Here is a 102,427-nt window from a genome sequence, read left to right on the forward strand (position 1 = left end):
TGAAATCGCCAAGTTTATCAGATAATGATGAAGCTTTCCAAGCTTTAGCCAATGAAATTTGGAAAAATGCGAATGTAACAAGCTTTGATAAACTCAATATTCAGCCTGATGTGATTATTAAAAATGCTAAAAGCAAAATACTTTTCCGTCATCGTCAAACGACTGACCAAGATATTTATTGGTTAGACAGTAGAAGTGAGCAGGAAAATGAAGCAGAAATCAGTTTCAGAGTAACGGGTAAAACACCTGAATTGTGGAATCCTGTTACAGGAAAATCTGAAAAAGTATCTTTCCAAATTAAAGATGGAAGAACAATTGTTCCTTTAAAATTTGATTCTTGGGGTGCTTTATTTGTTGTTTTCAAAGACAAAGCAACAGCGAATACTTATACCGTTCCTTCTAAAAAAGAAACAGTATTGACTAAAATCGACAGTCCGTGGAAAGTAAGTTTCAACAACAAAAATGTGACTTTAGATAAATTAGGTTCTTGGTCTGAAAACACGGATGCTGATGTTAAGTATTTTTCAGGAACGGCAACTTATACCAACACGTTTAAAATCAATAATTTATCGGATAAAAAATCAATTGAAATAGACTTAGGCGAGGTTAAAAACATTGCTGAAGTAATTATCAATGGTAAAAATGTGGGTGTGGTTTGGAAAAAACCATTCAAAGTAGATATTTCAGAAGCGATTAAAGCAGGAGAAAATACCATTGAAGTAAAAGTAACCAACCTTTGGGTAAACCGACTTATTGGCGATGCACAACCCAATGAAAAAAACAAAACAACTTTTACAACGATGCCTTTCTATCAAGCAAATTCAACTTTACAACCTTCGGGTTTATTGAGCGAAGTGAAAATTTTGCAGAAGAAGTAAGTTGAATTTTAGGTGTAAATTTTAACCACTGTAAAACATTATTTCTCAATGTTTTACAGTGGTTTTTTATTCCTTTTAAAAATAAAACACAAAATGTTTTTGTACAAAAAAAAATAGTTGTAATTTTGAATCGTTGATAATGTCAACTATATTTAATGTCAACGAAATTATGGAAATTACAAAGACTTCATTTCAGTTTTTATTCGCTAATACAATAAGAGCACTCTTTAAACAATCGGCTAAAGAGTTTGAAAATCAGAATGTTAACATAACTCCTGAACAACATTACTTGCTTAGAATTTTAACATCACAAGAAGAGTCGATACAGTCGGATTTAGCAGAAATCATGCAAAAAGATAAATCTGCGATTATGCGCCACATAGATCAGCTTGAAAAAATGGGTTATGTTGTTAGAGTAAACGATGCTGTTGATCGCCGTAAAAAACATATTGTTATCACAGAATTAGGTACAGAAGTACTCAAAAAATGCGAAGAAATTATCAATCGTCTTAGTGAAAGAAATATGCAAGATATTTCAGAAAATGAACTAGAGATATTCAAAAAAGTACTTATTAAATTAAAAGAGAACGCTGGAAAGTAGTTTTTTTGCTCAAATAGTTGACAAAATCAACTATCACTAAAGTCAATAATATTTTTATCAACTATCATTATGAAAAAGAATAAGATTTTCTTTTATCTGATATTATTCGTTTTGGGCTATGATGTTCATGCACAAAAGAATATATCCTTAAAAGAGTGTGTAGATTTTGCCCTCAAAAACCATGTGAGTAATACCGTTTATGAGAACGAGATTGCCATTGCCAAGCAAAAATCAACAGAAGCATTAGCGGGATACTTACCACAAGTAAGTACCAACATTACTTTTGATGATAACCTTAAACGACAAGTTTCTATCATTCCAGCAGGCGCATTTAGTCCAACAGAAATCAAGTTACAATTCGGTACACAATATAGTACTACAGGTACAGCTCAATTAGACCAAGTATTATATGACAAGTCGATGTTGGTAGGAATCAAAGCCGCAGAACCGAATAATCAATTGTCGATTTTGAAAAAAGAGCAAAACCAAGACAATATCATTTACAATACGGTCAGTGCTTATTTTCAAGTATTGGTTTATTTAGAACAAGAAAAAATCACGCTAGAAAATGAGAAAAAATACCGTGAATTATTAGACATTCTGAAATTGCGTTTAGAAAAAGGAGTCATTAAAAAGACCGATTACGACCGTACCAAATCAAGCTTGAATAATATCGTTTCGCAGAAATCAATCTTGGAAATGAACAAGCAAGTGGCATTGAACAAACTAAAACATGCTATGGGGATGTCGTTGGACGAAGAAATTAATGTGATAGAATTTTCAAATTATGAATCTTTAGCGCTTGTTGAAAAAGACAATAATTTTCAAGTAAGTAATTTGTTGGACTACAGAATTCAAAACAACAATGCTCTTTTACAAGAATTTGATGTAAAACGTAAACAAGCCGCTTTTTTGCCAACGGTTTCGATGTACGCCCGTTATGGAGCTACCAGTTTGAATAATGAATTTGCAAAATCTTTTTCTAATTGGTTTGATTTTTCAACGGTTGGTTTGAAAGTAAGTGTGCCAATTTTCAGTGGCTACCGCAAATTAAGTCAGTTGAAGCAAGCAGAAATTAGTTTATTGAATGCTAAAGCAAACATGCAAATTAGTGCTAATAATTTGCAATTATCTTTCAAAAATTCAAATGCACAATTGCAGAAATCACAATCAGATTTAGTCATCAATCGTGAAAATCTCTATTTCGCCAAACAGGTTTTTGAAAGTAGCGATTTGGAATATCAAAAAGGAGTTTCAACGCTTTCTGATTTGCTCAATGCAGATTATTCATATAAAGAGGCACAAAGTAATTATATCACTTCTTTGATTAACGTAATGAGTTCAAGACTTGAATACGAAAAATCTAAAGGAAATTTAAAAAGCTATATCAACCAATTCTAATCTTCAGACCCATGAAAAAGTCTTTCATCATAACATTATCATTACTTGTTTTGGCAGGAGCAATCGCATTTACACTTGCTAAAAATAAGAAAAAAATTGAAGCGAATAAAGTAGTGGTTGACCGCTCAATTATTCCTGTAGCGGTTTCAACGATTAAAGTAGATTTCCAACCTTTTGATGGCAAAGTAAGTTTGCCAGCCAATTTAGAATTGAGCAACGAAGCAACAATTGCCATCGGCGTTCAAGGTAAAATCGAAAAACTTTCGGTTGAAGTTGGATCAAGAGTTTCGAAAGGACAAGTGATTGGGCAATTAGATTCAAAATTGAAAATTATCAATTTGAAGGCTAATGAGTTAACACTTAATAAATTAGAAAAAGAGTATCAACGCAATAACGATTTGTTCAAAGGAAATGCAGGAACAGAATTGAGTGTAATCAATTCTAAATACGATGTTGAAAATACTCGTATTCAAATTGAACAAGTAAAACAACAAATTGCGGATGGTAACATTATCGCACCAATTAGCGGAGTTGTTACTTCTCGAAAATTGATGGCAGGTGAATATGTAAGTCCAGGAACAGTTATCGCAACGATTGTAGATGACGTTCATTTGAAAGCCGTTGTGTTTGTGAATGAAAAAGATGTGTATCAATTGAAATTAGGACAAGCAGCTACGATTTCTTCGGATGTTTTTCCAAACAAAAGCTTTGTTGGAACGGTGAAATTCATTTCGCCAAAAGGTGACGAAAACCATAATTACAGAGTAGAATTACAATTGAACACCAATCAATTAAGAGCAGGTACTTATGTAATGGTTGGTTTTGATTTAGGTCGTAAAGCAAGTGTTTTACAAATTCCGAAATTGGCTTTGGTAGAAGGTACAAAAAATCCTTATGTCTATGTGGTTGAAAACAATGTCGCTACGATTCAGAAAATTACTGTTGGACGTGAAATCGGAGAAAATATTGAAGTGATTTCTGGCTTACAAGCAGGACAAGAAGTAGTAACCAGCGGACAAATCAATTTGACTAGCGGAAGTAAAATTAGTAAAACTACCAATCAATAATCGTTAAAAATATGTCAATTACCGAAATATCCATCAAACGACCATTACTGATTACAGTAATTTTCGTAACGCTTATTTTGTTTGGTTTTGTGAGTTATAAACAATTGAATTATAACCTATTACCTAAATTTGAAGCGAATATTATCATGGTTCAGACGACCTATCGTGGTGCGTCTTCCGATGAAATTCAGAACGTTGTAACCAAACCGATTGAAGAAGCCGTTTCGGCCATTGAAGGTATCGACAAGATTTCTTCTACTTCTTCAGAAGGGCTTTCATTAGTAACTGTACAATTAAAATCTGGGATTAATACGCTTGATGCACAAAGAGATGCAGAAAGAAAAATTAATCAAATTAAATCGACTTTGCCAGACGATGCCGACGACCCTGTGGTAAACCGTTTCAATACAGACGAAATTCCTGTATTAAGAATCAGTGCTTCTGCAAAAATGTCTGAACCAGAATTATATGATTTAATCGACCAAAAAATCAAACCAATTTTATCTAACGTCGCAGGCGTTGGTACAGTACGTTTGATTGGTGGAAACGAGCGTGAAATTCAAGTAAATTTAGATAACGATAAGTTACAAGCTTATAATATTTCTTCGGCACAGGTAAATCAAATGATTTCGAACAGTAATAGTTCGTATCCTGCGGGAAGTATTTTGAGTAACAGCAGTCGTACTTCTATTCGTTTGGATGCCAAATTGGTGAAAGTAGAAGAATTAAGAAACTTGATTATTCGTCAAAATGCTGATGGAAGTAGAGTTTTATTAAAAGACCTTTCGGTTATTACAGACGGACAAACTGAAACAAAAACCTTGAACCGAAACAATGGTCAAGCAGGAATTGGTATTGAAATCGTAAAACAAGCCGATGCCAATGCGGTGAACGTAAGTAAATCGGTTAAGGAAAAATTGCAAGTAATTAAAGCGAGTTATGCTTCGAAAAGCTTTTCTTATGATATTGCTGCTGACCAATCTATTTATACGTTGGCTTCTGCCGATGCCGTAATGCACGATTTGTTCTTAGCGATTATCATTGTTGGAGCGGTAATGTTGTTCTTTTTACATAGTTTCAGAAGTTCGCTTTTTGTATTGGTTGCCATTCCATCGGCAATGATTCCGACCTTTATTTTGATGTATATTTTTGGGTTTTCGCTCAATTTGATGACATTAATGGGGCTTTCCTTAGTAGTAGGTATTTTGGTGGATGATAGTATCGTGGTTTTAGAAAACATCTATCGTTACCTTGAAATGGGTAAAAGTAGAGTAGAATCAGCGATTGAAGGACGAAAAGAAATTGGCTTTACAGCAATTGCCATTACTTTGGTGGACGTCGTGGTATTTTTACCTTTATCAATGAGTGGCGGTTTAATTGGAAACATTTTACGTGAATTTTCATTGGTAGTGGTTTTCTCTACTTTGATGAGTTTGTTCGTGTCATTTACTTTAACGCCATTATTAGCTTCAAGATGGGGGAAAGTTGAAATCTTGAGTGAATCAAGCCTTTGGGGAAAAATCAACTTAGCTTTTGAAAGATTTTTAGATAACGTAAAAGAAGAATATGGCAAATTATTGACATGGGCACTTGGTCATAAAAGATGGGTGTTGATTAGCATTTTTGTGATGTTTGTAGGTTCAATTGCCTTGTTAGCAACAGGTTTTGTAGGTTCGTCTTTTGCAGGTTCTGGAGATCGTGGCGAGTTTGCCATTCAGCTTGAAATGGCTCCGCAAACGCCTTTAGCACAAACCAATTTGATGACCAAACAAGTGGAACAATTATTATTGCAGAAACCAGAAGTATCAAAAGTTTTCGCCAATGTAGGTACGCAAACAGGTGCGGCTGGTACAGGAAGTTCTAACTCAAATATCTCAGAAATATCGGTAACCTTAGTAGAAAAAGAACATCGTAAAGTTTCAACAGATGCTTTTAGTGCAGCCATAAGAGATGAAATAACGAAAATTGCAGGTGTAAAAGTAGTGATTCGTCCAGTGAGCCTTACAGGAGGTAGTGAAGCACCGATTCAAATTGCGATTAAAGGAGTGGATATGGCTGTGATTCAGGATATTGCGAATCAAATCAAAGCCATAGTGCGTAAAACGCCAGGAACTGATTATGTAGAATTTAGTACGAAAAGTTTAAAAACAGAAATTGCCATTGAACTCGACCGTGATAAAATTGCCAATGCAGGCTTGACAGTTCCAGAAGTAGGAGGGGCGATTCAGTTAGCTTTTAGAGGAAATGACCAATCGAAGTTTAAACAAGCAGGAGAGGAGTATCCGATTAATATTTCATTAGAAAAATCGGATAAACGTTCTATCGAAAATGTTCGTGAATTAACACTTCGTAACAGTCGTAATGCCATTATAAAATTAAAAGATGTTGCTACGGTTTCAGAAGTAGTGGGTCAGGCAGTGTTAGAACGTTCCGACCGTATGAATTCTATCAAAGTAACGGCTTCGGCAGTTGGTCGTCCAACGGGAACGATTGTCGCAGATTTACAAAAACAAATTGCTAAAATTAAAGTACCAGAAGGCGTAGTGATTGATTATCAAGGAGAAGCACAACGCCAAAAAGATGCTTTTGGTAGTTTAGGAACAGCCATGTTATTAGGAATTTTGTTAGTGTATTTAATCATGGTTGCGCTTTACGAAAGTGTTGTTTATCCATTTGTAGTACTTTTTTCAATTCCTGTGGCATTAATTGGAGCATTATTAGCCTTGGCTTTAACAATGGAATCTTTAACGATTTTCGCCATCGTTGGTTTGATTATGTTATTAGGTTTGGTGGCAAAAAATGGGATTTTGATTGTCGATTTTACCAATCACTTAAAAGAACAAGGTTTATCGGTAAAAGAAGCTTTGGTAGAAGCAGGGAAAGAACGTTTACGCCCAATTTTAATGACGACCATCGCCATGATTACAGGTATGCTGCCGATTGCTTTGGCTTCAGGTTCTGGAGCAGAAGTAAAAAATGGAATGGCTTGGGTAATTATCGGAGGCTTAACAAGTTCGATGTTCCTGACTTTATTGTTAGTACCTTGTATGTATTATATCATTGAAGGCATGAAGAATAGAATTTTGAAATTTTCTAATCGAAATAAAGCGTAGGTAATTGCGAAATAAACATAAAGCCCAACCAAATTTTAAATCTGGTTGGGCTTTATGTTTTAATTTAATTGGATTTTTTATCTCAAAAAATCATTTCTGATTGTTCGTTTCCAAAAGTATTGAACCCTAAAAAGGTCTTTCAGTTTTCTTCTATTTATTGTACTCTTTAATTCAAAACCTGTTCATGTGACAAGAACTCCAACTGACGAAAAATAGGAATAAGTGATTTGCCTTTTTCAGACAAATTATATTCTATATGCAATGGTTTTTGCTTGATAATTACTTTTTCTAATAATTCTTGTTCTTCCAATTCTCTTAAAGCTACCGAAATAGATTGTTTGTTAGAACCTTCAATTTGTCGTAATAACAAATTAAAACGAATAGGGCCTTCTAAGGCTATTCGAAAAATTTGGGGTTTCCATTTCCCAGAAAGAGTTTTTAAAAGATGTTCTGCTGGGCATCCATCAGTACTTGCTGTCTTAAATTCCATAAATTTTAATGCGCTGATATTCAGATATAGTAAGGCGGCTCTTCTGAAAAAATGTTCAATTGGTATGTTAACTCTTTCTTATTTGATAAAGTTCAAAATGATAGTAATTGGGCAATTTACTTGATTTATTCTTTTGTTCAAGCTGATTTTAACTTCAATTAACATCTTTTGCAAAAAAAATTAAAAATAAGGCATTATTTAATAGTCATGTTTTTCTGACTAATTGACACCCATCAAAAATATGTAGAGCTTTGTATCAGAAACTCAAGGAACAATTAAATTAAACCTACACGGTATTATTCTAAATGAAATATACCTTAATACTAAGCCTGATATTATTGCCAATTTTGGCTACCGCTCAGGTGAAACAACAAAAAATGAATAACTCAACAAACAATCCTCTTTTGTGTGACTTAGAAACTGGCATTTGCGAAATAGCTGATTCGGATGTCAACGAAAATTCAAAAACACTAAAAGACGAAGCCCAAAAAAAGATTAAAATTATTTATTATACCGACCCTATTTGTTCTTCATGTTGGGGAATAGAGCCACAATTGAGAAAATTAAAGCTTGAATACGGTAAAAATATAGAGGTAGAATACAGAATGGGGGGCTTGTTGCCCGACTGGTCGTATAACCGTGGGGGAATCAGTAAACCATCAGATGTGGCGCACCATTGGGATGAAGTAAGTGAATATTATGATATGCCCATTGATGGTGATATTTGGTTTGAAGATCCGCTTAATTCTTCCTATCCGCCTTCTATTGCCTTTAAAGCAGCAGAACTACAGAGTAAAGAAAAAGCATTGTTGTTTCTTCGTGAAATCAGAGAAATGGTTTTTTTGCAAAAGAAAAACATTGCTAAATGGGAGAATATATCGCTTGCCGCACAAAAAGTGGGTTTAGATGTTCATCGTCTGCAAGAAGATTATGAAGGGAAAGCCAAAACACTTTTTTCAGAAGATTTACAATTAGGACGCAACCTAGGAGTGAGGGGTTTTCCGACCATGTATTTTGTAGATAGCGAAGGAAAATACGAAACAATTTACGGAAGTAAACCTTTTGGCGTTTACGAGCAAACGTTAAAAAAACTTCAGCCCCAAGTTGAGAAAAATCAAATTAATAAAAATTGGAATAATTTATTCGCACAATATCAAACACTTACCTCTAGAGAATTTGCAGAACTGTCGGGAATGCCTAGAAATGAAACGGATGCTTACCTTCAAAAGCTTGTAGAAAATGGGGAATTGACTCAAATCGCAAGTAAGAATGGTTCTCTTTGGAAGAAAAAGTAGCAACCCGACAAAATGCAAGCCTATTTTTGAGCATCATTTTAGCAATAGAATGATGCTCACTATGTTTATTTCCCCCTTACATCTCAGCTAAATCAGCATTATTTTCTTCTTTGAAATAGCACCTACTTCTCCTATTGCCTCGCCACCTAACAGGTGATTACATAAAGGTTAGTTTATAAAATATCTATATATTGTAATATCTATTAAACAATCTTAATAAATATTAAATATGATGCTTAAACAAAAGGCTTATTGGCTTACCTTTTTCTTCTTTACTTTATTCTTTGGAAACGTATTTGCGAATGTTTCTGTGGGAAATTTAACGGTAGATTATCAATCAAATCCTCTAGGAATTGATATTTCAAATCCTCATTTTGCTTGGCAAATGCAGGTTTCGGAGGTCAAAAAAGGGCAATCTCCTAAAAGAGGATATTTTCAAAAAGCTTATCAAATCATTGTTTCGGATGCCCAAAATCAAATCGTTTGGGATTCTAAAAAAGTAAATTCCGACCTTTCGCATGGCATTGAGTACGTCGGAACACCCCTAAAAGCCACCACTCGCTATACTTGGAAAGTAAACGTTTGGGATAATTTCAACCAAATGAGTAGCAATACTTCATGGTTTGAAACGGGCTTGATGAACCCCAATCCAGATTTATCGGCATGGTCTGGTGCAAAATGGATTGGCGGTAGTGATGAAGATTTGGTTTTGTATGCACATTATCTTTCTGTCTATAAATTTCAATATGCTATCCAGCTCGACAAAGCTTCTAATTCAACAAAAGCAGCCTTTACTTTCGGTGGAAATGACCCTCGTTTGATGGATAAAAACTTGAATTTAATGGCTATGCAAAATACCCAAAACCAAAGTTATATCGCTTTGGAATTAGATATTTCAAATGTTTCAGAAGCGACAGACGGATTAGCTAAATTGAATATTTATAGAGTCGGTTATGATAAAAGTGATTCAAAAGATAAGGTTTTTAAATCTTTTGAAATACCACAAACACTTATCAACCAAGCCAATAAATACGAAGAACATAAGATTTTTGCGGAATGTAATTTTGGCGTATTTGAGTTTTTTGTGGATGGAAACAAAGTAGAGAATTTACTAAAAGATAAAAGTTCCGCTCCGACTTCTCCTTTTGCCCAAAGAGGTTTCAACTTAAATCCTGTTGGAAGTGGTAATAACTTTATCAGTTTCCCGATGTTGTCAGACATTGGTTTTCAGACGAATGATAATCAAAAAGCTTATTTTTCAGATCTTGAAATCAAGAATTTCCGTTTTCCATCCAACACACTTTTTACAGAAAAGTTGACGAATAGTAATTATTCTGGGATTTTTAAATCTGAAAAATTAAGTATTGAAAATGGTACTTATGCTATTTCGGGTGGAGCCTTGATTTTGGCAAATCCAAGTAAAAATGCCGCTCCGATGCTTAGAAGTACTTTTGCTACGCAGTCAAAAGCTATCAAAAACGCTCGTTTGTACGTAACCGCAAGAGGTATTTATGAAATGTATTTGAATGGTAAAAGAGTAAGTAACGATTATTTTAATCCCGGTCTAACGCAATACAACAAACACCATTTGTACCAAACTTACGATGTAACTTCGGCATTAAAACAAGGCGAAAAAAATGCCATTGGTGCTTGGTTGAGTGAAGGTTGGTGGAGTGGAAATATTACTTACAGTGGTGAAAGCTGGAATTATTTTGGTGACCGTCAATCGCTTTTGACAAAATTGGTCATTACCTATTCAGATGGTTCAGAACAAGTAATTACTTCAAATCCGAAAGAATGGAAGTTTTTCAACGATGGCCCAGTTCGCTATGGAAGTTATTTTCAAGGCGAAGTCTATGACGCTAACAAAGAGGAATTGATTAAAGATTGGACAACCGCCGATTACAACGATAATGCTTGGAAAGCTTCAGTTGAAGTACCATTAGTAGGAACTGCTTATAAGGGAACTTTCACGGATTTTATGGGTAGAAAATCTACGTTAGATTATCAAGATTGTAAAATTGTGGGTCAGATGGGCGATAATGCCAGCATTGTAAAAACAATGATTGCCCAAAGTGTAGAAGAAGTGCGTCCGAAAGTATTTGTTTATGACATGGGTCAAAATATGGTAGGCTTTCCGCAAATCTTGATTAAAAACGGAAAAAAAGGACAAGCAATAACGCTACGTTATGCCGAAGTAAAATACCCAAGTCTGCCTGATTACAAAGGCAATGAAGGAATGGTAATGATGGAAAATATCCGAGCTGCTTTAACACAAGATATGTATATCTTAAAAGGCGGTGACGAAATCATTCAACCAAGATTTACTTTCCACGGTTATCGTTATGTAGAAGTAACAGGCGTTGACGAAGCCATTGCGGTAGCCGATGTAAAAGGCTTGGTGATTAGTTCTGTGAAAGAATTGAGTTCAGCCTATGAAACATCTAACGATTTGGTGAATAAACTTTGGAGAAATATTACTTGGTCGCTAAGAAGTAATTTCCTTTCAATTCCAACGGATACACCTGCTCGTAACGAACGTATGGGATGGAGCGGTGATATTTCTGTGTTCTCGAAAAGTGCTACTTATCTAACGAATTCAGATTTGTTTTTAAGAAGACACCTTTTGGCAATGCGTGATGTGCAAGCAGAAAGTGGTAGATTCACCGACGTAGCACCGATGGGTGGCGGTTTTGGCGGTACACTTTGGGGAAGTGCGGGACTTGTTGTAGCTTGGGAAACCTATCAACAATATGGCGATGTACAATTATTGAAGGAACACTACGACGCCATGAAACGCTACATTCAGTTTTTAGAAACTAAAGTTGACAAGAAAACAGGTATTTTGAACGAAGGTCCATTGGGCGACTGGTTGAGTCCAGAAGGAAATAAAAACGATAATACTTTGTTTTGGATGGCGTACTTTGCTTATGATTTAGAAATTATGAACAAGGTGGCGACGATTCTTCAAAAAACAGAAGAAGCAACAGCTTTCAAAACACGTTATGAAGAAATAAAGAAAATTTTCAATGAAGTTTATGTCGATAAAAATTCGCATAAAACCGTTAAATCAGGTGTAAAAACGGGTTTTATTCCTGCTCCAAACGAAGCGGATACTCGTGGAAAATCTGATAAAGGCACATTGATTGATACACAAGCATCTTATGCCATTCCTTTGGATTTGGGTGTTTTCGATGAAACCAACAAAGCTGATGCCGTTCAAAATTTGAATGAAAGTATTCAAAGAAAAAACAAAGACGACCTTGGCGTAGAACGTCCTGAATATTCGTTGATGACAGGTTTTATCGGAACGGCTTCTATTTCAGAAGCACTTTCTGAAAATGGAAGTTCAGCCAACGCTTACAGACTTTTACAACAAACCAAGTATCCGTCATGGTTATACTCTGTCGTAAACGGAGCTACTTCTATTTGGGAAAGACTTAATTCTTATACCGTAGAAAATGGTTTTGGTGGCAATAATAGCATGAACTCTTTCAATCATTACTCGTTCGGGGCGGTAGCGGCTTGGATGAATAATTATTCTTTGGGCATTCAGAGAAGTCCAGAAAAGGCAGCGTTCAAAGCCATCGTTCTAAAACCAACGCCAGACCCTGATAAAGTAATGACTTGGGCAAAAGGATATTACGATTCGGTATATGGAAAAATTAGTAGCGAATGGCGTTATGAAGGTAATACTTTTGTTTATAAAACCACGATTCCAGCCAACAGCAGTGCGACACTTTATTTGCCAGCCAACAGCATTAATCAAGTAAAAGAAAGTGGCAAAGCCCTGACGCAAACACAAGGAATTAGTCAGGTAAGCCTTGAAAACAAGCAAGTAAAAATGACTTTGAGTTCAGGAACTTATGAATTTGAAGTGAAATAGTAATCAAGCATTTATAAAAAAGGTCTGAATAGCGTTTGCTGTTTGGACCTTTTTTGTTTTTGTGTTCAATTGTGATGTTATGACATTTCATCAATCATTTGATAATACTTTTGCTATTCATCTTGTTCTGCAAGACTAATTTCCAACATTAGTATTCGCAGAATCGTTTAACCAAACACACTAGCTATTTTAAATGATGGATAGCTTCACCTAGTGGAAATAAAATGCCGATATTCGTCTCTGAAATAGCGTATAATATTAATTAGGAATGAAAAATAAATACTTTATCATCGTTTTACTTTTGATGTGTCAACAAGTTTTTGGACAGCAAAAAGATTATAATTTTATTAATCTTGATAGTAAAAATGGGATGTCCTCTAATACCGTAAATGCCATCTTAAAAGATAAGTATGGGTTTATGTGGTTTGGTACAGAAGATGGCTTGAACAGATTTGATGGTATTAACTTTACTGTTTATCGACACACTGAGTCTGAGCCAACCAGTGTTGGTCGAGGTACTGTAATGGCGCTGCAAGAAGACAAAGATGGTAATCTATGGGTTGGTACTACTGTTACTTTATCGTTGTATAATCGGAATCTCAATAATTTTACCAATTATGATTTTTCTCCCTACGGTTGGATTAGGAGTTTGTACGCAGAACAATCTGGAAACATTTGGGTAGGAACTTACACGGGGCTGTATTATTTCAATCCTAAAACCAAAAAGATTCTAACTTTTAGCGCAAATTCCTCAGATAAAAACAAACTAAATTCTGACGTAATACTGTGCATATTTGAAGACCACAAAAGTAATATTTGGGTTGGTACAAGTATCGGTTTACATTTATTTAACAAAGAAAAAAAGACTTTTAAACGTTTTTTACACGACGTTACCGACAAAACAAGCATTTCAGATAGTATTATCAGAACAATTACTGAAGATGAAAAGGGAAATCTATGGCTGGGTACAGACGGAGGCGGACTGAATGTAATGGATGTGAAAAATGGGACATTTAAGTATTTTAAATCTATCAAATCAGAAGAAACAACCCTTAGTAGTAATAAGATTTATAAAATAGTATTTGATAAACTTGGTAAACTTTGGATTGGAACGGAAGATGGATTGAACATTTTCGACCCTAGAAGTAGTAAAACCACAAGGATAAAATATTCAAGTTCAAGTAAATTTAGTGAGATAGGTAGTTTTATTGGGCATTCAGTAAGAGAGATTTATTTGGATAAATGTGGCATTGCTTGGATTGGCACGCTACAAAGTGGCGTGAATAAATATGATGAAAACCTTGCGTTTTTCAATCATGAACAATTTAATCCAGTTGATATTCATGGATTGAATGCTGGAACTGTTACCGCTTTAGCAGAACATCCATCTGGTGATATATATGTTGGAACAGATGGCGGCGGGCTGAATATTTTCAATAGAAAAACAGGTTTGTTGAAACACCTTTCAATAAATGGTTTTAGAGGAAAGGTGAATACTTTAGAGCGTTCGGGCAATAGCCTTTGGTTAGGAACTTATCTTCATGGACTTTTCCAAATCGACCTAGCTAACAATGCTGTAATCAGAACAATCCATTTCCCTAAAACTAAATCAGATTTATCCGATATTGGTATCAATTGTATCAAGACAGATAGCCAAGGGAATATTTGGATAGGTTCTAATGGAAATGGTATTTATAAAATAGACCAAAAGACGGCTAAAATATCTCATTTTAGTCAGCTTTTTCCACAAAAAGATGATAAGAATTTAGCCATTAACGGCTATATCAACGCCATTGAAGAAGATAAACAAGGTAATTTATGGTTTGGTGCCAATGGTTCTGGGCTTGCTTCATTCAATCCAAGACGAAATGAGTTAATTATTTTTAATCATGGGAATAGCAATTTGCCTATAGATAGGATAATGAGTATTTGTTGTGATAAAGTAGGACGAATATGGCTTGGCGTATTTGGCGGTGGATTGTGCTTGTATGAACCCAACACAAAAAGTTTTATACAATATGGCGAAAAGCATTTACTTGCTAACGATATGGTTTACATGATTTTAGAAGATAAATTTGGAAAATTATGGGTAAGTACCAACAAAGGAATTAGCGTTTTTGACCCCAATAAAAAGATATTTAAAAACTATACCCATCATAATGGAATTCAGCAGAGTTCCTTCAATATGGGAGCGGGTTTAAAAACAAGTACAGGAGAAATGTATTTTGGAGGGCTTGATGGCTTCAATTTCTTCACACCCGAATACCTGAATCAGAATAAAAAAATCCCTAATCTGGTTATTACAGATTTAAAAATTGCCAATAAAAGTATTAATCCAAGCGAGAATTCAGAAATTACTGAACCCATTTATATGGCTAAAAAAATTGAGCTGAGTTACAAACAAAATTTCACGTTAGACTTCATTGCCTTAAATTACACATCGCCCAAAGAAAGCCAGTATTCTTATATGCTAGAAGGTCTTGACAAAGAATGGAACAAAGTAGGTTCTGCTACTTCGGTAGGCTATACAAACCTAGATCCAGGGAAATATACATTCAGGCTGAAAGCAAATAGTGAAGATGGAGCATGGCATACTCCAGAGAAGACAATCGAAATCATTGTAAATCCACCTTTTTGGCGTACTTTTTATGCTTATTTTTTCTATTTCTTCATCATTGTATTTACTTTTTGGTCGCTACGCAGAAGGGGAATTCAGAAATTACGGAATGAGTTTGCCTTAGAACAAGAACGCCTTCAAGTAAAGCATTTAATTGAAAAAGAAAGGACTGAGGCTGAACGAAAAATGGAATTGGAGCAATTAAAAATCAAGTTCCTAACCAATTTAAGTCATGAGTTAAAAACGCCCCTGACTTTGGTTATTAATCCTATTGAAAGTCTATTATCACAAGAAAAGAGTAACGATAAACTCAATACGCTGAACCTGATCAATAGAAATGCAAGACGATTATTGAACCTAGTAAACCAGTTACTAGATTTTCGTAAAATAGAAGATAATGAATTAAAGCTAAACCCTACTGAAGATGATTTGATTGCGGTTGGAAAAGAAATATTTGAATCTTTTAAGTACATCTCTGAACGGAAAAAAATCAATCTTCACTTTGAATGCTCAATTAGTGAATTTTATACAGTTTTTGATAAAGAAAAAGTAGAACGCATTTTATTCAACTTACTTTCAAATGCAATTAAGTTCACGAACGAAAATGGAGATGTATATTTTCATATCGAAACAGAAGCCGATAATGGAATCAAACTGATTATTGGAGATTCTGGAATTGGTTTGCCAAAAGATATGCTCGAAAAAATATTTGACAGATTTTATCAGATAAATAGTCATACAAATATTCTAAATCAAGGGAGTGGCATTGGTCTTTCTATTACTCAAGAATTTATAAAACTTCATGGAGGGTACATAAAAGTAGAAAGTGAAGAAGGCATGGGAAGTGTCTTTACTGTATATTTACCTTTAATGATAAAACAATTTAGCCCTAATAGCACAGTAGTAAACGTATTATCAGAACCATTTGAAGAAGTTCCACCAGTAACCGATACGGTAGTTGTAGAACCAACTCAGATAGATAAACCTGTGGTATTGTTAGTTGACGATAGTGAGGATTTAAGAACGTATTTGAAAGATAATTTAAAGGAAAAATATAAAATTATAGAAGCCTCAGACGGAAAACAAGGTTGGCAAAAAGCACTTACGTTCCATCCGAAAGTAATTGTTAGTGATGTTAATATGCCTAATATGGATGGAATTGCACTAACCAAAAAAATCAAGAAAGACAGTAGAACCAAGCACATTCCTGTGATATTATTAACCGTATTATCAGAAGAAATAGACCAATTGAAAGGCTTACAAACAGGTGCTAGTGATTACCTAACGAAACCATTTAGCTTTCAGCTATTGAACCTAAGGATAGAAAATCTACTCAATTTAAATAGTACCTTAAAAGATACTTATAGCAAGCAAATCAATCTTGGAACTGCTGAAATTGAGATGGAAACGGAAGATGAAAAATTCTTGGTGAAAATCATCCGACACATCGAAGAGAATATCAGTGAGGCAGATTTGTCGATAGAAGAACTCAGTAAAGAAATGAACATGAGTAGAGGAACATTGTATAGCAAGATATTGAACTTAACAGGAGAAAAACCTGTAGAGTTTGTTCGCTCGATTAAGCTTAAAAAAGCAGCAATGCTCTTGGAAAAGAGTGATATGAAAATTTCGCAGATTGGCTATGAAGTAGGTTTTTCAAACCCAAATTATTTTGCCAGAGCATTCAGAGCAAAGTATAATGTTTCGCCTTCAGAATATATTCTTCTAAAAAAAGATTTATCAAAAAGTATTTTGTCAGAATAAATGAAATAAACTAACCAAGATTATATAAACCGTAGCAACTTTTAGTAGCTACGGTTTTTTACTTTATAGCCCAAAAGACGAATTGACAAAGTGCAAACAAAATAGCCTTTTCACAGAATCTATAAAAGAGTATCACTGACTTTTAAAGAAATCTGGATGATACTACCACTTTCTTGTAATATTAAATGCCATAATTTAACGATTCCACGTCCATTGAACAAACGGTACATATATTTGACGTTATGTGCTAATCCGTTTTTTTTCCATCAGCTTACTTTACACCGTCAAAAACGCCTTAAAACATGAGGAACGTTAAATAATTTATCAAAACAATCATATTTTGCATTACTATGGAAAAATTAAACGAAACTATTTTACAACGGCAGAACAAACTATACAATATAGTATTGTGTGTTCTGATGCTATTCATTTCAAGCTTTACGATACAGGCACAAACAGTAAAAGGAACAATAAAAACTAAAAATGGTCAGGTTCTGGTGGGTGCTTCTGTAAGAATAAAAGGAACAACAAGAGGTACAACGACCAACAATGAAGGACTTTTTTCAATCAATGCCACTCCGACTGAAATATTGGTAGTAAGTTCTGTTGGTTATAAAACAGAGGAAATCACGGTTGGCAATAAAACTACGATAGAACTTACATTAGAAGAAGATTTATCAGCCTTGGAGGAAGTAGTTGTAGTTGGTTATGGTACACAGAAAAAGTCAGATTTAACAGGTGCGGTAGCGAGTGTAAATCTTGAAACAATGCGTAATGCTCCCAACACTAATATTGGGCAATATCTACAAGGAACAGTACCGGGATTAAACGTAGGTTTGTCAACAAGTGCTGGTGGTACTCCTCCAATTTCTATCAGGGGACAAGTAACCTTGAATGGTAGCCAAAGCGTACTGATTATTTTAGATGGTATTCAATATACAGGTTCGTTGTCGTCAATCAACCCTGATGATATTGCCTCTATTGATGTCTTGAAAGATGCCAGTTCAACGGCGGTATATGGTGCTCAGGCAGCCAATGGTGTAATTTTGATTACATCAAGAAAAGGGAAGTATAATCAAAAACCACGTATTTCATTTTCAAGTGCATATACTTCACAAACACCTACCATTGGTAATTTAAAACCTTATGACCGTGATGGTTTTATCAAGCAATTGACCGAGGCTTTTTATGATAGAGCATATCTTGCACCAGGTTATACAGAACCAAATCCTAATTTCAAAGTATCAGATGTTGCAGATGCTTCAATGCGTGATGGGGCTGGCAATTTACTTCCTAATAATTATGATTGGTTTGGTCAGGGAACAAATAGAGGCTCAATTTTTGAAAATAACCTAAGTATTTCTGGAGGAGCTGAAAAAGTAACCTATTTGATTTCAGGGTCATTAGTAAACCAAAGTGGCTTTATTGTGAACGACAAATTCAAAAGACAATCGATTCGTGCCAATATCGAAACGCTACCATTTGAATGGATGAAAGTAGGCTTAGTTTCATCTGGTTCTTTTGTGAACCAAGATGGGCAAGAACCATCTTTTAGTAGTCTTATTCGTATATCGCCATTGTTAGTGCCTTACGATGCAAACGGAAGCCTTATTCCTTTTCCAACGAATACTTTAGAACCTAGCCCATTTACCACTTATGAAGTAGATGATTATGATAGAAACAAGTACCTTTTTGCCAATATTTATACAGAAATAGATTTCCCTTTCTTGCAAGGACTAAAATATCGCATGAATTTTGGTAATAATTACCGACTTTCTCAGCGATTCAATTCAAGTATTTATGGAGCAGGCCAAACGGGTTCAGCTTATAAAAATACTCAAGACTATTACGACTATACTTTTGATAACATTCTTACTTACAACAAAGCTTTCGGAGAACATGAAGTAACGGGTACATTGTTATATGGTTCAGTAGAACGAAAATTTAATTCTGTCAATGCAAGAGCAGAAGGTTTTTCTAGACTTTCATTAAGTTATAATAACCTAGCATTAGGTACTACAAAATTTATAGAATCTGAAGCTTGGAACGAGTCATTGAACTACCAAATGGCAAGACTAAACTACAAATTCAAAAATAGATACCTTCTGACGGCTACAGTGCGTCGTGATGGTTTCTCGGGTTTTGCCAAAAATAATAAGTATGGTATCTTTCCTGTAGCGGCTTTGGGATGGGTTATTTCAGAAGAGAATTTTATGAAAGAAGTTAAAGCGGTTGACTTCTTGAAATTGCGTGCTGGATATGGTACAATTGGTAACCAGACTTCTCGCTATACTTCTATAGCAAGGGTTTCTACTGGAAATGAATATTCTTACGTATATGGAGATGGGGGAACTACTTCTTTTGGACAACAAGTAACTTCTTTGGGCAATGATAATTTAAAATGGGAGCGTACCACTGGTCTAAATTTAGGGGTTGATTTTACTTTACTCAATAGCCGATTAAATGGTTCACTTGAATACTATAATAATAAAACCAGAGATTTGTTATTCAGCGTAGCCATTCCAAATGTAACAGGGTTCGGTAATATTAATACCAACTTAGGACAAATCAACAACACAGGTTTTGAGGCATCTCTTACAGGAAAAATTTTAGAAAAAGGTGGTTTTAAATGGTCTTCAACTGTCAATTTTTCTGCTAATACCAACAAAATTGTTTCACTCACCGGTGTTGATGCCAATGGTGATGGAATAGAAGATGACCTTATATCAAGCAATCTTTTTATCGGAAAATCAATCGGAACAATCTATAATTACCAAACAAATGGTATTTATCAACTTACTGATGAAAGATTACCAAGCTTTCCTGTAGGTTCGGTGAGAATTGTCGATCAAAATGGTGATAAAGATATTACCCCTTTAGCTGACCGTATTTTCTTAGGAAGAACAGAGCCTGCATATCGTTTTAGTATTTCAAACAGTGTTGAATATAAAGGATTTACACTAAGTGTTTTAATTAACTCTGTACAAGGAGGAAAAGATGGCTACCTTAGAAATAACAATCCATCATATTTCCGTGATGATAATAGCATAAGAGTAAATTATTTACAAGGAATAGATTTTTGGTCGCCAACAAACCCTACTGGGAAATATCCTAGAAATATCTCGGGCAGTAGAGCTAAAATCGAGCCTAATATGTACCAAAGTAGAAGCTTTATCAGATTACAAGATGTTTCGCTTTCTTATAATTTAGGCAATTTGTTGAAATCAACAAAAGCACAATCTATCAATCTATACATCAGTGGTAAAAACCTCCATACTTGGACTAAGTGGGAAGGATGGGACCCTGAAGTAAATGATAATGATAGCGACGGAAACCCTGTAAATGGTCTGACAACTTCAGGAAGACCAGTATTAAGAGCCATTACGGTAGGCTTAAACATAATTTATTAATCAAGATTAGAACAATTCGGAAATGAAAAAAATAAAATTACTATCGTTAGTTATTCTCCTGCTATTTAGCTTTTCTTGCAAGGAGAGTTTCCTAGATGAAACCCCAAGCTCATTTTTGAGTACAAGCAATGCTTTCAAAACAGCCAAAGATTTTGATGCTTCGGTCAACAATCTTTATGCTCTAGTAAGAGCAGAATTTTATTCAAGAAGTGACTGGCAACCCATGCACTATTTGTATAGAACTGATTTAGGGATAGAAGTAACAGTAGGGACAAACCCAAACCTTGCTTCAGATTTTAGTTCAACAGGAGCACTTGCCAATAACCACTGGTCTCAGATTTATAAGATTGTGGCAGAAGCGAATACTGTAATTAGTAGAATTCCTAGTTCATCACTTTCTGCCACTGATAAGTTAGTGTATGAAGCAAAAGCAAAGTTTTTTAGAGCTTTTGCCTACAGAACACTTGCGTACTTGTGGGGTGGTGTGCCTTTGATAACAGAGGAAATCATTGCTGAAAAAACCGATTTTAAAAGAGCAACTAAAAAAGAGGTTTTAACACAAGTTATTGAAGATTTGAAATTTGCTACTGTGAATCTGCCTGCTATTGTGCTTGTAAAAGACGGCGAGATTTCAAACCTTGCGGCACAACATTTATTGTCGGAAGTATATCTTGCGGATGGACAATACAAAAATGCAGCCGATGCCGCCACAGTTGTAATTGATGATGCCGCCACTGATTTAATGCAGAATAGATTTGGTTCTCGTTCTTCCGTTACGCCTGGTGATGTATATTGGGATTTATTTCAAGCAAATAACCAAAACAGAAAAACAGCAGGGAACAGAGAAGGTCTTTGGGTGATTCAATTTGAAACAGATGTACAAGGTGGTGGAGCAACTTCAACGGCCACAGCTGGAACATATCAATTAGAAAGGGTACACGTTCCTCTTTTCCGTGATATGCGAGTAAATGGCGTAGCCTTGTTTACATGGCCAGTAGGTGATTATACAGGAGGTAGAGGTGTAGGATTCTTACAACCGTCTAAGTATTTTGCAGATTCTGTTTGGCAAAGCGATTTCAACAACGACATTAGAAATGCGAATCATAACTTTGTTCGTGAAGTAGTGGCTACTAATCCTGCGAGTCCTTTCTTTGGGAAAGTAATTTCTACGAAAAACCCACCAGCTGGAGCTGGAATTACTTATCCTTCTCGCTTTTTCTATCCATATCAGTCAAAAGCCACAACACCATTCAACCACCCTGCGGGCTTATATGTAAATCCGGGTTCATCAGACCCTATCAAGAAATATGAGTTGAAATCATCGGCTGGAGGTACTTATGCTGATCAGTATATGTTTAGATTAGCTGAAACATACCTACTCAGAGCTGAGGCATATATCGGTTTGGGCAATCAAGCTGCTGCTGCCGCAGATATTAATGTGGTGCGTGCAAGAGCAAAAGCTTCAGCAGTATTGCCAAGCAATGTAAACCTTGATTATATTCTTGACGAGCGTTTGCGTGAATTTGGAGTCGAAGAAAAGCGAATGCTAACTTTGATGAGAATGGGCAAGCTCTATGATAGAGTTGTAAAACATAATCCTTTCTATGGTGTAAATATGAAGCCTCATTTCAATCTTTGGGCTATTCCAAATGGAGAAATAGAAAGAAATAGAAGTACTAAATTAGACCAAAATCCAGGCTATAATTAATATTATATAAATTAATAGAAGAGGTAACATGTTTATCTCTTCTATTCTTTTTAGTAAAAAATATACTTGTGAAAATTCATGGCAATCAAACCTCTAAAATTTGGATAATTGAAGTGAAACAAATCTCAAAAAACATCATTTTATTAGCTATCTGTATTGCTTTTAGCTTTTCTTGTAAAAAATCAGAAGAAGAAACAAAACCTGTGGTAGTTAAGACAAACCCTTTTAAAGTAACTATTACGCCCCTCACTACTTATCAAACTATTGCAGGTTTTGGCGGTGCAAATAGAATGTGGGGAACACAATCTTTAAAACCAAGCGAAGCCTCAAAGGCTTTTGGACTGAATGACAATCAGCTTGGATTGAGTATTTTCAGGGTTAGAATATCATCTAACAAAAGTGAATGGCCTATTATCATTGAAGCTGTAAAGGAAGCCAATAAGTATGGAGTGAAAGTATTGGCTTGTCCGTGGTCGCCACCAGCATCTTTAAAGAGTAATAAAAGTGATATTCAAGGACATTTATTGTCCGAAAACTATAAAGCATTCAAAGACTATATCAATGAATTTATCGCTTACATGGCTCAAAATGGAGCAAAAATTGATGTAGTTTCTATCCAAAATGAGCCAGATTGGAAGCCAAATTATGAGTCCTGCGATTATACGGCAGATGATTTTATCAATTTTTTAAAAGCACCAGGTCAGATTATTGGAGCAAAGCTTGCTGCTCCAGAATCATTAAACTTTAATCAAAACCTGACAAATGCTATCCTTTTAGATGATGAAGCTTCCTCAAAAATAGACATCGTAGCAGGACACATCTATGGTAGCGGTTTAGCGAAATTTCCCTTAGCAGAGCAAAAGAAAAAAGAAATCTGGATGACAGAGTATTTGCTGAATTTGAACACAGGCAATGCTGGTGCGGCTGAATGGAAAACTTATTCTGAAACAGCCAAATGGGCAGAATCTATCACCATGCTAAAAACTGTTCACGACGCAATGAGTAACAATTGGAACGCCTACATTTGGTGGTATCTGCAACGTTATTATTCTTTTATTGGCGATGGTGAGCAAAATACAACCAATGGAGAAATACTTAAAAGGGGTTATGCTTTTTCACATTTTTCAAAATTTATACGCCCGGGTTTTATGAGAATTGGTGTTGATGTTCCTGCTAATAATTATCTAAAAATTACAGCTTATAAAAAAGAAGCACAGACGGTTATTGTAATTATTAACCCAGAAGCTTTTACTGTAAAAAGTGTTCAACTAAATGGCTTAACGCCCAATATTGCCACAGCATATACCACTACTGAAACATCTACACTCAATAAGAAAAACCTTGAAGTAATAAACAAGACTGTAGAAATGGATATTCCTCCAAGTAGCGTAACAACTATTGTATTAAATAACTGATAAGATTTTCCTCTTCCTCAATATTCCCCAAGATTTTGAGGAAGACAAATACAATCAAATACTAAAAGATAATTAAATGCAGCAAGATTTGTTAACCAACTTTTTATTAAAGATAAAAAAAATTGCCTTTTTATGTGCGATTGTATCGTTGAATGTTCAAGCACAAAACACATCAACAAAATATAAAACCGAAAGAATAAAATTCAACGAAGGTTGGCGATTTATGCGTTATCAAGCCAATCCTGATAAGTTGATTTATGACGTTCGTCCAGCCATACAAGAAGTAAACGACAGCAAAGTTGCCGATTCAAAACCCGATGAAGCCGTAAAAGTTGAAGCAAAAGAACAAGTACTAAAAGCGTGGATTCTTCCCACAGCCAACGATTTTATAAAAGACCCTTCTAAAAAACACGTTCCTCCCGCTGGAAATCCGACGGCAGATTTTCCTTTCATAAAAAGTAATTTTTCAGATGATACTTGGGAGAAAGTGAATTTACCCCACGATTGGGCGATTAATCAAGCCTTTTATGAAGGCGATAAACCAGAAGTTGGTGGCGGGATGGGGCGTTTGCCCAGTCAAGGCGTTGCTTGGTATCGTAAAAAAATAAGCATCAACCAAGCAGACAAAAGTAAAATTATTTACTTAGACATCGACGGAGCAATGTCTTACAGTATGGTTTGGCTCAATGGTCATTTAATCGGCGGTTGGCCTTATGGCTATAATTCTTATCGTTTAGATTTAACGCCTTACTTGAAAATTGGGAGCGATAATCAATTGGCTATTAGAATAGATAATCCCAATCATTCCGCTCGTTGGTATCCAGGCGGTGGTATTTATCGCAATGTTTGGCTGACGAAAGTTGCTCCCGTTCATGTAGCTCAGTGGGGTACTTTTATCACTACGCCCGAAGTTTCGGAAAGCGAAGCCACTGTAAATTTGGCTTTACAAATCATCAATAGAGCAAGCGTGAATAAAAAAGTAGCAGTAAAAACCGAAATCTATGCTTTAGACTCGCATTCAAAACCCATTGGAAAAGCTCTCGCTAATTTTCCATCAGAAATTATCAGTATCAAAACTGGTGAAAATTACCTTCAACAAACCACTTTAAAGCTCAAAAATCCAAAACTTTGGGGAGTATATCCAAGTCAAAAACCTCATCTTTATCTTGCTCGTACTCGTCTTTTCAGTGAAGGCAAATTAGTAAACGAATACGATACCCAATTTGGAATTCGTAAAATTGAATTTCATCCTACACAAGGTTTAATCGTTAATGGCAAAAATATTAGGATTCAAGGCGTAAATCAACACCATGATTTAGGAGCTTTGGGAGCAGCTTTTAATGTTCGAGCAGCCGAGCGTCAGCTTGAAGTACTCCGAGAATTGGGTTGTAATGCTATTCGGATGGCACATAATCCACCTGCTCCAGAATTACTTGATTTAACCGACCGCATGGGCTTTTTGGTGATTGATGAAATTTTTGATAGTTGGGAACGCAAAAAAACGCCCCACGATTTTCACTTGATTTTTCCAGATTGGCACGAACCCGATACTCGTTCATTCATTCGTCGTGACCGCAACCACCCTTCTATCATCGCTTGGAGTTTTGGGAATGAAGTTGGCGAACAATATACCGATGTAGAAGGAGCAAAAATTGCGAAAAAATTACACGATATTGTTCATGAAGAAGACCCAACTCGTCCAGCTTCGGCTTCTCAAAATTATGCCAAATCTGATATGCCTTTTTCAAAAGAAATGGATTTTATGAGTTTGAATTATCAAGGCGAAGGCATCCGAGACGCACCTGCTTACCAACATTTAAAAGGCGGTATCAGAACTTCGCCATCTTATCCAGCTTTTCAAAAGGCTTTTCCTGATAAAATAATTATCAGTAGCGAAACAGCATCGACATTAAGTACTCGTGGTTCGTATATTTTTCCAGTGGCTTCCGAAAATTCCGCTCCTGTGAGCGATGGCGTAGGCGGAAACCCTCTTACCAAAGAAGTAAGTGCTTACGAACTTTATACGGCACAATTTGGAGCATCACCCGATAAAGTTTTTGCCACTCAGGACCACCATCCTTACGTAGCAGGCGAATTTGTGTGGACTGGCTGGGACTATATCGGTGAGCCAACACCTTATTATTCAGCCCGTAGTTCTTATTCTGGTATGATTGATTTGGCAGGGTTTAAAAAAGATAGATTTTACTTGTATCAAGCTCGCTGGCGACCAAATTTGCGAATTGCACACATTTTACCGCATTGGAATTGGTCGAATCGTATAGGCGAAATCACGCCAGTGCATGTGTTTACTTCGGGCGATGAAGCAGAATTATTTTTAAACGGAGTATCGCAAGGAAGAAAGAAAAAAGCCGAATACGAGTATCGCCTTCGTTGGGACGAAGTGAAATACCAAGCAGGCGAATTAAAAGTAATTGCTTATAAAAATGGTCAGTTTTGGGCCGAAGAAATCGTAAAAACAACTGAAAAAGCTTCCAAAATTCAGGCTTCGGCAGACCGTTCTATCATCAAAGCCGATGGTGAAGACCTTGCTTTTATTACAGTAAAAATTACAGATAAAAAAGGTTTAACCGTACCTGATGCAAACCCTAAACTATCTTTTAGCATAGAAGGAGCAGGCGAAATTGTAGCTACCGACAACGGAAATCCTGCTGATTTAGTTTCGTTTGCTTCGCATCAACGCCAAGCTTTTAATGGTTTGGCATTGGTTATTGTTCGTGCCAAAAAAGGACAGACAGGAAAAATAAAGCTAAATATCAAAGCGGAAGGCTTAACAACGACAAGTATTGATTTATCAAGTAAAATACAATAAGAATATAGGTTGCTTGAACATTTGGAATATAGATTTAGTGTTATGTGACATTCAATGTTTATCGTTTCCACTTACTTTACGCCTCCAAAATTTTACATGCTTGAAATATAATCAAATAGTGAGTAGTACTTCAATGGAAAAAATCTTGATTCCCATCATTGAAAGAAAAATACTGGCTGGATATGTTCAAAAACGTAGCTCAAAAAACAAAAATAATGAAACATATTTTTAGTGTATTCTTATTACTATTTCCACTATTTGGTTTTTGCATAAATCCCGACACTTATGTAACTTTTCAATCAAAAGGGAAAAGCTTTTGTGTAGCCTCAAAAAGTAAAATGGCTTCCATTTTGGTTTCCAAAGAAGATGAGCAAGCCGTCATTCGTGCTACGAATGATTTGCAAATGGACGTTGAACGGGTAACAGGCAGAAAAAACAATATTATCAACGAACTTAGCAAGCACGATGAAGTTATTATTGTGGGTACTTTAGGAAAAAATCAATGGATTGACGCATTGGTGACTCAAAAGAAAATAGATGTAAAAAGCCTTCAAGGAAAATGGGAAACATTTGTGATTCAAACGATTGAAAATCCTTTTCCTCATGTCAAAAAAGCTTTGGTGATTGTTGGTTCAGATAGGAGAGGGGCAATTTATGGCATTTATGATTTATCTAAACAAATAGGTGTTTCGCCTTGGTATTTTTGGGCTGATGTGCCTGTGCCAAAACACGATGAAATTTATGTTTTGAATGGTCGCTATTCAGAAGGAAGTCCAAAAGTGAAATATCGTGGCATTTTTATCAATGATGAAGCGCCTGCTTTATCAAGTTGGAGTAAAGAAAAATTTGGAGGATTTAACCACAAATTTTATGGGAAAGTATTTGAATTGTTACTTCGTTTAAAAGCAAATTACATTTGGCCAGCCATGTGGGGAAGTGCTTTTTATGCCGACGATGCAGAGAATATCAAAACTGCCGATGAGTACGGCATTGTAATTGGAACGTCGCATCATGAACCTTTGATGCGTGCCCATGATGAATGGCGAAGAGAAAAAGGTGGCGTATGGAATTATGAAAGTAATCCGACAAAACTACAAGCATTTTGGAGAGAAGGCATGAAGCGAGCCACCAATGAAAAAATTGTAAGCGTTGGTATGAGAGGTGATGGTGACGAACCAATGTCAAGAGAAACCGCAACGGCTTTATTAGAAAAAATCGTGAAAGACCAAAGGAATATCATCAGTGAAGTAACAGGCAAACCTGCCAGCGAAACTCCACAATTATGGGCATTGTACAAAGAAGTGCAAGATTATTACGATAAAGGGATGACCGTTCCTGACGATGTAACGCTTTTACTTTGTGATGACAATTGGGGAAATCTTCGTAAACTTCCTAAGCCCGATGCCAAACCACGCAAAGGTGGCTATGGAATTTATTATCACTTCGATTATGTAGGCGGGCCACGTAATTACAAATGGCTGAATACCAATCCGCTTCCTCGAATTTGGGAACAAATGCACTTAGCTTGGGAACACCATGTGAAAGATATTTGGATTGTAAATGTGGGCGATATTAAACCGATGGAATTTCCAATTTCTTTCTTTTTAGACTATGCTTGGAATCCTGAAAAGATTCAAGCCAATGATTTACAGCAGTATAGCGAACAATGGGCAAGCAAGCAATTTGGCGATAAATATGCCAAAGAAATAGCCTTTTTGCTAAATCAATACAGTAAATTCAACGGAAGACGGAAGCCTGAATTATTAGATGCAAATACTTACAATCTGAAAACTGGCGAATGGAAAACAGTAGTTACAGACTATAATAATTTGTTACAAAAAGCCGATAGCATCAAAAAATATTTATCGCCAACCTATCAAGATGCTTATTTTCAGTTGGTTTTACATCCTATCAAAGCTTGTGCAAACCTCAATGAAATGTATTACAATGTGGCATTGAATAAGGAAGCTTTTGAAAATAAATGGAAAGAAACCAATACTTATGCCCATAAAGTAAAACAACTTTATGATAATGATTCTTTAATAACAAAGGAATACCATCAACTCAATAATGGCAAATGGAATCATCTGATGAGCCAAACACATATTGGTTATACCTATTGGCAACAGCCCGAAAAACAGAAAATGCCAGCAGTAAAGTATCTTAGCGAAGCCACTATTGTTGAGAAAAAAGAAATTGCGAATCAACCTCTAAAAAAGGCAACGATTCCTACGCATAAAAAAGGAAATGTCTTCTATCAAGACGAACAGAAAGGAGTTTCTATCGAGGCAAAGCATTTTACTAAAGCGATTAACACTAATGGTATAGTATGGAAAATCTTGCCCGACCACGGTAGAACTGGTTCGGCGATTACTACTTTTCCTGTTACCGCTAAAGAGCAAAAACCCGAAGGGAATGCTCCTCATTTGGAATATGAAATTTATACTTTTAGTGAAGGAGACGTGACGATTCAAGCTTACTTTTCACCAAGTTTAAATTTCTACGGAACAGAAAATGGTTTGCAATATGCCATTTCTATTGATGATGAACAGCCTCAAATCATCAGTTTGAACAAAGAAGATAAAACAAGTGATAAAGGCATTTGGAATAAATGGGCTGCCGAAAATATCATTATCAAAACGAGTAAACATTCACTTGTTGGAAAAGGTAAACATAAAATAAAATATTGGATGGTGACTTCGGGTGTTGTTTTACAGAAATTAGACTTAAATTTTGGTAAGACAGAACAAAATTACCTTGGTTCGGCAGAAACGCTCAATACGAGTAAGTAAAATCCAATTTGATAAAGAAATTAAAACGGTAGAGTACAAAAACAAGATGAAAAAAATACTATTTAGTTGCTTATTTTTTACGATAAGTATTATTGTACAAGCACAATTACGTTTACCAAAACTGATTAGTGATGGAATGGTACTTCAAAGAAATACGAATCTTAAAATTTGGGGATGGGCAAAACCGAAGGAAAAAATCACCTTAAAATTTAAGGGTAAAAGTTACAAAACTACCACCAATCCAAATGGCGACTGGCAAGTAAATTTACCTGCAATGGAAGCTGGCGGACCATTTACGATGGAAATTTTGGGCGATACTCGTCTGGAAGTAAAAGATATTTTGATTGGTGAAGTTTGGTTTTGTAGCGGACAAAGTAATATGGTTCATCAATTGAATATTCATGATGTTACTTACGCTAAAGAAATTGCAGAAGCGAATTTTCCTCAAATCAGACAATTTTGGATTCCAACGCTTACTAATTTACAGTCTCCTCAAAATGATCTTCCAAATGGACAATGGAAATCGGCAGTGGGTGAAGATGTCCGTCCATTTTCTGCTGTAGCTTATTTTTTCGCCAAAAAAATACATGAAAAATATCAAGTTCCTGTCGGGATTATCAACGCTAGTGTGGGCGGTACGCCCATCGAAGCATGGATAAGTGAAAATGGATTCAAGGATTTTGCCATGCAAAAAACCATTATCGAAAAAAATAAAGATACGTCTTATGTGAATAGTTTGAACCGAAAAGCGATTACCAATAATACTCCACAGGCAATTGACGAAGGATTAAAAAATACAAAATGGTTTGAGACAGCTTACACACCGAAAAATTGGAAGAATATTAATATTCCGGGATATTGGGAAGACCAAGGAATAAAAGACCTCAATGGTGTAGTTTGGTACAGAAAGGAAATCGAGATTCCTGCTACGATGGTTGGTAAACCAGCAAAAGTATTTTTAGGCAGGATTGTAGATGCCGACGAACTGTATATCAATGGCAAAAAGATTGGCAATACCACCTATTTATATCCGCAAAGGCGATACAAAGTTCCTGCGGATGTATTGAAAGCAGGGAAAAATACTTTTGTGATAAGAGTAACAAATAACGCTGGCAAAGGAGGTTTTGTACCTGATAAACCTTATTGTATTTTTTCAGAAAAGGATACTGTTGACCTGAAAGGCACTTGGCAATATAAAGTTGGTCTTGTTTTTAAGCCAAGTATTATGAACGGAAACATGGGAATCAGTGCACAAAATCAGCCGACGGCTTTGTTTAATGCGATGGTTTCCCCTGTTATTAATTTTGCGGTTAAAGGTTTTTGTTGGTATCAAGGCGAAAGTAATACTGGGCATCCGCATGAGTATGCAAAATTGTTACCTGCTTTGATAAACGACTGGCGAAATCAATGGAAGCAAGATTTATTGTCATTTCTGTATGTTCAACTCCCCGGTTTTATGGATTATAACTATTTGCCTTCCGAAAGCAATATGGCAATTGTTAGAGAAGCACAGTTGAATACTTTGTCTGTTCCCAACACAGCGATGACTGTAGCGATTGATTTAGGAGAATGGAACGATATTCATCCAGATAATAAAAAAGACATTGGCGAACGCCTTTCATTGTCAGCGATGAAGCTTGCTTATCAAGAAAATATTACTTCATCTGGTCCAATTTTTCAATCTTCAAACATTGAAGAAAATAAAATTACACTTCTTTTTTCCAATATTGGTTCAGGCTTGGTCAGTCATGATGGCGAAGCATTAAGTGATTTTGCCATCGCTGGTGAAGATAAAAAATTCGTTTGGGCTAAAGCTACAATAGCAGGAGATAAAGTAATTGTCTGGAGTGATGAAGTAACAAAACCACTTTATGTAAGATACGCTTGGGCTGATAATCCTGTCAATCCAAACCTTTATAATAAAGAAGGATTACCAGCTTCACCGTTTAGAACTGATAAGTAATCATTGATACTAAACTAAAAAACTATGTCTTTCATGAAAAAATACTTCGTCATCATTATAAGCTCTTTGACTTTTAGCCATTGGACTTTGGCACAGCAATCTGTGGTTGTTGATAGTAACAAATACCCACCACTCACCACCTTTACTGCGCAACAAGACCAAGCCAATATGATGCAACAGTTAGGGATTAAAAAACTAAGGTCTGGTCCAAGCGGCAATGAAACTGACCCAAACCATGCAAATTATGATGAAAGTCTGGCGAATCCTTGTCCAGAATTGCCAGATGCGCTGACAACTAAAAATGGTAAAAAAGTAACTACTCCTGAACAATGGTGGAATTTACGTCGCCCTGAAATCATTGCAGATTTTGAAAAAGAGATGTATGGAAAAGTCCCCACAAATGCACCTAAAGTAACTTGGACGATAAAAGTAACTGACAATGAATTTGTTGGACGTATCCCTGTGGTTGCGAAGCAAATCATCGGTCATGTAGATAATAGCGAGTATCCATTGATAAACGTCAACATCAATATGGTATTGGTTTTGCCTACTAATATAAAAGGACCTGTTCCAGTACTGATGATGTTCGGATTTCCCGCTTTGCCATCGCCTGCACAGCCCAATCCTGCTGATATGGAAAAAATCAATATCGCATTTAAGGAAATGATGATAAAGAGTAATCCTGAAATGAAAGAGATTTTTGAGCGTTATCCCGCTTATGCACCCATTACAAGATTGCCAAGTGTAGGTTTTTTTGCACCACCCGTTACGGGCGATTCAGCCCCAACGGAACAATTACTCGCTGCGGGTTGGGGTTATTGCACTTTAGAAGCCAATAGCATTCAAGCAGATAATGGAGCGGGTTTGACAAGAGGAGTAATTGGTTTAGCAAATAAAGGTCAGGTTAGGAAACCAGATGATTGGGGAGCATTAAGAGCATGGGCTTGGGGAGCGTCGAAAGCATTAGATTATTTGGCAACTGAGCCATTGGTCAATATCAAACAAGTGGGCATTGAAGGTGTTTCAAGATACGGGAAAGCTGCTTTAGTAACAATGGCTTTTGACCAACGTTTTGCTTTTGGATTGATTGGTTCTTCTGGAAAAGGAGGAACAACCTTGCAACGAAGAGTTTTTGGCGAAGCAGTTGAAAGCCTTGCCAGTAGTGGTGAATTTCATTGGATGGCAGGAAATTATTTAAAATATGCTGCCGCAGAATCGTCTTTTGGAAGTAAAACGGGTTGCGACCTTCCCATAGATTCTCATGAATTATTGGCACTTTGTGCACCCCGTCCTACATTTGTTAGTTATGGAATTCCAGAAAAAGGCGATGCCAAATGGCTTGACCAAGTGGGCAGTTATAAAGCCACTATTGCCGCAGGAACAGTATTTAAGTTATTAGGTGCTAAAGATTTGGGTGTAAGTAATGACTATCATAATGAAAAAATGCCACCAGTACTTTCTGGATTACTTGATGGCGAATTAGCTTGGCGACAACACAATGGTGGACATACAGATGCGCCAAATTTTCAGTTTTTCATTCCTTGGGCAAGTAAGCTACTCAAATACGAACGAGTGGCTAAATAATCAATTTAAAATGAGCGAATAATCACGACGCCAGCGATAATTAAAAGCATACCGATGATACGGAAAATATTAATGCCATGTTGAACTTGTACCAAAATATTAAAATGGTCGAGTAAAAGAGAAATAAATAATTGACCTGCTACCACAAGTCCAAAAGTAAGCGCAGGTCCTAAACGTGGAAACGCCAATACAATGGTAGTTACATAAAATGCGCCTAACACGCCTGCAAGCCAAGTATGTGCTGGAACGTTACGTAATTCTGAAATGCTAAAACCTTGTTTCGTAACACCAGCATATACTAACATGGCTAGCGTACCAACAGCAAATGAAATAAGTGATGCCCAAACGGGACTATCAATTGCTTTGCCCATTTTAGTATTGAGTCCTGCTTGAATTGGGAGTAATGAGCCTGCTAATACTACCAAGAAAATCCATATAAATTTAGACATGATATTGTTTGTTTAAAGATGAATACTCTTAATGCTAAAACTTTAATTGTGTGGTGAAAGCAGTGAAAAAAATATCTTTTCCAGCGCTTACTTCGTTCAGATATGCGCCTGATTTAAACCAAGTTCCTTCTATTTTAAAAAATACAAAAGGGTTTAATTGATAATTCAAATTTGTGGATAACTGCTTGCCAATAAATTGCTCATTGCTATTTTTCCCTGAATAAATCAGCGACATATTTGGGGCATAAATGCCATCTTTTCGGCTGAGTCTCCAAAAAATATCATAGTCGATACCAAATGCTAATTGTTTATTCAATTCTAAATCAATAGATGGGTGAATATCGAATAAATTGGCTGGTCCAATCAAAGCCGCTAAACCAAAATATGCTCCTTTAGGATAAAGCGGATTAAAGGTTTGTAAACGATTATCGCCTAAATTATTATCACCCGAAATCGCTTCTGTTTTTAAACCAATGGTAGGTTTTAAAATCGTTTTACTAAATTGATAAGTAGTGTTTGATGACAAAGTCCAAGCGGAAATGTTTTGCTGTGCAAATGTCCCAAACTGAAATACTCCTTCGAAATCATACTGCCAATCTCCTTTATTTTTCCAGATTCTTGTACCTATCGAATGCCTGATTTCTTCTCCTTTTCCAGCATCGTAAGTAGCTTGTTTTTTGTGAATGCCCAAATAATATAAGTCGATATTATTCAATAAAGGAGCATGATTAATGACCGAATAAATCCCCCAAAATTGAGTATTCTTATTAAAAGCATCGTCAAAAATGCCTGTTTTGTTGGCAATGGGATGCGTATAAAAGACATCTGATTTAAGATTTTTTTGTTGAAAAATAAACTTCAAACCATCAAAAGCCATGCGGTTGTTCGGTGCTTCTCGTACTGCAATCAATCTTTGCGAACCATACATTAATTCTTGACGACCTACTCTCAATAAAACTGATTTCCCTTTTTGTTGATATAAAAAACCATCTACAAAAGCTTGATGAATTTCTAAAGGATTCTTTTCTACTGGATTCGGATTGATTCTACTATTGGCAAGGCTACTTTGTAATTGAAAAAAGGCTCTGAAAGTCGGGTTAATATGATAGTCGATATGCGCTAAATAACGAGTCAAAACATAACCGTCGTTGTCGGCAGGAGTATCGCCCCAATCTTCGTTTTTAATGGCGAAGTATTGAAATCTTACTTCGCCACCAACTGAAATATAGCTTTTGTTTGAGTTTCCTATTGAACTATATTTCAAATGATTATACCAATGATTACTTGTATCTTTTTTAAACGAAGTCCAATTTTCATCATATCTCAACATTTTGAAAACTGGATTTTGAGCAAATGCTAAAGTATTCCAACCTAAAATACCCAATAGCCACAGCAGCTTTTTCATACTTATTTGGTTTGAAAACCACCATAATATTTCACTGGACTCCAACTTGGAATAACTGGTAAGATTTGCGGAGCTACACTTTGAAAAGTACCTGTACCAAATACTACTTTACCATCAACAATAGTCAATTCAGAAGTAATATCTTTGATTTTTTCTTCGGCTACTTCAAAATAATCATCGCTTAGAATAATCAAATCAGCCAAATATCCTGCTTGAATTTTACCTTTGTTTTGTTCTTTGATAAGATTGTAACCACCAGCAGTAATCAATTTCAAAGCGGTATTTCTATCCAAAGTATTTTCTTTTGCCATCACTTGCGTTCCACCAATGGTTTTTCCTGAAGTAATCCAATACAGCGAAACCCAAGGATTGTACGAAGCTACACGAGTACCATCTGTACCCAAACCCACTGGAATCCCTAATTCAAGCATTCTTTTTACGGGCGGGCTTGCCAATGCTGCATTTTTTCCATAGCGACGAATAAAACTTTCGCCCTGATAAGCCATGCGGTGTTGTACTGCAATGCCACCACCTAATGCTTTGATGCGTTGCAGATTTTCTTCGCTGATGGTTTCGGCATGGTCAAAAAACCAAACTAATCCGTTCAATGGTGTTTCTTTGTTTACTTCTTCAATTACCGCCAAATCTCTTGAAATACTTTCGTTGTAAGTGGCGTGTAAACGAAATGGCCAACGATTTTTTACCAATAATTGCAAAACAGGTTTCAAAGAACTTTCCATCGAATTTGGCAATTCTGGGCGAGGGAAAAGGAAGTTTTCAAAATCTGCGGCATCTGCCACCAAGTTTTCGCCACCGCCTTCTACGTGATAATCAATTTCGTTGATGCCATTTCCATGCTGATGCTCAAGGTCAACCATTCCAGTCCAGCGAGTATAATCTTTTAGCTCTGTTCCTTTTTTCTGAGCAAAAAGATAATAGGGAAGTCTGACGGTAATTTTGCCTGCTTTATTGAGCGAGTCAGTAATGTTATAATCATCAGGAAAATTCTGAAATCCACCTCCTGCATCCATCACTGCTGTAACACCCAATCGGTTGAGTTCGGTCATATATTGTAGCGTAGAATTGATTTTTTCTTCGTTATTTAATTCTGGAAGTTTTGCTAAAGTAGAGTACAAAATAAAGGCATTTGGTTCTGCAATTAATAAACCTGTTGGGTTTCCGTTGCTATCTTTTTCGATTAAACCTCCTACCGGATTCGCAGTTTCTCCAGTAATATTTAACTTTTTGATTCCCGCCTGATTCAGCCACGCTTTACCGTACAAATACAAAATAAAAGTTGGCGTATTGCCAGTAGCTTCGTTGATTTCCTGAATAGTTGGTAAACGTTTTTCTTCAAATTGGTATTCATTCCAGCCACCAACTACTCTTACCCATTGCCCTTCTGGAGTTCTTTGGGCTTGTTCTTTTAACATCTCCAAGGCACGTTTTAGGCTTTTTACACCGTCCCAACGCAATTCAGTATTGTAAAATCGTCCACCACGAATTACGTGCAAATGACTATCAAACAAACCCGGAATCACTGTTTTTTGTTGAGCATCTACAATCTTAGTCTTGGCATTTTTTAATTTCAACAGTTCTTTGTTCGTTCCAACGGCTAAGATTTTATTGCCAGCTATTGCCACAGCTTCGGCTTTTTGATGAGTATCGTCGAGTGTATTTACTTTTCCATTGATGATAATCATGTCTGCTTTTTGTTGAGCGAAGGCATTGCCAATCAAAGCAAAAAGTAAAAATGCGAGGGAGGATAAAGTTTTCATATTCGTAAGAAGAAGGGTATTGAGGAAAGAATTTTGTAATAAGACTTTAGGTTAATCAGTAACCTAAAGTCTTTAGATAATTATCAATTAGTGTTTCAACATTTCGTGAGCGTACTGGATACCGATACCATAAGCACCACCGTATTTTTTCACAAGGTTGGTTACAGGTACATAAGTTTCGCTACGAGCCCAGTCACGTTGTAATTCTAATAAGTATTGGATAGCAGTAATTGGGTGTGCTCCCGCTTGAACCATACGAGTTACGGCTTGTTCGTGGGCTTCTTTTGAAACGTCTCCACTTGCGTCCGTTATTACATATACGTCATAGCCTTCACTGATGGCAGACAAAGCTGGTCCTACAATACAAACGCTAGTCCACAAGCCTGCTAAAACGATTTTTTTCTTGCCTTTATCTACAATCGCTTTGTGTGCGTTTACATCTTCCCAAGTATTCATGGTTGTGCGGTCGATATAATTTGAAGTAGCAACTGGATAAAATTCTGAAACTTCTGGAAAAACTGGACCGCTAAATGACTTCTCTGCTACTGTAGTTACAACTGTTGGTACTTTAAAGATTTTAGAAGCTCCTGCTACGATGGCTGTATTGTTACGTAAATCAGTCATTTCGATGCTTTTTGTCGCAAATCCCATTTGTGATTCATGGTCGATTAATACTAAAGCGTGGTTGGTTGGGTTAAGCAACATTGGAGAAGGTTTTTGAGCGAATCCAACAAATGATGCTACAGCGAATGCGAGAGTAAGAATAGTCTTTTTCATGATTTTTGTTTAGTTTAAAATTATTTGTATGTGTTTTGAAAATTGAAATTTTTGAAAAATTTGGACGTAAACAGTAACCCTCTTATTTGAAGAAGTAATGTTATATCCGATTTTAAAGGATTAAAAAATTTGTGATTATTAACTTAACGATTCAAAATTAGTGCTTCAATTTTTACTTTCCATTGAACTAGAACAAGAAAGAAAATTAGTTATTTTGTTCATTCATAATTTTGATTTACCTCGTTTGATGATTCAAAATTAGTGCTTCAATTTTTACTTTCCATTGAACTAGAACAAGAAAGGGAATTACTTATTTTGTTCGTTTCTAATTTTGTTTTATCTCGTTTGATGATTCAAAATTAGTACTTCAATTTTTACTTTTCATTGAACTAGAACAAGAAAGGGAATTACTTATTTTGTTCGTTTCTAACTTTGTTTTATCACGTTTGATGATTCAAAATTAGTACTTCAATTTTTACTTTCCATTGAACTAAGACAAGAATGAAAGAACTTCATTCGAATGATGATATTTACAAAGGCGTTTAATATTATGGTTATTATTTTAAATAATTGATTTAAAATAATAACCATAATATTAAATTTAACTGTTTTGTCTTTATATTTGTTACTATTATTTAGCATTGACAAAATAGTATATTTTATGTTCAGAGAAAAAATAAATGAGTTAGCGGCTTGGAAAATAAAGCCAACAAGAAAACCACTTGTGCTAAATGGAGCGAGACAAGTGGGTAAATCTTGGCTAGTTCAAAAATTCGGGGAAGAATATTTTGACAAGAAAGTAATCACTATCAATTTTGAGAAAAGAAAAGACTTACATATCATTTTTAAAACCAATTTTGATGTAAACAGGATTCTCCTAGAACTTGAATTTGCTTTAAATATCAAGATTGATGTAGCCAATGATTTACTTTTCTTTGATGAAATTCAAGCCTGTGCCGATGCTTTGGGCAGTTTGAGATATTTTTTTGAAGATAAAAAAGAGCTACACCTTATTGCGGCAGGGTCATTATTAGACTTTGAGTTTAGAAACCAACCTTTTCCTGTTGGTCGAGTAGATATTATGAATCTTCATCCTATGACATTTTATGAGTTTTTATTGGCTAGAAAAAAGGATGCAGTTGCCAATATTTTAAATGAAAAGCCTACATTTTTACCAGAAGTTGTAACAACGATACTGAATGAAGAAGTCAACAATTACTTTATCGTAGGTGGAATGCCTGAGTGTGTACAAAGTTTTGTCAGCAATCAGAACTTTAAAGAAGTACAGGAAATTCAAGATAATTTGTTGTATTCCTATGAACAAGATTTTAAAAAGTATAAACCCACAGTTGATGGAGATGCACTAAACGATATTTTAGAAAAAAGTGCCTTATTGATTAGCAATCAAATTATTTATACCCATTTATCAGAACGTTTTTCAAGTCCCACAATTAAAAAAGGAGTGGAAGTATTAAGAACAGCCAGATTGTTGAATGCAGTTCAGAATGTATCGATTTCGGGCTTACCACTTTCTCCTTCAGGAAAACAATTCAAATTATTTCATCTTGATATTGGTTTGCTGTTAAGAAAAAGTAAACTGTCTTTTCTGGACATTTACTTGAAAAAGAGTCTTACCGCTGCTTTCAATGGAATGTTGGCGGAACAATTTGTAGCACAACAACTTATTGCTTCACAAAAAGAAGAATTAACTTATTGGGCAAGAACCAGCCCAGGAAGTAGTGCAGAGGTTGATTTTGTTGTGGTAAGAGAAGGACAAATTATACCAATAGAAGTGAAATCTGGAAAAAGTGGGTCATTAAAAAGTTTACATTATTTGTTAGAGCATTATCCTCATATTGCTCAAGCGATTATTTTTTCAAATGCACCATTTGGCGTTCAAGGGAAATTAAACTTCATACCAATTTATTGGGCAGGAAGATTAGAATTTCCATTAGCTTAAAAATGAAATCCTTTAAAAACACAATAAAGTGTTTTCAAAGGATTTCAAAAATAATGTACCAATCAAGAAATTATACTTCAATAGAATTAGAATTTAGGGTTATGAATTCTGATTTTATGGAGTTCAATTGTTGTGAAATGCTATAGATAGATTTATCAATACTTTCCGCACTTTCGTAAAGCGAATTAGCAAGCCATTGTAGGTCATCTACCTCAATCATATCTTTATTATCTTTCGAAAACTGAAGAATACTTAATATTTTACTATGCTCATGGCGAAGTTCATGTGATAGTGTAAAAGATACTTTTTCAATATTTTTGATTTGTTCAAAAAGTTTTTGTCTGGCTTCTACCTGAAACGTTACTTCAATGCCAATACCCAAAACAAGTTTTGGAACGCCAGAAGGCTCTCTTTCAAAAACAGTAACATAATTTTTAAACCATTTGTAGCTCCCATCTTTGCAGACACACCTGTGAACTAGAATATGAGAATCGTCGTTCGGAGAGTTGGTTAATTCATCTAAGAATCTGTAGAGATTTTCGAAATCATCTGGAGGAATCATTGCTTCCAAGAAATTATTTCCAAGTGATTCAAATTCCTGAGCAGTATATCCAATAGCTTTATAATACCGCTCATTCATAAATACATTACGTCTTTGTTCTATGTCAAATAAGTAAATAGATAAAGGAGTATCGTAGAGTAAATGCCTAGTAATTTTACTACGAATGTCGGTTTCTAGCTTGGAAAAGGGTGTGTGAGTCATGGGCTTTTCTTTTGTATTAAAATAAGTTTACGATGAATGTTAGAGAATTCTTAGGTGATTAATGTCCTAATAATGAGAAATGTTTATTTTAAAATAACTGGAAATACAAATTAGTAACATTTTCTTGGATGTTATCACTGCGACGGCTACAGTTTTTCAAATGCTATTAACGCTAAAGCTACAAATGTATCACTTTTGATAAAAATGGGAGTGCATAAAAAAAATTAGCAACCATTACAAATAAATGTACTGATTGCTAATAGATGAAATAGCATAATATGTTCGTAAATTCTAGCGTTTCCTCTTCTCAATTGCTTCAAATTCTAATGCTAGCATGATAAAAGGACCAACGGATTTTGGGTCATTATCACGTTTTACTTCTTTACAATAATACTCATAAGTGCCATCCCGATAAGGATTTCCGCCTAATCCTGCGCCAGCACAAGCATCTGTGATAGAAATAATATTATCAGCTTCTAAACGGATAAAATGTTTTAAAATACCATCATATCCCTTTTGAGCAACCGGAATATATTTTTTATCAATTAAACCTCGTCGAGCAGCTTTAATCAGAAAGTACACAAACATTGTGGAACCCGAAGATTCTAAATAATTCTCTTCTTTTTTGCCCACATCCATTACTTGATACCACAGTCCAGTTGATTCGTCTTGGTATTTTTGTAAGGTTTCTGCCATTGACTGAGTAATCTTTAAAATGGCTTGATATTGAGGATGTTCTTTCGGAAAACAATCAAGTACATCAACCAATGTCATGGCGTACCAACCCATGCCACGTCCCCAAACGTGTGGCGATTTCCCTGTTTCTTTATCCGCCCAACGTTGTTCTTTACTTTCATCCCAACCATGATGATATAGCCCTGTTTGGGAATTTTTATTGTGTTTGTCTATCAAGAGAATTTGATTGGCTACATCCGAAAAAAGTGCTGGTTCATTGAATGTTTTTGCATATTGCGCCAAAAATGGCGAAGCCATATACAAACCATCAAGCCACATTTGGTGTGGATAATGTTTTTTATGCCAGAAACCACCTTCAGAAGTACGTGGATGCGTATTCATTTGGCTACGTAAAAGCTGAATAGCCTTTTTGTATTTTTTATCATGCGTTTTTTCGTACAAAGCGAATAGGAATTTTCCTGCATTCAGCGCATCAATATTATAGGCATCTAATTTATAGCTTTTGATGCTCCCGTCTGGATTAATCAAATCATCAGCGTACTTTTTTATATAAAGAAAGTACTTTTCATCGCCGTTTTGTTTCCATAATTGTTCAAGTGCGCTACAAACCAAGCCGTTGCAATATCCCCAACGAAGTTCTTTGGAAAAATCTAACATCCAGCCTTCTGGATTTCGGAGTATATCAGCATTCGCCATACGAACTGACCAAGGTTCAATTTTTTTGGTGAATAATGTTCCTTGGGCAAAAGTATGCTGACGAAAAAATGAAGTCAGTCCTAAAGTAAGGGCTGTTTTAATAAGTGTTCTTCTTTTGATGGTGGACATATTATTTTTCATTTTAATATTTTGTATCCGCAATTGGTGTTACTCTAAACCAGTCGAAATCGGCATAGCCAGCATCATTAGTTTGGTTATTTCTAGTAGAATAAATGCCCATTTTTGCGCCAATCCAATGACCAACTTCTGCTTTAAATTCACTGCCAGCATTGATAAATGTTTGTCCATCAAGACTATAACTAAATTGACAAATAGCACCTTTGTTTACTTTTACACGCAAATAAATAGCTTTATTTTGCTCGATACGAGTAATGATTTTTTCCGTTTCGGGCGCTTTATCTATGGCTTTGATACATTCACCCAATACTAAATTGATGCCTTCTTTGCTACTTCTCAAACCTAAATTTGCGTAGTTTTTACCTAAAATAATCAAGGCTACTTTTTCAGAATCTATTTTAGGGTTAGGTTTAAAATTCAGTTTGGTTGTTGCCATAAATTCCTCTGTCGGGAATTTCTGTAATAAGATATTAGGTATTTCCCAACAATTTTTTGCTTCGCTAGGTGCTTGATAAGAATACAATCTTAAAAAGCCTTGTTTACTAGTGGTATGCCAAATACCTTTGGGATTAGCCTGCCATTGCCACTGCAAACCCAACGTAGATTCATCAAATTCATCTGATTCTGCGGGAGTGCTTATTGGATAGGTTTTTCCAACATTGGGCTTTTGATAGGTCAAAACAGGCTCGCCTGTTCCATCGCCATCTTTGTCGATGCCAATTACTGGCCAGTTGTTCAGCCATTTCATCGGTTGTAAATGTACTACTCTGCCATAAACGCCTTTGTCTTGAAAATGAAGAAACCAATCTTCACCTTGCGGAGTATTTACCCATGCGCCTTGATGGGGACCATTAATTGGCGATGAACCTTGATCCATCACTACTTTACGTTCATAAGGACCATAGATATTTTTTGAACGCAATACCAATTGCCAACCCGTAGAAACGCCACCAGCAGGAGCAAAGATGTAGTAATAGCCATTGCGTTTGTACATTTTTGGACCTTCAATAGTTGGGTCTGTTTCGTGTCCGTCATAAACGATTGTACCTTCGTCTAATACTTTTGTGCCATCTGCACTTAATTTTTTGATGGTTAAAATACTTTTGATACCCGCACGACTTCCAGCCCAACCATGTGCCAAGTAGGCTTCGCCATTATCATCCCAAAATGGACATGGGTCGATAAGTCCTTTTCCTCCTTCTATTAAAAGTGGTTCTGACCAAGGACCAGTTGGATTTTTACTTTTGGTTAAATAAATACCGAAATCTGGGTCTGGATAATAAATCATAAATTCGCCATTATGATAGCGAATGGCAGGCGCCCAAACACCATTGCCGTGTTGGGTTTTAGAAAAATGTTCGTAAGGTGGTTGACGTTTTAGAGCATGACCGATAATCGTCCAATTGACCAAATCTTTAGAATGTAAAATCGGTAAACCCGGCACGGCATCAAAACTTGAGGCTACCATATAAAAATCTGAACCAACCCGACAAGCGTCAGGGTCGGAATAATCGGCATCGATGACAGGATTTTTGTATTTCCCATTTCCTAAATCTGCTACCCAAACTTTAGAAACAGTATTTTTTGTCTGTGCATTAATATGGCTGATGCCCATTCCCAGATTTAACGCTAGGATTGTTGCAATTTTTAACTTCATAGTTCTTTTAATTTTGAGAGATAAGTATTCTTATAATTGACTAATACTAAGAATTTAACTGAAAATACTTATAGTTTATATCTTCAACTGATTTATTGAATGATAAACCAATTGCTCGACTCAGGTTTTTCAGGGTTATCGTTCGCAAAAATGTTTGCTAGAGAATACTGTTTTAATATTTTGTTGTTGAATTGTTTAGACCAAGCGACTCTTTGTTCTGGTTTTGCGCCTTCGCCAGTAGATAGATATTCAGCATAAATAACAGTTTTTTCATTTTCGCTATTTCCCCAATTATCCCATCCAGCGGGAGCAATATGTTTGCCCATCGCTGTTCTGATAAAAACGGTTTTAGCATGTGGTCGCCACGGACGACCAAGATACACTTTTTGGGCAGTTGAATCAGCAATCAGCTTACAATCAAAAAACACAAAACCAAAAGCTTGATAGGGTGGAGTAGCCGCAGCCGTTAAATAGGAATTTGATAAACTTTTTAGCGTACATGATTGAAAAACAGCAGTAGATTTTCCAAAAATAAAATCTACCGTTCCTTCAATATGACAATCCTGAAAATACTGTTTTGTGCCTTCTCTGGCAACATAAAGCGTATCTTGATTGCCTAATAAAATACAATTTTTACAGACAAATCGGTCGCCTTCTACATGAAGTGCTACCGCTTGTCCTACACGTCCAGCTGTATTTTGAATCGTCAGGTTTTCAATAATAATATCTGGTGCATCAACCAGTACTGTGTGTGAAGTATAAGTACTGAATTTATCTTTTCCAGTAGCGTCTTTTAAACCATTTGGGTAAGGCTTTCCAGAAAAATCATTGCCAGTAATGATTACACCATCTTTACTTTCGCCAATGATATGAATATTGGGTTTCCATGATGGAATGACCACTTTTTCTTCATAAATACCATTTTTAATATACAGTTTTACTCGTACTTGCGAATGGTCTCGGAAGCTATTAACAGCTTCCTGAATACTTTTGAAGTCGCCGCTTCCATCTTTGGCAACGGTAAAAGAAGTTGGATACTTAGGAGTATTTGCCGTTTTATTTTGGGAAAATACTCCGATAGTACTCAACAGCATACCTAAATAAATAAGGATTTTCATGATGATAGATTAAAGACAAATTGCGTTATTTCCCTGTGCTTGCAGTGATAGCTTCCTTGGTAGCACCTTCTGTAAATTCTATATTTTTTTGAGCTTTACTGCTATCCGTTTGTAGGATTTGAATAGCCTTGCTACGTTCGCCAGCGATAGCAAAAAGCAATTCAGCATTGGCTTTATATTGTATCGTATTGAAAGTTAAACCATTACTGTTATTAACTGAAATGACAGGTTTTGTGTTTTCTGAAATTAGTGTAACTTTTTCAAGAGTAATATTACTTGCATCTATAAATTCCGCACCGATTTTAGTGTCTAAAACAATGTTGCTCATTTGAATATTTTGAATAGGCATTTCAGATAATCCACGTACAAAAATGCCTTTATTTGCTCCTTTACAAACAATGTTCTCAAATTTCATATTTCTGAAAATCGGAGTTCCTTCATTTACGACAGGTCGTTCGTCACGTGGACTATCTGTTGCGAATTTTACGAAATAGTACATATCAAAGAAAATAGCTTCTTGTGCTATGTCTTTCATAAAGATATTTTTAGCATAAATATTTTCAACAATGCCACCTCTTCCTCTTACTGATTTAAAACGTAAACCCTTGTCTGTTCCGGTAAAAGTACAGTCATATACAAAAATATTTCTTGCTCCGCCACTCATCTCGCTTCCTACCACAAAACCTCCGTGACCATTATAAACGATACAATTTCTAACGATTCCGTTTTCTGTAGGCATTCCTCTTTTACGACCTTCTTCATCTTTCCCCGATTTAATACAAATGGCATCGTCGCCAACATCAATTGTACAACCATCTACCAAAAAGTTTTTACAAGATTCAATATCCATGCCGTCGCCATTATGGGCATATTCAGGATTTTTGATGGTTAAATTACGAAGTGTAAGATTTTCGGACATCAATGGATGCAAACACCAAGCGGGTGAATTTTGGAAAGTAACGCCTTCAAGTAATACTTTTTTGCATTTAGTAATTACCAACAAATTAGGACGAAGGAAATCTTTCATATCGGCAAAACTTTGAAGTGATACGCCATCTTTCAACAGCATACTTCTGTTTTCTACACTAGCTTTCATAAATTGTTCGCTAGGATACCACGTCAGTCCATTTGCTTTTAAAACTCCGCCTGATGCTTTCTTAGCATTCCACTCTGATTCAGTCAATTGCGCTTTATTTACTGCACGCCAAACATCACCACTTCCATCTATAATTCCTTGTCCAGTAATGGCTATATTTTCTTGATTCGTTGCAGAAATTGGGGATTGATTTCTTGCTGCACTTTTACCTTCATAGCTTCCTTCAACCAATGGATACTGACTTTTATCTTCCGTAAATAAAAGCGTAGCGGCTTTCCTGATGTGTAAGTTTACATTACTTTTTAGCACAATTGGTCCTGTCAACCACATGCCATTTGGCACAAGTACTACACCACCACCTTTCTTGCTACAAGCAGTAATGGCATCATTAATTGCCTGAGTATTTAAAGTAATACCGTCGGGTTTTGCTCCAAATTTGGTGACATTAAAAGTATCTTTTGCAAAAGTTGGTTGGACTATTTTTGGAAGATTTTTCCAACTATAAGTAGGCGTTTTTTGCGCTACAAGACTATTACAAAACATTGCCGATGAAATGGCAATTAACAAAGAGATTCTTTTTTTCATGATGTTATATTTTACGATACTTATACAAATAATCAAAATTTCAGGAAGTGGAAAGGTAAGGATTAGTGAGATTTTTAGCTTAGTAAGCTTCAATATTCAGTCGGTATATTGGATTTAGCAAACAAAATTTTATCTTTTTTTGTGCAATCGTTGCCGGCAACGTTGCCGAAACGAATTCGTGAAGTAAAAATCTAAGAAATAGTAGCTTAGCCAGAAAAAATTGTTCTTTTGCATTTAAATGTAAAACAGTAAGAAAATTAAATTTGGAAAAGTGATTTAAGTATAATCCTTGCTTTTTAACCTTTATAATTAAACAAAGTATAAATTGTACCAATTCAATATCTAAATGGAGAAGAATGATTTGCCCTCACTAGAAGCACTTTGGCAAGAAATTATCAAAGGGGATAAAAGTGCCTTAGGAGCATTGTTTGATGCACTTAGTCGAGAATTGATTACTTATGCTTACAAAATTTCACTAGACAAATCCTTGGCTAAAGATGCTGTTCAGGATGTATTTGTTGATATTTGGCAATATAGAAATAACCTTACAGAAGATGTTCAAGTACGATTTTATCTGTATCGTTCTTTGAGAAGAACAGTGGTTAGGTTGATGAAAGAGGAACTTTCTACAGGAGAAAATTTAAATGATGCTTATTCATTCGATGCTGAAATTTCTCCAGAAACTGCTTTTTGTGACCTTGAAACAGAAAATCATCAACAAGTACAGATTCAAGAATCTCTGAAAGCATTATCTGAAAGAGAACGTGAAATTATTACGCTCAAATATTATTCAAATCTCAAAATCAGGGAAATCGCCGAACTCCTAGATTTAAAAGAACAAACTGTAGCCAATACTCTTCAAAATGCGCTTGGAAAACTTCGTAAAAAACTATCTATCATGATTGTTTTGCTCATCTGGATTATATTTATTTAAAAAAATCAAAAAAAAATCACATTTCTTTTGGTAGTAAAATCAAAAAAACTTCTCTGTACTTATAAAGGACAATAATTCCTAGAATTAATACTAAATGAGAAGTTACTTACATTACTCCCCAGAAGAACTTGCTAAGGATGATTTTTTCATCCAATGGGTAACTACGCCTAATTCATCTTCAGAAATTTTTTGGCAAAATTGGCTAAGTACAAATCCATCTAAAAGAGAAGACCTTGAAGTAGCCATTCAACTTGTGATGTTGGCGAATCAAGTAGTTGAAACAGATGTATCAAATACAGAAATTAAAGCACTTAAAGAATCTATTTTTGAAAGAATAGAACAAATAGAGCAAACAATTACTGTTAAATCTTATAGAATTTGGTATTGGGCTTCAGCCGCCGCTGTTGCTGGTTTGGCGTTTTTTTTATCGTTTTATTTTCTTCAAAATTCTTCAAAATCAATCAATTCTTACGAAAACCAAATTGTATCGGCTTCCAAACAATATGAATTGGTAGAAGTAGAAAATATTTCAACATCATTAAAACTAGTCAACTTACCTGATGGGAGTTCGATTTTGTTGAAAGAAGGAACAAAGCTTTCGTATCCAAGTAATTTTTCAGAAAAGAAGCGAGAAGTGTATTTGACGGGCGAAGCGTTTTTTGAAATAGCCAAAGATGCTAATAAGCCATTTTATGTTCATGCCAACCAAATCACGACTAAAGTACTTGGAACAAGTTTTAACATAAGTGCTTATCCAACACAAAAGATTGTAGTATCTGTAAAAACGGGGAAGGTCGCCATTTTCAAAACTGGAACGGAAGAAGCAACCGAACAAGAACAACATAAAGAACTTACTGGAATTGTACTTGAGAAAGGAGAAAAAGCTGTTTTTGAAAAAAATCAGATTACACAAGTAAATCCAACCGAAGCATTTGTTAAAACTCAAATTGAAGCACCTATAGAGCAAATGTCATTTGAATTTGAAGAAACAAATGTCAGAGATATTTTTAAACGCATTGAAAAAGCCTATCAAATAGATATTATTTATGATGATGCTGTATTGGGTTCTTGTCCCATTACTGCTTCATTGACGGATGAACCCTTGACTGAAAAATTAAAACTTATTTGTAAAGCAGTTCATGCAGATTATCGCAAAACTAGCGATGATAAAATACTTGTAACAGGTACAGGTTGCAGATAAGCTTTGCCATAAATATTGATAGAATAATAAGGAAATATAACAATGCAATTGCCTATGTAACAAGCCAAACCAAAGTATTATTTAAAGGATGAGCCGATAAAGTCCTACGTTTATCGGCTCAGGAACATCCAATTCCTTGGGCGGAATTACAGGATGTCTATGTCAAAATGTTCCATTTTTAACGTACTAATGTATGAAAAAAAATCTAAAGATTTACAATTTTATTTGGCAAACAATGAAGTTAACTTTTTACCAACTTTGCCTGATTACCGTATTTATGAACCTTTCGTTTGCTACTTCATTGAAAGGACAGGATGTCTTAAGCCAAACGATAACACTAAAGGTAAATAACCAGCGTGTAAAAGAAGTATTACGTATCATCGAAAAGAACTCAAATATTCATTTCGTATATAGCTCCCGTTTGATAGACAGCGAACAAAAAATTACGGTAAATCTTAGTAATTCAACCGTAAAAGAAGTACTAGATAAAGTACTCACACCTATCAAATTAAAATATGAAGTTTCGGGACGACAGATAGTGCTGGATAATGCGATAAGTATGCTAAGGCTTTCAGAACTTAAAGAGGTTACAGTTGCTTCTATTTTTCAGGTTTCGGGTAAAGTAACCGATGAGAGTGGTGTTGGTATTCCTGGCGTAAATGTTGTTGTAAAAGGGACAAACACGGGAACGACCACAGATGGAGAGGGGAATTATAAACTTTCTGTTTCCGACAAAGATGTTACGTTGGTTTTCAGTTTTGTGGGCTATAAATCCATAGAGAAAAACGTTGGAAATCAATCTGTAATCAACGTTCAATTATCGGTAGAAAACAACGCTTTGGACGAAGTAGTGGTTATTGGATACGGAACAGCTAAAAAAAGAGACTTAACTGGTTCTGTGGTTTCTATCCGTGAAGCAGATATAACGGCGACTCCAGTAAATAATGTAATGGAAGCTTTGCAAGGAAAAATTGCGGGAGCTGATATTAACAGACTGTCGGGGGCGGTTGGAACAGATGCAGATGTATTGCTTAGAGGAAATCGTTCTGTTTATGGAGATAACTCTCCTTTATATATTGTTGATGGTATTCAAGCGAGTTACTCTCAAATAAATCCTTCAGATATTGCTACCATTGATGTCTTAAAAGATGCTTCTTCAACGGCAATTTATGGTTCGGCTGGTGCAAATGGGGTAATTATTATCACAACGAAAAGAGGAAAAGAAGGAAAAACGTCTATTGATTTTGATTCTTTTTATGGAGTAAGTGGCAAGCCACATTATACTCATAGTATGATTGGAGAAGAATATGCTAATTACAGAAGAGAACTTTATAGAACTACCAACGGTGCATATCCTGACGATATGTCTCAGATTTTTACCAATGTCAATATTTTAAATGCTTACAATGAAGGACAATGGATAGATTGGACAGACGAATTAGTTAATAACTCAGCGACTCAGGAGAAGTATAATTTATCGTTCACTACAGCCGGACCTAAAACAAAAGTTTATACTTCATTTTTATATACAAGAGAAGGAGGTTTGTTGCCAAGAGAGAATCAGTCTAGGGGAGGAGTAAGGTTAAATTTAGACCATACTTTCAGTACTTGGGCAAAAGTTGGGACGAATCTTAACTTAAATTATACCGTACGAAATGCTAGAAATAATAATATTTTCACAAAATCACTTCCTGCTTTTCCACTCGGAAAACCTAGAGACGAATTTGGAAATATCAATGCAGAATTTATCGATGGAGAGCTAACACCACTTGGTGATGAAATTCCAAATCAATACGCTGATAATACTCGTTCAACATACGGAGTATTGAACAGTTATTTGGAATTAACTCCTGTAAAAGGTTTAATCTTTCGTTCAAACATTGGATTAACATTAAATAGTAGCCGACAAGGTAGATACATTGGGAAACAGTCTTCGGCATTACCGCCTTCTGGTTATACCTTACCATTGGCTACTCTTAATGACTCTAACGGCTACGGATATATTTGGGAAAATACAGCAACATATAATAAAACATTTCTTGATGACCATAATTTTACCATTACAGGAATCACATCATGGGCAGATAGCAGGTCTGAAAATAATAATTCATTAGGACAAGGTCAGGATTTAGACAGCTATTTGTTCTATAATATTGGTAATGGAACCCAAAAATTTGGCATAGGTTCTTCTTATCAAAAGAAAACAAGGTTGTCTTTTGCAGGAAGAGTAAATTACTCATACAGAGGGAAATATTTACTAACATTCACCAATAGATGGGACGGAGTTTCACATTTAGCAAAAGGACACAAATGGAGTAATTTCCCTGCTGTAGCTGGTGCATGGCGTATCTCTGATGAAGGATTTATGGCTGGAACCAAAAGAGTTATCAATGATTTAAAACTAAGAGCGGGATATGGTGTTACTGGAAATTCAGGAGGAATGGATGCTTATTCTTCTCAAACGCAAGCCATCACTTATCAGGCTGTCTCACTTAATGGAGCACTCGTATCACACGTTCAGAATGTTGGTACTTTTTCTAATCCTGAAATTTCATGGGAAAGAAGCTATAACCTAAATCTTGGATTAGATTTATCACTCTTTAAAAACCGCATAGATTTATCCCTAGATTTTTACAATACAGATACTAAAGGACTTTTGTTTAGAAGAACATTGCCAATTACTGCTGCCATAACTGCTTGGGGTTCACCGCTTCAAACATGGCAAAATATTGGGGTGACGAATAACAAAGGATTTGAGATTAGTTTAAGAACGATTAATATCAGTAATTCAAAATTTAAATGGATTTCAAATTTCTCGTTTACCAGAAATCAAGAGAAAATTGTTGATTTGCCAGATGGCGATGTAATTGCTGAAAGGCTATTCGAAGGATACCCCGTTAGAGCACTTTATGATTTTAAATACTTAGGAATATGGTCAACTGAAGAGCAGGAAGAAGCCGCAAAATATGGTGCAAAACCGGGCTATGTAAAAGTAGCAACGAATGAAAGAATTGTGAATGGCGTAAGTGACGGTGGTGTACATACTTATGCAGATTCTGATAGAATGATATTAGGAACAACAGCTCCAAAGTGGTTATTGGGACTTAATAATAGTTTTAACTACAAAGGCTTCGATTTGGGTACTTTTGTGATGGTTCGTTGGGGACAAACAATTCAAAGCAAGCTTTTAGGTTGGTATCGTGGCAATGATGAAGGACAACCTGCTGGCATTGATTATTGGACACCCGAAAATCAAGGCGCTTATTTCCCACGTCCGGGTGTTGGAAGTACTACAGGAATTGCTTCATTAACCTATGTAGATGGTTCTTTCGTAAAACTTAAAACAGTTACTTTAGGTTATACACTTCCTGAAAAAGCAAGAAAACTAGCTTTAATGAATAAAGCCAGAGTTTATGCTACAGTTTATAATCCCTTAGTATTTACAAAAGAAAAATCAATCAGAGATACCGACCCAGAGACAAATGGCTCTGATACTTTCCCTCTGTTTGCCACTTTTGTGTTAGGTCTCAATGTTTCCTTCTAATTAGCGTAAAGTCATGAAACTTCAAAAGTTTATAAAAATATTATTAATACCTGTACTTATAGGAACAGGGGGATTAAGCTCTTGTACTTTAGAAGAGGAAAACCTATCTGGTTTTACCTTAGATGCCCTAGCTTCTTCTTCAGTTGACGGATATAAAAAATTACTGAATAATTGTTATTTCGGAATGGAGCGTCAATTGTATGGTTTTAATCAATGGATGATGTTTAGCGAAGCAGGAACAGACATCTGGACAAATGCCAAAAATAGCCCTACTTCTAATATTAATTTCTTCAAATGGGGCGGAACATCAAACATTCCAACCAATACTTTAAATACAGTATGGAATGTTTGTTACGATGGTATTGGTTATTGTAATCTTGCCATAAAATATGCTGAAATGGCACCTTTCAAAACGGCTGAAGAAAAGAATGCTACAGTAGCACAAGCCTACTTTATGAGAGCGATGTATTATTACAACCTAGTTGAACATTTTGGAGGAGTAACCGCTCCAACCCAACCAATTGCAACGGTGAATACTCGTCCAGAAAGAATAACTTCGCTTGAAATATACAAAACAATCATTATTCCAGATCTTGAATTTGCGTCAAAATGGTTACCAACGACAAGCGTCATTACTATTCCTTCGAAGAAATCGGCAATGGGTTTTTTAGCCAGAGCATATTTGCAAACAGTTGAATATGATGATTCAAAGGCGTTTGCACCTAAAGCCTTAGAAGTTGCAAAAACGTTGATTGATGATTGTGAGTCAGGAGGCGGACAATACAATACTTATATGTATCCTACTTTTGATGAAGTGTTTCTTGAAACGAATAATTTACAGAATAAAGAAGCTTTGTGGGCGCATCGTTTTGTGGTGGGTGGAGTAAGTAATAATGGTTGGGTAATGAACATGAACAACGAACTATTTTACTGTGCTGTTACTGATTTTCCAGCAATGAAGTTTACTTTGGAAGATTATACTACTTGGGGTAGAAGGTCGTCAGGCTCATTTATGCCTAGTCAATATTTATTAGACCTTTTTGTACAAAGCAATGGTACTTTAGATCCACGTTATCATAAATCGTTTCAGACTACTTGGACGGTTAATAGACCTTCTTTTACTTGGTCTGATGCCAATTTAAGAACCTTTGACCGTAGTTCAACAGTTAAAAACACAGATAATGTTGTTGCAGGAAATACAAGTATCGACTTTATTCATCCTAATGATACTGATTATGTAACAAAAGTAGCTACTAAGCTAAATCAAAAACATCTTGTAGTAGATTATAACGATGTTTATGATGTTGCGAATAAAACTGTGAAAATGACTTATAATAGGATTAATAGAGAACCTGCAACCGTAACAAATCCATTTTTAGGTTTTTATCCATCTTTAATAAAGCATAACAGTAGCAATTATTACGTGAACAATGCAACAAGTAATAGATACGGAAACTTGAATGCAACATTCATGATGCGTATGTCTGAAGTATATTTAATTGCTGCTGAAGCTGCCATTTATGCCAACGGTGGAACTAATGCTATTACTTATATCAATAAAGTACGCACAAGAGCTGGTGCAAGTCCACTCACTAGTTCAGTAACAGTTCAAACTGTTTTGGATGAAAGAGCCCGTGAATTATGCGGAGAATATGTACGATACTATGACTTAAAACGTACTAAAAAATTAAGTAAAACCTATTTATCGGATACAAATCCAGATGTAGGACAGTTTTTTAGAAATGGCATAAATGAAGTAAAACCTATTCCATCTAGTTTCTTAAATGCTCTTCAGGAAGGAGGAACATATTATCAGAATCCTGGTTATTAATGAAAGTGTTAATGCTGGGTTTCAAAGATATGTTTTAAGATAAATGTTTGCTTTGAATATTTTAAATTGTGAGATAAGTCAAACCTAAACCTATTTAATATTAATTCAATCATTCACCTTCTCGAAAGAAATTATGAGAAGGTGAATTTGTTTTCAGGCTCATTTCAAACAATTTTTTCAAGAAAAACACTTAGACTTTCTTCATGTGGCACTTGTAGTTTTTTACGAATTTTTAGTCTTGCAGTTTCTACGCCTCTTGCTGAAATATTTAAAAGTGGGGAGATTTGTTTATTGCTAAAATCCATTTTTACGAAAGCACAAAGTCGTAATTCTCTTTGAGATAATTCTGGATTGATACTTTTGAGTTTTTTGAAGAAATCATGGTTTACTTTTTCAAAATTAACGTCAAAAATTTCTATAAAATCATTGCCGATTTTCTGTGAGTTTAATTTTTTATAAATCTCAAATAACTTCTTTTTCGACTCATCGCTTTTTAGCAGCGTTTTTAGTTCTTGTAAATCGGTTTTTATTTCTTGAAAAATTTCAGATTTCTGACTCAGCATCAATGTATAATTCGCTAGTTCTTTACTTTTTACAATAATGTCTCTGTCTAATTCTTCCGTATATTTATCAATCTGCGCTTTATCTTCTTTAAGCTTCAATTGTTCTAATTCTAATTCAATCAGTTTTTTGGATTTTTCTATTTCATTTCTGGTTTTGAGGTGTTCGTTTTCTAACCTTTTTTTAATAGATAAGTAGATGTATCTTAGTATAATAGCTGTTAAAATAATGTAAATGAAGTACGCTAAAGTAGTTTGATACCATTTAGGTTTTATCGTGAAAACCATTCTCGCTTCCTTTGCTTCTACGCCCAAAAGGTTCCTTGATTTTACTAAAAAAACATAATTCCCCGGACTTAAGGTGGTATATTCTTTGAATGGATTTGTCGTCCAATTTGACCATTCTTTATCAGTATTAGTAAGTTTATAACTGTACTGTACGCCAATATTTGAGATTAATTGTGGCACTGCAAATTCAATCCTCACTACTTCTGCACCATTCGGAATGAGTAATTCTTGATTGGTATTATTAATAGGAAGCTCATTTTCTGTCTGGCTAATTAAATAACACATTCTACTAATCTGAGTAAGGGGCTGGGTTTTGAGCTTTGGCACTTTGGTATCATATAAAAAAAGCCCGTTATGTGTTCCTACCAATACTTTTTCAGCGTCAAGAGGCAATATACTTTCCATTCCTTTATTGAATGTTCCTTTCAGGTTAAGGAAAAGGTTTTTCTCGAAGACTAAACCTTTTTCAGTAAAATATCCTAATTCATCGTCTTCAATCGCCCAAGTTTTATCTTTTGTTTCAAAGATTTTCCTAGTGTTTTTTTGTGGATTTAGGACTTTGTTCAGCGTACTGTGCGGGATAAAAGAATTAGTATTTTCGTCAAATTGGTAGATGCCTGTATTCGTTGTGAAAATGGGTCTTCCTTGATAATTATGGACATTAATGTTAAAAGGAGAAGTAAATCCATTGGTATTTGTATAGTTCTCAACGGATTCTACTCGTTGATAATCATTGTCGATTCTGATGCGAAAAACGCCTTTGTAGCCATGACAAACCCAATAAGTATTGGGATTTTTATCGGGAGAAATATCACGAGTAGATTCGTTAAAACCTTCAATTTTATTTTCGATGAACCAGTCTTTATTTTTGTTTTTTACCAGATACAAACCATTATAATTTGAACCCAAATACCAACCAGCTTTATTCGGAATCGGGGTAAGTTTCCAAAACCCTGATGGGTTTGAAATCTTTTTATAACCATTATCCGTAATTTTTAGGATGCCAATATTATGTGAAGCGATAATATCGTCGCCAAAACTTTGGATTGTCCATGTCTGTCCTTTTAATGTAGGAATAGCCTTAAAATCATAATGATTACTTAAATTATTGTTTGGAAGAGTAGCGTAGAATATCCCTTGGTTAGTTGCCAAATACACTTTTTTGTTTTTAACCAGAATGTCATAAATAGAAGCTTTATCAAAAATATTCTGATAAGATGAATTGTAGGTTAAAAAATTCAATCCATTATTTTTTAAAACCCAAATGTCTCCTTGGGATGTTACAAAAAGATTGATAATCGGATTGTTTTTGATAACATCTTGAAATTCAGTATTGTATGAAAGTGTATTGTTTTTGTAATTATACCACAACAGCTTAGAACTGAGCGTTCCTAATAAATATAAATCGTCACTTTTCTGGATGCCACAATTTAGCTGGTCATTATCATTGGCAGAGAATACTTCTTTAATAATTGTTATTTTTTTAGTTTGAACATTGCCTAAAAAAATCTTCCCGCTACGGGTCATAATCAATATTTCATACAATACTTTGGTTGGCAAAATAGCAGTAGTAACCTCATCTTTGAAATAGCTTGCAGGAAAAACAGGTTCTAATTTTTTGCTAGATAGATTTAAAGACAGAAACCCTTTTTCAAAATCTTGAATAAAGTAATTTTCTCCAATCTGATTACCGTAAACAAAGGTTTTAGGCGCACTAATAATCGTTGCTACATTTTTAAAAATAACGATAAGTTCGTTATAAGACATCAAAATGATGTGTTCTCCGATACTATTTGCTCTCCATATATTCTCAAAATTTCGATTCGATAATTTCAATTGGTTAACCATCGAATGGAAGACATATTTTCCATAAATATCTTTTTTCAATACGCCAAAATCATTGTAACCTCCTGCATAGATTTCTCCACTTTGCGTTTTTACTAAACTATAAATAGAAGAATTATTGGGTAAAAATATTTTTCTCCAATTGTTGCCATCATAACTAATAGCGCCTTCATAATTACCGAAAAACATGGTACCATCATTCGCTTCACATCCGATACTAAAATGAGAATCACTTTTAAAGTCACTCTTGGCAAAACTTAAAATAGCAGGTTTAGCATTTGCAAAATTATCTTGATTGAATGCCTGCATTGATTGAGATAATACATCAGCATTACAAATAATTTGAAAATATAGTATTGTTATACCTCTAAAAATTGAGGATATTTTTTTCATGGTGTCTCTAATTTTAATGGGATACATCATCTTAATATTTACAAATATACAATTATATATGTAAATATTTATATTAAATAGTTCTGCTAAAATATTGATAATTAAATAGATACATATATAAGTGTAATAGTAACGTATTGATTTTTAGTGTCAAACGTAATTGAAGTGTATGCGTTTTTTTCCGTTGAAGATGCACTCTCCTTTAATATTGCCCTCGGTTTTTGAGCAACTCAGGAATTAAGTTTTATTGATTCTTTCTATTGAGTTGATTGCTAAACTCATTATTTATTCCAAATTTTTAATCTTAAAATTTTATGAAATTTAAAAACTACTTATGTTTATTATTACTGAGTATGAGTACGCTTTCTGTCTTTGGGCAGTCGGTTGAAGTACGAGGAAAAGTGATTGATGCGAATTTGAACGTGCCTATTTCTGGCGTCTCGATTACTGTTAAAAACACTACAAGAGGGGCGACAACCAATTCGGCTGGAGAGTACCAGATAAGTGCAACACCAAATGATGTGTTGGTTTTCACTTTTATTGGTTACAAATCCATTGAAAAAGCAGTAGGAAAAACTACTTTAATAAATGTTACTTTGGAAGAAGACATCAAAGGACTAGATGAAGTAGTGGTGATTGGTTACGGCACACAAAAAAAAAGTGTGGTAACGGGTGCGATTTCAAGTGTAAAGGCAAAAGACCTTGAGAATATTCCGAGTGGTCGCATAGAAACCGCACTACAAGGACGTGTTTCAGGAGTAACGATTGCTGCTAATGCTGGTCAACCGGGTTCGGCTTCAACCGTTCGTGTGCGTGGTCTTACTACTTTTGATACTTACGGAGGGAATAATCCGCTTTGGGTTATTGACGGAGTAATTATTGATAATGGCGGAATTGGTTTTATCAACCAGTCAGACATTGAATCAATTGAAGTATTAAAAGATGCGGCCTCTTTGGCAATTTATGGTGCTAGGGCAGCCTCAGGCGTAATTTTAGTATCCACTAAAAAGGGGAAATCAGGGAAACTAAGTGTGAATTATACAGGTTTTGTGGGTTCATCAGCACCCGCAAAACAGTTAGATTTATTGAATGCTTCGGAGTATGGGCTTATCATGAATGAAAAATCGCAAGCTGCTGGTGGTGCGGTACTTTTTCCAAATCCATCTTCATTAGGTGCAGGAACAGATTGGCAAGCCGAGATTTTCAATAATAATGCGAAAAGAACAAACCATGAATTGAGTATTAGTGGGGGAAATGATGTTTCGAGTTTCTTCCTTTCGGCTGGAACACAAAGCCAAGAAGGCATTGTTTTAAAAGACATTTCTTCTTATCGCAGAGATAACCTTCGTTTGAATTCGACGCATAAGCTTTCAAAGTACATTACGATTGGACAAACCTTGGCGTATTCTCATCAAAAAACAGTTGGTTTAGGAAATACCAATAGTGAATTTGGTGGACCTTTAAGTTCGGCGATTAACTTAGACCCAACTACTCCATTGGTAGTAACTGACCCAACTGCGGCGGCTTCGACAACCTATACAAGTAATCCTGTTCTGAGAGATAGCGAAGGAAGACCTTATGGAATATCTTCTATTGTTGGGCAAGAAATGACGAACCCAATTGCTTATCAAAAAATAAGATTAGGCAACTTTGATTGGGCAGATGATTTTGTAGGGAATGCTTTCCTAGAAGTATCACCGATTTCAAACTTAAAATTTAAAAGTACGATTGGGGCAAAGCTTTCATATTGGGGTGGCGACTTCTTTACGCCTAAATATTATTTAAGTGCTACTTCAGGAGCGGCTAAAAATACTTTTAGCAGAGGTTCAAACACAGGTTTGGGGTGGAATATCGAAAATACCGTTTTGTATAATAAAAAATTCAATAAGCATAATGTGGGTATTTTATTAGGGCAAGGACTTTACATCGACAACATCACAAGCGGAACGAATATTACTTATTCAGATTTGCCTATTAATACTTATGAAGACGCTTCTTTCAACTTTTCACTTCCTGCGGCACAAAGAACAGGTAGCGCTTATACTGGAACTGAACATCGTGTAACTTCATTATTCAGCCGTTTAACATACGATTTTAATGAAAAATATTTGTTCACAGGGATTATCCGTAGAGATGGTTCTTCAAGATTTGGAGGCAATAACAAATTCGGTATTTTCCCTTCATTTTCAGCGGGTTGGATCGTTTCAAATGAAAACTTCTGGAAAGAAAATAACATCGTTAAATCGTTGAAAATCAGAAGTGGATACGGTGTGACTGGTAATGACGCCATCCTGAATTTTGGGTATTTATCGACGATTGTGGGCGGAAGAAATTATACTTATGGAACTGGTGGCGTGGATATTTCAACAGGATTTAGTCCAAGTGCGCCCTCAAATCCTGATTTGAAATGGGAAGAAACAGCCCAAACCAACATTGGTATTGATGCTACTTTATTCAATAACTTAACCTTGACTTTGGAAGTTTATCGCAAAAAAACTTCTGGAATTTTACAGACGATTACTTTACCGGGATATGTTGGCGCAACGAGTAGTCCAGTAGGCAATGTTGCTGATATGGAAAACAGAGGTGTTGAAATTGAATTGGGTTATAGAAAACGTTTTGGTGACTTCAATTTCTCAACAAATGGAAACGTCTCTTTCTTGAAAAACGAAGTAACATTTTTAGGAAATGGTATCTCTTTTATTACTTCTGGTGCTGCTGGTTTTCAATCAATGGGTTCAATTACCAGAACACAAGTAGGACAACCTTATAATGCTTTCTTTGGATTTCAAAACGCTGGGATTTTCCAAAATGCTGCTGAAGTGGCCGCCTACAAAACAGCAGAAGGAAATGTTATTCAACCTAATGCAAAACCGGGTGATTTCAAATGGGTTGATACTGATGGAAATGGAACCATTAATGATAATGACAAGACATTTCTTGGCAATGGCTTACCAAAATATACAATCGGTTTGAATATCAATATGGATTATAAAAACTTTGATTGTATGATTTTCGCTCAAGCTTCTGGTGGGAACAAAATTTTCCAAGGACTTCGTCGCCTAGATATTTTGAATGCAAACTATCAAACAAAAGTATTGAATCGCTGGACGGGAGAAGGTACTTCAAACGACTATCCAAGATTAACCAATAATGATACAAACGGAAACTTTGGAAAAGCATCTGATTTCTACTTAGAAGATGGCGATTTTGTAAGATTTAAAATTATTCAATTAGGTTATACGCTTCCAAATAAAGTTGTGAACAAAATTGGAGCAAGTAAATTAAGATTGTTCTTAACAGCCGAAAACCTCCTGACAATTACAAAATACACTGGTTATGACCCAGAAATTGGAGGTAATGTTTTTGGAATTGACAGAGGTTATTATCCTCAAGCTCGTTCAATTCAATTTGGTGTTAATTTAAAATTTTAAGGAAAAAATTATAAAAGATGAAACGTAATACATTCAAATATTCTGTAATCGCATTAGCAACATCTATTCTTACTTCTTGTAGTTCAAGCTACTTAGAAGTACTCCCGAAAGGAAGCAGTTTAGAGGCAAGTTATTATACCAACCAATCTGAAGCTTTCGCAGGTTTGGTAGCTGTGTATGATGTAATGAGAAAAAATTCTGGTGGTTTTGAAAACATGGTCACCATGCTTAATGCTGGTTCAGACGACCACGTAGCTGGCGGTGGCGGTGCGACTGATGGCGTTGGTTTACAGACTTTTTCAAATTATACACTTAGTCCGACGACAGTGCCAGCAAGTTATTGGGGCGATCATTACCAAGGTGTTTTTAGAGCTAATTTCTTATTGTCAAAATTGCCCGCCATTTCAATGGATGCTTCTTTGAAAGCACGTTATGTGGGCGAAGCACAGGCATTAAGAGCTTTATATTATTTCAATTTGGTAAGGTTGTTCAAGAATATTCCACTTATTACAAGTCCGCTTCCTTCTTCTGAAATCTATAATGTTGTTCAGGCTGAACCTTCGGCAATTTATGCACAAATTGAAAAAGATTTAAATGAAGCAATTCCAGTTTTACCCAATACAGTTCCTGCGGCTGACGCAGGACGACTAACCAAAGGTGCTGCACAAGCATTACTTGGCAAAGTGTATTTGTATGATAAAAAATTGTCGGAAGCGGCTGCTCAACTTGCCATCGTTAACGGAACGCCGGGAGGAGCAAACCCTTATGGATATAAATTACTAAGTAATTTTGCTGATTTATGGGTTTTTGCCAACAAGTTTAATAGTGAAGGTATTTTAGAAGTGGCACATACAAGTGCAAGTAATGCAGGTTGGGGAAACTGGGGTTCTGGTACAGACGAAGGGAATACTGTTGTACAAATGGTTGGACCAAGAACATTAACTAGACCAGCGGGTTCTACCGCACCAGCATATTACTCTGGAGGTTGGGCGTTTAATCCTATCACACAAGATTTATACGATGCTTTAAAAGATGACCCAAGATTTTCAGCAACTATTTTAGATGCTAAAACCTTGAAAGCAGCGAAACAAGTTAATTATATTTCTGCTTACCAAGACACAGGTTATTTTATCAATAAATTCATGCCGAAGCAAGCAGATGTTTCTACTGGTTTAGGAAATATCGAATTGAATTTTAGACAAAACTCTTACCTTATCAGATTGGCAGATACTTATTTGATGGAAGCAGAAGCATTGGGCGGAACAGGTGCAAGAGCGCAAGCTTTACTAGATGCAGTTCGCTCAAGAGTAGGTTTGCCTTCTATTCCAGTTTCATTAAATGCCATTGCTAATGAACGTCGCTTGGAACTTGCTTGCGAAGGGCATCGCTGGTTTGATTTGGTAAGAACTGGAAAAGCGGCTACTGTTTTAGCAAGCAGAGGTTTCAAAGCTGGTAAAAACGAAGTATTTCCGATTCCTTTCAAAGAATTAGAAAACACTAAAATCAAACAAAATCCTAACTACTAAATAAAATTGAACATCCTATAAGGATTCAGATTAAATGTCTAAATCCTTATAGGTTTTAATCTCAATTTTTACTTATCGTAAATCTTCACTTGTCTTTCTTAGACGATTTATCCTACAAATATGCGCTCTGTTATTCAAACAATTATTTTATTTTTAATTTGGGCTTGCGATGGTAAATCTATCAATACCAATATTTTACCTCAACAACCTGTCGTTACTACGCCCGTTTCGCCTAATAATCCAACCTTGAGTTATTGGCTAACTACTTCAGACCAATCTATTTTATTACAAAAACAACAAGATGTTTCTTTCTTAAAAAGTATCAGCACTAACCCGACAATTGAAGTTGATTCAACACAAGAATTTCAGAGTATCGATGGATTTGGCTTTACTTTAACAGGAGGAAGTGCCAAATTAATTGGGCTTTTAAGTACGACTGAAAGAAGTAATTTATTAAATGAATTATTTGGAAAAGAAGCTCAATCTATCGGAATCAGTTATTTAAGAATCAGTATTGGGGCTTCTGATTTAGACGAAAAAGTATTTAGTTATAACGATTTAGAGAGTGGACAGAAAGATGAAAATCTGGCTAAATTCACTTTAGCACCTGATAAAGAGTATCTCATTCCAATCCTAAAAGAGATTCTCAAAATTAATCCATCCATTAAAATTATGGGAAGTCCTTGGTCGGCACCTGTTTGGATGAAAACTAATGGGAAATCAATCGGTGGAAATTTGTCTCCTGAATACTATTCAGTTTATGCAAAATATTTGGCAAAGTACATTTCTGAAATGCAAAAAGAAGGAATAACGATTGATGCCTTAACGCTACAAAACGAACCTCAGCATGGTGGGAATAATCCAAGTATGGTCATGAGTTTTACTGACCAAGCGAATTTTGTCAAGAATAATTTAGGACCACTTTTTCGTAAAGAAAATATCAAAACCAAAATTGTAGTTTGGGATCACAACTGTGATAATCCAGATTATCCCATCAATGTCTTGAATGATAATGATGCCAATCAATACATTGACGGTTCGGCATTTCATTTGTATGCGGGTGATATTAGTGCATTGTCAAAAGTACATACACTTCATCCAAATAAAAATCTCTATTTTACAGAACAATGGACTTCTGCAAAAGGAGCTTTTGGGGGAGATTTACAATGGCATATTAAAAATGTTATCATTGGTTCGGTAAGAAATTGGAGTAAAGTTGCCCTAGAATGGAATTTGGCAAATGATGCTAGTTTTCAGCCACATACGCCCGGAGGTTGTACAGAATGCAAAGGTGCATTAACGATTTCAGGCTCAAGTATTACTCGAAATGTTAGTTATTATATTATTGGACATGCTTCAAAATTTGTTCCTACTGGTTCAAAAAGAATTCAAAGTATTACCAATAGCAATTTGCCTAATGTGGCTTTTATGACACCTTCTGGGAAAAAAGTGCTGATTATCGAAAACGATAAAAGTACAAATGTTGATATTAACGTAAAACAATCAGACAAATTAGCAACAGTATCATTACCAGCTGGAGCTATTGCAACGATTGTTTGGTAAGAAACTCGCCGGAAATTATCCAAAATTCAGATAATCATGAAAAAAATATTAATCCTTGCCTTATTACAAGTCAGTACTTTTTACGCTTTTTCACAAAAGTATTTATCTGAAATTCAAGCTTTTGAAGCCAAGGATTCGATTGATATGCCAGCTTCTGGGAAGATTCTTTTAGTAGGCAGTTCAACCTTTCGTCTTTGGACAACTTTCAAAGAGGATTTGAAAGAATTTCCAGTTATCAATCGTGGTTTTGGCGGTTCTCAGATGAGTGATTTGAATTTCTTTTTTGAAAGAATCGTGACAAAATATCAACCCAAAGTAATTTTAGTTTATGAAGGAGGGAACGATTTGAATGCAGGCGAAAGTCCAGATTCTATTTTCAGAGAGTTTAAAGAATTTGTTCAGAAAGTAAAGAAACAGTTACCCAATACTGTTGTTGGCTTTTGTTCCGTGCGTCCAAGTTTAGCAAGAACACATATTATTGCAAAAGAAAAGGATTTAAACCAACAGGTAGAAAAATATTGCAAGAAAACTAAAAATGTTTATTTCCTTGATATTCAGAAAGATTTTTACTTGCCCAATGGCGAATTAATGTCTGATATTTTTGTAGCAGATAAACTTCATTTGAATGCCAAAGGCTATAGCATTTGGGCAGAGGCAACTCGTAAATTTCTGAGAAAAGAGTATCGGTAAGTAATAAATTAGATATTGCTATGTTCGCCTTGTTCCGCCACAACAAGGCGAATAATAGCAAATAAGTGAGTTTGAAAAGGAAAAATCTGTTAGTATTAATTCCTTTGTCGATATTGTACAAGCCCCTTATTGAGGAAATTTGCAAAAGCATTTATGTCAAAGTTTGCACCTTGTGGGGTTTGCAATACTTGTTCATTTTTGGAATCTAACAAAACATAATAAGGCTGAGAATTTGCTTTAAAGCGTGTTGTTTGCAAGAAACTCCATTTTTTTCCAAGTGTTTTTATCTGTTTTCCCTCTATTTCTTGTTGTTCAGCTAGTGGCAGTTCTGTTTTGTCATCAACATATAATTGAATCAACACATAATCTTCTTTAATCTGCTTCAATACGACTGGTTCTGGCCAAACGGTGGCTTCCATCTTCCGACAATTCACACAAGAATGTCCCGTAAAATCTATTAATACGGGTTTGTTTACTTTACGAGCATAAGCCATTCCTTCTTCATAATCGAAAAAAGCGTCTAGTCCCAAAGGAGCATGAAAAAGTTCTCCATATTTATGTGTTGAAGTATTCGGTGGGGAAGTACTTTCAAGTGAACGAGCCGATAAATCAAAGTCTTGCGTTTGTTGTGGTGGTAGAAAAGCGGCAATTGCTTTCAGCGGTGCGCCCCATAATCCAGGAATCATATACAATGAAAAACTCAAAGCAATAACAGCCAAAAAGAAACGAGGTACGGTAATGGTTTTTAGTTCAGAATCGTGTGCAAAGCGAATTTTGCCCAATAAATAAAAACCTAATAAAGCGAAAAGGATAATCCAAAGTACCAGAAAAATTTCTCTATCGAACCATTTCCAGTGATAGGCTAAATCTACATTAGAAAGAAATTTCAAGGATAAAGCCAATTCTAAAAAGCCTAAAGTAACTTTCACGGAATTCAGCCAACTACCAGATTTTGGCAAAGAATTCAACCAAGATGGAAACAACGAAAACAAAGTAAAAGGTAAAGCCAAAGAAATAGCAAAACCCAACATTCCTACGGCTGGACCAAGTAAAGCGCCTGTGGTAGCGGCTTGTACTAAGAGTGTTCCAATAATTGGTCCTGTACAAGAAAAAGAAACCAGCGAAAGGGTAGAAGCCATAAAGAAAATACCCCAATAACCTCCTTTATCAGCTTTTTGGTCTAATTTATTTGCCCAGCTACTTGGTAACATTATTTCGAAAGCTCCTAAAAATGAAGCAGCGAAAGCAACCAAAAGTAGAAAGAAAAAGAAATTGAAAATACCATTTGTAGAAAGACTATTAAGAGCATCTGCACCAAATAAAACGGTAATGAGCAAGCCTAAAGAAACATAAATAACTACAATCGAAAAACCATAAATTAAAGAATCTTTAATACCAGAAGTTCGATTTTCTGCCTGTTTGGTAAAAAAGCTGACCGTCATAGGAAGTAAAGGGAAAATACAAGGCATAAAAACGGCCGCCAGTCCACCTAACAAACCTGCTAAGAAAGTCAACCAAAGAGAGCTTTCTTCCCTAGAAGTGCTTGGTAGAGCAATAGTTTTTGCTTTGACTTTAGTAACTGCATTCTTCTCTGGATTATCTTTTTGTGAGGCAATAGCTGAATCCTTTTTCGCATTTGGTATTTTTGCAATATCCTCTTTTTGTAAAACCTCTTCTAAACCTACGGCTTTTACAGGAATTTTAAAGGCTACTTCTTCGGGAGGTAAACAACGTTGGTCGTCGCAAACCATGTATTCCAAAGTGCCTTTAATCGTTGCTGTGGGCTTTTTTAGTTTAAATTTTTGACTAAACACGGCTTGATTTTCAAACCAACTAATGTTCATGTTAAAGGTCTTTTCAAAACCTTCCATCAATTTAGTCTGTTCTTCAACTTCGCCAATGGGTGAAAAATCTTTAGAAGGAGTAAATGTAAAAGAAGTAGGCACTGGTCCTCCCGCTTTTACATGTTGCGAATAAATATGCCAGCCTGCATCAATCTTTGCAGTTAGAATCACTTCAACTTCTCCCTTTTCAAGGCTTTTTGCTGAAAATTTCCAAGAAACAGGAGTAAAAATCTGAGCCTGTCCTAAAAAAGACAGGCTACAAAATAACACGAAAAAGAGTTTTTTCATGGTTTGAAAAATGTTAAATAATTACTTAGTATGATTGAGAACCCAGTCTCCCATCGTACTAAGTACAGATGTTGGAAATTGCTTATGGAGTTTATTATATTCTTCGGTCGTACACAACTGGCAAGCCAAAAACAAATGGTTTACGCCCGTGATTACTTTTGTCGTTACATCTCTGTTTCCTCCTTGTTTTAGTAAGCGCTCTATGTTTTCTAAGTTTTCTTTATAGGAAACAAATAAATCTTTGTCGCCATTTAATGCTAAAACGGGGACTTTTACTTTTGGTAAAAACAAGGCAGGGTCAAACATAATGTGATAACGATACCAAGCTCCAGTTGCCTGCATGGTATAAGAGTAAATAGGAAAACGAAAATGGTCATGGTCTGGCTGAATTCCCAAAGAAGCTACATACTCATTATCTTTCTTTTTCCAAGTATCATAGGTTGTTTGCATCGCTTTGGCTAAACTTAATGAATCTTTCTGAACATTATCATAAACCGTTTGAAACATTAATTCATTGATTTCATTATAGCGTTTTTTATCATACTCAGGTATTTTGGCAGTGGCTACTAAATCTGCATTTTGTTTTCTTAAAGCATCAATTCCCTTTGTAGCCAAACCTGCCATGCTGATAACAAAAGCCACATCACTACGCCTTGAAGCCACAATAAAACTTACAGCTCCGCCTTCGCTATGACCTAACAACCCAATTTTTTTAGGGTCAATTCCTTGTTGTTTTTTCAGAAAATCTAAACTAGCTTCCACATCTTGAGCAAAATCTTCTGTAGTAGCTTGAAAATAATTACCTGTTGATTTGCCAACGCCACGGTCATCTACTCGTAATACTGCTACTCCTTTGCTATTAAAGTAATCAGCGATTTCTTTGAAAAATTTAAATTTCGCCATTTCTCCATCCCGATTCTGAGGCCCGGTGCCAGAAATTAAAATAATAGCAGGTACTTTTCCAGTTTTTTGAGGATACGAAAGCGTAGCACCATAGGTAATTTTACCTTTGGTGTAAGTAAGACTATCAGTCTTAAACGGATTTGCCTTAAGTTGATAATTTGCACAAAAGGCTAATAATATTCCAATGATTGTACTTTTCATCTTTATTCCGCTTTTTTCGTTAACTCAATCATCGCTGAAATTTCATCTGCTAAACCAGTGGCACTTCCTTTAAAACCAACCGTGATAAAACGTAACTTTCCATTTTTATCAATGATTAATTTTTGCGGAATTCCTGAAATCGTAAAGGCTTTACAAATACGATTAAATACTTCATCATTCGCCTTTTGATTCGGTAATTTATTGTCGAAAAGTATCGTAAATGGATAATTATTTTCTTTGATGTACTGCATAATTTCTTGTTTGTAGTTGAGGCTACGTTCTTCGGTATCCACAAAGAAAAACGCTACATTTGGGTCATTTTTATACTTTTCTACAGCCAATTTCATTCCCGGAAACGATGCTTTGCAAGGCACGCACCAAGTTGCCCAAAAATCCATGATAATGGTTTTACCTCTCAATTCGCTAAATTTTACGGTTTTGCCATTTCCATCTTTCATCGTCCAATCAGGCATTGATTTTTTAATCATGATTGATTTTAACTCTTCCAATTCCTTACTTGCCAATGCTGGATTTTTTAAACCAGAAACATAATCATCAAAACCTTCAACATTTCCCTTTACACGTTGATAATCTCTTTTCAGTAATTCAATCATTTCTGGCGAACTCTGATTTTCGTGCATACTTTTCACCAATACTTCTTGTAATTGATTGTACTGTTTGAAGTGTTCAAGTAATAATGCTTGCTCATTATTCAATTCAGCCGATTTGAATTGAAGTGTTTGTTGTACTCTATTTGCCAAAGTCATGGCTTCATCCCAATGCCCAGTATTGCGATAAATATTGGTTTGTATCAAGCCAAATGTCTGGATAAAAAGTCTTTCATATTCTTTTGTCCATTCTGAAGGCGACAAGTACAAATACTGTGCAGGGCGTTGATTTTTAAAACTTTCCATGCGTTGCATCAACGCTTGCGAAGGGGCAAATAAAGTTTGGTCGTCCAAATCTTTTCTTTTGTGAGCAATGTCAATACACTTATAATAAATCGTTGGAATGGTTGAAAATGGTAATTCTGAAGCTAAAGTTGTCAATTTTGCATAATTTTTTTGCATCAAAGCCTGTAAAGCAACCATCAAATAGACATTTGTATAATTGATTCTATTGTTTTCGTTGTAGTCAAAATCTGATTCTTTGTAGGGAAATTGCTTTAAAAAAGCTGTAGCCTGTTCAACTTTCTTATCAAAATTAGGTTCTAAATTTACTTGTTGGAAAGCCTTCAAACGAGCTAAATTCCCCGTTGGGTAGTTTGTTAAAATCACTTTCGTCAAAGAATCCTCCGAAGTTTTATTTTGTAGAGGATAACGAAAAATCGACAAAATTTTTAACATGTTTTCTTCTGAAGAGTTTTTACTCAAAAATGCTACTACACGATTGATTCGTGGAATAGACGATAATCCTTGCATCTTGAATAGTGCTTGACAGAACGGCACCGACATTACTTCACTGGCTTCTTTAGGATGAAAACTAATTTCTTGATTCAACCAAAAATACACTGCCGAATCACTAATATTCGCATTTCTCAAGTATTGTTGTACGCTATAACCGTAATTAGGCGCTCTTAAAAGTCCCCAACCAGCATAAGCACCTACGGCAAATTTACCTGATTCATCAATTAACATTTGCGCAAATGTTTGGTCGTCATTATTATCCACCAAATCGCCACTAGTGTACTTTACCGCAACCAGTCCACAGTCTTTCGCCAATTTAATGTTAGCTTTCCAACTATTATTTTCTTCTTTGAGCGATAAATCGTTGGCATGCCATACAAAATTTTCATAGGTGTACACAATTCCTTTTATGTCTTTTTTGCCAGCAAGTGGCGAACCAGCTGGATTATAAGTAATGGATAAATCTTGCCCTGGTTGAGCACGGACAGGTTCAAAAGTGACTCTCGATTGAGGTTGTTGAGCTAAAAGTACTTGAGAGAAAAGCAACATTAAGCCGCAGATTAACTTTTTCATGGATTGAATAAAGTATTTTAATTGTGATAAAAAGCGATAGTTTTTGCTGGAAAGTTGATGACTGTTTTATAAAGTTGTAGAAAGGGTGTTCCTAATAAACCTTGTATCGGTAATTGATGACTCGCATCCATCCTGATTTTATTTTCTGTTAAAGCCGTAAACATATCTTTAAAAGGTAAAGTATTTATCTGTGCTTCAGGCAAATAGCCTGTTATGCTTTCTTGAGTATTTCCTTCTGCACCATTCACCGATTCTTTCATTACATCGGTCAGCAAGGTACTTATTTCCGAAGCATAGGGTTGATACATTACATTGGCATTAGCACCGCAATCAATACCCAATTGATATGTTTTCTGTTGAATAGTCAACGTGATAATTGGGATGTGGCGTTCCTGTTTAAATGGAATACTTAATAATGGTTTTGATAAATTCGGGTTTTTTTCTAAAGTCAATAAACGATTGGGATAATCAAAAGTTACGACGTATTCCTTCAGTAAATCATAACCAATTAAACCCAAGAAAGGGAATTCCAAATCTTGCATCGGGCTTGAAACAAGCTTAGTACTGTTAATTTCAATTGAACCAATTTGTAGCTTTGTTACTTCCGACAATCGAACATCTTTCATCGCTCCATTCAGCCCCGAAAATGATTCAAAAGTATTTCCTTCTGTTTTAGTAGCATATTTCCGATTAAGTAAAATAACAGGACAACCACTATCGAGCATAAAATACCCTTTTTGTCCGTTCAAAGTAGCTTCAATATAAATCAGTCCACTTTTCATATTAAAAGGCAAACTTAGCTTTTTCGGAAAAATGCCTGTTAAAGTTGGCAAAGCTGGTTCTTGACGAACAATAGGTTTGATAATACCTAATTCTTTTACTTTATTCGAACCAAACACAAAATATGGATGCCCTTCTTTTTGGTCTTGATACTTTACTTTCAATTGTACTTTTGTCAGATTGCCCGTTACTTGCTGATTAACAATCTGGTAGCTTTCTATTGGAATGTATTTTTGTAAGATTGCGGGAATAATCAAAGCATTTTGTCCTTTGGGTAAATTCGCAATTGTACAACTATCATCTAACAATTCTAATAAACGAGGTACATTTTTAGTGTTGATTGCAGCAATGAGCGTATCTACTCTTGCTGGAATAGTTTGGGCATAAAGTGGGCTTAAAGCTGTTATAGCCAATAAGCCAATAATTTTACGTAGCATATTTTTAAAGTCTGGATGTTGATAAAACAACATCCAGACGGAGCAATCATTTAAGGGTTAGGAATAATCTCTGGATTCAATTTGATTAAATACTGTGCAATAGGCAATACATAACGTTTACTGTCGGGAGCAAGCGTGTAAGTAACGCCATTAAATGTACGAGTAATCGTTTTTTGAAATAATGGATCATTTTTCAAACGGCGCATATCCCACCAACGAAGCATACGGAAACAGAATTCACGGCGACGTTCATTGATTACTTTTACAAGCGCATCATTGGCGGATGATGCTTCTTGTGGAACAAAAGCCGTAGCTAAAACTCTGTTTTTACGCAAAGTATTTACTAAGTTCATCGCTTGGGCTGTTTGTCCAGTTCTTGCCTGACATTCAGCTTTGATAAGCATCATTTCAGGAACAGATGGACCAATATTTCGGTTTTCGCCAAGGGCTAATTCACGATAAAAGTAACGACCAGTATAAGTAGAAGAAATTCTTGAAGCTGGTACAGTAAAGAAATTGTATCGTTGGTCATTGGCATCAAACAGAGCAACCAAATCAGAACTCATACGCATCGCCGTTGGAGAATAAGCACTTGTTCCATAAGTAACAATTTTCGATAGTAAAATCTCAGGGTCACTGATGCGCTTTGGATGTTTCGTTACGTCGGTCATGCCTGCTAAATTATTCAAGGTACTTCGTAACGCTAAAGCACTATCTGCATAAGCTTCTGCCAAAGCATAATTGTTCATGTACAAATAAGTACGTGACAATAAACCATAAGCCGAAGGTTTCGATGGCAAAGTATTATACAGTTGCGTTAAAGGCAAATTGGGTGTGGCCTGTTTTAAATCACTGATAATTTGCTGATAAACAGTTTCTACGTTGGCTCTATCTAATTGTTGCGAAACTGTTTGAGTAAGCAACAAAGGTACTCCTAAATCAGTAGCCGAAGTAGCACTGTATGGTTTGGCGTACTGATTAATCAGCGTCAGGTAAGCATCTGCTCTATGAACCAATGCTTCAGCTCTTAGCTTCGCTTTTTCAGACGTCGTTCCTGTACTGCTTGGTAATTCACCGATGATGGTGTTGGTTCTGAAAATACGAGCGTACATCAAATTCCAATCTGTATCATTTTCATAACTCGTATTGAGTGGGAAAATATCATCCTGCCAAGTATAGGTATTTTTATAGTACGAATAAGAAGCAAAATTCAACGATGTTTGTTGACTAGCATCTTCCAAGGCGATGTCGTCACTGGCAAGGTCACCCAAAATAATACCTGTTTCATAAGCACTGGTGTTATTCAATAAATAACGATAGTTGGCGACATCTTTGGGTACCAAACTTCCTTGTGTTTGGTACTCCACAAATTTTTCACAGCTACTTGTAAACATTCCTAGGTTTACAAGGCAAAAGAGTATGGCTATCTTTTTCACAACTTTTTTCATTAGAAGTTTACATTAAGTGAAAATGTATAAGACGGAGAAGGTGGTAATCCCAAGGTTGTACTTGTCAGTGAATTAGCAAACGATGGGTCGAAACCTTCTTTATTTTTTGTCCAAATCAAACCAAGGTTACGGCTCGTCACACCCAAAGAAGCATTTTTAACACCCACTTTATCAAGTAACATTTGTGGAACTTTATATGTTAAGGCTACTTCACGAAGACGGATATAATCGCCCGGTAATACATTGATGTCTGAAAATTGATAACGGAAAAGACTCAATGATGAATAAATTCCTGCCATGCCGGGAACATTGGTGGTGAGTTCATCGCCAGCTTTTCTCCAACGTTTGGCAACATCTGCACTTAAATCATATTTCAAACCTGCGTTACGTCCTGTGCCTGGGTAATTGTTGATAGTAGGTTTCATAAAAACATTTCCAAAACTATAAGTCATCAAAGTATAAAGTGAGAATGCTTTGTAACGAAGTGTAAGGTTAAGTCCACCAAAAAATGGTGCGGTTAAACGTCCTACATGTTTTAGTGCATCAATGGAAGTAATCGACTGATTTGCTGCTACTTTTTCGCCTTTTTCATTATAGATTTGTGTCATACCATTGGCGTCTAATCCTGCAAAACGATATACCATCACTTTATCTGTGGTATAACCTTTTAGCCAAGTTTGTGTAATCGGGTTCGATAACAAAGCCGAATTAGGCACAAAACGAGTATCCGTAACAAGATTGGTATTGTATGAAAAGGTGATACCGGCTTGTAATCCCCAATCTTTATGTTGGATGATTTCGCCTCTCAACCCTAAATCAATTCCTTTTCCAGAAAGTGAGGTAGAGTTTCTTTTCAAAGTGTTAGTGCCATAAGTTGGGTTGATTGGGAACTCATAAATAATGTCTCTTCCTTCTTTGTTATAGAAATCTAAATTCCCATTCAAACGTCTGTTAAACAAACCAAAATCAAGACCAAGATTGAATACATAAGTGTTTTCCCAACGAAGTGTAGGGTTGGCTGGGTTTAAAATATCACCATAAGGATTAGTCGTGATAAAATCAGAACCCGCCAGATAAATACTTGTAAAAGGATACATGTCTGTAGCAATGTTTCCGTTCACGCCATAAGTTGCTCGTAGTCCTAATGAATTCACCCAAGATATACCTTTCATAAAATCTTCTTGATCCATATTCCACTTCAAACCTGTTGACCATAACGGTGTGGCACGAAATGAGCGATCTAAACCAAAGTTGTTATAATCATCATATCTTGCACTTCCAGAAAGTACATATTTATTGTTGAATGTATAAGAACCATTAGCGTAGTACGATAAATATCGACGAGTTTTATCTTGTTGGCTTGGCGCTCCACCTATTGAAGAAATCCCTCCAAGAGCTGTCGTATAAGTACTTGCATAATTTACGTTCTGCGAAATACCCGTTTGCATATTGTAGCCATACATTGTTGCAGAACCCTGACTTGCCGATGTTTGGCGTATTTCAGCCCCAGCAATCACATTTACTTGATGTGCCGTTCCGAAACTTTCGTTATAAGCGAGCTGCCCACGCAAACTGTAATTATTGATTTGTGTATTTGCTTGCTGTAGTACTCCTCCTTTTGGAATAGCCGAAACCAATTGACCAGCTGAATTTGCCGTAGTGGAATTGTTAATCAAGTCACGAGTGAAATAAGTATCAACAGTATTAAATAAGCGATTTTGCGAAAAGGCACGTTCTGTACTATAGAAACCAATGGCTGATAATCCCTTTAAAAGTGGAACGTTTACATTGATTGTCGCTAAATAATTATTATCGAAGGCTGAGTTGTCATACATATCTTGTTCGTCAAGATAATTGTATCGCCACGGTAAATATCCTTTGGCTTCAAGGCCGCTCAAATAAGTGCTATAATAATTACGAGTATATGATACTCTATTGCCTTCAGCATCTACAAACTGGTTATAAGGCATAAAAGTATTGGCACTTGGACTCAACAATGTGTTTAAGCTAATGGCTCCTTGTTTGTAATTAAAAAGAGACGCCTTTAAATTTGTTGAAATAGTAACCTTGTTAAACACTTTAAAAGTATTGTTCAAGGTCAAGGTTAAGCGTTTTCCTTCATTCCCTTTTGTAGATGTTTGTTCACTACTATACGATAATCCGTAGTAATAGCTTGCAGCATTACTTCCACCTGCTAACGATAAATTATATTGCTGATTATTAGCCGGTTTGATGACGTATTGAGCAATTTGGTCTAAACTACTTCCTCTGGCACGTAAATCATTCAAGGCTGTGTTATAATCTGCTTGAGAGATTCTTCCTGCATTGAATTGTAGTGTCAAATCTGTTGCTCTACTAACCGTCTGCGGGAAAAATGTTGTAGTTAAAGGATTAATGATAAGTCCTTTGTTAACCATTTCTTGTTCATATTCAATCGTTTGGTCGGTTGACATCAGACGAAGGTAATTTAACCGTGGACTCGTCGTAGTCATAAAATCCGTTGAAAAACTTAAGCGTGGTGCTTGATTGAGTGCCCCTTTCTTGGTTGTTACTACAATCACTCCATTAGCAGCTCTTGAACCCCAAATAGAAGCGGCAGCAGCATCTTTAAGAATCGTAATATTTTCGATGTCTCTTGGATTAAAGGTTTTTAAATCCAAATCTGTAATTGCTCCATCTACTACAATTAAAGGCATTTTTTCGCCTGAATTAGTGCTTACTCCTCTGATAACCAAGTTATAATCGGACGCTCCAATAGTACGGGTGCCACTGTTGATAGCGAAACGAGTATTATTGTAAGTAAAGGCATTATCAGATGTTAGTTGCACATCAAGTCCGGGTACTTGTCCTTCTAGTCGCTGAATAACATTTGGAACAGGGATTTTCTCCAATTCTTTGGCATTAATACTACCAAAAGCACCAGTGGCTCTTTCTTTTGGTAAAGCTTGATAACCTGTACTTACGACGGAAACTTCATTGATCATCGTTCCTGCATCCGCTTCAAGTACAATATTTACAGTACCTATTGCGCTGAGGATGACTTCACGATCTTTGTAGCCGACATAAGTTACCAGTAATCTATCGCCAGCTTTCATGCCTGATAAATTGTATTCTCCACGCTCGTTGGCTGTTGTTCCTTTGCGTGTACCTTTTACCCAAACATTTGACCAAGGCAAAGCATTGCCATCAGTATTGCTAATTACTCCTCTTACGATAAGGTCATCATCGTTTAGCAAAGTACTGGTAGCAGTTTCAACTCTTAGTGGTTGTGGTGTTTCGGGCGTTTGAAAAAATCGAGCATCACGAGCCACGATACTGTACGAATTGCCACTTACGTACAAAAACAATAGATTATTAGGGTATAATACATCCTTCAGAATTTCCTCTACAGAATTATTATTGAGGGCTGATGCTTTTGTATATTTTCCGCTAAGTAAATTATGCTCATAAGCAAATTTCGTTTTGAATTTCTTTTCTATGAGTGAGATTGCCTCTTTAAGAGGAATCGTTTTCTGCTGACCCAAAGCAATACAGTTCAGGAGTACCAGCAGCAGGCAGGTACCGAATAATCGGGAAATCGTATGTTTCATGTTGGTTTACCGGGATCTTAAATAAATAATTTTTCCTTCTTTATAAATATTTACGTTTAAGATGTTGGATAGAGTGTAAAGAATAGTCTCTTCGCTATTGAAGGCTATAGTTCCATCAATTTGCTTAGACGCTAGGGTTGAGTCCTCTAGAATGACTTTGTACCCATAGGTATCTTCAAAGTTGTCAATGATTTGCCTTGCGGTGAGTCCATTAACAATCATATTTCCTTCCAACCAAGCCTGAGGCACACTCATGACCTGTTGTTGAGTTTGTTTTTGCAAAATTCCATTGTAACGTACAATCTCGCCCGGTTTCATAATAATAGCATAAGGTTGATTTTCAATTTGTACGCTAATCTTCCCTTTCAGCAATGCTACTTGTACCTGTTTGCGACGTTCCTTGACGTTAAATTCTGTTCCCAATACATTAATCAACACTGAGGAAGCATGTACACTAAATTGCTCCTGAGGTTTAATTTTTATAGGGTTCGTATTCAAATGTGTTACTTTCAAAAATGCTTCTCCACTTACCCAAACTTCCCTTTTACTTTGCCATGACCAAGCTCTATGATAACTAATTGATGAATTTGCATTCAGCTTTACAATACTTTCATCTGGTAACGTAATGGTCTTTTGTTGAGCATAGTCGGTACTTATCGTTATCATTGATTGTGCATACCAATTAATACCTACAGCTACAGCAAGTATTGCCGCCGCCGCAACAGAAGTAATGCGTAGCCAAAGAACCACTCGCTGCTTTTTCTCTTGTTGAACGATACTCGACTGAATGTCTTTTAAAAGATTATCTCCAAAAATTGCTGAAGGCTCAATGCGTTCGGCAGACATAACCATTTTTAAAACAAGGCTTGCTTGCTGATAAGCAGCCAAATTTTCAGGAGTACTTTGTTGCCAATCCTCCCAGCGCTTCCGCTCTTCTGCATTTCCTTCTTTAATCCAACGAATAAAATCTTTATCGTTTAAAAAGTCTTCAGTCGAATATGTATTGTACTTTTCCATCAATTGCCACAATTAATTTGGCTTCTATTTATACAAACCGAATAATTTTTGGGATTACCCCACAGAAGCCAACTTTTTTTACTTTTTTTTAATATTTATTTAAAATATATTTTATAAATAATGTAAAATGTTGAAAATACAGGTTTTTATGCCTATTTATAAAAAAGAAAATAAGATTAAGGTAGTAATAGAAAAAATAAGGCATAAAAGCATATTGCTAAAGCCGTAAATAGCTAACAAATGCTTTATAATTAAGAAAGGTTTGGGTTTTACTTCTTTCTGAAATTATAAAATTCCTTTGAAGCGAAGAAGTAGTATAAGGCTAATAATACTTGAGTTTGGCATATCTAAAATACCACGAAGTGTTTCCAAAGCTCTGCTATTGAGCTTATAAACACCTTTTACAGAAATATCCATCATATCCGCTATTTCTTTAAACTCTAATTCTTCGAAATAACGCAGATATAATACTTCCTTTTGGCGTGGACTCAATTGATTCAGGGCTTGCAATACTTTTTGAGCTTGTTCGTCAACTTGGTCTAACCTCGTCGACTCAGCTTCAGCATTAAAATTGATTTGAAAGACTTCCGCTTCTTCCATATCAACATAATTAAGATTACTTTTTTTGGTAGATTGATTGATGATAAAATTTCGAAAAGAAGCCAGTAAGTAATAGCGAATATTATCAGTTGAGCCCGTCGTTTTACGATTCATCCAAAGCTTTACAAATAAATCATGGACGTAATCACGAACGAGTTCCTCATTTTGTAATTTTCGCATGCCGTACTCGTACAACGATTTGTAATGCCGAGTATAAATGCTTTCGAAAGCTTCTCGCTCGCCAGACAGAAAAGCCTCCCATAAATTTATATCCTCGCTTTGCATTAACATTTTTTGTATTGTGGTTATCGTTGTTTGACAAATTTATATAAAATCTATCTTCATTTTTAAGGTGGAAAAGGCAGAATGATTACTTCTACTTATCAAATTAATATTTTTTTTTCAAAAAAAGGTCGGTTGAACGCTAAGCTATGGAGATTATATCACACAAAACCGGAAAAATTCTATTTCACTCTAGCGTTTTCAAAATTTGATTTTTATGATTTAAAGAATGAAGCAACTTAATATATTAGAAAGGTTTATGAGCGTTGCCCTTCATCAACAGCTTCAAATATTTTCTAATACTTTCTTTTATTTTCGATTGCTTTGTTTCATTTTTGTGAGAATTATTTGTACAATACAAATATTGTTACAGAAGTATTCAGCGTATTATCCAAACTATGAATAGATGAAAAAACTCATTTCTTTAATTGTCATTCTTCTTTTATGCCATTTTTCAAATGCGCAAAACAGTGTAGGAAAAATCGTCAGTCATATTATTGAATCGAAAGCTTTGCAAAATGCTGGTGGCGAAAATCCCAATCGCAAGATTTCGGTTTATCTTCCTCCAAATTATGAAAGTACGAAGGAACGTTTCCCTGTCATTTACTATTTGCATGGCTTTATGGGAAAAGATAGCATTTACGCCAATATGAAAACCATTTTGGACGAAGGTATTCGTAAGCATAAAATTCGCCCGTTTATTCTAGTGCAAGCTGATAATTATACACTTTACGAAGGCAGTTTTTATAGTAATTCTTCGTTAACTGGCAATTGGGACGAGTTCATGGCAAAAGAATTAGTAGGCTTTGTTGATAAAAATTTCAGGACTTTAGCCAATCGTGAAAATAGAGGAATTTCAGGACACTCAATGGGCGGCTATGGTGCTTTTAAAATAGGAATGCTTCATCCAGAAGTATTTAGTAGTATTTATGCCATGAGTCCGGGCTTGTTGGCAATGGTCAAAGAATTTGGCGCAAATAGTACTTCTTTCAAGGAAGTTCAAAAAATTAAAACTCAGGAAGAATTAAAGAAAACGTATTATCCAAAAGTATTGGTGGCGGTGGCTAGAGCATGGTCGCCAAATCCAAATAATCCGCCATTTTATTGTGATTTCCCATTTAGTTACGATGGCGACAAAATGATGATTAATCAAACTGTTTTAGAAAAATGGGAAGCCAATATGCCTGTGTATATGGTGGATAAATATGCGGATAATCTTAGAAAAATGACGGCGATAAAATTGGATTGGGGACGAAATGATTCCCAACGTTTTCCAATTCAGATAGGAATGTTGAGTCAGCGATTAGAAAATTTAGGCATTAATCATTTTGCAGAAGAGTACATTGGCGACCACGGCAATAAAATTTGGTCAACCGACGGGCGTGTGTTGAATGATTTACTGCCATTTTTTAATGATTATTTGAAATTTGACTAACCCAGCATTTTTATGATACTCGCACTTTTAGGATTTTCAACGATTACGGTTTTTCTTGTTTTAATCATGACCAAACGCATGTCGGTAATGACGGCTTTGGTTTTAACACCAATTTTATTTGGATTGATAGCAGGGTTTAATCCTGCTGAATTAGGGAAATTTGGTTTAGACGGTATCAAACAAGTAGCGCCCACAGGTATTTTATTGATGTTTGCCGTGCTGTATTTTGCCACGATGCTCGATACTGGTTTATTCGACCCTGTGGTTGCTTTTATCATCAAATCTGTAAAGGGTGACCCACTAAAAGTAATTGTTGGCACGGCTATTTTAACGATGATTGTGCATTTAGATGGCGACGGAACCGCCACTTTTATGATTGTACTCTCTGCATTTTTGCCCATTTATAAACAACTAAAAATCAATCGTTTAATCCTTACTACAATTGTAGCTTTGAGTGTTGGCCCTTTGCATTTAGTACCTTGGTCTGGCACTTCGGCAAGAGCTATTTCCACCCTTAAAAGTGATGCTGTTCATATTTTCAATCCAAATATTCCTGCGATTATTGGTGGGATTTTATGGGTACTTTTTGTGGCTTATCACTTCGGAAAAAAAGAACGAAATCGACTTGGAATTATTGATTTTGAATATAATCATCAAGATGAACTTAGCGAAAGTCAATGTCATTTAAGAAGACCCAAATTGCTGATATTCAATGCGATATTAACGGTTTCATTAATTACGATTCTTATCAAAGGTTGGGTTCCAGCTTCGGCATTGTTTGTTACAGCAAGTATGATTGCGCTGCTGATTAATTATCCTAAAATTGCCGACCAACAAAAAGTATTGAAAGGACATGGCACAAACATTTTCTTGGTATCAAGTATGATTTTTGCCGCTGGGATTTTTTCAGGAATTTTGACGGGCTCAAAAATGATTGATGCGATGGCGAATAGTTTGGTCAGTTTAATTCCTGAACAACATGCCAATTTATTGCCAACTTTAACCGCTTTAACCAGCTTACCAGCCAGCATTCTTTTTACGCCCGATGCCTATTATTTTGGTGTTGTGCCAATTTTGAGTCAAACAGCAACCCAATTTGGGATTGATTCACTTGAAATAGGAAGAGCCGCTTTACTTGGACAAATGACGGTTGGTTTTCCGATAAGTCCGCTGACGGCTTCAACTTTTTTGTTGGTAGGTTTAGCCGAAGTTGATTTAGGCGAACATCAGCGATTTACTTTCAAATGGGCTTTCGGAACGACGATTGTAATGACGATTGTGGCACTTTTAACGGGTTCAATCCATATTTAATGATGAAACAAAAAATTAGAATTGGTTGTGGCGCAGGCTTTTCGGGCGATAGAATTGAACCCGCCATTGTACTTGCCGAAAAAGGAAATTTAGATTATTTGGTACTTGAATGCTTGGCAGAAAGAACGATTGCTTTAGCCCAAAAACGTAAATTACAAGACCCCTGTAAAGGTTATGACCCACTTTTGGTGCGTAGAATCACATCACTTTTGCCCATTTTAGTAAAAAACAAGATTTGTTTAATTACAAATATGGGAGCCGCCAATCCTGTAGAAGCCGCCAAAAAAGTAAGTGAAATCGCTCAACAATTAGGTTTAAAAGTAAAAGTGGCTGCTGTAAGTGGCGATGATGTTTTTGACAAAATTGATAAAAATGCCTTAGCGATAGAAACGAATGAACCTTTGACTACTTCGGGCGAATTGATTTCTGCCAATGCTTATTTAGGCGTTGAAGGAATTTTAGAAGCCTTGAAAAACGAGGCAAATATCATCATTACAGGCAGAGTTGCCGATCCATCATTGTTTCTCGCACCGATGATTCATGAATTTAATTGGGCAACAGACAATTATGATTTGATGGGAAAAGGAACAGTCATTGGACATTTAATGGAATGTGCAGGACATATTACTGGCGGATATTTTGCCGACCCGATTAAAAAACCCGTTGAAAATATGGACATTCTTGGTCATCCTTTTGTGGATGTTTTTCAAGACGGTTCAGCCATTATTAGTAAAGTTGAAGGCACGGGCGGTGTAGTAAATTTACAAACTGCCAAAGAGCAATTATTGTACGAAGTAATTAATCCCTTTGAATATTTCACGCCTGATGTCATTGCTGATTTTACAACGGTAAAATTGCAAGAAATCGCTGAAAATCAAGTGCAAGTAAGTGGTGGAACTGGGAAACAAAGACCAAATACGTATAAAGTAAGTGTTGGATACAAAGCCTTTTTTTTAGGTGAAGGAGAAATTTCTTATGCTGGGTCAAGTGCTTTTGAAAGGGCAGAATTAGCAGGAAAGACACTTGAAAAACGCTTAAAAAATCAATTTGATGATTTCAGAGTAGATTATATAGGCTTAAATTCTGTGCATCGTCAAAGTATCAATGCGATTTCAATTCCGAATACAATGCCTGAAATTCGTTTGAGAGTGGCAGGAAAGGCAAAAACAATTGATGAAGCCACTTTAATTGGAGAAGAAGTAGAAGCACTTTATACCAATGGACCAGCAGGTGGCGGTGGCGTGCGGAAGTATGTGAATGAAGTAATAGGGATTATTTCTGTTTTAATTAATCGAGAAGATATTTTACCACAAACAAGCATTTTTGAAGCATGAAATTATATGAAATAGCCCACAGTCGAGCAGGAGATAAAGGCAATATCTCTACTTTATCGCTGATTCCTTTTGATGAAAAAGACTTCGAAAAGTTATGTCAAGAAGTAACTGTTGAAAAGGTAAAGAGTCATTTGCAGGAAATTGTTGTTGGTGAAATCATTCGCTATGAAATGCCAAATGTTTCCTCTTTGCTATTTGTTTGTTACGGAGCTTTAATGAGTGGGGTCACGACCTCGTTGGCAATGGATACACATGGTAAAGCTTTGAGTTATGCTTTGTTAGAAATGGAGATTTAGAGTAATTTGTTAAAAGTTAAAAAAGGGTCAAAAGAGCTTTTAAAGGCAATTTTGACCCTTTTTTCTTTTTTGAAGAATACAATAAAACACTTATTTATCTTAAAGGAGATTTTCTCAAAATATGGTTTTACATGCGATACTAAAGAAGGAAAATTGGGTGTCATTTTTTGATAAAAATTTACTAAAGTACAATGATGTGTCAAAAAAATGGTGTTAAATTTTCTTAAAAAACCCTTGGTATTTTAAAAATTCCAATACTACCTTTGCTTCACTATTTAAACTTAGTCCAAATAAGTTTAAGTTGCCAATCACATACAAAACTCATACATTATGAAAGTACAAGTATATTTATTTAGCTTGTTACTGTTACTCTTATCAATTCAATCTACACTTGCACAAGATAGAATACTAAAGGGGAACATTGTAATAGCAGAAACAGGAGAAGCACTTGCAGGTGCGAACGTTAAAATCAAAGGAAAAGATAGGGGAGTAAGCTCTCATAAAGATGGTAGCTTTAAGCTTGATGCTAAAGTAGGAGAAACGCTAATTGTTTCGTATGTTGGGTATCAAAAGAAAGAAATACAGGTTGAAAGTAAACATTTTACCCAAAAACTGACGATTCAATTACTTAGTGAAATCAATCAGCTCGAAGAAGTTGTTGTTACAGGGGCTTTAGGAATAAAGCGTGCATCCAGAGAATTTGGTGGTGGAGCGCAAGTAGTCAGTAATGAGTACCTAAATCAAGGAAAAACGGTTAATCCTTTGAGTGGTCTAAACAGTAAAGTAGCAGGGCTACGTATAAACATGTACGATAGTAAAGTAGATCCTCAACTACAAATTGTAATGCGTGGAAGCCGTTCGCTAAACCGAAGTAAAAACGCTCCAATTTATGTGGTTGATGGTGTACCTGTACCAGAAATTGGGAGATTGAATCCAAACGATGTTGAAAGTATCACAATCTTAAAAGGCGCAAATGCAGCGGCTCTGTATGGTTCTGAAGGCGTAAACGGTGCCATCATGATTACTACCAAAACAGGTTCTAAAGAAAAAGGACGTGTAACTTTTGGTCATACAACTACTTTCTCGCAAGTATTCATGTTGCCTCCAGCACAAACTAAATTTGGACAAGGTGTTAATGGCGTTTATAGCCCAACACAATATGAATCATGGGGTCCAAGTTTTGATGGTACTTTAAAGCCGATTGGAACAGCACTTCCCGACGGAACAATTCCACAGATTACTTATGGCGCTCCTTCAAGAGACAACAGACTTGATTTATTCCAGACAGGCGTAAATATGCAAAATGATGTTTCATTCTCTGGTGGTGACGATAAATCTACTTACTTTTTCTCTTTACAAAATGTAGATATTAAAGGGATTATTCCAGAAGATGTAAGCCGAAGAACCAATGGTAGATTCAACGGAACACGTAGTTTTGGAAAACTAAAAACATCGTATAATGTCAGTTATTCAGATTTTTCAAGTGAAACTACTCCTGATGGTCCTTGGATTACGGCTTATCAATTGCCTGCCAATATTGATTATAAGAGTTTGGTAAATTGGCAAGAAACAAACAGTATGGCAAATCCGCTTTACTTCTTTACCGACCTTCAAAAAAATCCTTATCATCAAATTGATGCTTATCGTAACAGCGTAAAACAAAAGACATTTAATGGGAAATTGGAGTTTGAATACCCAATCATGCCTTGGCTATCAATTATTGAAAGAGTTGGTTTATATACTCGTACAGCAGAAACAAGAAGTACAGTAGCAAAATTTGAAGCATCGGGTAGAAGAAATGTCAATGGTTCGGTGACAGATGGAAACGAAAATTTCAGTCGTGTTAATAATGATTTAATCCTTTCTTTTCAAAAAGAAATCGGTGATTTTTCTACAAGAATGATTGTTGGACAAAATCTAAGAGCAGATGAAACTAAAAGTACTTCTGTGGGCTCAAGTAATTTAACTTTACCAGATTTGTTCAATCCTGGAAGCCGTATTGGCGAGCTTACTGGTAGCGTTGGTATTACACAATATCGTTCGATGGCTGCTTATGGAGAATTAACAACTGGCTATAAAAATTACTTGTTTCTTACGCTTACTGGTAGAAACGAATGGGTTTCTGTGTTAAGTAAAGAAAACAGATCTTATTTCTATCCGGGCGTAAGTACTTCGTTTGTCTTCACTGATGCAATTGCAGCATTGAAAGAACAAAATACTTTAAGCTATGGGAAATTCTTTGCTTCGTATAACCGAACAGGAAACGTTACTTTAGACCCTTATTCGCTTAACAATGCTTATAGTCAAATCAATGGATTTCCTTTTGGAAACCTTGTAGGTTTTACGCCTAGTTCACGTTATCCGAATCCAAACATTCAACCAGAATTTGTAAAATCTATTGAAGTGGGTGCTCAGTTAGCATTTTTCAATAATCGACTTAATGTTGAAGGAAGTTATATTCATTCTGATTCAAGAGGGCAAATCTTTAATGCTACCACTTCTAGGGCTACAGGCTATAGCAGTGCACTCGTGAATGCTGGACGTTTGACGAATGACATCGTTGAATTAACAATAAGCGGAGACATTATCAGTACTAAAAATTTACGTTGGAATACTGGATTTACTTTTGCTCATATCAATAATCAGGTAAAAGAATTATATGAAGGACTTACTTCGTTTAATATCTTCCGCCAGTCTTATGCCAACATTGGACAAGCGTATCCAAGTCTTCAAGTAAGTGATTATCAGCGTGACCCACAAGGACGAGTAGTAATCAATGCCTCAACTGGAGAACCTTTGATTGCATCAGACCCAGTACATCTTGGCACAATGGTACCACCTTACCAAATGGGTATCAATTCAATGCTGAAATTCAAAAACTTTACGTTGAATGCTCAGTTCGACTGGAGAATGGGAGGTTGGTTGTATTCTGAAATTGTACCACGTATGTACACCGCCGGTACAGATCCAAGAACAGCAGAATTTGATAGAAAACCATTTATTTATCCTAACTCGGTTATTCAAAATGCAGATGGTACTTATACTGAAAATACAAGTGTATATTCAAAAGGAGATAAAGCATATTGGACAAAACAAGGGGAAGTACAAAGTAATACGGCTGCTAAATCTGATTATTTCAAACTTAGAGAGTTGAATATTAGCTACTCTATTCCATCTAAAGTATTAGGGAATAGACGTTTCTTTAAAGAAGCAACCATTGGTTTTGTAGCGAATAACTTATTCATTATCAGACATAAAGACAATAATTATGGTGATCCTGAATACTTGTATAATACAACGGATGGTTACATCAGTTTCAGACAAGTACCTCCTTACAGAACGTATGGTTTCACATTTAATATTGGATTCTAATTAAAAAGAAAATGAAAAATATACTTAAATTATTTTTACTGTTTACCTCCGTATCACTTTCTGGATGCAGTGATTTCTTGGATGTAAATGATAATCCAAACTCCCCAGTTTCGGAAAACTTAAGCTTGAGTGCCAAATTACCTGCTGCTTTGGTTAGTTCTGTGAATCAGGAAACCATTCAAATAAACCAAATTGGTGCTTTTTGGGGTGGTTATTGGGGAACAAGTAGCGAAGGGGTAAACCTTTTTCCTGACATGAAAAATTATAATGGGCCGGCTATTCGTCACCAAAGAGATGGTATTCCTGTTTGGGAAAATGCCTACACGAATATCCTTTATTATCAGCTTATCAGAGAACAAGCAACAACAGAAAAAGCATCATTTTATGCGGGTATTGCAAAAATTATGCAGGCATGGCATTTCTTAAGATTAGTCGATTTTTATAATAACATTCCGTTCGACGAAGGACTTCAAGGCACTAAATTCCCAACGCCAAAATACGAAACAGGGAAAAGTGTATATGAAAAATCTATTGCTCTAATTTCAGAAGGAATGACTGATATAAAGTCTGCCACTGCCGGTAGCCAGCCTAATACTGACGATATACTTTTCAAAGGGAATAAAGTATTATGGTTGAAATTTGCCAACACAATTAAATTACGTGCATTATTGCGTCAAAGTGAAGCGAACAATGCAGCATACATCACTGCTGAAATGCAAAAAATTACACAAGAAGGAAGTGGCTTTTTGGGTGTTGGAGAATCAGCAACGATTCAGCCGGGTTATTTATTAACTGCTGGAAAAATGAATCCTTTCTGGGAAAATTATTATCGCAATGTACAAGGAGTTACTACTGCCAATTACACCGATATTAGACCGACAAGCTTTGTACTTCAACAATATCAATTGCGTAATGACCCTAGACTAGCACAATTGTATGTAGCCGTAAATGGTGAATACAAAGGAGTATTGTTTGGAAACCCAAATGCTGAAAGTCAATATAACAGAAATGTTACTTCTGCCTTTAAAGGACCACAAGAAAACACAAACCGTGCGGCAGGTCTTTTCAAAAGTGCGACTCAGGCTTCTGTGATGTTGAGTTCTTTTGAGAGTCTATTTCTTCAAGCAGAGGCAGCACAGCGAGGATGGTTAAACCAATCGGCTAAATCATTATACGAGCAAGCCATCTCAGAATCATTTGTTTATACGGGTGTCGCTACAACGCAATTACCCGCTTATATTGCTCAAACCAATGTGGCATTCAATGAAACTATTTCAAGAATCATTGAACAAAAATGGTTGGCTATCAACAGTATAAGCAGTATTGAAGCATGGAATGATTTCAGACGTTTAGGGATTCCAGCCATTCCAAATTCGTTGGATGCAGCTTCGCCCAATGACCGACCTTTACGTTTTATGTATCCTGAAACAGAACGACAAACAAATAATGTTGAAGCATCAAAACAAGGCAGTGACGATATGATTTCTGCCCGTGTTTGGTGGGATGCTAATTAGAATAATCTGATTACTTCATTGTCTAATAATCCTAAAAAGCGGTCGAAATTAGTTTTTCGACCGCTTTTTAGGGTTTTACAATTCGTGATGATTCTTGTTTTTAAAATACAATTTTCCCATCATGCAACAACGAAGTAACTGGCGATACTCTAGCGACAGCTTCCGCAGAACAACTGGCATCTAAAAATGCGATATTGGCTTTATCTCCAATTTTTGGCCATTGTTGATTGCCTTTGTCATCAAGGGGAAGTATGTCGCCTGTGGCAATTTTGAGACTTCTTGATAATAAAAATTCAGTATTATAGCCATCAAATTGGCTTTTTGCAAAACACTACCCGTACCGTAAGTATTCCAATGGTCTATAATACTATCGTTTCCTGTAACTACCTTTACATTGTATTTGTACAAAGTAGGAATCGGCATGATTAAGGAACCTATGGGAATTGTCGAAGCAATACCAACCTGCGATGCACCCAATTTTCCAGCTATTTCTTCTTGTTTGGTTTTCTCTAATTTTCCCAACACAAAACAATGACTTACAAAGGTTTTTCCTTTCAGCACTGGATTTTCATTGACTTTTTCGATTAAATATTCCACCGTTTTTAAGCCCGATTCTCCAGATTCATGCAAGTGAATATCAATCCCTTTGTTGTTGTCTAAAGCAAGTTGTACAGTAAAATCAATCGTTTTTTCAATCGCTCCATCAATCGTAAATGGGTCAACGCCACCAATAAAATCAATGTCCATTTGTGCCGCATCTTTCAAGTAAGGAACAGAATCTGTGTAAAATACACCGTGTTGTGGAAAGGCAACCAATTCCGCCCCAAAGCTATTTTTCTTGTTTTCAAGGGCTTTTTGTAAGTTTTTAAGCGATTGTAATTTTGAAGTAGGTTCAATATTTACATGGCTTCGGGCAAAACCTGTTCCTTTGGATTGTAAAAGTTCGATTAATTTTTCGGCTTTGTAAGTAGAAGTTTTTAAAAGCTCTGGCAAGATTTTCTGTTCTAAGGCAATCATTCCTTTTACGCCATTCGTTCTTTTGCGAATAGCCTGCCATTTATCTCCATAAAAAGTTTTATCCAAATGGATGTGCATATCTCTAAACGAAGGAAGCATCAAATGCCCTTTGGCATCAATCGCTTTGGCATTGGGTTGATTAGGAGCAATATTCGTGATTTTGCCATTTTCAATTTCTACCAAAAATAAAGCGGTTTTTGTAGCGATTACTTCGCCTTCTTCGTAGTCAAAACCTGTTTCTAAACGGACATTTTTTAAACTTAATTTATCTTTTGTTGAAGGAAAAACGTTTTCTGAAGGGAGGTTTTCAGGTGAAAATCCTTTTGAAACAGCCAATCCTCCCATCGCAAAAGTAGCGTTTTTAAGAAAGTCTTTACGGGATATATTATCTTGAATGTTCATTATATCGTCTGTTGTTTGAATTTGTACAAAAGTACCAATGAAACAACAAGAATTGTAATGCTTAATAAGCAAAAGCGATTGAAGTGATTAGCTTTTAAGAGAATCTAATATTTCAAAAGTAATGATATATACTTTTATTGAAGATTGATGAGTAAATTTGGCGATTAATTTAAAATCCCTCTAAATGATTACGACGTTTTTGTACTGTCCATTTCTGAAAAAAATACTCAATGCTTTTTTCCCTACAATGAAAAAAATACTCATTCTATTTTTCCTTGTCGCTGGCTTCAACACTTCTGCTCAAGTACTTCGTAAAAGAGCTGTTAAATTGATGGGAAGCCGTTTTGATATTAGTATTGTTGCCAATGATGCTTTGTCGGCAGAAAATAATATTGATAGTGTCATTGCTGAAGTTACAAGAATTGAAAACCTTATTTCCGACTGGAAAAGCGATACGCAAGTATCGGAAGTAAACAGAAATGCGGGTATAAAACCCGTAAGAGTAGATGCAGAAGTATTTGCCCTGACCGAAAGAGCCATCAATTTATCTAAAATAACAGGCGGTGCTTTTGACATTAGTTTTGCGGCAATGGATAGAATCTGGAAATTTGATGGCTCAATGAAACAGATGCCAAGCCCCGAAGCCATTAAAAAATCGGTGGAAAAAGTGGGTTACGAAAACATTGAATTGAACAAGGAAAATTCTACCATTTTCTTAAAACGTAAAGGCATGAAAATTGGCTTTGGAGCATTGGGCGAAGGCTATGCAACAGACAGATGCAGAGATATGATGTTGGCAAAAGGCATTAAGGCGGGTATCGTAAATGGTTCGGGGGATATGAGTACTTGGGGGAAAAACCCAAACGGCAATGCGTGGTCGGTCGGCATTACGAATCCGATGAAAAAAGATACTCTTTTTGCCATCATTCCATTAGTGCAAAGTGCGGTGGTAACGTCTGGCAGTTATGAGAAATTTGTGGTTTTCAATGGCAAGCGATATGCTCATATCATCAACCCCGTAACGGGCTATCCCGCCACAGGACTTTGCAGCGTAACCGTATTAGGTCCAAGTGCCGAAGTTGCCAATGGTTTTAGTACTTCTATCATGGTTTTGGGCAAAAAGGCAGGCTTAAAACTCCTCAAAAAATATCCAGACTATCAAGCTATTTTGATTTCAGATAACGGTACAATCTTCTCGACACCCAATATTGATGTTTCAAAGTATCATGTGAAGTAGGAGTGAGGTTGTTATTGGATGTATGGCATTTACTGGTTCAAGCCTGTGGCTTGGACTTTTTAAATATTCCAGTTTCAAAAGAAATACTTAATATAGGTACAAGCGACGCTTTGATTAATATTTGTATTGGTAGGAGAAAAAGACTTGGAGTAGCTAAGGTTCCGCTTTCTTGTCCAATCATTATTTTGTTAAAGTACATTTGAATTTAATGTCTAGTTCGTCAATGAACTGAAAATCATTTATCCAACGTACCCCCATATTGTCACAGACATTTGGAATTTTTATCTTATTAGAATTTAAAGCTGTCACCTTTTCTTCTTTTGTTACTACAGTAGCATTTTCATGTATAGAGTGTGCAATTACCCAAGGGTCAGCCAAAGAACGTCCCTTAGTGTTGTCAACCAAGTTAACATGATTAGGATTTGATGAGTAGATGTTTTTCAAACAATTTGCAACTTGTTCACTAACTTTCTTGATTGGAATTTGGCTACTTTTTAACCATATAGAAAGGTCGTCTTCAGTTCTTACTATTTCATCATAAACATATTCAGGAATGAAAATCTTATCTTGTCTACCAAGATTAATTAATACATCCCAATAATCTGGACAAAATTTTGGGTTATAATATTTTTGCCATGCCTGAATTAGCACATTGGCATCTAAACAGTATTTATTTGCCATTGTGTTTATCTAATTAATTGAGATTCTAATTTTTGAAACTTATTTACTTGAACATTTAAAAGATTACTTGCCAAAGTTGGTTCTATATAACCCCCTCTAAATGCATCTAAAACAGTTTGAGTAAATAATCTACTATTTCTGTTAAGTTGAAGTAAAAAATAATTGGGACCACCTGATTTTTCCTTCTGCTTTTGCTTTGCTTTCTTTTCAGCTTCTCTTCTTAAATATTCAGCAAAATCAATGTCTGCTTGTTTCTTAAGTTTCTTATAAGTAGGAACTGAAATAATATTAAGATTTAATGCTCTAACTAATAATGCGAATGAACTAACGCCAAATTTTTTGGCTATTTTAAAAAGGTCTTTTGAAGATTGAAACAAAGACGCATCAAAACTCAAAACGATTTCTTTAGGCATAAGAGCGTTTGCAGCTACTTCGTTGCAAAATAATTCAACAGGATGAAATTTGTCCTTTTGTTTTTGTTCAGGTTCAACCTCATTTGATATTCCTGTTGCTGCAATCCAAATATGCGCTAGTTCATGAACTAATGTGAAAAGTTGTGGTGCATTCCAATCTTCTGAATTTACAAATATAAATGGGGCATAATAATCTGCAATTGCAAAACCTTGTAGTTCTTCAGAATCTAGTTTCAGTCGAGAATGAATAAAGCTTGTCCGTGAAATAAATATTCCTTTAGTTTCTGCTGCATCAATCCATTCTTTTATTGGGTTGTCAGATTTGTAAAATGATGGATTAATATTTAATGTTGTAAGTATATCATTTGCTACTTTTTGAGGTTTGTCATTTATGTTAAATCTCCCTACAAAAGGAAGCTTATCTTCTTGATTTTCTGAATACACATCACTAATCCATGACTGTTTTTGTTGTATTTCTCTAATTATAAAAATTGAAGAAGTTGTCAGTGTTTTTGAACCAGATTTTCTAAAGTCTTGTAATGGCTGAAAGTCACGAGGAATGTCTGGCAAAAAAAATAAAGCAAAAGGTCTTTTGTATGATTTAGCTAATGTTTGTGCTTGTCGAATAGTTGGTTGGCTAGTGCCTGTTTCCCATTCCTTTAACTTTTCAATAGTTACAGAAACTTTGGTAGCAGCATTTTCCTCAGTCATTCTTGCTGATTCTCTTGCCCATTTTAGAACATTTGGTGTTATATATGCCTTGTCTGCCATTATTAGGTCGAAATTACAAATTTTATAATTAATTCTATCAAAACTTTAATGATTAGATTAGCCCTGTCTCTTTTTTAGCTGACGCCTAATTCGCTAATATGCGAAAGCTTTGTAGTACTTTTTGTATTGTTAGAATAATGCTTTTCCAATTCACTAAAATATCAAATTAAAAACAAACATTAACGTTTTGCTCCAAGCGTTCTCCCAAAAATTTATCAAACGTATTTTTTTACTTCTTTTGAAGATGCAACTCATGGCATGACTGGCAGAGATTTGTTGATTATCTAAATTAAATGGAAGTCATACCATGAGTATTTAGGAGAGGCCAATCTATCTAAAAGAATCATCAATCCATCTCGGAGATGGGAGAGCCTATCATTTTGATAGGACGAGCCATCAAAATGATAGGTTGTCGGGTCTTTTTTGCGGTTTTTTGCGTGAAAAAGATAGAATTTTCTATCTCGGAGATAGGTTTGCCTATCTTTTTCACGCAATTTTCCGTATAAATATAAAGAAAACCGCAATTTAGCAATATCTGGGCATTGTTGCCCGTGGTGACACGGGCAACGGCAATCAGGAAGTCATGCCACGAGTATTTATGATAATCACTCATTCACAATTAATAACAGTCCATCAAAATCTGTCCATGCGATTGGAAGTAGCTTACACTTTTTCCGATTTTTTCTTGGCAAATATTATCCAGTACTTCTACCACATCTTTTTGCATGGCAAGCGAGCCACAAATCATAATTACGCCTTTGTTCTGTAACACTTCGGCAAATTGTTCAGCATCTCTTTTCACTAAATCGCCTACATATTGTTTCGTTCCTTCTCTCGATAAAGCAATATTTAAGCCTTGTAATTGCTGATTTTCTTGAAATGCTTTGAGTGATGCTTGGTAAATTTCTAAAGAAGTATGAGTACGGAAACCGCAATAAAGCTGTGAAGGAATCTGCTTTTTATTTTGACTAATCATGCCCAGAAAAGGAGCAATACCTGTTCCGTTACAAATCATCATCACAGAACTCGCTTTTTTAGGAAAATGAAAAGCTTTATTTCTGACGATTTTGGCAGAAATCGTTTCCTCAGCATTCAAATTGTATAAGTAATTTGAGCCTAAACCGTTTGCGTGAAGTTTAACGCTCAATTGAATTTCTTTGTCTATCAATCCAATCGAATACAATCTTTCTCGGTGGTCGTTGGCTGGATAAATCGCCAATAAATCACCAGAAGTAACTTTTACTTTTTCTTGTGGAGCGAGGCGAAGCATAAAAGTATTTTCCGAAAAAGTATCTTTTGTATGTTGAAGCACTTTTAAAGTACTCAGTTCTTCTACTTTAGGACGCTCAATTTTCAAGGAAATTGACAAATTCGTTTGCTGTGTCCAAGCCTCAGCCCATAAACCAAAATCGTCGGGCAATTTGTCGGCAACAGTATGAATTCCCACCAAAGGTTTTGCCCAATTTTGCTGATTCAATAATTGATTTACTTCAAAAGCAAACTGACAAAAATCTGGATAAGCATGCGAACCAAAGCCCAAAACTGAAAAACGAATAGGATTCGGTTGTGGATATTTTGCGAGCAATGACGCAAACTTTTGGGCATTGGTCGGAGCATCGCCTAAGCCATAAGTGGCGGTCATCACCAACAAATATTCAGCTTTTGGATAAACTTGATATTGATTCATTTCAGCCAAAAATGATTTTTCGCCGCTTTGAATCAACTGCTCATGAACCGACGAAGCAAACTGTAAAGTACTTCCGTTTTCAGAACCCACCAAAATCACAAACTTACTTTCTTCGGCACTGTACTTGTTTTTGATGCCTTTTGCTCTTCTTTTAAAAGTAATCGCAAAGCCAGAATAGATGAAAAACAGAATATTGCAAGAAGCAATTGCCAAAATAATTGCCCAAAGTGAATTAACTCTACCTGTATGCAGGTCGAGGCTAAGATTGGTCAATAACTGAGCCGTTGGATATTGTTTTTCAGCAAGAATTTCTCCTGTAATTTGGTTGACGGCAAGTTCTCTATCTTTCAGTTTAAAAGTATAATAATCCTCAACATCTTCTGAAAAAGGAAATTCTATGCTTTCTACTTCTGATAGTTTGGTGTTTTTAAAAATCGTAAAGTCTTCTGGTTTTTGTACTGGCGAAGATTTTATGGCATCAAAATCTACTTGTAAGGATACTTTTTCACTTTTGATAAGCTCAAATCTGACCAAAGAAAGATACGTTCCCGTCAGAGCAATCACGAAGATGGGAATTAATGACAAACGTCCTAAAACCACATGGTAATATTGCGCAAAATTCTCTTTGACGATTTTGGTAAAAAAACGTTTTACGCCTCTTTGTCGCTGAATGATAAGTATCGTTCCAGAAATGGTAATCAGAAGTAATAAAAAAGCCGTTAAACCAATAAAAAAACGACCCGTTTCGTGGATGAAAAGAGAGCGGTGTAAATCGGTTGTCCATTGAAAAAACTCATTTTTCGGAGAAGGCACACCCAATACTTTTCCATCAAGTGGATTGACATAAAAAGAAGCATTTTTGCCGTCTATATCACTCGCTTTTATCAAAACTGAATGATTGGCATTAACACTTAATTCACTAATATCTGGATATTTTTTCCTGAGTTGTGGAAGTGTCTGAGATAGATTAATGTTTTTAAAATTATCTACCTGATAAGCATTTACGTTGTTGACGATTGGTTCAAAAGCAAGGATAACACCCGTTATCGAAGCCAGTGTAAGGAATAAAAAAGAAGATACAGCCAGTATTAAGTGGCTGTATCTCCAGATTGAAATTGTCATAGATAGATGATGTGTTAGTTAGCACTAAAACGTACATAGCGGATATAACCTGTACCTTCGCTTTTAGCAGAAAGTCCTTCCGTAGTCAAAGGTACTTCAAGGTCTTTAACGTAGTATGGTTTATCTTCTACTGCACTTTCAAAACGCAATTTATAGTTTGCATTAAGCTTTGAATTTTCAATTTCGAAAACGATAACACTTCTATCGCCACCAGCAGCAGAAGCTCCTGTGATGGCACTAATATTACTTGGTTTTTTAGAATAAGCTTTATGCCATTCTTTTAAACTTTTATACCATTTTTTATCGGCACCTAATACATACAAGGTTTTGTCATAAGCACCTTTTGCATCTACAACAGATACAACGATGTATGCTCCTTCGCCCATGTAGTTAGTCATTTGAATCATACATTTGTACTTAGTAGTAGCTGTTTGTGCTGATGAAGTAAAAGATTGAACAAGGCTTAATAGAATAACAAAAAAGCCAATTTTACAGAAATTACGCATAATTTATTGAGTGAATGTGTGAATTGTGAATGAGTGAGTTGTGAGTTAGTGATTGGTGATTAGCATTTCAAATAATTAATTATCAATTATTTACGATAAACCACTAATTCACAATTCACTAACTCACTCATTCGCTAATTTTATTTTAAAAAATTGATAGATACTTTACTTTTAGCTAATGTTTCGTTTTCGCTTGCTAAATCAAAAGCTGTTTCTTTGAAATTGGTAACAGATTCTTTCTGAGCACCAATTGATAAAAGATATTTTAAGATGGCATCATCTTTGGCAATCATCGCAGCTCTGTGCAAAGCGGTAAGTCCTTCGCTATTTTTAGCATTTACATCCACTCCCATTGCCTGAATACGCTTTAACAAAGATAAATCACTTTTAGCAATCGCTAAATGAAACAATGTGTTGCCATTTTTTTGTGGAGTCTTCGCATTAAAACCTTTTTCTTGAAGTACTTTTAATTTCGTATCGAAGTCTTCTGGTTTTGGACCATTAAATGCTTGGCGACCTTCTCCGCTACTGTACGACTGAACAAGATATGCGGCAAGGTTATCGCCATTATTATCAGTTACATTTACCGAAGCACCTTTGTTTAGCAAATACTGCACAATTTCTGGTGAATTACTACGAACTGCCATCGCTAAAGCCGTTACGCCTTTTAAATTACCTTGATTGATATTTTTTACATGAGGAAGCAACAAGCCCAAAGCACTTGTATCACGACTTGACGAAGCCGCATTCATCAATACTGTATTTCCATCATTATCAGCTTTGTTCACATCAACACCCTTTGCTAAGAAATAAGCAATAATATCATTTTGCTTAGGTTTACGCACGATAAAATGAAGTGCATTTTCTCCACTTTTGCTGATAGCCGTTGGTTTTAATTTCAAACTTTCAAGAAATTGATATACTTCAATCGTATTTGCACCTCTACGACTACCTTGTGCAGCCAAAACAAAGGCTTGGTCAGTAGCACTTACTCCTTTTTCTAACAATGTTTTTAAGGCAACGATATTCCCACTTCTGGCTACATAAGCAAATGCGTTGTTTCCTTCTGCATCAGTACTTTTTAAATCAAGTCCTTTCGATACAAAATAATTGGTTAATACAAGGTCTTTGTCATTTGCCACAGCCAATAAAAGTGCATTGGCTCCATCATGGTTAAGGTCTTTTTTCAAATTAGCACCACTACGTAAGCAAATATCATACACTTGAGTATTCGTTTGTCCGCCTGTAGCAGCAAAGTTTAAGGGCGTAAACCCGTGGCTATCTTCTACATTCGCTTTTGCACCTTTAGCAACTAAAAACTCCATAATTTCCACATTGCCTTTACTAGCAGCCCAGTGTAAGTAAGTACGACCATCGTGAGTTAATTTATCGGTTGTATTTCCAGCCTGAGATAATAAAAATTTAATAGACTCATTAGGTGCTTGTGCATTAATAGCCATCACTACTGGGTCAAAAGACATAGCATTGAGTTGCGATGGATTATTACCTTTCTCTACTTCAGCCTTAATCGCACTTACGCTAGGTTGGTTTTTCCAAAATGACTGATCCAACAGTACATTTTGTTGCGATTTCGCTGTGAATGAAACAACTGTAAATAATGCAATGATTAGTTTTTTCATGATAATATTTTGAAATACTTGTTTAATGATAATTAAAATGACTTAGACTACTTGGCATCTAATTAGTAAAATCAAGGTCATTTATTTAGACTGATTATAAATTATCGTAAAAGTAGTGAGTTTCTTTTTATTAAAAAATTGAAATAGAAAAAGAATCACATTAAAATGACATAAGTCTATTATCTGCATGCAATTTTTAAAATGTCCAGACTTAATGCAAATTTCCTACAACGAGCTAAAATTATACTTGAAACGGAGCTAAGAATAGCTAAAAATCTCTCTAATCTTAAACTGATTTAAAGACTGAAATATTGGATAAAATTAAATCAGTATGAGGAATATTTTGATAAATTTTATTTGCAACAATATTGCAAATAAAACAAGTTATCTTATATTTGCAATATTGTTGCAAATATAAAAAAGTCAATAGACATGTTAACAGCTAAAAATTTAACAAAAAGATATGATAATCAAATAGCACTCAACTGTTTGAATTTAACTATTAATGAAGGTGAAATTTTCGCCTTGTTAGGACAAAACGGAGCGGGCAAAACCACAACCATTAATTTGTTCTTGGGCTTTATAGAACCAAGTGAAGGAACAGTTTCCATCAATAATATTTCTGTAAGTGATAATGTACTTGAAACCAAACAATACTTAGCGTATATACCTGAAACGGTAATGCTTTATCCAAACTTAACAGGCATCGAAAACCTTGAATTTTTTAGTTCGTTGGCAGGCTTTTCCTATTCAAAAAAGGAACTCAGTGCTTTTTTGAGTAAAGCGGGGCTTCAAGAGACTGCTCATCAGCAAAATTTAGGCGGTTATTCAAAAGGAATGCGCCAAAAAGTGGGTATTGCAATCGCCATTGCCAAAAATGCCAAAGCTTTACTGTTGGATGAACCTACTTCTGGTTTAGACCCAAAAGCTTCGAACGAATTCTCAGAAATCTTGAAAGAACTTTCTAACAACGGAACGGCAATTTTGATGGCAACGCATGATATTTTCCGAGCCAAAGAAGTAGCACATCGCATCGGAATTATGAAAGAAGGCAATTTGGTTTCAGTGGTTAATGCTAAGGATATTTCAGCCAACGAATTAGAACAATTGTATTTGCAAACGGTATAAAACCTAACACACAAAATATTATGAAATACTTTTTTACCATCTTATCTGTATTAACCTCTATTTATTTACAAGCTCAAACCACTAAAGGAAAAGTAAGCGACGCCACGACTGGAGAAAAAATAAAAGGAGCAAATATCCAATTAATAAATACCAACAAAGGTACTTTAACAGACGCTGAGGGAAATTTTGAAATTGAAGGAAAAGGAACACTTAAAATTTCTTCGGTTGGGTACAAAAGCTATCAAGTAAAAGCAAATGGTGCTTTTTTGAAAATTGAGTTAAATCCTGAAAACAAAGAATTACAAACAGTTGAAGTATTGGGAAGAATTGCCAAAGATTATAACAGCGAATACTCTTTTTCGGCTACCAGAATATCTGCTTTGAATAAAGACATTCCACAATCTATTTCAACAGTTACCAAAGAACTCATTGCCGACCGACAAGCTTTTTACTTGGCAGATGCAGTAAAAATTGCAAGTGGCGTCATTCCATCAAGTTATTATAATCAATATTCTATTAGAGGCATTAGTCAGAATGAAGAAGGACAAATTATCAACGGAATGCGTACTCGTCAGTATTATTTCTTACAACCACTTACGACAAATATTGAAAGGGTAGAAGTAATTAAAGGACCAGCCAGTGCTACATTTTCATCGGTTGATCCAGGCGGAAGTATCAATTTGGTTACCAAAAAACCTTTGACAATTGATAGAAAAGAAGTAAGCATGAGCGTAGGAAGTTTTAGTACTTTCAGAGGAACGTTGGATTTTACTGGCCCTTTAAACGATGCTAAAACTCTGTTGTATCGTGTCAATGCAGCTTATCAAGAAGCTCGTTCTTTCAGAGATTTGGTCGGAAATAAGTCGGTCTTAGTTTCTCCTTCATTCAGTTATATTCCTAATAACAAAACCGCCATTAATGCTGAATTGATTTTTAGTAATATGACGGGAAATCTGGACAGAGGTCAGCCAATTTTTGGAGCAACTGCTGGTAAAACGGATTTGAACAGTACGCCAATAAGCTTGAATTTGGGTGCTCCGAACGATTTTTTCAAATCTAAAGAAGTAATTATTATGGGAAATATTGCTCATAAGTTTAGCCAAAATATTGGTTTTAATACTTCTTACATGAAACAATCTTGGACAGAAAATTTACAAGAACACCGCACCACCAACGCCTTTGCGGTAGATATTAATAATCAGCCTGTAACAAACTTGGCGGCAATGCAATTCATTCAGCGCCAGCAATATTGGAATATTGATAACCTAAATAGCTATTTCAATTTTGATTTTAAAACAGGAAAAGCCAGTCATAAATTATTGGTTGGTTACGATTTGAACAGTTGGCAAAAATTGAAAGGTGGCGGACAAAATGCGGCTCGTGGTTATTTGTTGAAAGATGGTTCTGTGGCAAGTTCCTTTGTATTGGCCAATGCTGCCAATTATCAGACGATTACAGTTGGTGGAAAAGTATTGCCCAAACCTAACGTAAATCACTTCGACTTGGCGAATCCAACTTATACCATCCGCAATGTTGAAGATTATACATTGAACGTTCGTACTGCTTTGCCTTCAGCTTTAACCACAACCAATGCCATTTATATTCAAGAACAATTACAATGGAATAAATTCACTTTACTCCTCAGTTTAAGAAACGAATGGTTTAAAGATATTACCAATTACAAAGCCAACAATCCTTTGACGGTAGAAAAAACAGCATTGTTACCTAGAGTCGGTTTGACTTATTCTGTCAATAAATCCATTAATGTTTATGGTAATTATCTGGAAGGTTTTCAGCCACAATCTAATACTGTAACGCTGATGCCACAAACGGGTTCATTGCCTGCGGGTAGCCAATTTGACCCACTGAAAAGTGATTTGAAAGAGTTGGGAATTAAAACCGATTTGTTCAATAACCGAGTAAGATTGAATGTTGCCTTCTACGAAATCAATCAGAAAAATATTTTGATGAATGCCAACGATGCAACAAATCCAGATTTATTGGTTACTCGTGGAGCTGAAAGAAGCCGTGGAATTGAGTGGGATATTGCGGGCTATATGATGCCAAATTGGCAAATTAATGCCTCATACAGTTACATTGATGCCGTTATTGTGAAAGACAATGACGAATCTTTGATTGGAGCAAGAAAGCAAAATACGCCAAAAAACAGCTTTAATATCTGGACTCGCTATAATTTCCAAAGTATTTCTTCATTCAAAGACCTTGGCATTGGTCTGGGAGTACAACATCAAAGCAGTAAAATTCCGTGGTTTACTCGTGCATTTGAAGTACCTGCTTTTACCACTTTTGATGCAGCACTTTATTACACTCCAAACAACAGCAATGTACAAGTAGCCTTGAATGCTGGGAATATTTTTGATACAACCTATTGGCTTGGAGCGCAAAATTACTTGCGTTTATTCCCTGCTGCACCAAGAAATATGACAATGACATTGACGTACAAATTTTAATAATATGTTTTCACATACAGAAATCCTTATCGCCAAGCATTTTAGAAATACTGCCTTCAGAAATAAGGCAGTATTTATGCTGACGATTTTTATAGGTTTACTGCTGATTTATGCGGCTTTTTCCGGTTGGATAAATTTTCAGAAACAAAACGAAATACGAGCAAAATACCAAGAACAAGCCCGAAAAGATTGGCTAAGTAATCCCGACAAACATCCCCATCGAATGGCACATTTTGGGCATTTTGCTTTTCGTCCAAAAGCTCCACTGAGTGTTTTTGATTTTGGAATGGAAAGCTTTTTGGGCAATACTATTTTTCTAGAAGCTCATAAACAAAATACTGTCAACTTCTCAGAAGCTGGTTTTTCAACTGGAATGTTGCGGTTTGGTGAAATCAGCATTGCGATGATTTTACAGGTTTTACTGCCTTTGCTGATTTTCTTTTTGGGCTTTAGCAGTATTGCTTATGAACGAGAAAACGGAACGCTCAAAATACTATTGAGTCAAGGAGTAAGCTGGAAAGCATTAATAATCGGCAAAAGTCTTGGCATTATTAGCGTAGTAATGATGCTTTTTATTCCGATTATTATTGCTACAATTCTACTTTGGTCGTTACTTCAAAATATGAATATTTCAATAGACGAAAGTATCCGTTTACTCTTGATTATACTGGTTTATTTTATCTATTTGGTTATTTTTTGTGTCATCGCTGTTTTGATTTCTGCCATTAGTAAAAGCTCAAAAACGGCTCTTACTTCATTGATTGGGATCTGGTTGATGTTGACGATTGTCATTCCAAGAGGTTCGCAGGCTTTGGGAGCTTACATTTATACTGCTCCGTCAAAAGCAAAATTCAATGCTGATATAGAAAATGACATTTTGAAAGAAGGCGATAGTCACAATCCTGATGACTCACATTACAAAAGCTTGAAAGATTCACTTTTAACTGTTTATAAAGTTGATTCTGTCCAAAAGTTGCCCTTCAATTACAGCGGTTTTGTGATGGCAGAAGGTGAAAAAATCAGTGCCAATATTTACAATCATCATTTAGAAGAACTGCTAAAAATCTACGATAAACAAAATAGTTTTTCGAAGGTAATGGCATTTTTGAATCCATTTATGGCGATTAAAAACTTGTCGATGGCATTGGCAAGTACTGATTTTGCTTCTTACATAAATTTTCAGGAGCAAGCAGAGCAATATCGCTACGAAATGGCTCAGAAAATGAATGAATTACAAATAAAATTCATCAGTAATAAAAAACCAGCAGTAGGTGAAAAACCTCATACTATCGACAAAAAACATTGGGAAGAAATGCACGAATTTGCCTATAAAGAAGCAGAAGTAAGTACAGTTTTTAGCCATGAAATCATTTCCATTTTTGCCTTTATTTTTTGGATAGGGCTATTATTATTTTTTATCAGAATACTGTCTAAAACCTTAAAAGCAATTTAATATGATAGTCTTAGCATTCAAGAATTTTATACGGTCTAATAGCGTAAAAATTGGTTTAAGCTTTTTACTTATTGCAGGAATTGTCAGTCTTTTTGTTGGCAAACAATTTATAGAAAAGCAACAGCAAAATATTATTGAAACAGCAAGGTATCAAAAAGAATACATTGCCAGAAATGTCAATTATCACAAAGATGAAATAGGACTATTATTGTATTATTTGAAGTTTTCCTTCGTTAACGAAACATTGCCCATCAATGGTTTGTCGATTGGTCAACGAGATGTCAATTCATCTATTCAAAGCCTTACCATCAGAGGACTAGAAGCGCAGAAATATGATGCAGATTTGAATAATCCGACGAATCTTTTGTTGGGAAATATTGACTTTAGTTTTGTACTCATCTTCCTGTTTCCATTAATAATTATCGCTTTTACCTACAATATTATTTCGGAAGAAAAAGAAAGTGGCACTTGGCGAATTGTGACTATTCAGAGTAAAAACTTGTTTTTATATGTCTTCCAACTATTTTTTATCCGATTTGTAACAGTAATTTCCGTACTGTTGCTCCTACTATTTTTAGCGATTCCTTTTTTGCATATCCCACTCACAAATACCTTTTGGGCATTTGTTGGTCTAGCAATTTTGTACATCTTTTTTTGGTTTGGTGTCTGCTTTTGGGTAGCATCATTACAGAAAAACTCTAATGCAAATGCTGTTATTTTACTATCAATCTGGATTGTACTTATCATTATTTTGCCTGCATCGCTCAATAATTATCTAGTGAATAAATATCCAGTTCCAGAAGCATTGGCAACAACAATAAAGCAACGAAAAGGCTATCATGAAAAATGGGATATGGACAAAACCATGACAATGAACAAGTTTTACGCACGCTATCCTCAGTTTAAAAAGTTCCCTTTGCCAGATAAAGAATTTAGTTGGTTGTGGTATTATGCCATGCAACAAATTGGTGATGCAGACGCTAATACTCAGGCTACCGCTTTCAAAGAAAAACTGATAGAACGTAACAATGCAAGTAATAACATAGCACGTTTTATTCCAACAATTCATACGCAAATGCAACTTAACGAGATTGCACAAGCGGGCTTGAGCAATCAATTACAATTTCTGGATGAAACGAGCAAATTTCATGAAAAAATGAGACTGTATTTCTACCCAAAAATATTCAGTGAAGTACCTGTAAATAGCGAAAATTGGGAAAAGTTTAAAGTGGAAACTTTCAAGAATCAACACACAAACGGAAGCTTACAAACCTATCTGTCATTAATAGTTTTTAGCCTACTTTTTGGAGGATTTGGTTGGGTAAATTTTAGGAAGAGTATTAATAAATTATAGTTGTTCAGAACGACTAGATTGTTAATTACTCCAGCCAAAAAAAAGTTCTTCATGTAAAGAATCAATCTCCAATAATCCGGAAATAATATTGGATATTGATTGTTTAAAATTTCCTTAAATACTAATTGTGGAAATTGGAAAATGACATGTCGCCAAATAGGTCAAGTATATTC

General features: G+C 35.6%; 60 protein-coding genes (1 of these 60 running past the window's edge). 35 read left to right on the plus strand and 25 right to left on the minus strand.

The features are described 5' to 3' along the window. The 5 genes from VB798_RS21380 to VB798_RS21400 form a co-directional block, all read left to right on the plus strand. Window positions 1-878, plus strand: the final stretch of a protein-coding gene (locus VB798_RS21380) for a glycosyl hydrolase (RefSeq protein ID WP_323689333.1). Its footprint begins 2,365 nt before the window's first position; 878 of the gene's 3,243 nt are visible here — the last part of the coding sequence; the start codon falls outside the window, past its left edge; its stop codon occupies window positions 876-878. 169 nt (window positions 879-1,047) lie between these two features. Further along, window positions 1,048-1,479 (plus strand): MarR family winged helix-turn-helix transcriptional regulator, encoded by a 432-nt coding sequence (locus tag VB798_RS21385; RefSeq protein ID WP_323689277.1) that lies wholly within the window; start codon window positions 1,048-1,050, stop codon window positions 1,477-1,479. A gap of 69 nt (window positions 1,480-1,548) precedes the next feature. After that, window positions 1,549-2,880 carry a TolC family protein gene (locus VB798_RS21390; RefSeq protein WP_323689278.1) on the plus strand — a complete coding sequence of 444 codons (1,332 nt, stop codon included), beginning with the start codon at window positions 1,549-1,551 and terminating at the stop codon, window positions 2,878-2,880. Window positions 2,881-2,891: 11 nt separating this feature from the next. After that, on the plus strand, window positions 2,892-3,947 hold the full coding sequence (locus VB798_RS21395; protein WP_323689279.1) for an efflux RND transporter periplasmic adaptor subunit: 1,056 nt from the start codon (window positions 2,892-2,894) through the stop codon (window positions 3,945-3,947). Window positions 3,948-3,958: 11 nt separating this feature from the next. Then, the gene (locus VB798_RS21400) at window positions 3,959-7,060 is read left to right on the plus strand and encodes an efflux RND transporter permease subunit (RefSeq protein ID WP_323689280.1); all 3,102 of its coding nucleotides are present in this window, start codon (window positions 3,959-3,961) and stop codon (window positions 7,058-7,060) included. A 166-nt stretch (window positions 7,061-7,226) separates the two neighbouring features. Here VB798_RS21400 and VB798_RS21405 read toward each other — a convergent pair whose 3' ends face one another. After that, window positions 7,227-7,550, minus strand: a complete 324-nt coding sequence (locus tag VB798_RS21405) for a winged helix-turn-helix transcriptional regulator (protein WP_323689281.1) — start codon at window positions 7,548-7,550, stop codon at window positions 7,227-7,229. 305 nt (window positions 7,551-7,855) lie between these two features. Here VB798_RS21405 and VB798_RS21410 point away from each other — a divergent pair, with 305 nt between their 5' ends. The 10 genes from VB798_RS21410 to VB798_RS21455 all read left to right on the plus strand — a co-directional run bounded on the left by VB798_RS21410 (window position 7,856) and on the right by VB798_RS21455 (window position 32,814). After that, window positions 7,856-8,845 carry a ClpXP adapter SpxH family protein gene (locus VB798_RS21410; RefSeq protein ID WP_323689282.1) on the plus strand — a complete coding sequence of 330 codons (990 nt, stop codon included), beginning with the start codon at window positions 7,856-7,858 and terminating at the stop codon, window positions 8,843-8,845. A gap of 229 nt (window positions 8,846-9,074) precedes the next feature. After that, window positions 9,075-12,731: a family 78 glycoside hydrolase catalytic domain gene (locus VB798_RS21415; protein ID WP_323689283.1), complete on the plus strand. Its 3,657-nt coding sequence runs from the start codon at window positions 9,075-9,077 to the stop codon at window positions 12,729-12,731. Window positions 12,732-12,999: 268 nt separating this feature from the next. After that, complete coding sequence (locus VB798_RS21420) at window positions 13,000-17,112, plus strand: hybrid sensor histidine kinase/response regulator transcription factor (RefSeq protein ID WP_323689284.1); 4,113 nt, start codon at window positions 13,000-13,002, stop codon at window positions 17,110-17,112. 350 nt (window positions 17,113-17,462) lie between these two features. Then, entirely contained in the window at window positions 17,463-20,522 is a 3,060-nt protein-coding gene (locus VB798_RS21425; protein ID WP_323689285.1) for a SusC/RagA family TonB-linked outer membrane protein, read from the plus strand. A 22-nt stretch (window positions 20,523-20,544) separates the two neighbouring features. Further along, the gene (locus VB798_RS21430; RefSeq protein WP_323689286.1) at window positions 20,545-22,230 is read left to right on the plus strand and encodes a RagB/SusD family nutrient uptake outer membrane protein; all 1,686 of its coding nucleotides are present in this window, start codon (window positions 20,545-20,547) and stop codon (window positions 22,228-22,230) included. A gap of 113 nt (window positions 22,231-22,343) precedes the next feature. Then, window positions 22,344-23,645: a glycoside hydrolase gene (locus VB798_RS21435; protein WP_323689287.1), complete on the plus strand. Its 1,302-nt coding sequence runs from the start codon at window positions 22,344-22,346 to the stop codon at window positions 23,643-23,645. 76 nt (window positions 23,646-23,721) lie between these two features. Continuing rightward, on the plus strand, window positions 23,722-26,475 hold the full coding sequence (gene galB, locus VB798_RS21440; protein WP_323689288.1) for a beta-galactosidase GalB: 2,754 nt from the start codon (window positions 23,722-23,724) through the stop codon (window positions 26,473-26,475). A gap of 215 nt (window positions 26,476-26,690) precedes the next feature. After that, complete coding sequence (locus tag VB798_RS21445; protein ID WP_323689289.1) at window positions 26,691-29,267, plus strand: glycosyl hydrolase 115 family protein; 2,577 nt, start codon at window positions 26,691-26,693, stop codon at window positions 29,265-29,267. A 46-nt stretch (window positions 29,268-29,313) separates the two neighbouring features. Then, window positions 29,314-31,230 carry a sialate O-acetylesterase gene (locus VB798_RS21450; protein ID WP_323689290.1) on the plus strand — a complete coding sequence of 639 codons (1,917 nt, stop codon included), beginning with the start codon at window positions 29,314-29,316 and terminating at the stop codon, window positions 31,228-31,230. A gap of 33 nt (window positions 31,231-31,263) precedes the next feature. Next, window positions 31,264-32,814, plus strand: a complete 1,551-nt coding sequence (locus VB798_RS21455) for a glucuronyl esterase domain-containing protein (protein ID WP_323689291.1) — start codon at window positions 31,264-31,266, stop codon at window positions 32,812-32,814. Between the two features lie 5 nt (window positions 32,815-32,819). On the opposite strand, the gene VB798_RS21460 is transcribed toward VB798_RS21455, so the two are convergent. From VB798_RS21460 to VB798_RS21475, 4 genes are all read right to left on the minus strand, one after another. Further along, window positions 32,820-33,263: a DMT family transporter gene (locus tag VB798_RS21460; RefSeq protein WP_323689292.1), complete on the minus strand. Its 444-nt coding sequence runs from the start codon at window positions 33,261-33,263 to the stop codon at window positions 32,820-32,822. 34 nt (window positions 33,264-33,297) lie between these two features. Beyond that, window positions 33,298-34,668 carry an alginate export family protein gene (locus VB798_RS21465; protein ID WP_323689293.1) on the minus strand — a complete coding sequence of 457 codons (1,371 nt, stop codon included), beginning with the start codon at window positions 34,666-34,668 and terminating at the stop codon, window positions 33,298-33,300. Between the two features lie 2 nt (window positions 34,669-34,670). Continuing rightward, window positions 34,671-36,446: an amidohydrolase gene (locus VB798_RS21470; RefSeq protein WP_323689294.1), complete on the minus strand. Its 1,776-nt coding sequence runs from the start codon at window positions 36,444-36,446 to the stop codon at window positions 34,671-34,673. Between the two features lie 87 nt (window positions 36,447-36,533). Beyond that, on the minus strand, window positions 36,534-37,223 hold the full coding sequence (locus VB798_RS21475; RefSeq protein WP_323689295.1) for a hydrolase: 690 nt from the start codon (window positions 37,221-37,223) through the stop codon (window positions 36,534-36,536). A gap of 661 nt (window positions 37,224-37,884) precedes the next feature. Between VB798_RS21475 and VB798_RS21480 the strand changes: the two genes are divergently transcribed. Continuing rightward, window positions 37,885-39,183 carry an ATP-binding protein gene (locus tag VB798_RS21480; protein ID WP_323689296.1) on the plus strand — a complete coding sequence of 433 codons (1,299 nt, stop codon included), beginning with the start codon at window positions 37,885-37,887 and terminating at the stop codon, window positions 39,181-39,183. Window positions 39,184-39,253: 70 nt separating this feature from the next. Here VB798_RS21480 and VB798_RS21485 read toward each other — a convergent pair whose 3' ends face one another. The 5 genes from VB798_RS21485 to VB798_RS21505 form a co-directional block, all read right to left on the minus strand. Then, a complete protein-coding gene (locus VB798_RS21485) occupies window positions 39,254-39,946 on the minus strand; it encodes a PAS domain-containing protein (protein ID WP_323689297.1) in 693 nt (230 codons plus the stop codon). Window positions 39,947-40,237: 291 nt separating this feature from the next. Further along, a complete protein-coding gene (locus VB798_RS21490; protein WP_323689298.1) occupies window positions 40,238-41,467 on the minus strand; it encodes a glycoside hydrolase family 88/105 protein in 1,230 nt (409 codons plus the stop codon). Window positions 41,468-41,480: 13 nt separating this feature from the next. Next, window positions 41,481-43,133 carry a glycoside hydrolase family 43 protein gene (locus VB798_RS21495; protein ID WP_456319153.1) on the minus strand — a complete coding sequence of 551 codons (1,653 nt, stop codon included), beginning with the start codon at window positions 43,131-43,133 and terminating at the stop codon, window positions 41,481-41,483. A gap of 92 nt (window positions 43,134-43,225) precedes the next feature. Further along, a complete protein-coding gene (locus tag VB798_RS21500; RefSeq protein ID WP_323689299.1) occupies window positions 43,226-44,251 on the minus strand; it encodes a pectinesterase family protein in 1,026 nt (341 codons plus the stop codon). 25 nt (window positions 44,252-44,276) lie between these two features. Next, window positions 44,277-45,932, minus strand: coding sequence for a glycoside hydrolase family 28 protein (locus VB798_RS21505; RefSeq protein ID WP_323689300.1), 1,656 nt, complete (start codon window positions 45,930-45,932; stop codon window positions 44,277-44,279). Between the two features lie 346 nt (window positions 45,933-46,278). Between VB798_RS21505 and VB798_RS21510 the strand changes: the two genes are divergently transcribed. The 4 genes from VB798_RS21510 to VB798_RS21525 all read left to right on the plus strand — a co-directional run bounded on the left by VB798_RS21510 (window position 46,279) and on the right by VB798_RS21525 (window position 53,442). Beyond that, complete coding sequence (locus tag VB798_RS21510) at window positions 46,279-46,866, plus strand: RNA polymerase sigma factor (protein WP_323689301.1); 588 nt, start codon at window positions 46,279-46,281, stop codon at window positions 46,864-46,866. Window positions 46,867-46,960: 94 nt separating this feature from the next. Then, a complete protein-coding gene (locus tag VB798_RS21515; protein ID WP_323689302.1) occupies window positions 46,961-48,067 on the plus strand; it encodes a FecR family protein in 1,107 nt (368 codons plus the stop codon). Between the two features lie 193 nt (window positions 48,068-48,260). Further along, window positions 48,261-51,611, plus strand: coding sequence for a TonB-dependent receptor (locus VB798_RS21520; protein WP_323689303.1), 3,351 nt, complete (start codon window positions 48,261-48,263; stop codon window positions 51,609-51,611). 13 nt (window positions 51,612-51,624) lie between these two features. Further along, window positions 51,625-53,442, plus strand: coding sequence for a RagB/SusD family nutrient uptake outer membrane protein (locus tag VB798_RS21525; RefSeq protein ID WP_323689304.1), 1,818 nt, complete (start codon window positions 51,625-51,627; stop codon window positions 53,440-53,442). 164 nt (window positions 53,443-53,606) lie between these two features. Here VB798_RS21525 and VB798_RS21530 read toward each other — a convergent pair whose 3' ends face one another. Continuing rightward, a complete protein-coding gene (locus VB798_RS21530) occupies window positions 53,607-56,528 on the minus strand; it encodes a triple tyrosine motif-containing protein (protein ID WP_323689305.1) in 2,922 nt (973 codons plus the stop codon). A gap of 314 nt (window positions 56,529-56,842) precedes the next feature. Between VB798_RS21530 and VB798_RS21535 the strand changes: the two genes are divergently transcribed. From VB798_RS21535 to VB798_RS21550, 4 genes are all read left to right on the plus strand, one after another. Then, window positions 56,843-59,962, plus strand: coding sequence for a SusC/RagA family TonB-linked outer membrane protein (locus VB798_RS21535; protein ID WP_323689306.1), 3,120 nt, complete (start codon window positions 56,843-56,845; stop codon window positions 59,960-59,962). A 17-nt stretch (window positions 59,963-59,979) separates the two neighbouring features. Continuing rightward, window positions 59,980-61,488 carry a RagB/SusD family nutrient uptake outer membrane protein gene (locus VB798_RS21540; RefSeq protein WP_323689307.1) on the plus strand — a complete coding sequence of 503 codons (1,509 nt, stop codon included), beginning with the start codon at window positions 59,980-59,982 and terminating at the stop codon, window positions 61,486-61,488. 120 nt (window positions 61,489-61,608) lie between these two features. Beyond that, window positions 61,609-63,051, plus strand: a complete 1,443-nt coding sequence (locus tag VB798_RS21545; protein WP_323689308.1) for a glycoside hydrolase family 30 protein — start codon at window positions 61,609-61,611, stop codon at window positions 63,049-63,051. Between the two features lie 36 nt (window positions 63,052-63,087). Further along, window positions 63,088-63,741, plus strand: coding sequence for a GDSL-type esterase/lipase family protein (locus VB798_RS21550; protein ID WP_323689309.1), 654 nt, complete (start codon window positions 63,088-63,090; stop codon window positions 63,739-63,741). A 95-nt stretch (window positions 63,742-63,836) separates the two neighbouring features. Here VB798_RS21550 and VB798_RS21555 read toward each other — a convergent pair whose 3' ends face one another. From VB798_RS21555 to VB798_RS21590, 8 genes are all read right to left on the minus strand, one after another. Next, window positions 63,837-65,873, minus strand: coding sequence for a protein-disulfide reductase DsbD family protein (locus tag VB798_RS21555; protein ID WP_323689310.1), 2,037 nt, complete (start codon window positions 65,871-65,873; stop codon window positions 63,837-63,839). A 21-nt stretch (window positions 65,874-65,894) separates the two neighbouring features. Continuing rightward, on the minus strand, window positions 65,895-66,977 hold the full coding sequence (locus VB798_RS21560) for an alpha/beta hydrolase family protein (protein WP_323689311.1): 1,083 nt from the start codon (window positions 66,975-66,977) through the stop codon (window positions 65,895-65,897). A gap of 2 nt (window positions 66,978-66,979) precedes the next feature. Continuing rightward, window positions 66,980-68,956 carry a TlpA family protein disulfide reductase gene (locus VB798_RS21565; RefSeq protein WP_323689312.1) on the minus strand — a complete coding sequence of 659 codons (1,977 nt, stop codon included), beginning with the start codon at window positions 68,954-68,956 and terminating at the stop codon, window positions 66,980-66,982. Between the two features lie 17 nt (window positions 68,957-68,973). Further along, window positions 68,974-70,173, minus strand: a complete 1,200-nt coding sequence (locus VB798_RS21570; protein WP_323689313.1) for a retropepsin-like aspartic protease — start codon at window positions 70,171-70,173, stop codon at window positions 68,974-68,976. Between the two features lie 50 nt (window positions 70,174-70,223). Beyond that, window positions 70,224-71,621, minus strand: coding sequence for a RagB/SusD family nutrient uptake outer membrane protein (locus VB798_RS21575; RefSeq protein WP_323689314.1), 1,398 nt, complete (start codon window positions 71,619-71,621; stop codon window positions 70,224-70,226). Further along, window positions 71,621-75,211: a SusC/RagA family TonB-linked outer membrane protein gene (locus VB798_RS21580; protein WP_323689315.1), complete on the minus strand. Its 3,591-nt coding sequence runs from the start codon at window positions 75,209-75,211 to the stop codon at window positions 71,621-71,623. The genes VB798_RS21575 and VB798_RS21580 overlap by 1 nt, the downstream gene beginning before the upstream one ends. A gap of 6 nt (window positions 75,212-75,217) precedes the next feature. Further along, window positions 75,218-76,228: a FecR family protein gene (locus VB798_RS21585; RefSeq protein WP_323689316.1), complete on the minus strand. Its 1,011-nt coding sequence runs from the start codon at window positions 76,226-76,228 to the stop codon at window positions 75,218-75,220. A 285-nt stretch (window positions 76,229-76,513) separates the two neighbouring features. Then, on the minus strand, window positions 76,514-77,119 hold the full coding sequence (locus tag VB798_RS21590; RefSeq protein WP_323689317.1) for an RNA polymerase sigma factor: 606 nt from the start codon (window positions 77,117-77,119) through the stop codon (window positions 76,514-76,516). A 397-nt stretch (window positions 77,120-77,516) separates the two neighbouring features. Here VB798_RS21590 and VB798_RS21595 point away from each other — a divergent pair, with 397 nt between their 5' ends. The 6 genes from VB798_RS21595 to VB798_RS21620 all read left to right on the plus strand — a co-directional run bounded on the left by VB798_RS21595 (window position 77,517) and on the right by VB798_RS21620 (window position 86,372). Beyond that, window positions 77,517-78,545, plus strand: coding sequence for an alpha/beta hydrolase (locus tag VB798_RS21595; protein WP_323689318.1), 1,029 nt, complete (start codon window positions 77,517-77,519; stop codon window positions 78,543-78,545). A gap of 15 nt (window positions 78,546-78,560) precedes the next feature. After that, window positions 78,561-79,856 carry a CitMHS family transporter gene (locus tag VB798_RS21600; protein WP_323689335.1) on the plus strand — a complete coding sequence of 432 codons (1,296 nt, stop codon included), beginning with the start codon at window positions 78,561-78,563 and terminating at the stop codon, window positions 79,854-79,856. A gap of 2 nt (window positions 79,857-79,858) precedes the next feature. Continuing rightward, window positions 79,859-81,190 (plus strand): acyclic terpene utilization AtuA family protein, encoded by a 1,332-nt coding sequence (locus VB798_RS21605; protein ID WP_323689336.1) that lies wholly within the window; start codon window positions 79,859-79,861, stop codon window positions 81,188-81,190. After that, window positions 81,187-81,486: an AtuA-related protein gene (locus tag VB798_RS21610; protein WP_323689319.1), complete on the plus strand. Its 300-nt coding sequence runs from the start codon at window positions 81,187-81,189 to the stop codon at window positions 81,484-81,486. Before VB798_RS21605 ends, VB798_RS21610 begins: the two co-directional genes overlap by 4 nt. Window positions 81,487-81,816: 330 nt before the next feature. Then, a complete protein-coding gene (locus tag VB798_RS21615; protein ID WP_323689320.1) occupies window positions 81,817-84,858 on the plus strand; it encodes a SusC/RagA family TonB-linked outer membrane protein in 3,042 nt (1,013 codons plus the stop codon). Between the two features lie 11 nt (window positions 84,859-84,869). Further along, the gene (locus VB798_RS21620) at window positions 84,870-86,372 is read left to right on the plus strand and encodes a SusD/RagB family nutrient-binding outer membrane lipoprotein (protein ID WP_323689321.1); all 1,503 of its coding nucleotides are present in this window, start codon (window positions 84,870-84,872) and stop codon (window positions 86,370-86,372) included. Between the two features lie 180 nt (window positions 86,373-86,552). Here VB798_RS21620 and VB798_RS21625 read toward each other — a convergent pair whose 3' ends face one another. Continuing rightward, window positions 86,553-87,791, minus strand: a complete 1,239-nt coding sequence (locus VB798_RS21625) for an amidohydrolase (protein WP_323689322.1) — start codon at window positions 87,789-87,791, stop codon at window positions 86,553-86,555. Between the two features lie 247 nt (window positions 87,792-88,038). Here VB798_RS21625 and VB798_RS21630 point away from each other — a divergent pair, with 247 nt between their 5' ends. Then, window positions 88,039-89,028, plus strand: a complete 990-nt coding sequence (locus tag VB798_RS21630; protein WP_323689323.1) for an FAD:protein FMN transferase — start codon at window positions 88,039-88,041, stop codon at window positions 89,026-89,028. A 180-nt stretch (window positions 89,029-89,208) separates the two neighbouring features. Here VB798_RS21630 and VB798_RS21635 read toward each other — a convergent pair whose 3' ends face one another. The 5 genes from VB798_RS21635 to VB798_RS21655 all read right to left on the minus strand — a co-directional run bounded on the left by VB798_RS21635 (window position 89,209) and on the right by VB798_RS21655 (window position 95,848). Beyond that, window positions 89,209-89,709, minus strand: coding sequence for a DUF4411 family protein (locus VB798_RS21635; protein ID WP_323689324.1), 501 nt, complete (start codon window positions 89,707-89,709; stop codon window positions 89,209-89,211). A 5-nt stretch (window positions 89,710-89,714) separates the two neighbouring features. Further along, window positions 89,715-90,893 carry an XRE family transcriptional regulator gene (locus tag VB798_RS21640; RefSeq protein WP_323689325.1) on the minus strand — a complete coding sequence of 393 codons (1,179 nt, stop codon included), beginning with the start codon at window positions 90,891-90,893 and terminating at the stop codon, window positions 89,715-89,717. A gap of 619 nt (window positions 90,894-91,512) precedes the next feature. Further along, complete coding sequence (locus VB798_RS21645; RefSeq protein ID WP_323689326.1) at window positions 91,513-93,702, minus strand: PepSY domain-containing protein; 2,190 nt, start codon at window positions 93,700-93,702, stop codon at window positions 91,513-91,515. 14 nt (window positions 93,703-93,716) lie between these two features. Then, window positions 93,717-94,208, minus strand: coding sequence for a DUF2271 domain-containing protein (locus VB798_RS21650; protein WP_323689327.1), 492 nt, complete (start codon window positions 94,206-94,208; stop codon window positions 93,717-93,719). A gap of 140 nt (window positions 94,209-94,348) precedes the next feature. Beyond that, complete coding sequence (locus tag VB798_RS21655) at window positions 94,349-95,848, minus strand: ankyrin repeat domain-containing protein (protein WP_323689328.1); 1,500 nt, start codon at window positions 95,846-95,848, stop codon at window positions 94,349-94,351. A 432-nt stretch (window positions 95,849-96,280) separates the two neighbouring features. Between VB798_RS21655 and VB798_RS21660 the strand changes: the two genes are divergently transcribed. From VB798_RS21660 to VB798_RS21675, 4 genes are read left to right on the plus strand one after another with little or no spacing between them, the layout of a single operon-like run. Next, window positions 96,281-96,976 carry an ABC transporter ATP-binding protein gene (locus tag VB798_RS21660; RefSeq protein ID WP_323689329.1) on the plus strand — a complete coding sequence of 232 codons (696 nt, stop codon included), beginning with the start codon at window positions 96,281-96,283 and terminating at the stop codon, window positions 96,974-96,976. A 20-nt stretch (window positions 96,977-96,996) separates the two neighbouring features. Beyond that, the gene (locus VB798_RS21665; RefSeq protein WP_323689330.1) at window positions 96,997-99,447 is read left to right on the plus strand and encodes a TonB-dependent receptor; all 2,451 of its coding nucleotides are present in this window, start codon (window positions 96,997-96,999) and stop codon (window positions 99,445-99,447) included. 4 nt (window positions 99,448-99,451) lie between these two features. Further along, a complete protein-coding gene (locus VB798_RS21670) occupies window positions 99,452-100,900 on the plus strand; it encodes an ABC transporter permease (protein ID WP_323689331.1) in 1,449 nt (482 codons plus the stop codon). A 1-nt stretch (window position 100,901) separates the two neighbouring features. Then, the gene (locus tag VB798_RS21675; RefSeq protein ID WP_323689332.1) at window positions 100,902-102,254 is read left to right on the plus strand and encodes a DUF3526 domain-containing protein; all 1,353 of its coding nucleotides are present in this window, start codon (window positions 100,902-100,904) and stop codon (window positions 102,252-102,254) included. Window positions 102,255-102,427: the final 173 nt, after the last annotated feature.

Origin of the sequence: Arcicella lustrica, assembly GCF_034930985.1 — a bacterium.
Classification (GTDB): Bacteria; Bacteroidota; Bacteroidia; order Cytophagales; family Spirosomataceae; genus Arcicella; species Arcicella lustrica.

Excerpts from the sequence above, each read along its gene's own strand:
- VB798_RS21625 (WP_323689322.1), bottom strand. The coding sequence starts at position 87,791 with ATGAACATTCAAGATAATATATCCCGTAAAGACTTTCTTAAAAACGCT.
- VB798_RS21565 (WP_323689312.1), bottom strand. The coding sequence starts at position 68,956 with ATGAAAAAGTTAATCTGCGGCTTAATGTTGCTTTTCTCTCAAGTACTT.
- VB798_RS21445 (WP_323689289.1), top strand. The coding sequence starts at position 26,691 with ATGAAACATATTTTTAGTGTATTCTTATTACTATTTCCACTATTTGGT.
- VB798_RS21630 (WP_323689323.1), top strand. The coding sequence starts at position 88,039 with ATGAAAAAAATACTCATTCTATTTTTCCTTGTCGCTGGCTTCAACACT.
- VB798_RS21405 (WP_323689281.1), bottom strand. The coding sequence starts at position 7,550 with ATGGAATTTAAGACAGCAAGTACTGATGGATGCCCAGCAGAACATCTT.
- VB798_RS21420 (WP_323689284.1), top strand. The coding sequence starts at position 13,000 with ATGAAAAATAAATACTTTATCATCGTTTTACTTTTGATGTGTCAACAA.
- VB798_RS21385 (WP_323689277.1), top strand. The coding sequence starts at position 1,048 with ATGGAAATTACAAAGACTTCATTTCAGTTTTTATTCGCTAATACAATA.
- VB798_RS21640 (WP_323689325.1), bottom strand. The coding sequence starts at position 90,893 with ATGGCAGACAAGGCATATATAACACCAAATGTTCTAAAATGGGCAAGA.
- VB798_RS21550 (WP_323689309.1), top strand. The coding sequence starts at position 63,088 with ATGAAAAAAATATTAATCCTTGCCTTATTACAAGTCAGTACTTTTTAC.
- VB798_RS21650 (WP_323689327.1), bottom strand. The coding sequence starts at position 94,208 with ATGCGTAATTTCTGTAAAATTGGCTTTTTTGTTATTCTATTAAGCCTT.
- VB798_RS21610 (WP_323689319.1), top strand. The coding sequence starts at position 81,187 with ATGAAATTATATGAAATAGCCCACAGTCGAGCAGGAGATAAAGGCAAT.
- VB798_RS21480 (WP_323689296.1), top strand. The coding sequence starts at position 37,885 with ATGTTCAGAGAAAAAATAAATGAGTTAGCGGCTTGGAAAATAAAGCCA.
- VB798_RS21530 (WP_323689305.1), bottom strand. The coding sequence starts at position 56,528 with ATGAAAAAAATATCCTCAATTTTTAGAGGTATAACAATACTATATTTT.
- VB798_RS21395 (WP_323689279.1), top strand. The coding sequence starts at position 2,892 with ATGAAAAAGTCTTTCATCATAACATTATCATTACTTGTTTTGGCAGGA.
- VB798_RS21595 (WP_323689318.1), top strand. The coding sequence starts at position 77,517 with ATGAAAAAACTCATTTCTTTAATTGTCATTCTTCTTTTATGCCATTTT.
- VB798_RS21400 (WP_323689280.1), top strand. The coding sequence starts at position 3,959 with ATGTCAATTACCGAAATATCCATCAAACGACCATTACTGATTACAGTA.
- VB798_RS21655 (WP_323689328.1), bottom strand. The coding sequence starts at position 95,848 with ATGAAAAAACTAATCATTGCATTATTTACAGTTGTTTCATTCACAGCG.
- VB798_RS21615 (WP_323689320.1), top strand. The coding sequence starts at position 81,817 with ATGAAAGTACAAGTATATTTATTTAGCTTGTTACTGTTACTCTTATCA.
- VB798_RS21675 (WP_323689332.1), top strand. The coding sequence starts at position 100,902 with ATGATAGTCTTAGCATTCAAGAATTTTATACGGTCTAATAGCGTAAAA.
- VB798_RS21485 (WP_323689297.1), bottom strand. The coding sequence starts at position 39,946 with ATGACTCACACACCCTTTTCCAAGCTAGAAACCGACATTCGTAGTAAA.
- VB798_RS21585 (WP_323689316.1), bottom strand. The coding sequence starts at position 76,228 with ATGGAAAAGTACAATACATATTCGACTGAAGACTTTTTAAACGATAAA.
- VB798_RS21470 (WP_323689294.1), bottom strand. The coding sequence starts at position 36,446 with ATGAAAACTTTATCCTCCCTCGCATTTTTACTTTTTGCTTTGATTGGC.
- VB798_RS21605 (WP_323689336.1), top strand. The coding sequence starts at position 79,859 with ATGAAACAAAAAATTAGAATTGGTTGTGGCGCAGGCTTTTCGGGCGAT.
- VB798_RS21555 (WP_323689310.1), bottom strand. The coding sequence starts at position 65,873 with ATGAAAAAACTCTTTTTCGTGTTATTTTGTAGCCTGTCTTTTTTAGGA.
- VB798_RS21525 (WP_323689304.1), top strand. The coding sequence starts at position 51,625 with ATGAAACTTCAAAAGTTTATAAAAATATTATTAATACCTGTACTTATA.
- VB798_RS21475 (WP_323689295.1), bottom strand. The coding sequence starts at position 37,223 with ATGAAAAAGACTATTCTTACTCTCGCATTCGCTGTAGCATCATTTGTT.
- VB798_RS21535 (WP_323689306.1), top strand. The coding sequence starts at position 56,843 with ATGAAATTTAAAAACTACTTATGTTTATTATTACTGAGTATGAGTACG.
- VB798_RS21450 (WP_323689290.1), top strand. The coding sequence starts at position 29,314 with ATGAAAAAAATACTATTTAGTTGCTTATTTTTTACGATAAGTATTATT.
- VB798_RS21430 (WP_323689286.1), top strand. The coding sequence starts at position 20,545 with ATGAAAAAAATAAAATTACTATCGTTAGTTATTCTCCTGCTATTTAGC.
- VB798_RS21575 (WP_323689314.1), bottom strand. The coding sequence starts at position 71,621 with ATGAAAAAAGTTGTGAAAAAGATAGCCATACTCTTTTGCCTTGTAAAC.
- VB798_RS21490 (WP_323689298.1), bottom strand. The coding sequence starts at position 41,467 with ATGTCCACCATCAAAAGAAGAACACTTATTAAAACAGCCCTTACTTTA.
- VB798_RS21390 (WP_323689278.1), top strand. The coding sequence starts at position 1,549 with ATGAAAAAGAATAAGATTTTCTTTTATCTGATATTATTCGTTTTGGGC.
- VB798_RS21645 (WP_323689326.1), bottom strand. The coding sequence starts at position 93,702 with ATGACAATTTCAATCTGGAGATACAGCCACTTAATACTGGCTGTATCT.
- VB798_RS21465 (WP_323689293.1), bottom strand. The coding sequence starts at position 34,668 with ATGAAAAAGCTGCTGTGGCTATTGGGTATTTTAGGTTGGAATACTTTA.
- VB798_RS21620 (WP_323689321.1), top strand. The coding sequence starts at position 84,870 with ATGAAAAATATACTTAAATTATTTTTACTGTTTACCTCCGTATCACTT.
- VB798_RS21515 (WP_323689302.1), top strand. The coding sequence starts at position 46,961 with ATGAGAAGTTACTTACATTACTCCCCAGAAGAACTTGCTAAGGATGAT.
- galB (WP_323689288.1), top strand. The coding sequence starts at position 23,722 with ATGCAGCAAGATTTGTTAACCAACTTTTTATTAAAGATAAAAAAAATT.
- VB798_RS21415 (WP_323689283.1), top strand. The coding sequence starts at position 9,075 with ATGATGCTTAAACAAAAGGCTTATTGGCTTACCTTTTTCTTCTTTACT.
- VB798_RS21570 (WP_323689313.1), bottom strand. The coding sequence starts at position 70,173 with ATGCTACGTAAAATTATTGGCTTATTGGCTATAACAGCTTTAAGCCCA.
- VB798_RS21425 (WP_323689285.1), top strand. The coding sequence starts at position 17,463 with ATGGAAAAATTAAACGAAACTATTTTACAACGGCAGAACAAACTATAC.
- VB798_RS21540 (WP_323689307.1), top strand. The coding sequence starts at position 59,980 with ATGAAACGTAATACATTCAAATATTCTGTAATCGCATTAGCAACATCT.
- VB798_RS21660 (WP_323689329.1), top strand. The coding sequence starts at position 96,281 with ATGTTAACAGCTAAAAATTTAACAAAAAGATATGATAATCAAATAGCA.
- VB798_RS21460 (WP_323689292.1), bottom strand. The coding sequence starts at position 33,263 with ATGTCTAAATTTATATGGATTTTCTTGGTAGTATTAGCAGGCTCATTA.
- VB798_RS21545 (WP_323689308.1), top strand. The coding sequence starts at position 61,609 with ATGCGCTCTGTTATTCAAACAATTATTTTATTTTTAATTTGGGCTTGC.
- VB798_RS21495 (WP_456319153.1), bottom strand. The coding sequence starts at position 43,133 with ATGAAGTTAAAAATTGCAACAATCCTAGCGTTAAATCTGGGAATGGGC.
- VB798_RS21670 (WP_323689331.1), top strand. The coding sequence starts at position 99,452 with ATGTTTTCACATACAGAAATCCTTATCGCCAAGCATTTTAGAAATACT.
- VB798_RS21635 (WP_323689324.1), bottom strand. The coding sequence starts at position 89,709 with ATGGCAAATAAATACTGTTTAGATGCCAATGTGCTAATTCAGGCATGG.
- VB798_RS21505 (WP_323689300.1), bottom strand. The coding sequence starts at position 45,932 with ATGAAAAAAAGAATCTCTTTGTTAATTGCCATTTCATCGGCAATGTTT.
- VB798_RS21510 (WP_323689301.1), top strand. The coding sequence starts at position 46,279 with ATGGAGAAGAATGATTTGCCCTCACTAGAAGCACTTTGGCAAGAAATT.
- VB798_RS21500 (WP_323689299.1), bottom strand. The coding sequence starts at position 44,251 with ATGAAAATCCTTATTTATTTAGGTATGCTGTTGAGTACTATCGGAGTA.
- VB798_RS21590 (WP_323689317.1), bottom strand. The coding sequence starts at position 77,119 with ATGTTAATGCAAAGCGAGGATATAAATTTATGGGAGGCTTTTCTGTCT.
- VB798_RS21560 (WP_323689311.1), bottom strand. The coding sequence starts at position 66,977 with ATGAAAAGTACAATCATTGGAATATTATTAGCCTTTTGTGCAAATTAT.
- VB798_RS21665 (WP_323689330.1), top strand. The coding sequence starts at position 96,997 with ATGAAATACTTTTTTACCATCTTATCTGTATTAACCTCTATTTATTTA.
- VB798_RS21580 (WP_323689315.1), bottom strand. The coding sequence starts at position 75,211 with ATGAAACATACGATTTCCCGATTATTCGGTACCTGCCTGCTGCTGGTA.
- VB798_RS21410 (WP_323689282.1), top strand. The coding sequence starts at position 7,856 with ATGAAATATACCTTAATACTAAGCCTGATATTATTGCCAATTTTGGCT.
- VB798_RS21455 (WP_323689291.1), top strand. The coding sequence starts at position 31,264 with ATGAAAAAATACTTCGTCATCATTATAAGCTCTTTGACTTTTAGCCAT.
- VB798_RS21520 (WP_323689303.1), top strand. The coding sequence starts at position 48,261 with ATGAAAAAAAATCTAAAGATTTACAATTTTATTTGGCAAACAATGAAG.